The organism is Pseudomonas sp. WS 5146, from assembly GCF_012985495.1.
In the GTDB taxonomy this organism is placed as follows: domain Bacteria; phylum Pseudomonadota; class Gammaproteobacteria; order Pseudomonadales; family Pseudomonadaceae; genus Aquipseudomonas; species Aquipseudomonas edaphica.
Genome location: NZ_JAAQWL010000008.1, coordinates 171,503 through 282,169, shown reverse-complemented (window position 1 = coordinate 282,169; position 110,667 = coordinate 171,503). Strand labels below are relative to the sequence as shown.

At 60.8% G+C, this 110,667-nt stretch carries 111 protein-coding genes and 1 riboswitch (2 of these 112 only partly in view); of the genes, 59 read left to right on the top strand and 52 right to left on the bottom strand.

Annotation, left to right across the window (positions count from 1 at the left end):
• Positions 1-248: the 3' end of a hypothetical protein gene (locus HBO41_RS21210; RefSeq protein ID WP_169987590.1), read on the top strand. Its footprint begins 307 nt before the window's first position; only the last 248 of its 555 coding nucleotides appear in the window; its start codon lies off the left edge, out of view; its stop codon occupies positions 246-248.
• Here the strand turns inward: HBO41_RS21210 and HBO41_RS21205 are convergent.
• Complete coding sequence (locus tag HBO41_RS21205) at positions 235-1,617, bottom strand: DUF3482 domain-containing protein (protein ID WP_099550320.1); 1,383 nt, start codon at positions 1,615-1,617, stop codon at positions 235-237. The genes HBO41_RS21210 and HBO41_RS21205 overlap by 14 nt on opposite strands.
• Positions 1,610-2,989: a DUF2868 domain-containing protein gene (locus HBO41_RS21200; RefSeq protein ID WP_169987588.1), complete on the bottom strand. Its 1,380-nt coding sequence runs from the start codon at positions 2,987-2,989 to the stop codon at positions 1,610-1,612. Before HBO41_RS21200 ends, HBO41_RS21205 begins: the two co-directional genes overlap by 8 nt.
• Before the next feature lie 69 nt (positions 2,990-3,058).
• On the opposite strand from HBO41_RS21200, the gene HBO41_RS21195 reads away from it, so the two are divergent.
• Positions 3,059-3,571: a dihydrofolate reductase gene (locus tag HBO41_RS21195; protein WP_017139482.1), complete on the top strand. Its 513-nt coding sequence runs from the start codon at positions 3,059-3,061 to the stop codon at positions 3,569-3,571.
• A gap of 95 nt (positions 3,572-3,666) precedes the next feature.
• Here the strand turns inward: HBO41_RS21195 and HBO41_RS21190 are convergent, their stop codons facing one another.
• Positions 3,667-5,058 carry an L-cystine transporter gene (locus tag HBO41_RS21190; protein WP_017139481.1) on the bottom strand — a complete coding sequence of 464 codons (1,392 nt, stop codon included), beginning with the start codon at positions 5,056-5,058 and terminating at the stop codon, positions 3,667-3,669.
• Positions 5,059-5,299: 241 nt separating this feature from the next.
• On the opposite strand from HBO41_RS21190, the gene HBO41_RS21185 reads away from it, so the two are divergent.
• On the top strand, positions 5,300-6,358 hold the full coding sequence (locus HBO41_RS21185; RefSeq protein ID WP_017139480.1) for a hypothetical protein: 1,059 nt from the start codon (positions 5,300-5,302) through the stop codon (positions 6,356-6,358).
• Between the two features lie 177 nt (positions 6,359-6,535).
• Here HBO41_RS21185 and ilvD read toward each other — a convergent pair whose 3' ends face one another.
• The 3 genes from ilvD to HBO41_RS21170 form a co-directional block, all read right to left on the bottom strand.
• Positions 6,536-8,377 (bottom strand): dihydroxy-acid dehydratase, encoded by a 1,842-nt coding sequence (ilvD, locus tag HBO41_RS21180; protein WP_017139479.1) that lies wholly within the window; start codon positions 8,375-8,377, stop codon positions 6,536-6,538.
• Between the two features lie 228 nt (positions 8,378-8,605).
• On the bottom strand, positions 8,606-9,766 hold the full coding sequence (locus HBO41_RS21175) for an MFS transporter (RefSeq protein ID WP_169987586.1): 1,161 nt from the start codon (positions 9,764-9,766) through the stop codon (positions 8,606-8,608).
• 203 nt (positions 9,767-9,969) lie between these two features.
• Positions 9,970-11,166 (bottom strand): class I SAM-dependent rRNA methyltransferase, encoded by a 1,197-nt coding sequence (locus HBO41_RS21170; RefSeq protein ID WP_003213799.1) that lies wholly within the window; start codon positions 11,164-11,166, stop codon positions 9,970-9,972.
• A gap of 284 nt (positions 11,167-11,450) precedes the next feature.
• Here HBO41_RS21170 and HBO41_RS21165 point away from each other — a divergent pair, with 284 nt between their 5' ends.
• Positions 11,451-12,263: an HDOD domain-containing protein gene (locus HBO41_RS21165; RefSeq protein WP_169987622.1), complete on the top strand. Its 813-nt coding sequence runs from the start codon at positions 11,451-11,453 to the stop codon at positions 12,261-12,263.
• A 21-nt stretch (positions 12,264-12,284) separates the two neighbouring features.
• Entirely contained in the window at positions 12,285-13,097 is an 813-nt protein-coding gene (gene mutM, locus HBO41_RS21160) for a bifunctional DNA-formamidopyrimidine glycosylase/DNA-(apurinic or apyrimidinic site) lyase (RefSeq protein WP_099550323.1), read from the top strand.
• A gap of 123 nt (positions 13,098-13,220) precedes the next feature.
• On the opposite strand, the gene HBO41_RS21155 is transcribed toward mutM, so the two are convergent.
• The 5 genes from HBO41_RS21155 to HBO41_RS21135 form a co-directional block, all read right to left on the bottom strand.
• Positions 13,221-13,472, bottom strand: coding sequence for a YfhL family 4Fe-4S dicluster ferredoxin (locus HBO41_RS21155; protein WP_003213796.1), 252 nt, complete (start codon positions 13,470-13,472; stop codon positions 13,221-13,223).
• 226 nt (positions 13,473-13,698) lie between these two features.
• On the bottom strand, positions 13,699-14,178 hold the full coding sequence (gene coaD / locus HBO41_RS21150) for a pantetheine-phosphate adenylyltransferase (protein ID WP_003176711.1): 480 nt from the start codon (positions 14,176-14,178) through the stop codon (positions 13,699-13,701).
• A gap of 103 nt (positions 14,179-14,281) precedes the next feature.
• On the bottom strand, positions 14,282-15,877 hold the full coding sequence (locus tag HBO41_RS21145) for a GMC family oxidoreductase (RefSeq protein ID WP_017139474.1): 1,596 nt from the start codon (positions 15,875-15,877) through the stop codon (positions 14,282-14,284).
• Between the two features lie 147 nt (positions 15,878-16,024).
• On the bottom strand, positions 16,025-16,570 hold the full coding sequence (locus HBO41_RS21140) for a hypothetical protein (protein ID WP_017139473.1): 546 nt from the start codon (positions 16,568-16,570) through the stop codon (positions 16,025-16,027).
• A gap of 28 nt (positions 16,571-16,598) precedes the next feature.
• Positions 16,599-18,026 carry a coniferyl aldehyde dehydrogenase gene (locus HBO41_RS21135; protein WP_169987584.1) on the bottom strand — a complete coding sequence of 476 codons (1,428 nt, stop codon included), beginning with the start codon at positions 18,024-18,026 and terminating at the stop codon, positions 16,599-16,601.
• A 146-nt stretch (positions 18,027-18,172) separates the two neighbouring features.
• On the opposite strand from HBO41_RS21135, the gene HBO41_RS21130 reads away from it, so the two are divergent.
• Both HBO41_RS21130 and HBO41_RS21125 read left to right on the top strand, forming a co-directional pair.
• A complete protein-coding gene (locus HBO41_RS21130; RefSeq protein WP_017139471.1) occupies positions 18,173-18,844 on the top strand; it encodes a TetR/AcrR family transcriptional regulator in 672 nt (223 codons plus the stop codon).
• Between the two features lie 33 nt (positions 18,845-18,877).
• The gene (locus HBO41_RS21125) at positions 18,878-19,732 is read left to right on the top strand and encodes a sulfurtransferase (protein WP_099550328.1); all 855 of its coding nucleotides are present in this window, start codon (positions 18,878-18,880) and stop codon (positions 19,730-19,732) included.
• Between the two features lie 92 nt (positions 19,733-19,824).
• Here the strand turns inward: HBO41_RS21125 and HBO41_RS21120 are convergent, their stop codons facing one another.
• The 4 genes from HBO41_RS21120 to HBO41_RS21105 form a co-directional block, all read right to left on the bottom strand.
• Positions 19,825-20,820: a hydrolase gene (locus HBO41_RS21120; RefSeq protein WP_169987582.1), complete on the bottom strand. Its 996-nt coding sequence runs from the start codon at positions 20,818-20,820 to the stop codon at positions 19,825-19,827.
• A 229-nt stretch (positions 20,821-21,049) separates the two neighbouring features.
• Positions 21,050-21,667 (bottom strand): 16S rRNA (guanine(966)-N(2))-methyltransferase RsmD, encoded by a 618-nt coding sequence (gene rsmD / locus HBO41_RS21115; RefSeq protein WP_056857682.1) that lies wholly within the window; start codon positions 21,665-21,667, stop codon positions 21,050-21,052.
• Positions 21,667-23,157, bottom strand: coding sequence for a pitrilysin family protein (locus HBO41_RS21110; protein WP_099550330.1), 1,491 nt, complete (start codon positions 23,155-23,157; stop codon positions 21,667-21,669). Before HBO41_RS21110 ends, rsmD begins: the two co-directional genes overlap by 1 nt.
• Positions 23,150-24,505, bottom strand: coding sequence for a pitrilysin family protein (locus tag HBO41_RS21105; protein ID WP_017139467.1), 1,356 nt, complete (start codon positions 24,503-24,505; stop codon positions 23,150-23,152). Before HBO41_RS21105 ends, HBO41_RS21110 begins: the two co-directional genes overlap by 8 nt.
• A 338-nt stretch (positions 24,506-24,843) precedes the next feature.
• Between HBO41_RS21105 and ftsY the strand changes: the two genes are divergently transcribed.
• From ftsY to rpoH, 4 genes are all read left to right on the top strand, one after another.
• Positions 24,844-26,268 (top strand): signal recognition particle-docking protein FtsY, encoded by a 1,425-nt coding sequence (gene ftsY, locus HBO41_RS21100; RefSeq protein ID WP_099550331.1) that lies wholly within the window; start codon positions 24,844-24,846, stop codon positions 26,266-26,268.
• Entirely contained in the window at positions 26,265-26,936 is a 672-nt protein-coding gene (gene ftsE, locus HBO41_RS21095) for a cell division ATP-binding protein FtsE (protein WP_003213784.1), read from the top strand. The genes ftsY and ftsE overlap by 4 nt, the downstream gene beginning before the upstream one ends.
• On the top strand, positions 26,933-27,955 hold the full coding sequence (gene ftsX, locus HBO41_RS21090) for a permease-like cell division protein FtsX (protein WP_017139466.1): 1,023 nt from the start codon (positions 26,933-26,935) through the stop codon (positions 27,953-27,955). The genes ftsE and ftsX overlap by 4 nt, the downstream gene beginning before the upstream one ends.
• A gap of 129 nt (positions 27,956-28,084) precedes the next feature.
• The gene (gene rpoH / locus HBO41_RS21085) at positions 28,085-28,939 is read left to right on the top strand and encodes an RNA polymerase sigma factor RpoH (RefSeq protein ID WP_017139465.1); all 855 of its coding nucleotides are present in this window, start codon (positions 28,085-28,087) and stop codon (positions 28,937-28,939) included.
• Between the two features lie 195 nt (positions 28,940-29,134).
• Here the strand turns inward: rpoH and mtgA are convergent, their stop codons facing one another.
• The gene (mtgA, locus tag HBO41_RS21080) at positions 29,135-29,857 is read right to left on the bottom strand and encodes a monofunctional biosynthetic peptidoglycan transglycosylase (protein WP_099550332.1); all 723 of its coding nucleotides are present in this window, start codon (positions 29,855-29,857) and stop codon (positions 29,135-29,137) included.
• 74 nt (positions 29,858-29,931) lie between these two features.
• On the opposite strand from mtgA, the gene HBO41_RS21075 reads away from it, so the two are divergent.
• The 4 genes from HBO41_RS21075 (at position 29,932) to trmB (ending at position 32,176) form a co-directional block, all read left to right on the top strand.
• Entirely contained in the window at positions 29,932-30,309 is a 378-nt protein-coding gene (locus HBO41_RS21075; RefSeq protein ID WP_056857688.1) for a DUF423 domain-containing protein, read from the top strand.
• A gap of 71 nt (positions 30,310-30,380) precedes the next feature.
• The gene (thiS, locus tag HBO41_RS21070) at positions 30,381-30,581 is read left to right on the top strand and encodes a sulfur carrier protein ThiS (protein ID WP_032865944.1); all 201 of its coding nucleotides are present in this window, start codon (positions 30,381-30,383) and stop codon (positions 30,579-30,581) included.
• Between the two features lie 65 nt (positions 30,582-30,646).
• A complete protein-coding gene (locus tag HBO41_RS21065; protein ID WP_017139461.1) occupies positions 30,647-31,441 on the top strand; it encodes a thiazole synthase in 795 nt (264 codons plus the stop codon).
• A gap of 9 nt (positions 31,442-31,450) precedes the next feature.
• Complete coding sequence (gene trmB / locus HBO41_RS21060; protein ID WP_017139460.1) at positions 31,451-32,176, top strand: tRNA (guanosine(46)-N7)-methyltransferase TrmB; 726 nt, start codon at positions 31,451-31,453, stop codon at positions 32,174-32,176.
• Between the two features lie 143 nt (positions 32,177-32,319).
• Here the strand turns inward: trmB and HBO41_RS21055 are convergent, their stop codons facing one another.
• From HBO41_RS21055 to HBO41_RS21015, 9 genes are all read right to left on the bottom strand, one after another.
• Positions 32,320-32,643, bottom strand: coding sequence for a DUF3392 domain-containing protein (locus HBO41_RS21055; protein ID WP_017139459.1), 324 nt, complete (start codon positions 32,641-32,643; stop codon positions 32,320-32,322).
• A 17-nt stretch (positions 32,644-32,660) separates the two neighbouring features.
• Entirely contained in the window at positions 32,661-33,863 is a 1,203-nt protein-coding gene (hemW, locus tag HBO41_RS21050) for a radical SAM family heme chaperone HemW (RefSeq protein ID WP_262380455.1), read from the bottom strand.
• Positions 33,860-34,453 (bottom strand): RdgB/HAM1 family non-canonical purine NTP pyrophosphatase, encoded by a 594-nt coding sequence (gene rdgB / locus HBO41_RS21045; protein WP_017139457.1) that lies wholly within the window; start codon positions 34,451-34,453, stop codon positions 33,860-33,862. The genes hemW and rdgB overlap by 4 nt, the downstream gene beginning before the upstream one ends.
• A complete protein-coding gene (locus HBO41_RS21040; RefSeq protein ID WP_017139456.1) occupies positions 34,450-34,887 on the bottom strand; it encodes a DUF4426 domain-containing protein in 438 nt (145 codons plus the stop codon). The genes rdgB and HBO41_RS21040 overlap by 4 nt, the downstream gene beginning before the upstream one ends.
• A 21-nt stretch (positions 34,888-34,908) precedes the next feature.
• A complete protein-coding gene (metW, locus tag HBO41_RS21035; RefSeq protein WP_016972957.1) occupies positions 34,909-35,529 on the bottom strand; it encodes a methionine biosynthesis protein MetW in 621 nt (206 codons plus the stop codon).
• 7 nt (positions 35,530-35,536) lie between these two features.
• Entirely contained in the window at positions 35,537-36,676 is a 1,140-nt protein-coding gene (locus HBO41_RS21030; protein ID WP_138450794.1) for a homoserine O-acetyltransferase, read from the bottom strand.
• Positions 36,677-36,870: 194 nt separating this feature from the next.
• Complete coding sequence (locus HBO41_RS21025) at positions 36,871-37,458, bottom strand: YggT family protein (protein WP_017139454.1); 588 nt, start codon at positions 37,456-37,458, stop codon at positions 36,871-36,873.
• A 25-nt stretch (positions 37,459-37,483) separates the two neighbouring features.
• On the bottom strand, positions 37,484-38,302 hold the full coding sequence (gene proC, locus HBO41_RS21020; protein ID WP_169987580.1) for a pyrroline-5-carboxylate reductase: 819 nt from the start codon (positions 38,300-38,302) through the stop codon (positions 37,484-37,486).
• Between the two features lie 33 nt (positions 38,303-38,335).
• Positions 38,336-39,022: a YggS family pyridoxal phosphate-dependent enzyme gene (locus HBO41_RS21015; protein ID WP_169987578.1), complete on the bottom strand. Its 687-nt coding sequence runs from the start codon at positions 39,020-39,022 to the stop codon at positions 38,336-38,338.
• Between the two features lie 57 nt (positions 39,023-39,079).
• Between HBO41_RS21015 and HBO41_RS21010 the strand changes: the two genes are divergently transcribed.
• Positions 39,080-40,114 carry a type IV pilus twitching motility protein PilT gene (locus HBO41_RS21010; RefSeq protein ID WP_169987576.1) on the top strand — a complete coding sequence of 345 codons (1,035 nt, stop codon included), beginning with the start codon at positions 39,080-39,082 and terminating at the stop codon, positions 40,112-40,114.
• Positions 40,115-40,244: 130 nt separating this feature from the next.
• Here HBO41_RS21010 and HBO41_RS21005 read toward each other — a convergent pair whose 3' ends face one another.
• Entirely contained in the window at positions 40,245-40,880 is a 636-nt protein-coding gene (locus HBO41_RS21005) for a C40 family peptidase (protein WP_017139450.1), read from the bottom strand.
• A gap of 249 nt (positions 40,881-41,129) precedes the next feature.
• Between HBO41_RS21005 and HBO41_RS21000 the strand changes: the two genes are divergently transcribed.
• Positions 41,130-41,558 (top strand): TM2 domain-containing protein, encoded by a 429-nt coding sequence (locus tag HBO41_RS21000; RefSeq protein WP_138454259.1) that lies wholly within the window; start codon positions 41,130-41,132, stop codon positions 41,556-41,558.
• 145 nt (positions 41,559-41,703) lie between these two features.
• Here HBO41_RS21000 and HBO41_RS20995 read toward each other — a convergent pair whose 3' ends face one another.
• The 7 genes from HBO41_RS20995 to gshB form a co-directional block, all read right to left on the bottom strand.
• Positions 41,704-42,975 carry a dihydroorotase gene (locus HBO41_RS20995; protein WP_099550338.1) on the bottom strand — a complete coding sequence of 424 codons (1,272 nt, stop codon included), beginning with the start codon at positions 42,973-42,975 and terminating at the stop codon, positions 41,704-41,706.
• Positions 42,972-43,976 carry an aspartate carbamoyltransferase catalytic subunit gene (locus HBO41_RS20990; protein ID WP_056857699.1) on the bottom strand — a complete coding sequence of 335 codons (1,005 nt, stop codon included), beginning with the start codon at positions 43,974-43,976 and terminating at the stop codon, positions 42,972-42,974. Before HBO41_RS20990 ends, HBO41_RS20995 begins: the two co-directional genes overlap by 4 nt.
• Before the next feature lie 24 nt (positions 43,977-44,000).
• On the bottom strand, positions 44,001-44,507 hold the full coding sequence (pyrR, locus tag HBO41_RS20985) for a bifunctional pyr operon transcriptional regulator/uracil phosphoribosyltransferase PyrR (RefSeq protein WP_017139446.1): 507 nt from the start codon (positions 44,505-44,507) through the stop codon (positions 44,001-44,003).
• Between the two features lie 82 nt (positions 44,508-44,589).
• Complete coding sequence (ruvX, locus tag HBO41_RS20980) at positions 44,590-45,027, bottom strand: Holliday junction resolvase RuvX (RefSeq protein ID WP_003195067.1); 438 nt, start codon at positions 45,025-45,027, stop codon at positions 44,590-44,592.
• On the bottom strand, positions 45,027-45,596 hold the full coding sequence (locus HBO41_RS20975) for a YqgE/AlgH family protein (RefSeq protein WP_017139445.1): 570 nt from the start codon (positions 45,594-45,596) through the stop codon (positions 45,027-45,029). Before HBO41_RS20975 ends, ruvX begins: the two co-directional genes overlap by 1 nt.
• Positions 45,597-45,775: 179 nt before the next feature.
• Positions 45,776-46,681, bottom strand: coding sequence for an energy transducer TonB (locus HBO41_RS20970; RefSeq protein ID WP_017139444.1), 906 nt, complete (start codon positions 46,679-46,681; stop codon positions 45,776-45,778).
• A gap of 77 nt (positions 46,682-46,758) precedes the next feature.
• The gene (gene gshB / locus HBO41_RS20965; protein ID WP_169987574.1) at positions 46,759-47,712 is read right to left on the bottom strand and encodes a glutathione synthase; all 954 of its coding nucleotides are present in this window, start codon (positions 47,710-47,712) and stop codon (positions 46,759-46,761) included.
• A 239-nt stretch (positions 47,713-47,951) separates the two neighbouring features.
• Here gshB and pilG point away from each other — a divergent pair, with 239 nt between their 5' ends.
• The 20 genes from pilG to madM all read left to right on the top strand — a co-directional run bounded on the left by pilG (position 47,952) and on the right by madM (position 68,585).
• Complete coding sequence (gene pilG, locus HBO41_RS20960) at positions 47,952-48,359, top strand: twitching motility response regulator PilG (protein WP_010564379.1); 408 nt, start codon at positions 47,952-47,954, stop codon at positions 48,357-48,359.
• 46 nt (positions 48,360-48,405) lie between these two features.
• Positions 48,406-48,771 carry a twitching motility response regulator PilH gene (pilH, locus tag HBO41_RS20955; protein WP_017139442.1) on the top strand — a complete coding sequence of 122 codons (366 nt, stop codon included), beginning with the start codon at positions 48,406-48,408 and terminating at the stop codon, positions 48,769-48,771.
• A gap of 12 nt (positions 48,772-48,783) precedes the next feature.
• On the top strand, positions 48,784-49,308 hold the full coding sequence (locus HBO41_RS20950; RefSeq protein WP_017139441.1) for a chemotaxis protein CheW: 525 nt from the start codon (positions 48,784-48,786) through the stop codon (positions 49,306-49,308).
• Entirely contained in the window at positions 49,305-51,356 is a 2,052-nt protein-coding gene (locus HBO41_RS20945) for a methyl-accepting chemotaxis protein (protein ID WP_017139440.1), read from the top strand. Before HBO41_RS20950 ends, HBO41_RS20945 begins: the two co-directional genes overlap by 4 nt.
• A 159-nt stretch (positions 51,357-51,515) precedes the next feature.
• The gene (locus HBO41_RS20940) at positions 51,516-57,335 is read left to right on the top strand and encodes an Hpt domain-containing protein (RefSeq protein WP_169987572.1); all 5,820 of its coding nucleotides are present in this window, start codon (positions 51,516-51,518) and stop codon (positions 57,333-57,335) included.
• Complete coding sequence (locus tag HBO41_RS20935) at positions 57,328-57,783, top strand: chemotaxis protein CheW (protein WP_017139437.1); 456 nt, start codon at positions 57,328-57,330, stop codon at positions 57,781-57,783. The genes HBO41_RS20940 and HBO41_RS20935 overlap by 8 nt, the downstream gene beginning before the upstream one ends.
• A gap of 806 nt (positions 57,784-58,589) precedes the next feature.
• Positions 58,590-59,219, top strand: a complete 630-nt coding sequence (locus HBO41_RS20930; RefSeq protein ID WP_169987570.1) for a nucleotidyltransferase domain-containing protein — start codon at positions 58,590-58,592, stop codon at positions 59,217-59,219.
• Entirely contained in the window at positions 59,182-59,616 is a 435-nt protein-coding gene (locus tag HBO41_RS20925) for a hypothetical protein (protein ID WP_169987568.1), read from the top strand. The genes HBO41_RS20930 and HBO41_RS20925 overlap by 38 nt, the downstream gene beginning before the upstream one ends.
• A 234-nt stretch (positions 59,617-59,850) precedes the next feature.
• Positions 59,851-60,234: a polymorphic toxin type 44 domain-containing protein gene (locus tag HBO41_RS20920; RefSeq protein WP_169987566.1), complete on the top strand. Its 384-nt coding sequence runs from the start codon at positions 59,851-59,853 to the stop codon at positions 60,232-60,234.
• On the top strand, positions 60,212-60,631 hold the full coding sequence (locus tag HBO41_RS20915) for a hypothetical protein (protein WP_169987564.1): 420 nt from the start codon (positions 60,212-60,214) through the stop codon (positions 60,629-60,631). Before HBO41_RS20920 ends, HBO41_RS20915 begins: the two co-directional genes overlap by 23 nt.
• A 325-nt stretch (positions 60,632-60,956) precedes the next feature.
• Complete coding sequence (locus tag HBO41_RS20910; RefSeq protein WP_169987562.1) at positions 60,957-61,187, top strand: DUF6124 family protein; 231 nt, start codon at positions 60,957-60,959, stop codon at positions 61,185-61,187.
• 276 nt (positions 61,188-61,463) lie between these two features.
• A complete protein-coding gene (gene mdcA / locus HBO41_RS20905; RefSeq protein WP_169987560.1) occupies positions 61,464-63,134 on the top strand; it encodes a malonate decarboxylase subunit alpha in 1,671 nt (556 codons plus the stop codon).
• On the top strand, positions 63,135-63,968 hold the full coding sequence (locus HBO41_RS20900) for a triphosphoribosyl-dephospho-CoA synthase (RefSeq protein WP_138452413.1): 834 nt from the start codon (positions 63,135-63,137) through the stop codon (positions 63,966-63,968). It abuts the gene before it with no gap.
• Entirely contained in the window at positions 63,968-64,267 is a 300-nt protein-coding gene (locus tag HBO41_RS20895; protein WP_017139433.1) for a malonate decarboxylase subunit delta, read from the top strand. The genes HBO41_RS20900 and HBO41_RS20895 overlap by 1 nt, the downstream gene beginning before the upstream one ends.
• Entirely contained in the window at positions 64,260-65,102 is an 843-nt protein-coding gene (locus HBO41_RS20890; RefSeq protein ID WP_017139432.1) for a biotin-independent malonate decarboxylase subunit beta, read from the top strand. The genes HBO41_RS20895 and HBO41_RS20890 overlap by 8 nt, the downstream gene beginning before the upstream one ends.
• On the top strand, positions 65,099-65,869 hold the full coding sequence (gene mdcE / locus HBO41_RS20885; protein ID WP_169987558.1) for a biotin-independent malonate decarboxylase subunit gamma: 771 nt from the start codon (positions 65,099-65,101) through the stop codon (positions 65,867-65,869). The genes HBO41_RS20890 and mdcE overlap by 4 nt, the downstream gene beginning before the upstream one ends.
• Positions 65,863-66,459 (top strand): malonate decarboxylase holo-ACP synthase, encoded by a 597-nt coding sequence (locus tag HBO41_RS20880; RefSeq protein WP_169987556.1) that lies wholly within the window; start codon positions 65,863-65,865, stop codon positions 66,457-66,459. The genes mdcE and HBO41_RS20880 overlap by 7 nt, the downstream gene beginning before the upstream one ends.
• Complete coding sequence (gene mdcH / locus HBO41_RS20875; protein WP_099550349.1) at positions 66,456-67,355, top strand: malonate decarboxylase subunit epsilon; 900 nt, start codon at positions 66,456-66,458, stop codon at positions 67,353-67,355. The genes HBO41_RS20880 and mdcH overlap by 4 nt, the downstream gene beginning before the upstream one ends.
• A gap of 67 nt (positions 67,356-67,422) precedes the next feature.
• On the top strand, positions 67,423-67,815 hold the full coding sequence (gene madL, locus HBO41_RS20870; RefSeq protein ID WP_017139428.1) for a malonate transporter subunit MadL: 393 nt from the start codon (positions 67,423-67,425) through the stop codon (positions 67,813-67,815).
• 5 nt (positions 67,816-67,820) lie between these two features.
• A complete protein-coding gene (madM, locus tag HBO41_RS20865; protein WP_026013868.1) occupies positions 67,821-68,585 on the top strand; it encodes a malonate transporter subunit MadM in 765 nt (254 codons plus the stop codon).
• 137 nt (positions 68,586-68,722) lie between these two features.
• Here the strand turns inward: madM and HBO41_RS20855 are convergent, their stop codons facing one another.
• Positions 68,723-69,637, bottom strand: a complete 915-nt coding sequence (locus HBO41_RS20855) for a LysR substrate-binding domain-containing protein (protein WP_017139426.1) — start codon at positions 69,635-69,637, stop codon at positions 68,723-68,725.
• Positions 69,638-70,048: 411 nt separating this feature from the next.
• Between HBO41_RS20855 and HBO41_RS20850 the strand changes: the two genes are divergently transcribed.
• Complete coding sequence (locus HBO41_RS20850; protein WP_017139425.1) at positions 70,049-70,666, top strand: hemolysin III family protein; 618 nt, start codon at positions 70,049-70,051, stop codon at positions 70,664-70,666.
• A gap of 90 nt (positions 70,667-70,756) precedes the next feature.
• Here the strand turns inward: HBO41_RS20850 and HBO41_RS20845 are convergent, their stop codons facing one another.
• The gene (locus HBO41_RS20845) at positions 70,757-71,659 is read right to left on the bottom strand and encodes a LysR family transcriptional regulator (protein ID WP_169987554.1); all 903 of its coding nucleotides are present in this window, start codon (positions 71,657-71,659) and stop codon (positions 70,757-70,759) included.
• Between the two features lie 108 nt (positions 71,660-71,767).
• Between HBO41_RS20845 and HBO41_RS20840 the strand changes: the two genes are divergently transcribed.
• Positions 71,768-73,009 (top strand): D-amino acid dehydrogenase, encoded by a 1,242-nt coding sequence (locus HBO41_RS20840; RefSeq protein ID WP_169987552.1) that lies wholly within the window; start codon positions 71,768-71,770, stop codon positions 73,007-73,009.
• A 31-nt stretch (positions 73,010-73,040) separates the two neighbouring features.
• Positions 73,041-73,943 carry a transporter substrate-binding domain-containing protein gene (locus tag HBO41_RS20835; RefSeq protein ID WP_169987550.1) on the top strand — a complete coding sequence of 301 codons (903 nt, stop codon included), beginning with the start codon at positions 73,041-73,043 and terminating at the stop codon, positions 73,941-73,943.
• 131 nt (positions 73,944-74,074) lie between these two features.
• On the opposite strand, the gene HBO41_RS20830 is transcribed toward HBO41_RS20835, so the two are convergent.
• The gene (locus HBO41_RS20830) at positions 74,075-74,794 is read right to left on the bottom strand and encodes a 16S rRNA (uracil(1498)-N(3))-methyltransferase (protein WP_017139421.1); all 720 of its coding nucleotides are present in this window, start codon (positions 74,792-74,794) and stop codon (positions 74,075-74,077) included.
• Between the two features lie 126 nt (positions 74,795-74,920).
• Positions 74,921-76,327: an adenosylmethionine--8-amino-7-oxononanoate transaminase gene (locus tag HBO41_RS20825; RefSeq protein WP_099550354.1), complete on the bottom strand. Its 1,407-nt coding sequence runs from the start codon at positions 76,325-76,327 to the stop codon at positions 74,921-74,923.
• 273 nt (positions 76,328-76,600) lie between these two features.
• Between HBO41_RS20825 and HBO41_RS20820 the strand changes: the two genes are divergently transcribed.
• Together HBO41_RS20820 and HBO41_RS20815 are read left to right on the top strand one after the other, a co-directional pair.
• Positions 76,601-77,152, top strand: coding sequence for a cytochrome b (locus HBO41_RS20820; RefSeq protein ID WP_099550355.1), 552 nt, complete (start codon positions 76,601-76,603; stop codon positions 77,150-77,152).
• A 32-nt stretch (positions 77,153-77,184) separates the two neighbouring features.
• On the top strand, positions 77,185-77,781 hold the full coding sequence (locus HBO41_RS20815) for a YceI family protein (protein WP_026013867.1): 597 nt from the start codon (positions 77,185-77,187) through the stop codon (positions 77,779-77,781).
• Between the two features lie 61 nt (positions 77,782-77,842).
• Here HBO41_RS20815 and HBO41_RS20810 read toward each other — a convergent pair whose 3' ends face one another.
• On the bottom strand, positions 77,843-78,727 hold the full coding sequence (locus HBO41_RS20810) for a LysR substrate-binding domain-containing protein (RefSeq protein ID WP_017139417.1): 885 nt from the start codon (positions 78,725-78,727) through the stop codon (positions 77,843-77,845).
• Positions 78,728-78,854: 127 nt separating this feature from the next.
• Between HBO41_RS20810 and HBO41_RS20805 the strand changes: the two genes are divergently transcribed.
• Positions 78,855-79,229: a nuclear transport factor 2 family protein gene (locus HBO41_RS20805; RefSeq protein ID WP_017139416.1), complete on the top strand. Its 375-nt coding sequence runs from the start codon at positions 78,855-78,857 to the stop codon at positions 79,227-79,229.
• Between the two features lie 61 nt (positions 79,230-79,290).
• Here HBO41_RS20805 and HBO41_RS20800 read toward each other — a convergent pair whose 3' ends face one another.
• From HBO41_RS20800 to ahcY, 4 genes are all read right to left on the bottom strand, one after another.
• The gene (locus tag HBO41_RS20800) at positions 79,291-81,183 is read right to left on the bottom strand and encodes a DEAD/DEAH box helicase (protein ID WP_017139415.1); all 1,893 of its coding nucleotides are present in this window, start codon (positions 81,181-81,183) and stop codon (positions 79,291-79,293) included.
• A gap of 221 nt (positions 81,184-81,404) precedes the next feature.
• Positions 81,405-82,196 carry an ABC transporter substrate-binding protein gene (locus HBO41_RS20795; RefSeq protein WP_099550357.1) on the bottom strand — a complete coding sequence of 264 codons (792 nt, stop codon included), beginning with the start codon at positions 82,194-82,196 and terminating at the stop codon, positions 81,405-81,407.
• A gap of 129 nt (positions 82,197-82,325) precedes the next feature.
• On the bottom strand, positions 82,326-83,171 hold the full coding sequence (gene metF, locus HBO41_RS20790; RefSeq protein WP_169987548.1) for a methylenetetrahydrofolate reductase [NAD(P)H]: 846 nt from the start codon (positions 83,169-83,171) through the stop codon (positions 82,326-82,328).
• A gap of 169 nt (positions 83,172-83,340) precedes the next feature.
• Entirely contained in the window at positions 83,341-84,750 is a 1,410-nt protein-coding gene (gene ahcY, locus HBO41_RS20785) for an adenosylhomocysteinase (RefSeq protein ID WP_017139412.1), read from the bottom strand.
• Positions 84,751-84,771: 21 nt separating this feature from the next.
• Positions 84,772-84,877: riboswitch (S-adenosyl-L-homocysteine riboswitch) on the bottom strand.
• A gap of 198 nt (positions 84,878-85,075) precedes the next feature.
• Here ahcY and HBO41_RS20780 point away from each other — a divergent pair.
• The 3 genes from HBO41_RS20780 (at position 85,076) to HBO41_RS20770 (ending at position 88,374) form a co-directional block, all read left to right on the top strand.
• A complete protein-coding gene (locus HBO41_RS20780) occupies positions 85,076-85,474 on the top strand; it encodes an acyl-CoA thioesterase (protein WP_017139410.1) in 399 nt (132 codons plus the stop codon).
• Positions 85,475-85,560: 86 nt separating this feature from the next.
• Positions 85,561-86,445 (top strand): formate/nitrite transporter family protein, encoded by an 885-nt coding sequence (locus tag HBO41_RS20775; protein ID WP_017139409.1) that lies wholly within the window; start codon positions 85,561-85,563, stop codon positions 86,443-86,445.
• Positions 86,446-86,511: 66 nt separating this feature from the next.
• A complete protein-coding gene (locus tag HBO41_RS20770; protein ID WP_169987545.1) occupies positions 86,512-88,374 on the top strand; it encodes a DUF3857 domain-containing transglutaminase family protein in 1,863 nt (620 codons plus the stop codon).
• Between the two features lie 42 nt (positions 88,375-88,416).
• Here HBO41_RS20770 and HBO41_RS20765 read toward each other — a convergent pair whose 3' ends face one another.
• Positions 88,417-89,676 carry a sodium:proton antiporter gene (locus tag HBO41_RS20765; protein WP_169987543.1) on the bottom strand — a complete coding sequence of 420 codons (1,260 nt, stop codon included), beginning with the start codon at positions 89,674-89,676 and terminating at the stop codon, positions 88,417-88,419.
• 192 nt (positions 89,677-89,868) lie between these two features.
• Between HBO41_RS20765 and HBO41_RS20760 the strand changes: the two genes are divergently transcribed.
• Positions 89,869-90,255: an MAPEG family protein gene (locus HBO41_RS20760; RefSeq protein WP_138449257.1), complete on the top strand. Its 387-nt coding sequence runs from the start codon at positions 89,869-89,871 to the stop codon at positions 90,253-90,255.
• Between the two features lie 153 nt (positions 90,256-90,408).
• On the opposite strand, the gene HBO41_RS20755 is transcribed toward HBO41_RS20760, so the two are convergent.
• Positions 90,409-91,596: a murein transglycosylase A gene (locus HBO41_RS20755; RefSeq protein WP_017139405.1), complete on the bottom strand. Its 1,188-nt coding sequence runs from the start codon at positions 91,594-91,596 to the stop codon at positions 90,409-90,411.
• 129 nt (positions 91,597-91,725) lie between these two features.
• Between HBO41_RS20755 and HBO41_RS20750 the strand changes: the two genes are divergently transcribed.
• A complete protein-coding gene (locus HBO41_RS20750) occupies positions 91,726-92,175 on the top strand; it encodes a cytochrome c (protein WP_017139404.1) in 450 nt (149 codons plus the stop codon).
• A gap of 6 nt (positions 92,176-92,181) precedes the next feature.
• Here HBO41_RS20750 and HBO41_RS20745 read toward each other — a convergent pair whose 3' ends face one another.
• From HBO41_RS20745 to HBO41_RS20725, 5 genes are all read right to left on the bottom strand, one after another.
• On the bottom strand, positions 92,182-92,577 hold the full coding sequence (locus HBO41_RS20745) for a DUF1090 domain-containing protein (protein ID WP_169987541.1): 396 nt from the start codon (positions 92,575-92,577) through the stop codon (positions 92,182-92,184).
• A 69-nt stretch (positions 92,578-92,646) separates the two neighbouring features.
• A complete protein-coding gene (gene ligB / locus HBO41_RS20740; RefSeq protein WP_099550361.1) occupies positions 92,647-94,311 on the bottom strand; it encodes an NAD-dependent DNA ligase LigB in 1,665 nt (554 codons plus the stop codon).
• Positions 94,312-94,406: 95 nt separating this feature from the next.
• Positions 94,407-94,754 (bottom strand): hypothetical protein, encoded by a 348-nt coding sequence (locus HBO41_RS20735; protein ID WP_169987539.1) that lies wholly within the window; start codon positions 94,752-94,754, stop codon positions 94,407-94,409.
• Positions 94,755-94,967: 213 nt separating this feature from the next.
• Positions 94,968-96,158, bottom strand: a complete 1,191-nt coding sequence (metK, locus tag HBO41_RS20730) for a methionine adenosyltransferase (RefSeq protein ID WP_099550362.1) — start codon at positions 96,156-96,158, stop codon at positions 94,968-94,970.
• 19 nt (positions 96,159-96,177) lie between these two features.
• Positions 96,178-97,173 (bottom strand): metalloregulator ArsR/SmtB family transcription factor, encoded by a 996-nt coding sequence (locus HBO41_RS20725; protein WP_169987537.1) that lies wholly within the window; start codon positions 97,171-97,173, stop codon positions 96,178-96,180.
• Positions 97,174-97,432: 259 nt separating this feature from the next.
• Here HBO41_RS20725 and tkt point away from each other — a divergent pair, with 259 nt between their 5' ends.
• The 6 genes from tkt to fba all read left to right on the top strand — a co-directional run bounded on the left by tkt (position 97,433) and on the right by fba (position 103,801).
• Positions 97,433-99,430: a transketolase gene (tkt, locus tag HBO41_RS20720; protein ID WP_138453924.1), complete on the top strand. Its 1,998-nt coding sequence runs from the start codon at positions 97,433-97,435 to the stop codon at positions 99,428-99,430.
• A gap of 138 nt (positions 99,431-99,568) precedes the next feature.
• The gene (epd, locus tag HBO41_RS20715; protein WP_017139397.1) at positions 99,569-100,624 is read left to right on the top strand and encodes an erythrose-4-phosphate dehydrogenase; all 1,056 of its coding nucleotides are present in this window, start codon (positions 99,569-99,571) and stop codon (positions 100,622-100,624) included.
• A 17-nt stretch (positions 100,625-100,641) separates the two neighbouring features.
• Positions 100,642-101,805 (top strand): phosphoglycerate kinase, encoded by a 1,164-nt coding sequence (locus tag HBO41_RS20710; RefSeq protein WP_099550363.1) that lies wholly within the window; start codon positions 100,642-100,644, stop codon positions 101,803-101,805.
• Positions 101,806-101,834: 29 nt separating this feature from the next.
• Positions 101,835-102,062 (top strand): hypothetical protein, encoded by a 228-nt coding sequence (locus HBO41_RS20705; RefSeq protein WP_056857743.1) that lies wholly within the window; start codon positions 101,835-101,837, stop codon positions 102,060-102,062.
• Between the two features lie 62 nt (positions 102,063-102,124).
• Entirely contained in the window at positions 102,125-102,460 is a 336-nt protein-coding gene (locus tag HBO41_RS20700; RefSeq protein WP_017139394.1) for an MliC family protein, read from the top strand.
• Positions 102,461-102,736: 276 nt separating this feature from the next.
• Positions 102,737-103,801: a class II fructose-bisphosphate aldolase gene (gene fba, locus HBO41_RS20695; protein ID WP_003177554.1), complete on the top strand. Its 1,065-nt coding sequence runs from the start codon at positions 102,737-102,739 to the stop codon at positions 103,799-103,801.
• A 60-nt stretch (positions 103,802-103,861) separates the two neighbouring features.
• Here fba and HBO41_RS20690 read toward each other — a convergent pair whose 3' ends face one another.
• Entirely contained in the window at positions 103,862-104,149 is a 288-nt protein-coding gene (locus tag HBO41_RS20690) for a hypothetical protein (RefSeq protein ID WP_017139393.1), read from the bottom strand.
• A 659-nt stretch (positions 104,150-104,808) separates the two neighbouring features.
• On the opposite strand from HBO41_RS20690, the gene HBO41_RS20680 reads away from it, so the two are divergent.
• On the top strand, positions 104,809-105,210 hold the full coding sequence (locus tag HBO41_RS20680; RefSeq protein WP_017139392.1) for a hypothetical protein: 402 nt from the start codon (positions 104,809-104,811) through the stop codon (positions 105,208-105,210).
• 43 nt (positions 105,211-105,253) lie between these two features.
• On the opposite strand, the gene HBO41_RS20675 is transcribed toward HBO41_RS20680, so the two are convergent.
• On the bottom strand, positions 105,254-105,919 hold the full coding sequence (locus HBO41_RS20675; protein WP_017139391.1) for a polysaccharide lyase family 7 protein: 666 nt from the start codon (positions 105,917-105,919) through the stop codon (positions 105,254-105,256).
• A gap of 310 nt (positions 105,920-106,229) precedes the next feature.
• On the opposite strand from HBO41_RS20675, the gene HBO41_RS20670 reads away from it, so the two are divergent.
• From HBO41_RS20670 to HBO41_RS20660, 3 genes are read left to right on the top strand one after another with little or no spacing between them, the layout of a single operon-like run.
• Complete coding sequence (locus HBO41_RS20670; protein ID WP_169987535.1) at positions 106,230-108,335, top strand: bifunctional diguanylate cyclase/phosphodiesterase; 2,106 nt, start codon at positions 106,230-106,232, stop codon at positions 108,333-108,335.
• 42 nt (positions 108,336-108,377) lie between these two features.
• On the top strand, positions 108,378-108,878 hold the full coding sequence (locus tag HBO41_RS20665; RefSeq protein ID WP_017139389.1) for a M48 family metallopeptidase: 501 nt from the start codon (positions 108,378-108,380) through the stop codon (positions 108,876-108,878).
• Between the two features lie 18 nt (positions 108,879-108,896).
• A complete protein-coding gene (locus HBO41_RS20660; RefSeq protein WP_017139388.1) occupies positions 108,897-109,193 on the top strand; it encodes a helix-turn-helix domain-containing protein in 297 nt (98 codons plus the stop codon).
• Positions 109,194-109,296: 103 nt separating this feature from the next.
• Here the strand turns inward: HBO41_RS20660 and HBO41_RS20655 are convergent, their stop codons facing one another.
• Entirely contained in the window at positions 109,297-109,749 is a 453-nt protein-coding gene (locus HBO41_RS20655; protein ID WP_017139387.1) for a GNAT family N-acetyltransferase, read from the bottom strand.
• A gap of 198 nt (positions 109,750-109,947) precedes the next feature.
• On the opposite strand from HBO41_RS20655, the gene HBO41_RS20650 reads away from it, so the two are divergent.
• On the top strand, positions 109,948-110,667 hold the 5' portion of the coding sequence (locus tag HBO41_RS20650; protein WP_017139386.1) for an ABC transporter substrate-binding protein. It continues 18 nt past the right edge of the window; the window shows 720 of its 738 coding nt (coding positions 1-720); the start codon lies at positions 109,948-109,950; its stop codon lies beyond the right edge, outside the window.

The following is a 110,667-nucleotide window of genomic DNA, read 5'->3' as shown; positions in this document are numbered from 1 at the left end:
CGAAAGATGGCGTGCCCAATGCGATCAAGCTGAATTTTTACCAGTGCTGCTCACTGCAGGGTAAACGCGCGCTGGTGTACAGCGCGGCTGGTTATGACGGCGATAGTGATGGGGTTCTGGAGTCATTTACCCACAGTGACTTGGATCGGGATGATGTTGCTGACCACCGCGACAAACTTGCGATTAAGGTCTTGTGCAACGCGTTCCTCGCATTCGACTGGCATACACAACCCATCAAGACGGCTTAACCTCAGCCTCATTGAGTTTGGTCGCCAAGACTTCGACCTGCTCTTGGCGCTCGGCTTGGCTCAGCTTGGCGTGAGGGTTGAGCGACGACCATTGCGGATGGGCGCGCGCCTTATACAGCGCATCCGGCAGCTTGCCTTCGCGCCAGGTTTTGTCCTGCGGCGAGTCGACCTTGATGCTGTGCATCGCCGCATGGCCACGCAGGTTCAGGGCCCTGAGCAACTGGCGTTGGCGCAGGGCGAGCAGGCGCAGCACGCTGTCGTCGACGGTCAGCTCGCGCTGGCCCTTGAGCTTGCCCAGCAGGCGGCTGCCGTAGCTGCGTGCAGTTTGCAGTGCGCCACCGGCAATGGCACCGGCGAGGGCGGCGGCGCCGAGGGTGAGACCGCCGACCAGCAGGTCCACACCCGCACCGGCTGCCGCGCCTGCGGCGATCCCGCCGCCGACCCGAACGCCGAGTTGTTTGAGGGTTTCGGGGTTGAACAGGTCATCGCCCCAGCGGCCATCCAGCAAGGGCAGGTCGCTGGCCGCGGCGTCCTGTGGGCGAAAACCGAATAGCTTGAGCAACGCCTCTACGCATTTCTGTTCGCGCTGGCGCACGGCTTTGCGCAAATCAGCGATGGCTTGCTGCTCATCTTCGGTGACCACACTGCGCCGACATGCGGCGCAGTCGATCAGCAGCTCGGCGATCAAGCGCGCAGCGCTTTGCTGGCGGGCCAGGCGTTGGGCTTGCTGATCGAGGATCAGGCGTTCCAATTGCGGCCGTGAGTTTTCCAGCAGCAGTGCCAGGCTTTCATACAAGCGGCGTTCGCCGTCTTCCGGCGGCGCCACGCTGTCGAAACGCACCAGCGCATGCAGGCCGAGGCGGGCCAGGGCTTCGCGCCAGTCCGGCTCGCGGTGGTCGTTGCTGCTGACGAAGTTGAGCACCGGCAGCAATGGCTTGCCGCAACTGGCCAGCACTTGCAGCTCGTCGCGGTACTTGGCCAGCACCGGTTCGCGGGCGTCGATCACGTACAAACCGGCGTCCGAGGCCAGCAGTTGCCGCAGCACTTTGGCCTCCTGTTCAAAACGCTGGCGGGCTTCGCTGCCTTCCAGGAACCGCGCCAGGCGAGCCGGGCCATCGAGGCGTTCGCCGGGTCGGTCCAGGCGTTCCAGGTAATCAAGCAACGCGATGGCATCCTCCAGGCCGGGCGTGTCGTACAGCTCCAGCAAGGCTTCGCCGTCGACCGACAAACGCGCGCCTTCCACATGACGGGTGGTGCTGGGGCGATGGGAGACTTCGCCAAAGCCCACATCACGGGTCAACGTGCGTAGCAGCGAGGTCTTTCCGACATTAGTGTGGCCGACCACGGCGAGCTTCAGCGGTTTAGTCATGACCGGTCTCCAGCCAGTTCAGCGGCGCACAGTCGGCGAACGGCAGCTCCAGCTGTTGCAGCGCGGCGTGCCAGTCGCCCAAGCGCTCGGCGTCCAGCGCCTGGCCGGGTGGCGCCTGCAACAGCCATACGCGGGTGGCGGTGGCGCTGCGGGCCAGCTCGGCGATCAACGCCAGGCTGCCACGATCCGGCGAGCGGCGCGGGTCACAGGCGATGGCCAGGCGTGCGGGCGGGAAGCGCGTGAGTTGTTCCAGCAGTTTGTTGCGTGATTCGCGGCTGTCGAGGATACCGGCGTTTTTGATGTTGCTCGGCAGCTTGGGCGGCCACGGGTGTTGATCGTCGAGTTCGATGGCCACCAGCAGAGCGCCGTCGCTTTCCAGTTCGCTGATGCCGCCAGTGACGAGGTGCAGTTGTTCGGGCGCGGCGTCGTTGACGCCCAGCCGTTCACTGCTTGGCATCAGGCGTTCGCGTAATTGGCTGTAGCCGGGCAGGTTGAGGTCCAGGCGCAACGCAGCACGCCCGCGTTTCCAGCGCCACAGGCACAGCAGGGCGAGGAGCAATCTGGGCAGCAGGCCGTACACCAGCAGTACGCCTACCAGCCACGCGGCCCAGGCCTGGCGGGCGCTTTCGATATTCAGGGCCGAGTCACCGCTGGCGCGGATCATCTCCACCGTCGGCACATTAAAACCCAGCAAGGCGGGCAAGCTGCCGAGGGCTTGGGTGACGGCAACAAAGGTATCGGCGCCGAGGATGGTGGTTTCCCACACAAAACCGTAGCGCCGCGTGGCCAGCAGTGTCAGCAGAATCACCAAGGCGCTGAGCAATGCCAACAACCACAGGCTGTTGACCAGCACACCCACGGCCCAACGGTTGAGTTTCTGGCGCTGCAACAACAGCAACAAGGCTGGCGCCAATTGCGCGGCTTTGGCATCCCGGGCAAGTTTTTCGCTGAGCCACAACCACAGCCGCCCGAGGCTGGCGCTGTGTTCACCGGCAAACAGCAAGCCCAAGGCCCAGCTGATTAACAGGATCAGGTTCAAGCCGAGCAGGCTGCCCAAGGCCCAGAACACGTTCACCGGCGTCAGGCCGTTGCCCAAGGCGGCAAAGGCCAGCCCGGCGCCACTGATAACCGCGACCGCCGCCAGCAGCACCAACGCCAAACGAGCGCCTTGTAGCCAGCGGGTGAGGGCGGCGGTCAGCCCATCGCGCTCGGCCAGGTGCAGAGCACGCTGCTGGATGCGCGTCGCCAGGTCGCCACCGGCCGCGCGGGCCAGCCGGTTGGCTTCCAAGTCTTCCAAAGGGCCTGCGTGTTCTTCGCGCAGGCGCACGGTTTCGGTCAGCCAAAGTGTATGCAGCGGGTTCAGAGCAGTCACGCGCCGTCCTGTTGAGCAAGTGAGCTTGGAGCATAACCGCAGACTCGTGGCTCTGGTATTCTCGTCGGCATGAAAAAAACTCTCCCTTTAAGCCTGATCGCAGCCCTTGGTGAAAACCGGGTGATCGGCGTCGACAACAGCATGCCCTGGCATTTGCCGGGGGATTTTAAATATTTCAAGGCCACCACGCTCGGCAAGCCGATCATCATGGGGCGCAAGACCTGGGATTCCCTGGGCCGACCGTTGCCGGGGCGCTTGAACATTGTGGTCAGCCGTCAGACCGGCTTGGCGCTGGAAGGTGCGGAAGTTTTTCCGTCACTGGACGCGGCGGTTGAGCGGGCTGAAGCCTGGGCGCTGGAACAGGGCGTGGATGAGCTGATGCTGATCGGCGGTGCGCAGCTGTATGCGCAGGGGCTGGCGCAGGCGGATCGCCTGTATTTGACGCGGGTGGCGTTGAGCCCGGAAGGCGATGCATGGTTTCCGGCGTTTGATTTGAACCAGTGGAAGTTGGTTTCAAACGTCGAGAACCTGGCTGAAGGCGATAAGCCTGCCTACAACTTCGAAGTCTGGGAAAAAGCCTAAAAGCATCGCAGGCAAGCCAGCTCCCACAGTTGACCGATTTCTCCTGAGGAAACCGATTCAAGTGTGGGAGCTGGCTTGCCTGCGATAGCGGTCTATCAGACCTGCGCTAATTCAGCATGCTCATCGGCATCCAGCAGCGCTTTATCCGTCTGCCCCATGATCTGGCTGGTAATCGCCCCGGCTGTCATCGAACCATTCACGTTCAACGCCGTGCGGCCCATGTCGATCAGCGGCTCCACGGAAATCAGCAGCGCCACCAGTGACACCGGCAAGCCCATCGCCGGCAGCACGATCAGCGCGGCAAAGGTCGCACCACCGCCCACGCCTGCCACACCGGCCGAACTCAAGGTCACAATCGCCACCAGCGTCGCGATCCACAGCGGGTCCAGCGGGTTGATGCCCACGGTCGGTGCAACCATCACCGCCAGCATGGCTGGGTAGAGACCGGCGCAACCGTTCTGGCCGATCGTCGCGCCAAACGAGGCGGCAAACCCGGCGATGGACTGCGGGATCCCCAGACGGCGGGTCTGCGCTTCAATGCTCAGCGGAATGGCTGCCGCACTGGAACGACTGGTGAAGGCAAACGTCAGTACCGGCCACACCTTGCGGAAGAACCGCAGCGGGTTGATCCCGGCCAGCGACAGCAATAGGCCGTGAACCACAAACATCAGCCCCAGAGCCAGATAAGACACCACTACAAAACTGCCGAGCTTGATGATGTCTTGCAGGTTGGAGCCGGCGACTACCTTGGTCATCAGCGCCAGCACGCCGTAGGGCGTCAGCTTCATCACCAGGCGCACCAGGCGCATGACCCAGGCTTGCAGGGTGTCGATGGCGTTGAGCACTTTCTGGCCTTTTTCCACGTCATCCTTGAGCAGTTGCAGCGCGGCAACCCCCAGGAATGCAGCGAAAATCACCACGCTGATGATCGACGTCGGCTTGGCGCGGGCCAGGTCGGCAAACGGGTTGGCCGGTACGAACGACAGCAGCAGCTGCGGGATATTCAGGTCGGCAACCTTGCCTGCGTAATCACTCTGGATCACTTGCAGGCGTGCCATCTCCTGGGTGCCCGCCACCAGACCTTCGGCGGTCAAGCCGAACAGATTGGTCAGGCCGATACCGATCAGCGCCGCAATCGCGGTGGTGAACAGCAGCGTGCCGATGGTCAAAAAGCTGATCTTGCCCAGGGACGAGGCGTTATGCAGGCGCGCCACAGCACTGAGGATCGAGGCGAACACCAGCGGGATCACGATCATTTGCAGCAGTTGCACGTAGCCATTGCCGACCAGATCAAACCAACTGATCGAGGCCTTCAGCACCGGGTTGCCGTCGCCATAAATGGTGTGCAACACCGTGCCGAACACCACGCCCAATACGAGGGCAAACAGCACCTTCTTGGCGAGGCTCCAGTTCGTGCGACGGGTTTGTGCCAGGCCCAGCAACAGGGCCACGAACACCAGTAAGTTGAGAATCAGGGGCAGATTCATTGAAGCTCCGTTGAGAAGGCAGCCAATCGCGTGAGCCTGCGATTGCGAACCGGGAAGCCTAACAGTTTGAAATATATTGATTTAATACCAATATGGAATGGCGACTGTCGTTTTTGGAATAAGCATTTGGCGCTCAGGCACATGCCCTTGGCGTTATCACGACGCAAGCGGTCGTGCTCGGGCGATAACTGTCATACAGATTTGTTAGCGTCGGTGTCTTTCACTCAGGGAGAAAACGCTTATGAAGCTCGCGCCAAAACTACTTGCCGCCGCCTTCTGCCTCGGCCTCGTCAGCCAGGCATTTGCCGCCACAGAGTTGAAACACTGGCCGGCGCCGGCCGCCGAGCAACTGAACAAGATGATCGCCGCCAACGCCAACAAGGGTAACTTCGCGGTGTTCGACATGGACAACACCAGTTACCGCTACGACCTCGAAGAGTCCTTGCTGCCCTACATGGAAAACAAGGGCCTGATCACCCGCGAGAGCATGGACCCATCGCTGAAGCTGATGCCGTTCAAGGACACCGCCGACCACAAGGAAAGCCTGTTCAGCTACTACTACCGCCTTTGCGAAGTCGACGACATGGTCTGCTACCCATGGGTTGCGCAGATTTTCTCGGGCTTCACCCTCAAGGAACTCAAGGTCCAGGTGGACGAGCTGATGGCTTCCGGCAAGCCGGTGCCGGTCACCTACTTTGAAGGCGATGTGGTGAAGAAGTCTGAGGTGCAGCCGCCGAAAGTCTTCACCGGCCAGGCTGAGCTGTACAACAAGCTGATGGAAAACGGCATCGAGGTGTATGTGATGACCGCCGCCTCCGAGGAGTTGGTGCGTATGGTCGCCGCCGATCCGAAGTACGGCTACAACGTCAAACCCGAGAACGTCATCGGCGTGAGCACCTTGCTCAAGGATCGCAAGACCGGCGAACTGACCACTGCGCGTAAGCAGATCACTGCGGGCAAATATGACGAGAAGGCCAACCTCGGCCTGGAACTGACGCCGTACTTATGGACCCCGGCAACCTGGATGGCCGGCAAGCACGCAGCGATCCTGACCTACATCGACGAGTGGAAAAAACCGGTGATCGTCGGCGGTGACACACCGACCAGCGACGGTTACATGCTATTCCACGATGTGGACGTGGCCAAGGGTGGCATTCACTTGTGGATCAACCGCAAGGACAAATACATGACCCAGCTCAACGGCATGATGGCCAAGCACGCGGCTGCTCAGGCCAAGGAAGGCTTGCCGGTGACGGCGGACAAGAACTGGGTGATCGTCAAGCCGGACGAAATCCAGTAACGCGGTCAGTGTGGGAGCTGGCTTGCCTGCGATAGCGATCGGTCAGGCTCAGAGAGGCAAGCTGACACGCCGCCATCGCAGGCAAGCCAGCTCCCACAGTTGATCTCTGTTGTCTGGGGAGTTTTATTCAGGCAAAAAAATGCCCCGCACGTGTCGGGGCTTTTTTATGCGCGGGGCTTACAGGCCGTCGAGCATCGCCTTGTTACGCACAGCACCTTTGTCGGCACTGGTGGCCAGCAGGGCGTAAGCCTTCAACGCGGTGGTGACTTTGCGCGGACGCTTCTCCACCGGTTTCCAGCCTTTCTTGTCCTGCTCAACCCGGCGTGCCGCCAGTTCTTCGTCGCTGATCAACAGGTTGATCGAGCGGTTCGGAATGTCGATCAGCACCTTGTCGCCGTCCTGCACCAGACCAATCGCGCCACCGGCAGCGGCTTCTGGCGAAGCGTGGCCGATCGAGAGGCCCGAGGTGCCGCCAGAAAAGCGGCCGTCGGTCAGCAAGGCGCAAGCTTTGCCCAGGCCTTTGGATTTCAGGTAAGACGTAGGGTAGAGCATCTCCTGCATACCCGGGCCGCCTTTCGGGCCTTCGTAGCGGATGATCACGATGTCGCCTTCTTTCACTTCGTCGGCGAGGATGCCGCGTACCGAGCTGTCCTGGCTTTCGTAGATCTTGGCGCGGCCTTCGAACACGTGGATGGATTCATCCACACCGGCGGTTTTCACCACGCAGCCGTCCAGCGCGATGTTGCCGTACAGCACGGCCAGGCCGCCTTCTTGCGAGTAGGCGTGCTCGACACTGCGGATGCAGCCGTTTTCACGGTCGTCATCCAGGGTTTCCCAACGGGTCGACTGGCTGAACGCGGTCTGGGTCGGGATACCCGCCGGGCCAGCCTTGAAGAAGTGATGCACCGCTTCGTCGTCAGTCTGAGTGATGTCCCACTTGGCGATGCCTTCGGCCAGGGATTTGCTGTGCACAGTCGGCAGGTCGGTGTGCAACAGGCCGCCACGGGCCAGCGAGCCAAGAATCGAGAAGATCCCGCCGGCGCGGTGCACGTCTTCCATGTGGTACTTCTGGATATTCGGCGCGACTTTGCACAGTTGCGGCACATGACGGGACAGGCGGTCGATGTCGCGCAGGTCGAAGTCGATCTCGGCTTCTTGCGCTGCGGCCAGCAAGTGCAGGATGGTGTTGGTGGAACCGCCCATGGCGATGTCCAGGGTCATGGCGTTTTCGAACGCCTTGAAGTTGGCGATATTGCGCGGCAACACCGACTCATCGTTCTCGGTGTAGTAACGCTTGCACAGCTCGACGATGGTGCGGCCAGCCTGCAGGAACAGCTGTTCGCGGTCGCTGTGGGTGGCCAGGGTGGAACCGTTGCCCGGCAAGGCCAGGCCCAGGGCTTCGACCAGGCAGTTCATCGAGTTGGCGGTGAACATGCCGGAGCACGAACCGCAGGTCGGGCAGGCGCTGCGTTCGTATTCCGCGACCTTCTCGTCAGAAGCGCTGGAATCGGCGGCGATGACCATGGCGTCGACCAGGTCGAGGCCGTGGGAGGCGAGCTTGGTCTTGCCGGCTTCCATCGGGCCGCCGGAGACGAAGATCACCGGGATGTTCAGGCGCAGGGCGGCCATCAGCATGCCGGGGGTGATCTTGTCGCAGTTCGAGATGCAGACGATGGCGTCGGCGCAGTGGGCGTTGACCATGTATTCCACGGAGTCGGCAATGATCTCGCGGCTCGGGAGCGAATACAGCATGCCGTCATGGCCCATGGCGATGCCGTCATCCACGGCGATGGTGTTGAATTCCTTGGCGACGCCACCGGCGCGTTCGATCTCGCGGGCGACCAGCTGGCCCAGGTCCTTGAGGTGGACGTGGCCCGGTACGAACTGGGTAAAGGAGTTGGCAATCGCGATGATCGGCTTCTTGAAGTCGTCATCTTTCATCCCCGTGGCACGCCACAGTGCGCGCGCGCCGGCCATGTTGCGGCCGTGGGTGGATGTTTTCGAGCGGTAATCTGGCATGGAGCACTCCGGGCGGCTAATCAAGTACTAAAGGGAAGTGAGCTTCTATTGACGTATGGAGCACTCAGAAAATGGCCGTGTGTCCAAACGTTGCCACTCGCGTCGCGGGATCGCCGCGTGCCTGGGCCTCGAGCTCATAAACCCGCCGGGGGATGACTGGCGATGAATAGCGTCGATTCTACACCGCTGGTGGCGGGAGGGAATGCCCGTCTGTGGCGAGGGCGCTTGCTAGCGACCCACACGTGCATTCGCCACCCAACCCCACAGGCTGAAAACGATGAAGCTTACGGCGATGGTCATCAGCAAATGGTTGCCGGTCTGCGCGAGGGCGGCGCTGCTGATGGCCGCGGTCAGGAACATGATGCTGTTGCCCGCCGACGCTGCCGTGCCCGCGCTGCTGGAAAACAGCAGCATCGCCGCCGAAATCGCGGCAGGCCGCACAAGAGTGACGGCCAGGGCACTGATCAGCATCGGGATCAGCAGAGTCAGGGAGGTGATGGCCTCAACGCTGATAATCAGCGTTAACAAAATGCCGGCCACCAGCAGCAATCCCAGCCCGATATTGATTTGCCGGGACAGCGAGATGCGCTTCTGCAAGTACGATGCCGCGACGCCACCGAGCAGGTAGGCCACGCCGTACACCATCAACACCAGTGCGTATTGGTATTCGGACAGTTTCAACGCATCCATGAAAATCAGCGGTGTCACGCTGATCAAGGCGAAATAGCAGGCGAACACCAGCGCGGCGATCCACCAGTAACGCAGGAAGTCGCGGTTGCCAGCGACGGCTCTGAGCGTACCGATGATTGATACCGGCGCGCGGTGCGGGCTGGCGGCCTTGGACGGCAGGATGCAGAGCGTATGGATCAACATGCCCAGTGCCATCAGCGCAAAGCCGTAGAAGCTGCCTTGCCAGTCGAAGGTGGTTTGCAGCCAGGAGCCGATCAGCGGCGAGAGCGCCACAAACGAACCGCTAAGGGTCATGTAATACAGGCGTACGCGGGCGCGGTCCTGTTCTTCGAACAGGTCCTCGACCAGTGCATGGCCCAGTACGAAAAACCCGCAGCCCATGGCCTGCACGCAGCGAAACAGCAGGAAGGTCAGGTAGTCGGACGCGAACGCGCAACCCATCGCGCCGAGGGTCGACAGCGTAATGCAGCCGATCAGCACTTCCTTGCGGCCCCATTTATCCGACAGCGGGCCTGCAATCAATTGGGAAATTGAAAACACCAGCGTGAACAGACTGATCGACAGTGCGATTTCTGCGGTAGGTGTGTCGAACCTGGCAGCCAGCGCGGGAAACGAGGGCAGCAGAATGTTGATAGGGAAAAAGCTGATCAGGGAAATGCAGGTGATGAGGATGAAGCGGGAGAGGTAGGGCCCAGACATTGTTTTTGTTTTCCGGAGTAATTCCAGAAACCGATACTAGTCTGCGAAATGTGGAATTCAATCAAAACCGTTGAAGGACGGTTTGTGTCGGAAAAATGTGGGGGCGGGCTTGCCCGCGATGGCTGAGTGTCAGTCAACAAACTCGTCAACAGGTCCACCGCTATCGCAGGCAAGCCAGCTCCCACATTTGATCTGCGTGTTACTTAGCTATTAGGCAGCAACCGGCAGGTAATGCTCTTGATGTAGCGCGTTTCGGCAATCGCCGGGTGCACCGGGTGATCCGGGCCCTGGCCGCCGCGTTCGAGCATCTGGATGTTGCGGTCCAGGTGACGGGCGCTGGTCAGCAGGATGTTCTGCAGGTCGTCTTCCGGCAGGTGCATGGAGCACGATGCGCTGACCAGAATGCCGTCCTTGCTGAGCAGGCGCATGGCTTGCTCGTTCAGGCGGCGGTAGGCGCCTTCGCCGTTTTTCATGTCTTTTTTGCGTTTGATGAAGGCCGGTGGGTCGGCGACGATCACGTCGAAACGTTCTTCGCTGGCTTTCAGCTCTTTGAGGGCTTCGAACACGTCGCCTTCAATGCAGGTCATCTTCTCGGCAACACCGTTCAGTGCGGCGTTGCGCTCTACGCCGTCGAGGGCGAAGGCGGAGGCGTCGACGCAGAACACTTCACTGGCGCCGAACGCTGCAGCTTGCACGCCCCAGCCGCCGATGTAGCTGTACAGGTCGAGTACGCGTTTGCCTTTGGCGTACGGGGCCAGGCGGGCGCGGTTCATGCGGTGGTCGTAGAACCAGCCGGTTTTCTGGCCCTGGATCACCGGGGCTTCGAATTTCACGCCGTTTTCTTCCAGCGCGACCCACTCCGGCACCAGGCCGAAAACGGTTTCGACGTAGCGGTTGAGGCCTTCGGCGTCACGCGCGGCGGAGTCGTTCTTGAACAGGATGCCGCTTGGCTTGAGCACTTGGGTCAGGGCAGCGATCACGTCTTCTTTGTGCGCTTCCATGGTCGCCGAGGCGATCTGTACTACAAGGATGTCGCCGAAACGGTCGACGACCAGGCCCGGCAACAGGTCGGAATCACCGTAGACCAGGCGGTAGAACGGCTTGTCGAACAGGCGGTCACGCAGGGACAGGGCGACGTTGATGCGGTGCACCAGCAGCGATTTGTCCAGCGGCAACTTGATGTCGCGTGACAGCAGGCGGGCGCAGATCAGGTTGTTCGGGCTCATGGCCACGATGCCCAGGGTCTTGCCGCCAGCCGCTTCCAGGATAGCCTGGTCGCCTGCCTGGAAGCCGTGAAGAGGTGTGGCGGCCACATCGATTTCGTTGCTGTAGACCCACAGGTGGCCGTTGCGCAAACGACGATCGGCGTTGGCTTTGAGACGCAGGCTAGGCAGGGACATGACGTCGCTCCGGAAAAAAGAGCGGGAGTATACCTGTTGCGCCGTTATTCATGTGGGAGCTGGCTTGCCTGCGATGCAGGCGACTCGGTGTATCTGACGTACGGTGGTGATGCAATCGCAGGCAAGCCAGCTCCCACACAAGCCCAGAGCCCACATTCAATCCGGTTTTTGAGGTGTCGGTCAGCTTCCCATAGAGGTTAGAATTCGCGCCTAGTCCAGAGTGTGTATTTATGTCCCCAGAGCTTTCCGCCGAGCAGATCCAGCAGGCCCTGCAAGGCATCAGCGTGCCGCCTCAACCGCAAATCATGGTGGATTTGCAGATGGAGCAGTACATGCCCGACCCGGACCTGGAAGTGATCGCGCGGCTGATCTCCCAGGATCCAGGCCTGTCTGGTGCGCTGCTGAAGATCGTCAACTCGCCGTATTACGGCCTGAGCAACAAGATCGCCTCGATCCAGCGCGCGGTGAACCTGCTGGGCAGCCGCTCGATCATCAACCTGATCAACGCGCAGTCGATCAAGGGCGAGATGAGCGACGACACCATCGTCACCCTCAACCGCTTCTGGGACACCGCCCAGGACGTGGCCATGACCTGCCTGACCCTGGCCAAGCGCACCGGCTCGCAAACGGTCGACGAGGCCTATGCCTTGGGCCTGTTCCACGACTGCGGCGTGCCGCTGATGCTCAAGCGCTTCCCCAATTACATGGCGGTGCTGGAGCAGGCTTACGCCAATGCCGGCCCGGATTGCCGGGTGGTCGACACCGAGAACAACGCGTTCAACACCAACCATGCCGTGGTGGGTTACTACACCGCCAAATCCTGGCGCCTGCCGGAGCATGTGACCGACGCCATCGCCAACCACCACAACGCCCTGGCGATTTTCAGCGATGAGTCGTCGCGCAACCCGCAACTTAAAAACCTGTTGGCGATCCTCAAGATGGCCGAGCACATCTGCTCGTCCCACCGCGTGCTGGGCAACCAATCGGCGGACCATGAGTGGGATGCCATCGGGCATCTGGTGCTGGACTACGTGGGCCTGTCGGACTACGACTTTGAAAGCCTGAAGCTATCGATCCGCGAACTGGGCGCGCACTGACCCTTTAATCAAGAGGTACACATGCCCGAGTTACCCGAAGTCGAAACCACCCGGCGCGGGATTGCGCCGCATTTGGAAGGCCAACGCGTCAGCCGTGTGGTAGTGCGTGAACGGCGCCTGCGCTGGCCGATCCCGGAAGACCTGGATGTGCGCCTGTCCGGGCAGCGCATCGTGCTGGTGGAGCGGCGGGCCAAGTACCTGTTGATCAATGCCGAAGTGGGCACGTTGATCAGCCATTTGGGTATGTCGGGCAATTTGCGCCTGGTGGAAGTCGGCTTGCCAGCGCTCAAGCATGAGCATGTGGACATTGAGCTGGAGTCGGGCCTGGCGCTGCGCTATACCGACCCGCGGCGTTTTGGCGCGATGCTCTGGAGCCAGGACCCGCACAACCACGAACTGTTGCTGCGCCTGGGGCCGGAGCCGTTGACCGACCTGTTTGATGGCGAGCGTCTGTTCCAGCTGTCGCGTGGCAAGTCGATAGCGGTGAAGCCGTTCATCATGGACAACGCGGTGGTGGTGGGCGTGGGCAATATCTACGCGACCGAAGCTTTGTTTGCGGCAGGGATAGATCCGCGCCGGGCTGCGGGTGGTATCTCGCGCGGGCGTTATTTGAAGCTGGCGATCGAGATCAAGCGCGTGCTGGCGGCAGCTATCGAGCGTGGTGGCACCACGTTGCGGGACTTTATCGGCGGTGATGGGCAACCGGGGTATTTCCAGCAGGAGCTGTACGTCTACGGCCGGGGCGGTGAGGCGTGCAAGGTCTGCGGGAGCGAGTTGCGCAATGTGGTGCTGGGGCAGCGGGCGAGTGTGTTTTGCCCCAAGTGCCAGAGCTGAGTGCCGGGTGATGGCTAATGTCGCCATCGCAGGCAAGCCAGCTCCCACATTTGGATGTATTCACAACTCTAAATGTGGGAGCTGGCTTGCCTGCGATGAGGCCTTTACAGGCAATAAATAACTTCAGGCCTTGCCGGTAATCAACCGGTACTTCTCCATCAACTGCTCTTCCGTTTCCGGATGGGCCTCATCCAGTGGAATACAATCCACCGGGCACACTTGCTGGCACTGAGGCTCGTCGTAGTGACCGACGCACTGGGTGCACAGGTTGGGGTCGATCACGTAGATCTCTTCGCCCTGGGAAATCGCAGCGTTCGGGCACTCGGGTTCGCAGACGTCGCAGTTGATGCAATCGTCGGTGATGATCAGGGACATGGAAACTCCTGCCAGGGCTGTCAGCCAGGGCATCTGAAAACTAATGCGTGCAATTGTGCCGCATTGGCGCCCGCAGTGCGAGCGTGTGGCAAGCCCGAATATCGGTCGCTGTCTCTGTGGCGAGGGAGCTTGCTCCCGTAGGGCCGCGCAGCGGCCCCGCTGTGCTGGAAACGATTGGGACTGCTGCGCAGTCCAGCGGGAGCAAGCTCCCTCGCCACAAAGAGCCTTACTTCTTGAAGCGCAGGGTCAGCGCATCGGCTACGGCCGGATGCACGAACTTGGTGATATCTCCGCCCAAAGCGGCAATTTCACGCACCAACGTCGAGGAAATGAACGAGTAACGTTCCGACGGCGTAAGAAACAGGCTTTCCACGTCCGGCGCCAGTTGGCGGTTCATGTTGGCCAGCTGGAATTCGTATTCGAAGTCCGACACAGCGCGCAGGCCACGCAGGAACACATTGGCGTTCTGCTCTTTGGCAAAGTGCGCCAGCAACGTCGAAAAGCCCACCACTTCCACGTTGGGCAGGTGCTTGGTGACCTCACGCGCCAGCTCTACGCGCTGTTCCAAGGGGAACAGTGGGTTTTTCTTGGGGCTGGCGGCGACCGCGATGATCACATGGTCGAACAAGCGAGACGCACGTTCGACCAGATCGCCATGGCCTTTGGTAATCGGGTCGAAGGTACCTGGGTACAACACTCGGTTCATCGCGTCGTCCTGGCGGAGTCCGTTGGGGAACCGGATGGTATCGCAGCATGCCCGGTGGGCCAAGTCGACTTATGTAGATAGATACCGTGAATACCCGGTTTTTTCATGCTGTTTTCAGACGTTCGGCCAATGCTGTCGCCAGTTGCGCGGTCAACCCGTACACCGATAATTGTGGGTTGGCGCCAATGCTGGTGGGGAACAGCGAGCCGTCGTGGATCGACAGGTTACGCAATTGATGATGACGGCCGAGGCTGTCGGCCACCGCGTTTTTCGGGTCCTCGCCCATGGCGCAACCGCCCATCACATGGGCGCTGCCCAGCGTGGTGCGGTGCAGTTCCAGGCTCAGCCCGTCGATCAGGCTGCGTGCTTCGGCCAGGGTATTTACGTAGCGTGCATCATGATGCAGCGGCTTGACCGACTTGGCGCCCGCCGCGAACTGAATCTCGGCCATGGTATGAAACGCACGACGCAGGCCGTCCCAGGCGTAGTCCGAGACCTGGTAGTCGAGCACCGGTGTGCCGTCGCCACGTAATTCCACCGTGCCGCCGGGGCTGTCGGGGTGAAAGCCGTCGCGCAGCAGGGCGAGCATGGCGTGGGTGTGGGGCAACTGACTCATGTCCAGCGCGTTCCCGGTGCCGTAGCCGCCGAACAGCGTGCTGGCCAGGCCTGGATGCAGCGGAGGCGCCTCCAATTTGTAAGACATTTTGCCGGTGGTGCCGTCCTGCCACTGGAAGTGGTCGGAATAGATCGACTGCGGAGCGCCATAGAACGGATTGATCACCTCGTCGAACTGCCCCGCGGAGAAATTCACCAGGTGCAGGAAGGTACGCTTGCCCAGCCGCGAATGCGGGTCGGGCGCATCTGAACGCATCAGCAGGGCCGGGCTGTTGATGCCACCGCCCGCGAGCACGTAATGCTTGGCCTTGACCGTGATCTTGCGCCCGGTAGGCGCCACGCAACGCTCATCCATGGCCACGCATTCAAGGCTGCTGATGGTGTCGCCGCTGTATTTCAGGTGTTCGGCGCGGGCCAGGTAGAGCAGTTCGCCGCCCTTTTCCAGGGTGGAGGGAATGGTGGTCACCAACATCGATTGCTTGGCGTTGACCGGGCACCCCATGCCGCAGTAACCCAGGTTGAAGCAGCCGCGCACGTTGCGCGGGATCACGTGCCAGCTATAGCCGAGCTTTTCGCAGCCTTTGCGGATCACATCATTGTTGGCATTCGGTGGAATGGCCCAAGGGGCGATGCCCAGGCGCTGTTCCATTTTTTCGAACCACGGCGCCATTTCTGCGCTGCTGTGGCCCTTGACTGCATATTCACTGGCCCAGTGGGCGAGGGTGGCATCGGGTGTGCGAAAGCTCGAGGTCCAGTTGATCAGCGTGGTGCCACCGACGGCACGGCCCTGCAGGATAGTAATCGCGCCGTCCTTGCTCATGCGGCCGATGCCTTCCTGGTAGAGGCTGGCGTAGGCTTCGTCTTCGAGCAGCTTGAAGTCGCTGCTGGTCTTGAGCGGGCCTTCTTCGATCAGCAGTACTTTGTAGCCCGCAGCACTGAGGATCTCGGCAGTGGTGCCGCCACCCGCGCCACTGCCGATAATGGCCACATCGGCTTCCAGGGTCAGGTCATTGCTGAGGGCGGCGCCATTGTGGGTTTTCCAGCCACGGGCCAGGCCATCGCGGAACAGATCGGGTACGGGCATAGAAGTGCACTCTTATTTTTATACGAAGTTGCATTCAGTGTGGGAGCTGGCTTGCCTGCGATGGCGGTCTGCCTGCCTTTCATTTCTGGCTGATACACCGCTATCGCAGGCGAGCCAGCTCCCACATGTTTGATTGGGTTGCCAGGGCTAGATCTTCGGTGGGCCGGGGTAGCCGCAATGCGCCCAGGATTGTGGCCGGAAGTACCAGGCCATGATCACCAGCTTGAGCAGCGAGCCCTGGCCCATGCGCAGCAGGTTCAGGTAGCTGTTCTCCCAGCGGTGCAGGAAGTTGCGGATCTGATCGCTGCTGGCGTTTTCCCAACTGCCCCAAATGCCGGTCAACGGGCCACGGGTGATGCCCATGCTCAGCACGTCGAACAGTTGCTGGGTGAGCTTGAACATCTCCGGCGACAGGTTTTGCAGGCTGTAGTCGAGTTTTTTCAGGGTGTCTTCGATGCCGGCGACCACGTCCTGGGCGCTGGCCGCGCCTTCGAGTAACACCGGGATGATTGCGCGCAAAAACGGCAAGTCGCTGCTGCGCAGCATGGCAAAGCCACTGGCCGGGGTGCTGCTGGAGCAGCCGCTGAGGCTGGCCCCCAAGCCGGCGGTGGCCAGGAATGCGCTGGCGCACAGGCCGATTTTCAGAACGCCGCGCCGTGACAGCGCGGGTGTTTCAGTCAGGCTAGGGTTCATTGTTATTGTTATCCCGAGGGTGGCGGAATCAGCGGATAAACAGCTTCTGGATCAACTTCTGGATGGCTTTGCCGTAAGGCGGGTAGATCAGTTTCGCCGCGTTCAGGCGCTGTTTGACCAGCACCCCTTTGGCCTTGCTGAACGTGAGGAAGCCTTCATGGCCGTGGTAATGGCCCATGCCCGACGGGCCGATGCCGCCAAAGGGCATATCGTCCTGGGCCACATGCAGCAGCGTGTCGTTGAGGCAAACACCGCCGGAATGGGTTTCGTGGAGCACGCGGTTCTGTTCGCCTTTGTTGTAGCCGAAGTAATACAGGGCCAGTGGGCGAGGGCGCTGGTTGATGTAGGCAAACGCTTGGTCGAGGCCGCGATAAGGCACGATCGGCAGCACCGGGCCGAAGATTTCGTCCTGCATCACCGTCATCTCGTCGCTGACATTCAGCAACAGGCTATGGGCCATACGCCGTGCCTGGCCCTGGTCATACAGCGGTATCAGGGTGGCGCCCTTGTCGGTGGCGTCTTTGACGTAGGCATTGAGCCGGGCCTGTTGCCGCTCATTGATGATGGCGGTGTAGTCCGGGTTGTCGGCCAGGGTCGGATAAAACCCGCGAACGGCGTTGCTGTAGGCCTCGACGAAACCTTCAACGCGGTCTTCCGGCACCAACACGTAATCCGGTGCCACGCAGGTTTGCCCGGCATTCAGGCATTTACCGAAGGCAATGCGCTCGGCGGCGTCTTTGAGTGGCACGTCCGCGGAAACAATGGCTGGCGACTTGCCACCGAGCTCCAGGGTAACCGGTGTCAGGTGCTCGGCCGCTGCGCGCATCACGTGTTTGCCGATGCTGGTGGCGCCGGTGAACAGCAGGTGATCGAAGCGCAATTTGGAAAATGCCATGCCCACTTCGGCCTCGCCCAGCACCACGCACACCAGGTCTTCGGGGAAGATTTTGGCCAGCAGCGCCTTCAGCAGTTCGCCCGTGGCGGGCGTGGATTCGCTGAGTTTGAGCATCACCCGGTTTCCCGCCGCCAAAGCCCCGACCAGCGGCCCAATGGCCAGGTACAACGGGTAGTTCCAGGGGACAATCACCCCGACCACACCCAGCGGCTGGTAGATGACTTTGGCTGACGCTGGTTGGAAGGCAATGCCTACCGCACGCCGGGAAGGTTTCATCCAGCATTTGAGGTGTTTGCTGGCGTAGTGAATGCCATGCAGGCTGGGCATCAACTCGGCGAACAGGGTTTCGTCTGCGCTGCGGTGGCTGAAGTCCTGGCTGATCGCGGTGATCAGCGCCTGGCGTTCGTCGCTGAGCACGTCGCGTAAAGCCTTTAGCCACTGCTGGCGCTGTGCAGCTGGCGGCATCGGGTTGGCCGCATAGGCGCGACGTTGGGCGTCGAACAGGTCCTGGAGTTGATCCAGCGCCTGGGAATCTTGCAGGTAGGCAACGTTGGCAGACATGGCGCAGTTCCCGATTGTTATAGGTCTGCCTGGATTTTTAGAGTCATTGCTCTAAATTGTCAAATGTCATTGCAGCAACATGCGGATTTATCCTGACAAGGATAGGCCGTAAGATGCCCCATCCCGTGTTCAGAAGCTGATCCCCTATGGCACCACGAGTAAAGACCAGCGAGCGCATTGTGCAAACCAGCCTGGAGCTTTTTAACCAGCAGGGTGAGCGCAGCGTCAGTACCAACCATATCGCCGCCCATATGGAAATTTCCCCGGGCAACCTGTACTACCACTTCCCCAACAAGCAGGCGATCATCGCCGTGCTGTTTCGTGAGTACGAAGCGCTGGTGGACAGTTTCCTGCGCCCGCCACAGGGCCGCGCGGTGACTGTCGAAGACAAGCGCTTTTACCTGCAGGCCGTGCTGGCCGGCATGTGGCGCTACCGCTTCCTGCACCGAGACCTCGAACACCTGCTGGAAAGCGACCCGGAACTGGCCACCGGCTACCGGCGGTTTTCCCAGCGCTGCCTGATCCAGGGCGGGGCCATTTACCAAGGGTTTGTCGACGCTGGCATCCTCAGTATGGACCCGGTGCAAACCGAGGCACTGACCCTTAATGCCTGGATCATCCTCACCTCGTGGGTGCGGTTCCTGTGCACCACCAATGAGAACTCCGCGCACTTGAGCGCCGAAGCGATCAAGCGCGGTGTGTATCAGGTGCTGGTGCTGGAGGCGGGGTTTGTCACGCCCCAGGCGAAAGAGGCGGTGGATGCCTTGTTCAAAGAGTTTTACGTGCCGTTGAACCAGGCACTGGAAGAAGTGAAGTAGGACCTTTCCCGAATCTGTTCACAGGAGCCCGTCATGTCGCTTGCCCAACTGATCAGCCCCCAGCAATTGGCCGAACGCCAAAAGGCCGCGGGGCTGGTGATCCTGGATTGTCGTTTTGCCCTCGAAGACCCGGACTACGGGCTGTGCAGCTATGCCGAAGGGCATATCGAAGGCGCGCAATATGCCGACTTGGAGCGTCATCTCAGTGGGCCGGTGACCAAAGGCGTGACCGGCCGCCACCCGTTACCGGCGGCGGACACTTTGGTTGCGCAACTGCGGGCCTGGGGCATCCATGCCAACACCGACATCGTCCTGTACGACGACGGCCCTGGCGCCTATGCCGCCCGCGCGTGGTGGTTGCTGGCCTGGCTGGGCAAGCGTGACGGGGTGTTTATCCTGGACGGTGGTCTCAAGGCCTGGCACGCCGCCGGTTTCCCGTTGAGCCTCGATGCACCGGTGGTGGAGCCGGGAGCGTTCGCCGGTAAGCCGGACAACCGCCTGCTGCTGGACGCCGAGCATTTGCAAAAGCGCTTGGGTGAGCCGGGCCTCACCTTGATCGACGCCCGTGCAGCGGCGCGTTTTCGCGGCGAGGTAGAGCCGATTGATCCGATTGCCGGGCACATTCCCGGTGCGCAATGTGCAGCGTTCACCGAAAACCTGGGCAGTGATGGCCGCTTTCTACCGGCCGACCAGCTCAAGCAGCGCTTCGCCGCACAGTTGCAGGGCCGGTCACCGGATGAACTGGTGGCGTACTGCGGTTCGGGCGTGACGGCGTGCCACAACTTGTTTGCCTTGAGTTTGGCCGGTTACCCGTTGGGCAAGTTGTATGCGGGGTCGTGGAGTGAGTGGATTACCGACCCCACGCGGCAGATTGCAACCGGCGACTGATTGAATAGCCATGTAAACCCAATAAAACTGTGGGAACTGGTTTGTGTGGGAGCAGGCAAGCCAGCTCCCACACAAACCAGCTCCCACATTTTTTAACTGTGTTGTGTCAGTAACCACTGCGGAATACGGCGCTCCAGGTAGTAACTGGGGCGTTTCAACGTCCCATCCACAAACCCCACATGCCCACCCTTGGCCAACAACTCAAACTCGGTGCAATCCGACAGTTCACTGGCCTCGGGCAGGCTGTGAGCAAACACGAACGGGTCATCGGCGGCCTGGATAATCAGGGTTGGCGTGCGGATTTCGCCCAAGTAGTAACGGCTCGAGGCGCGACGATAATAGTCCTCGGCACTGAGGAACCCGTGCAACGGTGCGGTCACCCGGCCGTCGAAGTCCCAGAACGTGCGCATTTTCTCCAATGAGCCCAGGGCTTCCAGGGTTTTCAGCCCTTCGGCCCGGCCATCTTTCACAAAGCGGCTTTGCTTGACGCGGATATACGCCAACATCTCGCGCATGAAGTGCTTCTGGTACACCCGCGAAAAGCCCAGCCCGATACGGTCAGCGCACTGGTCCAGTCGAAACGGCACCGACACCGCCGCTGCGCCTTGCAGCCCGGACGTCTCGCCGGTTTCGCCCAGGTGCTTGAGCAGCACATTTGCGCCCAACGAATAACCCACCGCATACAGCGGCGCCAAGGGTCGTTTGGCATGCAGATGTGCAATCGCCGCCGCCAGGTCTTCACTGGCACCGGAGTGATAGCTGCGTGCCAACAGGTTTGGCTCGCCCGAGCACCCACGCCAATTCAAGGCGGCGCTGGCCCAGCCTTGAGCTGCGAGGGCTTTTTGCAGCCCGGCCACATAAGGCGAGTTGGACGAGCCGGTCAGCCCGTGCAGCACCAGCACCAATGGCGCTTGCGCGTCATGGGGCCCATGCCAGTCGAGGTCGAGAAAGTCGCCGTCGTCCAGCCACAGGCGTTCGCGTTGGCGTTCGATATGGGTGGTAGGGCGCCACAGCGGGCCCCACAGGGTTTGCAAGTGGGGGTTGCCGAGGCCGAAGGCGGGTTTGAACAGCTCAGAGGACGGGATCATGAAACTCTCGGTAGCAAGCGAGCTTACTGTGGCATGCGAGCTTGTTGTGGCGAGCAGGCTTGCCCTGCGTTGGGCTGCGAAGCGGCCCCAGTAAAGTCGCCGCATTCTATTTGTAGGATCGCGGTGCCTTTAAAAGGGGCTGCTTCGCAGCCCAACGCAGGGCAAGCCTGCTCGCCACAACCATCCTGGCCGCCACAAAAAGCCCGCTCACTACAACATTTACCTAAGGTTAAGCGGCGCTTTCAACCAACCGATGCCACAACGCGTAATACACGCGACCGGACTTCTGCTCCCGGTGCAGGCGCCAGCTGCCCGGCAGGCCGAGGGTAGACGGCGCGGTCTCGCTTTCAGTGTAGATCCACGCATCGGGTGCCAGCCACTGGCGCTCTTCCAGCAGCGCACACACCGTCGGCAACAGGTTCTGGTTGAACGGCGGGTCGAGGAACACCACGTCGTATTCGCTGGCCGCCTGGGTTTCCAGGTAGCGCAGCGCATCGGCTGTCTGCACCTGGCCGGTGGTGCAGCGCAGTGTGCCCAGGTGTTCCTTGAGGCTGGACACCGCCACATTGCTGGCATCCAGCGCCTGGCCCTGGGCGGCGCCACGGGACAGCGCTTCGAGGAACAGCGCGCCGCTGCCGGCGAACGGGTCCAGTACCTTGGCGCCGCCGATATACGGCGCGAGCCAGTTGAACAGGGTTTCACGCACGCGATCCGGCGTTGGGCGCAGGCCCACGACGTCAGGGAAACTCAGCTTGCGGCTGCCCCATTCACCGCCAATGATGCGCAGTTGGCCCACACCGTTATGCACGTTGTGGACAGGTTTTTTCGGGCGAGATGAACTGGCCATTAATGCTCCGGAACCCCGAGCGGCTGCTCGGCGGGTTTATCAGTGGGGGGCGGTAGTGGCTTTTGCGCAATCGTCGGGCCGGCGGTCACGATGACCATCTTGTCGGCGCTCAAGTGTTTATTCATTGCAGCCTTGACCTGCTCTACGGTCAGGGCCTGGGATTGTTTCATGAAATCCTCAAGATAGCTCAGCGGCAGGTTATAGAAACCCATGGCGCCCAGCTGCCCGACGATATCGGCGTTGCTTGCGGTAGACAGCGGGAAGCTACCGGCCAGCTCACGCTTGGCGTCGTCCAGTTCCTTTTGCGTCGGGCCGGTCTTGAGGTAGTCGGCCAGCACGTCTTCAACCAGGCGCAGGGTGCCGCCGCTCATTTCGGCGCGGGTCTGCAGGTTGATCATGAACGGACCACGTACCTGCATCGGCGAGAAACCGGAGTAAACGCCGTAGGTCAGGCCGCGCTTCTCACGCACTTCGCTCATCAAGCGGGTGCCGAAACCACCACCGCCGAGGATCTGGTTGCCCAGGGACAAGGCGGCGTAGTCCGGGTCGGCGCGGTCGATGCCCAGTTGCGCGAACAGTAAATGGGTTTGCTTGGACGGGAACTCGATATGGCTCAGGCCAGCTTTCGGCTCGGTCGGCTGGGCGATCTTGGCCAGGGCCGGGCCTTTGGGCAGCGATGCGGAGACCTTGGCCGTCATGGCCTCAGCGTCGGCGCGAGTCAGATCGCCCACCACGGCAATCACCGCATTGCCCGCTGCATATGCTTTGGCGTGGAACGCCTGCAACTGCGCCAGGGTAATCGCCGGAATGCTCTCAGGCGTGCCTTCGCTCGAGTGCGCGTAAGGGTGGTCGCCGTACAACCGCTTGAACAACTCAAGGCTGGCCAGCTTGCCTGGGTTCTGTTTCTGGTACTCAAAACCGGCCAGAATCTGGTTCTTGATGCGCGCCAGGGAGTCGGCCGGGAAAGTCGGCTTGCCGATCACTTGGTCAAACAGCGTCAGGGCCGCGTCGCGCTTGTCGCTGTCGCTCAGGCTGCGCAGGGACACCAACGCCATGTCGCGATAAGCGCCGTTGCCGAAGTCGGCACCCAGGCCTTCAAAGCCGCTGGCGATCTGGCTGACATCCTTGCCCGGTATGCCTTCGTTGAGCATGGCGTTGGTCAGCAACGCAACGCCTGGGGTATTGCCGTCCTGGCTGCTGCCGGCGGCGAACAGGATGCGCATGTCGAACATTGGCAGTTCGTGGGCTTCGACGAACAGCACCTTGGCGCCCTCGGCGGTGGTCCAGGTTTGCACGTCGAGCTTGCGGTTGGTCGGCGCCTTGCCGTCCAGTTCTGCCAAAGATTGCAGTTTGTTGGCCGATTGCGCCTTGTCCAGCGCCTGGCTGGCCACCGATTCACTCGGGCGCAGGAAGTACACGGCGCTGGCGGCGATCAGGGTGACGACGACCAGGCCGGGGAAGATCAGGCGGCTGCTTTTGCGATTACTCATGAGCGGTCTCCTCGGGCAAAACATGGGCGACGCTCAAACGTTCGCGGGTGAAGTAGGTGCGCGCGGCTTTCTGGATATCTTCCGGGGTCACGCTTTGCAGGTCGGCAAGCTCGGTGTCCATGAGTTTCCAGGACAGGCCAACGGTTTCCAGCGAGCCGATGGCCGTGGCCTGGCTGGTGATGGAATCACGTTGGTAAACCACGCCGGCAATTACTTGGGCGCGGATACGCTCCAGTTCTTCGGTGGTCGGCGGCTTGGCTTTCAACTCGTCCAGCAGGCGCCACAGGCCGGCTTCGGCCTGGGCAATGGTCTTTTTCTTCTGCTGATTCGGCGTGGCGCTCAATGTGAACAGGCTGTCACCACGGGTATAGGCGTCGTAGCTGGTGGACGCGCCGGAGACCAGTTCTTCACCGCGCTCCAGCTGTTCCGAGATACGCGCGCTGTAGCCGCCATCGAGCAGGGCCGAGAGCAGGCGCAGGGCTTGCACCGAGCGCTTGTCTTCGGCAGTCGCCAGGCCCGGCACGTTGAAACCGAGGATCACGCTCGGCAGTTGGGTCTGCACGTGCAGGGTCAGTAAGCGCTCGCCAGGTTCGGCCAGTTCCAGTGGGATCTTGGCGGGTGGCACATCACGCTTGGGGATTGGGCCGAAGTAACGTTCGGCGAGTTTCTTGACCTCGTCCGGCGTCACGTCGCCGACCACCACCAGTGTGGCGTTGTTCGGCACATACCAGGACTGGTACCAGTGGCGCAGTTCTTCAACCTTCATGCGCTCAAGGTCGGCCATCCAGCCGATGGTCGGCGTGTGATAGCCGCTGGCCGGGTAGGCCATCGCCTTGAAGCGCTCGTAGGCCTTGGACATCGGGTTGTCGTCGGTGCGCAGGCGGCGTTCTTCCTTGATCACCTCGATTTCGCGGCTGAACTCATCGGCCGGCAGGCGCAGGCTGGCCATGCGGTCGGCCTCCAGTTCGAAAGCGACACCCAGGCGGTCACGCGCCAGTACCTGGTAATACGCGGTGTAGTCGTCGCTGGTGAAGGCGTTTTCTTCAGCGCCCAGGTCACGCAGGATCAGCGAGGCTTCGCCGGGACCGACTTTGGCGCTGCCCTTGAACATCATGTGTTCCAGGGCATGGGACAAACCGGTCTGGCCCGGGGTTTCGTAGCTCGAACCGACCTTGTACCAAACCTGGGAAACCACCACCGGCGCGCGATGGTCTTCGCGCACGACCACTTTAAGGCCGTTATCGAGGGTGAATTCATGGGTGGGTTGTGGGTCGGCAGCCAAGGCTGAAAGAGGCAGACAAACTGTGCTGAGCAGCAGGCCTGCGGCGCGGCGGGCTAGAGCAATCATTCGTGTTTTAACCTGTTGGGCTACCCGCTTGGTCTTAGCGTCGGCGGGCGAGGAGGTGCTAGGATACTGATCCGGTTTGGACAGGGCCACTGTGGCAGTCATCTTGTCCCGGTTTCAGTCGTAGGAATGTAGGAATTGGCGCTGGGTTTCCCCGACGATCTTCTACTTTTCGCCGATTTTGTCGCTTCAGTCCTTTATTGAAACGATTTGTTGAGGCCTTTATTTACGCCTTACAAAATGTTGCGCATGAACAAGCGAGCGTTAAAGCAGTCTGTTCTGCATCGAATTTATTTACCGAGGCGCCCTGGCGCATCGCTACTTTGAGATAGCCGTCCTCCATGTTTGGTTCCAACGACGACAAGAAGAGTCCAGCTGCGGCTGGCGAGAAAAAAGGCCTGTTCGGATGGCTGCGCAAAAAGCCGCAGGAAACCGTCGTCGAACAGCCACAGGTTCAGCCTGAGCCGATTCCAGAGCCTGTATTAGAAGCCGAACCGGTCGCTGAAACCCCGGCGCCGGTGGTGTTGCCGATGGCTGAGCCCGTATTGCAGCCAGCGGCACAGGTTGAGCCAGAGCCAGAGCACAAGTCGTGGCTGGAACTGCCGGTGGCCGAAGAGCCTGTGGCGCTGGTTGAAGACGTGCAGGCTGAGCACGTGACGCCGCCGATTCCGGTCGTGGTTGAGCCGGTGGCGGTTGTGGTCGAAGCGCCGCCAGTGATCGAAACGCCTGCGCCGGTGGTTGTGGAGCCAGCGCCGGCACCTGTGGTGGTTGCCGCCCCCGCCATTATCGAGCCGCCGGTCGCCCCGGAGCCCGTTGTTGCTCCCGCTGAAACCAGCAAAACCGGCTTCTTCGCCCGCCTCAAGCAAGGCCTGAGCAAAACCAGCGCCAGTATCGGCGAAGGCATGGCCAGCCTGTTCCTGGGCAAGAAGGTTATTGATGACGAGCTGCTGGAAGACATCGAAACCCGTCTGTTGACCGCCGACGTGGGCGTCGAAGCCACTGCCGTGATCATCCAGAGCCTGACCCAGAAGGTTGCGCGCAAGCAGTTGACCGACGCCGATGCGCTCTACAAATCCCTTCAGGCCGAACTGGCTGCGATGCTCAAGCCGGTGGAAGCGCCGCTGGTGATCACGCCGAACAAGCCGTTCGTGATCCTGGTCGTCGGCGTCAACGGCGCCGGCAAAACCACCACCATCGGCAAGTTGGCCAAGAAGCTGCAGTCGGAAGGCAAAAAAGTCATGCTCGCCGCCGGTGACACCTTCCGCGCCGCTGCCGTGGAGCAGTTGCAGGTCTGGGGTGAGCGCAACAAGATCCCGGTCATCGCCCAGCACACCGGCGCCGATTCCGCCTCGGTGATTTTCGATGCCGTGCAGGCTGCCAAGGCCCGTAACATCGATGTGTTGATCGCTGATACCGCCGGTCGCCTGCACACCAAAGACAACCTGATGGAAGAACTGAAGAAAGTGCGCCGCGTAATCGGCAAGCTCGACGCCGACGCCCCGCACGAAGTGCTGCTGGTGCTCGACGCCGGCACTGGCCAGAACGCCATCAGCCAGGCCAAACAATTCAACCAGACGGTGCAACTGACCGGCCTGGCATTGACTAAGCTCGACGGCACGGCCAAGGGTGGTGTGATCTTCGCCCTGGCCAAACAGTTCGGGTTGCCGATTCGTTATATCGGTGTCGGTGAAGGTATCGACGACCTGCGCACCTTTGAAGCCGAACCCTTTGTACAGGCACTTTTCGCCGAGCGGGAGCGTTCATGATTCGATTCGAACAGGTCGGTAAACGCTACGCCAACGGGCATGTGGGCTTGCATGAGCTGAGCTTTCGAGTGCGGCGTGGCGAGTTTCTATTTGTAACCGGCCATTCAGGCGCCGGTAAAAGTACGCTGTTGCGGCTGTTGCTGGCGATGGAGCGCCCGACCACCGGCAAGCTGCTGCTGGCCGGCCAGGATCTGGCCACCATCAGCAATGCACAAATCCCGTTCCTGCGCCGCCAGATCGGCGTGGTGTTCCAGAACCACCAGTTGCTGTTCGATCGTACGGTGTTCAACAACATTGCTTTGCCGCTGCAGATTCTCGGCTTGTCCAAGGCTGAAATCGTCAAACGTGTGGATTCGGCCCTGGAGCGCGTGGCACTGTCGGACAAGACCGACCTGTACCCGGGCGACCTGTCCACCGGCCAACAACAGCGCGTCGGCATCGCCCGCGCCATTGTCCACCGCCCGGCCTTGTTGCTGGCGGACGAACCTACCGGTAACCTCGACCCGCGTCTGGCGGCTGAGATCATGGGCGTGTTCGAAGACATCAACCGCCTGGGCACCAGCGTATTGATCGCCAGTCACGACCTGGCACTGATCGCCCGTATGCGCCACCGCATGCTGACCTTGCAACGCGGCCGCCTGATCGGCGACGGGGAGGCTGGCGTATGAGTGCGACTCGCAGCCCCAAGGTTTCCGAGCGTGTGGCGCCAAAAGCCGCCGACCCGCAACCGCCGAAGAAAAAACGCGACGAAGATGATGGCCCGGATTTCGCCACGCTGCTGCGCGCCTGGATCGAAAGCCATCGCGCCAGCTTGGTCGACAGCCTGCGCCGCCTGGGCAAGCAGCCGATCGGCAGCTTTTTCACCTGCCTGGTAATGGCTGTGGCACTGAGCCTGCCGATGGGTTTGTCGCTGCTGCTTAATAATGTGGAGCGCCTGGGCGGTTCCTGGCAGCGCGCGGCGCAGATTTCGCTGTACCTGGACCTCGACACCAGCGCCAAAGATGGCGAGAACCTGCGCGACGACATCAAGAACCTGCCGGGCGTGGCGGATGCCGAATACATCAGCCGCGATCAGGCCCTTGAAGAGTTCCAGCAGCAATCAGGCCTGGGTGAGGCGCTTAAAGAGCTGCCGCAGAACCCGCTGCCGGGCGTGGTGCTGGTGACGCCGAACGAAGTCGACAAGCCAGCGCTTGAGGCCCTGCGACAAAAACTCGCAGAGATGCCCAAGGTACAACAGGCACAACTTGATCTAGTCTGGGTAGAGCGTCTGGCGGCCATTCTCAAGCTGGGCGACCGCTTTGTGTTCGGCCTGACGGTGTTGTTGGTGTCTGCATTACTTTTGGTGATAGGTAATACCATTCGTCTTCATATTGAAAACCGCCGCACCGAGATAGAAGTGATTAAACTGGTCGGCGGCACAGACAGCTATGTGCGTAGGCCTTTTCTGTACATGGGCGCGCTTTATGGCTTCGGTGCCGGGATTTTGTCCTGGGGCGTTTTGGCTTTTGGCTTGAACTGGCTCAACGACGCGGTAGTAGGGCTGGCCGGTTTGTACGGCAGCGATTTTGCCCTGGCCGGCGTGCCGGTCGCCGATGGCTTGAGTCTCTTGCTTGGTGCCGTCTTGTTGGGGTATATCGGTGCCTGGATTGCGGTCGCTCGTCATTTACGTGAGCTGGCACCGAAGTAGTTAATGTCAGATTAATGTGGTTTCGTTTGTATTGACCGTATTGGTGGTTTAGGGAACTTGTCCTACGGTTCCCGGTCAATTTTCGCAGTGCTGAACTGCACGAGTTATGTGAGTCGGAGGTTTTTTCGTATGACCACTTCTTTGCAACCTGCTTATGCTCTGGTCCCGGGTGCGAACCTGGAGGCCTATGTGCACACGGTCAACAGCATTCCATTGCTGACGCCCGAGCAGGAGCGTGAACTGGCCGAGAGTCTCTACTATGAGCAGGATTTGGGGGCGGCTCGGCAGATGGTGCTCGCCCACCTGCGTTTTGTCGTACATATCGCCCGTAGCTATAGCGGCTACGGGTTGGCCCAGGCTGACCTGATCCAGGAAGGCAACGTCGGCCTGATGAAGGCTGTAAAGCGCTTCAACCCTGAGATGGGCGTGCGCCTGGTATCGTTTGCCGTGCACTGGATCAAGGCGGAAATCCACGAGTTCATCCTGCGCAACTGGCGCATCGTGAAAGTCGCGACCACCAAGGCCCAGCGCAAGCTGTTCTTCAACCTGCGCAGTCAGAAAAAACGCCTGGCGTGGCTGAACAACGAGGAAGTCCACCGCGTGGCCGAAAGCCTCGGCGTGGAGCCGCGTGAAGTGCGCGAGATGGAAAGTCGCCTGACCGGCCATGATATGGCCTTCGACCCGGCCGCTGAAGCGGACGACGACAGCGCCTTCCAATCGCCGGCCAACTACCTGGAAGACCACCGGTACGACCCGGCGCGTCAACTGGAAGACGCCGACTGGAGCGACAACTCCAACCAGAACCTGCACGAAGCGCTGGAAGTGCTGGACGACCGTAGCCGTGACATCCTCTATCAGCGCTGGCTGGCTGAAGAAAAAGCCACGCTGCACGACCTGGCACAGAAGTACAACGTGTCGGCCGAGCGGATTCGTCAGCTTGAGAAAAGCGCGATGAACAAGCTGAAGTTGTCGATCGCCGCTTAAAACGCTGCGATAAGACAAAAAAATGCCCCGATCGAAAGATTGGGGCATTTTTGTTTGCAGTCGAAAATCTCAAGCTCAACTCGGTCCACTGTGGGAGCTGGCTTGCCTGCGATGAGGCAGTATCTGCTAACACATGGGTAGTTTGACCCACCGCTATCGCAGGCAAGCCAGCTCCCACATGGGTAGTGCAGTGTGTCAATCGGACCAGGGGGCTTTGCGGGAGTTATTCAATTCCACCAAGTAACCATCCCCACCCAACTGGCTCATCTGCTGCCGAATCCATGCCGCTCGCCTTGCCACATAGGCTGTTGGATGGCTGGCACTCCACACTCGAGGGTTGGGCAAAACCGCCGCCAGATAGCTGGCCTGCTGACGGGAAAGCGCTTTGGCACTCACGCCAAAGTGATGCCGCGCGGCGGCCTCTGCGCCAAACACGCCTTCATCCCACTCCACGCTATTGAGGTACACCTCAAGAATCCGCTGCTTGGGCCACAACACTTCGATCAGTGCGGTAAACCAGGCTTCCAGGCCTTTGCGCAGATAACTGCGACCGGTCCACAAAAACAGGTTCTTTGACACTTGCTGGCTCAGAGTGCTGGCGCCGCGAATCGAACCGCCGCGCTCGTTGTGCAGCAGCGCCGCCTGGATCGCGCCGAAGTCAAAACCCCAATGCTGCGGGAAACGCTGGTCTTCACCCGCCATTACCGCCACTTTCAGTTCGTCGGATATCTCATCCCACGGCACCCAGGTGCGCTGCACATCGATCGGCTCGCCGTCGATCCAGGATTCGATCTTGCGCTCCACCATCAACGCGGTGAACGGCGGCGGCACCACACGAAACAGCAGCACCAGCAGCACACTGCCGATGGCAAACCATTTAATGACTTTAAGAAAGCGCTTGAAGAGGAGACGCAGCATAGAGATGGCTTGGCCGAACCCGTTGAGCGGGCCATTATACAGACCCTGCCCCTCGAGTCTGACTGGAGTTCCTCATGCTGCGTAGCTTTCTGATGCTGGCTGCCTTTTTCGGCTTTACCGGCGTCGCCCTGGGCGCCTTTGCCGCCCACGGCCTGAAAAACCGCCTGAGCGCCGAGTACCTGGCGATCTTCCATACGGGCGTCACCTACCAGTTGGTGCACGCCCTGGCGCTGTTCGGCGTGGCGTTGCTGGCCGCGCATATTCCTGGCCGATTGGTCAGCTGGGCGGGCATCTCCTTTACCGTCGGCATCCTGCTGTTCTCGGGCAGTCTGTATGCGCTGACCCTGACCGGCATCAGCAAGCTCGGCATCATCACGCCGTTTGGTGGTCTGGCCTTCTTGCTCGGCTGGTTCTTCCTCGGTTTGACTGCGTGGCGTCTACAGGTAGCCTGACCAAGGGACTTGGGTCAGCCACGCTGATCGGGCTAGAATGCTGGCCCCTAAAAACGATGGCGGCCCGTGGCATGCGCATTCAGTTGAACGGCGAATCCTTTGAACTGCCCGACGGTGAAACCGTTGCGGCCCTGCTGACCCGTCTGGACCTGACCGGACGCCGAGTCGCAGTGGAGCTCAACCTGGATATCGTCCCGCGTAGCCAGCATGCCGAAACCGCGCTCACCGAAGGTGATCAGGTCGAAGTGGTCCACGCCATCGGCGGCGGCTAGCCGCCCGGCGCTCAAGGGCGTCAACCCGCATTCTGCAGAACCTCACCCCAATTCGAGGATTTCCCATGAGCATCGTTCGTAGCGACAAGCCCTTCGTCCTGGCCGGTCGTACCTACCAGTCCCGCCTGCTGGTTGGCACCGGCAAGTACCGCGACATGGAAGAAACCCGTCTGGCCATCGAAGCCTCGGGTGCCGAGATCGTGACGTTTGCCGTGCGCCGCACCAACCTCGGCCAGATCGAAGGCGAACCGAACCTGCTCGAAGTGTTGTCGCCGGATCGCTACACCTTCCTGCCGAACACTGCCGGTTGCTACGATGCCATCGAAGCCGTGCGCACCTGCCGCCTGGCCCGTGAGCTGCTTGACGGCCACAACCTGGTGAAACTGGAAGTGCTGGCCGATCAGAAAACCCTGTTCCCCAACGTGATCGAAACCCTCAAGGCCGCCGAAACCCTGGTCAAGGAAGGCTTCGACGTGATGGTCTACACCAGTGATGACCCGATCATCGCTCGCCAATTGGCCGAAATCGGCTGCATCGCCGTGATGCCGCTGGCCGGCCTGATCGGTTCTGGCCTGGGCATCTGCAACCCGTACAACCTGCAAATCATCCTCGAAGAAGCCAGGATTCCGGTGCTGGTGGACGCGGGCGTGGGCACTGCCTCCGACGCTACCATCGCCATGGAGCTGGGTTGCGACGCGGTGCTGATGAACTCGGCCATCGCCCATGCCCAGCAGCCGGTCATGATGGCCCAAGCCATGCAACACGCAATCGTCGCGGGCCGCTTGGCCTACCTCGCCGGTCGCATGCCGAAAAAACTGTACGCCAGCGCCTCCTCGCCGCTGGATGGTCTGATCAAGTAAGAGCCATTGATGACTGAATCAAACGAAACGCCGAACACCGTGGAAGAAGGCGACGAGTCCAAGCACCGCCGCATCAAGAGTTTTGTGATGCGCGCCGGCCGCATGACCGAAGGCCAGCAAAAGGGCCTGGAGCAAGGTACGCCGCTGTTCGTGTTGCCATTGGCCGACGCGCCGGTGGACTACGACCAGGTGTTCGGCCGTTCGGCCCCGCGTTCCCTGGAAATCGGTTTCGGCATGGGCCACTCCCTGCTGGAAATGGCCGCGGCCGCGCCGGACCAGGACTTTATCGGGGTGGAAGTGCACCGCCCAGGTGTCGGCGCGCTGCTTAACGGCGTACTGACCCAAGGCCTGACCAACCTGCGAGTCTACGACTGCGACGCGATTGAAGTACTCAACCGCTGCATCGCCGACAACAGCCTCGACCGCCTGATGCTGTTCTTCCCGGACCCATGGCACAAATCGCGTCACCACAAACGCCGTATCGTCCAGGCTTCCTTCGCGGAGCTGGTGCGCAGCAAGCTGAAAGTGGGTGGCATTCTGCACATGGCCACAGACTGGGAGCCGTATGCCGAATACATGCTGGAAGTGATGGACGTAGCGCCTGGCTACCGCAACCTGGCCGAAGACGGCAAATGCGTGCCGCGCCCGGCCGAGCGCCCGATCACCAAGTTCGAACGCCGCGGCGAGCGACTGGGGCATGGGGTTTGGGATTTGAAGTTCGAGAAGGTTGACTGACAAGCCAATAGCCGGCTTGGAGTGCAATCAACTGTGGGAGCTGGCTTGCCTGCGATAGCATCACCTCAGTATCACAGATACACCGAGGTGCCTGCATCGCAGGCAAGCCAGCTCCCACAGTTGTTTTGTGTTGGGCTTTGGAATCAGCGGCGGTCGGCGACTACGCCAATCAACACCAGCACCACCACCAACACCGGCGCCAAACTGTAGTTATTAAACTGGCTCAGCCCCCGCACAATCCAAGGCGTGGCATACAGCAAGGCTGCGCCGCTGCCGATCATGCATACCAGCGCCATCAACGGTACGCGCAATGCTCCGGCGATGCTGCCCAAGCGGCCTTCGATCCAGCCTTTGATATCCGCGCCAAACAACACCAGCAAACAACCGACAAGGGCCAGGGAGATTTCCGACAGGTTGCTACGGCTCCAGCGGGACACGGTGGCGAGCAGGTCGAGTACCAAATCCATGTGATTTCCTTAGAGCGTCAGCTCAAAAACTTCTGCAACAGGTCATTGAGAAAGAGTTGCCCACGGTCGGTGGCCGCCAGGCGTGACGGTTCGACCTGCATTAAGCCACTTTGTTCTGCCTCCTGGCGGCCTTCGTCGAGGCTGGCCAGGTCGAGGCCGGTGCGTTCGGCGTACAGCTTGGATTCAACGCCTTCGGTGAGGCGCAAAGCGTTCATCAGGAACTCGAACGGCAGCTCCTCATTGGTCAGTTCTTTCGCCCCGGCCTGGAAACTTTTTGCCGGGTTGAGGTAGTCCTTTGGCGCCCGGGTTTTCCAGGTGCGCACGATGCGCCCGTCCGGATGGCTGAGCTTGCCGTGGGCGCCCGCGCCGATGCCGATAAAGTCGCCGAAGCTCCAGTAATTCAGGTTATGCCGCGCCGGGCGGCCCGGTTGGGCATAGGCCGACACTTCATATTGCGCGTAACCGTGTTCGGCCAGCAGTGCCTGGCCAGCTTCCTGAATGTTCCACAGCGTGTCGTCTTCCGGCAGCGCGGGCGGCTGGTTCCAAAATACGGTGTTGGGTTCCAGCGTCAGCTGATACCAGGACAAGTGCGTTGGCTTCAATGCGATGGCCTGGCGCAAGTCGCTCAGGGCATCGTCCAGTGACTGATCGGGCAAGCCGTGCATCAGGTCCAGGTTGAAGTTGTCGAACCCGGCCTGGCGCGCCATGCCTGCGGCGCGTACGGCTTCATCGCCATTGTGGATACGGCCCAGGGCTTCAAGCTTTTCCTGCTGAAAGCTCTGGATGCCGATGGACAGGCGATTGATCCCCAGCTTGCGGTACGCCACGAACTTCTCTTGCTCGAAGGTGCCAGGGTTGGCTTCCAGGGTGATTTCGATGTCGTTGGCAAACGGGATACGGGCTTGCACGCCTTTGAGCAGGCGCCCCAGCGCGGCGGCGCTGAACAGGCTGGGCGTGCCGCCACCGAAGAAAATCGAGCTTAGTTCACGGCCGTAAACCGCATGCAGGTCTTGATCAAGGTCGGCCAGCAATGCGTCTACGTACTCTTCTTCCGGCAGCACTTTGCTGGCGGTGTGGGAGTTGAAGTCGCAATACGGGCATTTGCGCACGCACCACGGGATGTGGATGTACAGCGCCAGGGGCGGCAGCACCGACAAGGCCGCCCGAGGCGTTTGCGCGCCGCCGTGGATCAGCGGCTGCGCAGAGGTGTTTTGGGTCATTTCAGGCTCAGGCGTTGGCGCAGCAAATCCATTGCGCGGGCGCGGTGGCTGATCTGGTTCTTGTCGGCCGGGCTCAGTTCGGCGCTGGAGACATTGCGCTCCGGCACCCAGAACAGCGGGTCATAGCCAAAGCCATGCTCGCCACTGGCGGCATGCAGGATGCGCCCGTGCCACAGGCCTTCGCACAGAATCGGCAACGGGTCATCAGCGTGGCGAACCAGCGCCAGCACGCAGACAAACTGTGCGCCGCGCATCGCGTCCGGCACGTCCTTGAGGGCGTCCAGCAGTTTGGCGTTGTTGGCCGCGTCGCCTTTGCCATCGGCATACCGCGCCGAGTAGATGCCCGGTGCGCCGCCGAGGAAGTCCACGGCCAGGCCCGAGTCATCCGCCAGCGCCGGCAGGCCGGAGATGCGTGCGGCATTGCGGGCCTTGAGGATGGCGTTTTCGACAAACGACAGGCCGGTCTCTTCCGGTTCGACCTGGCTGAACTCGCCGATCGAGCGCAGCTGCACGGAGTCGCCGAGCATGGCCTGGAGTTCTTTGAGTTTGCCGGCGTTATGGCTGGCGAGTACGAGCTGTGTCAGGTTCATTTGGTGCCCGGAAAAAGTTCTTGGACGAAGCTGAAGCCGTGGGCCTTGCCACCGGTTTCAACGTTGATGGTAAACGTCCGGTATTCCTGCTGTGTGACCGAGTAGGGCGCCAGGTACGAGATGCCGCCCTTTTCAGTAATCTGCTTGAACGTCAGCACTTCGCTCTTGCCGCTCAAGTCCTTGATCGTGCCGGTCACCTGCGCGGCCACTGGCGTCACGCCCTTGATCACCGACACATTGATCAGGCCCTTCTCGTTGCTGCGCACGATACCGGCTGCCTGGGCGGTTTCCGGTTGCAGGAAACTCGAGGTGAAGGTGTTGTAGTGCACAGTGATATCGCCAAATTCTTTCTGGCGGTTACCGTCGACGGCGTCTGCTGCCACGGCGCTGGCGCCCAGGAAGGCGGTCAATAGAAAAACAGCCAAACGACTCATGATCGTGCCTCTTGATAATGATTAGACGGCAATCTTGTGGTCGGTCAGGCCAGGGCTGCTGACCCGGTAGATACCAATTTCGCCCAACAGATTAGGCCATAGCTTACTCGCCCACCCATGGCGGTGCTGTTGATCGACGGCAAGGCGGTTGATCACCTTGGCTTCACGCTCGCCGCACAGGGCTTCGAAGTCTTCAAACGTACAGAAGTGGATGTTCGGCGTGTTGTACCAGGTGTATGGCAGGAAGTCCGAGACCGGCATCCGGCCCTTGGTCGCCAGGTACCAGCGGCAGCGCCAGTGGCCGAAGTTGGGGAAGGTAATGATGCACTGACGGCCCACGCGCAGCATCTCGTCGAGGATGCGGTCCGGGTAATGCACCGCTTGCAGGGCCTGGGTCATCACCACGATATCGAAACTGTTGCTGGCAAAGTTGCCCAGGCCCTTGTCCAGGTCCTGCTCGATCACGTTGATGCCCTTGGCCACGCACTGGGCGATGTTGTCCGGGTCGTTTTCCAGGCCATACCCGGTGACTTGCTTGTTGTCGCGCAGCCAGCTGAGCAGTTCGCCATCACCGCAGCCCAGGTCGAGCACGCGGCTGCCGGCGGGGATCCAGTCTTGGATGATTTCCAGGTCGGCTCTCATGGCGTTCTCACAAAGTAATGCGGTTCATGTAGTTGCTGAAAGCCTGCAGGTAGCGTGGGATCGGAATCAGGAAGGCGTCATGGCCTTGCGGAGCATCGATCTCGAGGTAGCAGACGTCTTTGCGTGCGGCCATCAAGGCGTCCACCAGTTCACGCGAACGCGCTGGCGAGAAGCGCCAATCGGTGGTGAATGACATCACGCAGAACTTGGCCGTGGCGTGCTCGAAGGTTTTCGCCAGGTCGTCGTCGTGGTTGGCGGCCGGGTCGAAGTAGTCCAGCGCCTTGGTCATCAGCAAGTAAGTGTTGGCGTCGAAGCGCCCCGAGAACTCCTCGCCCTGGTAACGCAGGTAGCTTTCGACCTGGAACTCGACACTGTGGAAGTCGTAGTTGAGCTTTTCGCTCTTGAGCCCACGGCCGAATTTTTCGCCCATGGAGTCATCGGACAGGTAGGTGATATGCCCGACCATCCGCGCCAGCATCAAGCCGCGCTTGGGGATCACACCGGCTTCCTGGAACGAACCGCCGTGGAACTCGGGGTCGGTGAGGATGGCCTGGCGTGCCACTTCGTTGAACGCGATGTTCTGCGCCGACAGTTTTGGGGCCGAGGCGATGGCCAGGCAATGGCGCACGCGATCCGGATAGGAAATGGTCCATTGCAGCGCCTGCATGCCGCCCAGGCTGCCGCCGATCACGGCGGCCCATTGGTTGATGCCCAGCAAGTCGGCAAGGCGCGCCTGGCTGTGCACCCAGTCTTCCACGGTCAGCACCGGGAAGTCGGCGCCGAACGGCTTGCCGGTTTCCGGGTTGAGGCTGCTCGGGCCGGTGGAACCATTGCAGCCGCCGAGGTTGTTCAGGCTGACCACAAAGAATTTGTTGGTGTCGATGGGCTTGCCGGGGCCGATGCAGCTGTCCCACCAGCCGGGCTTGCGCTCGTCGGCACTGTGAAAGCCAGCGGCGTGATGATGGCCGGACAGGGCGTGGCAGATCAGCACGGCGTTGCTCGCCGTGGCGTTCAACTGGCCGTAGGTTTCATAGATCAGGTCGTAGGCAGGCAGCGAACGGCCGCAGGCCAGGGCCAGCGGTTCGCTGAAGTGCGCCACTTGGGGCACGACCAGTCCAACAGAATCGGGGGGGAAGGCAGCTGGCATCGACCCTGCTCTCGTTTAAATGAGGCGTAAGTCTAAAGAGCGGTGACCCCAGCGGCAAGCAAAGGCCCGCACCAGTACGCAGATACAGATATCAGCACTGGCTTGTGTGGGAGCTGGCTTGCCTGCGATTGCATCACCAAGGTGAGACTGACACACCGAGGAGCCTGCATCGCAGGCAAGCCAGCTCCCACCTATCAGATCAGGCCGAACAGCTCTTTAGGCATGAACGCATAGTAGGCCAAGCGCGGAATCACCCAGCTTTGCAGCAGCTGGATCGCGATAAACGCGAAGATTGGCGAGATATCCAGGCCGCCCAGGTTCGGGATCAGGCGACGGAATGGTGCCAGCACCGGTTCGGTGATCTGGGCTACCAACTCAGCACCCGGGCTGCGGCTGCCGGGTGCGACCCACGACAGAATCACGCTGATGATCATCGACCAGAAAATGATCTTCAAAAACAGCGAGAAGATTCCGATCAAGCCCCATGGCAACAGCAGCACGGTGAACGCCTGGTAGCCGTTGAGCATCAGGATCACTACAAACAACAGGATTTGCAGCAGCAGTGCCAGCACCAGCGAGGACATGTCCAGGCCGAACATGCTCGGCACTACCCGGCGCAGTGGCTTGAGCAGCGGTTGGGTGGCCTTGACCACGAATTGGCACAGCGGGTTGTAGAAGTTCGCCCGCACCAGTTGCAGGATAAAACGCATCAGCACGATCAGCAGGTACAGGCTGCCCAAGGTCTGGATGATGAAAATGGCAGCGTCATTGATTCCGAGCATGTTTGATTACCTTGGTAAGGGATGACTATTTGCCCAGTTGCTCAGCCATCTCGGCTGAACGGTGTGCTGCGGCACCCAGTGCTTTTTCCACCAGGGCTTCAAAGCCCCCGGCCTGGAAGGATTCGATGGCGGCCTGCGTGGTACCGCCTGGCGAGGTCACGCGACGGCGCAACTCGGCGGCGTCCACAGCGCTTTCTACCGCCATGTTCGCGGCGCCCAAAGCAGTTTGCTCGGCCAGTTGCTCGGCGACTTCATGGGGCAGGCCGAGTTTGACGCCGGCGGCGGTCATGGCTTCGATCAGCAGGAAGAAGTAAGCCGGGCCGCTGCCGGACACGGCGGTGACCGCGTCCAACTGCTGCTCCTGTTCCAGCCACACGGCCAGGCCCACGGCAGACAGCAGTTCCTGAGCCTGGTCGCGCTGCTCGGCAGTCACCTCGGAGGTGGCGTACAAGCCGCTGACGCCCTTGCGCAGCAGTGCCGGAGTGTTGGGCATGCAGCGCACGATCGGCTGGGCACCGAGCCAGGTGTTCATGCTGGCGCAGGTGATGCCGGCGGCGATCGACACCACCAGTTGGTGCGGTTGCAGGCTCGGGCGCAGGCTTTCGCACACGGCCTTCATGGCTTGCGGTTTTACCGCCAGCACGATCACGTCGACGCCCTGGATGGCCTCGGCGTTATCGGCAAAGGTTTCGATACCGTGCTCGGCGCTGACGCGGGTGCGGGTCTCGGCGCCGGGGTCGCTGGCGCGGATCTGCGTGGTTTCCAGGCCCTTGGCCCGCAGGCCGCCGATCAGGCTGGCCGCCATGTTGCCGGCGCCGATAAAGGCTATACGCGTGTTGCTCATGACAGGTCCTTACTTAGAGGGATGTCAGCCATTTTACGGCTGGCCGTAGTCGCGGGCGCCAAACAGGGCGGTACCGATCCGCACCCAGGTGGCCCCTTGGGCGATGGCCGACTCAAGGTCGTGGCTCATGCCCATGGAAAGTGTGTCCAGCGGCAGGTTCAGGCTGGCTTGCAGGTCTTTTACCGCAGCGAAGGCTGCATCTTGTGCAGCGCGATCTTCAGTCGGCTCGGGGATCGCCATCAAGCCACGCAGCTTCAAACGCGGCAGGGCGCTGATTGCAGCGGCCAGGGCCGGCAGGTCGGCGGGTGTACAGCCGGACTTGCTGGCTTCGCCACTCACGTTGACCTGAATACAGATATTCAGCGGCGGCAGGTCAGCCGGGCGTTGTTCAGACAGGCGTTGCGCGATTTTCAGGCGGTCCACGGAATGTACCCAGGCGAAGTGCTCGGCGATCGCACGAGTCTTGTTCGATTGAATGGGGCCGATGAAGTGCCAACTCAAGGGCAGGTCGGTTAATTCAGCCTGTTTGCCCAAGGCTTCCTGCAGGTAGTTCTCGCCAAAGTCGCGCATGCCGGCGGCATAGGCTTCGCGCACGGCCTGGGCAGGTTTGGTCTTGCTCACGGCCAGCAGGTGGATGCTGCTTTCGTCACGTTGCACGGCGTGGGCCGCGGCGCGGATGCGCTGGCTAACCTGGCCAATGTTGTCTGCTATCGTCGACATTCAAGATGCACCCGTGGATATGGAGTCCGCGGCATTCTACTGGAAATGGAAAGCCCTATGGATATCACTGAACTGCTGACGGCCAGCGTGCGCCGTGGCGCCTCCGACCTGCATTTATCGGCTGGCCTGGCGCCAATGCTGCGTGTCGATGGCGAAATCTGGCCATTGGAGGGGCCGGTGCTTTCGCCTACGCAAGTTGCGGACTTATTAAGCCCTTTGCTCAACCAGCACCAACAAAAGGATTTCGAAACATCTCTTGAAACGGATTTTGCGTTCGCGCTGCCGGGCCTGGCGCGGTTCCGCGCAAATGTGTTCCGCCAGGATCGCGGCATGGGCGCAGTGTTCCGCACTATCCCGACCGAAGTGCAAAGCCTGGAGAACCTCGGATTGGGCGAGGTATTCCGCCGTATCGCGCAGTTGCCGCGCGGCCTGGTGCTGGTGACTGGGGCAACCGGCTCCGGCAAGTCGACGACCCTGGCGGCGATGATTGACCACCTCAACCAGCACCGGCGCCAGCACATTCTCACGCTGGAAGACCCGATCGAATTTATCCACAGGCCGAAAATGGCCCTGATCAACCAGCGCCAGGTACACCGCGACACTCATAGTTTTTCGGCGGCGCTGCGCTCGGCCCTGCGTGAAGACCCGGATGTGATTCTGGTGGGCGAGCTGCGTGACCTGGAAACCATCCGCCTGGCACTGACGGCGGCAGAGACCGGGCACTTGGTATTGGGCACGCTGCACACCACTTCAGCGGCAAAGAGCGTGGATCGGCTGGTGGATGTGTTCCCTGCGGGGGAAAAAGCCATGGTGCGCGCCATGCTGTCGGAGTCGCTGCAGGCGGTGGTGTCCCAGGTGCTTGTTAAGAAAATCGGCGGCGGCCGGGTGGCGGCGCACGAGATCATGCTGGGCACGCCAGCTATCCGTAACCTGATCCGCGAGGACAAGGTGGCGCAGATGGTCTCGGCGATTCAAACCGGCGGGGCGTTGGGGATGAAAACGCTGGATATGAGCTTGAAGGCGTTGGTCAGCGCAGGGCTGATCAGCCGGGAGGATGCGCGGGGGCTGGCGCGGGTGCCGACAGATATCTGAACGCCGATGAAATCAGTGTGGGAGCTGGCTTGCCTGCGATGACGGTGTGCCAGTCGACAGAGATGTCGCCTGGCAGTTCGCTATCGCAGGCAAGCCAGCTCCCACATTTTGTAGTGCATTCAGCCTGGGATCAGCGCTGAACAACCCGCAGGTTATTCTGCTCTTTAGGCAGAACACGCTTGGCAATCACGTAGTTCTTGTCCCAGAACGGCTTTTTCAGTGTGTCGATGCTCACCGACTTGCCACGGCGCGGTGCGTGGATAAAGCGGTCGTTGCCCAGGTAGATGGCAACGTGGTTGACCTGGCGGCTCTTGAGTTTGAAGAACAACAGGTCGCCAGGTTTCAAGTCCTTGCGATCAACCTTCAAGCCGTGGCCGGCAGCCATGGCGTTGGAGGTGCGGGGCAAATCCACCGCTTTTACATCATTAAACGCATATTTCACCAAACCGCTGCAGTCGAACCCTTTACTTGGGCTGCTGCCGCCCCAACGATAAGGAGTACCGAGCACGTTAACGGCGCGGCTGAGGACATTGCTGCTTTGTTTGGTGTTGACGGCCAGTTGGGTGTGGATCGCTTTACCGTGGGCCTTGCTCACTTGAGTCGGGCGGTTGACGGTCAGCTTTACCGACTTGGCAGTGCTGGGTGTGCTGTGAACTTTAGGGGTGAAACCGTTAACGTTAGGAAGACGTTGCTCACGATTGGTGGCGTGGGCGGCCAGTGGCATTAATAGGCAGATGGTTAGCCATGTCTTGAAAAATGGTCGCATTAGGCGTGGCTCTTTTAGGTTTGCGCGCAACTTTATAACAGCTTTTTGTGTCGTTCTCAGGCCGTTTGTCGACTGAACTCTGGGGTCAAACTCAGGAAAAACGCGACGAATTGCCGCTATTGTCCTACAGAAGTCAGGTGGCATAAGGCTTTGCGGGAGGGAAGATACCATTTGCCGTGCGTCGGGCGCCCGTAAAAAAGTCACAAAGAAAATGAAAAAATTTATCTATCGAGGCAAAAGAGGTACTCCATGAACACCTATCGACAGGATGTTACGCAGCAAGACACCCACAGCAAGGTGATCGGTTACCTGCTTTGGATTTTTGGTTTTACCGGGGCGCATCGCTTCTATTACGGCAAACCCGTGACCGGGACGATCTGGTTTTTCACCTTCGGCCTGTTCGGTATCGGTTGGCTGATCGACTTGTTCCTGATCCCGGCCATGGACCGTGAAGCAGACCTGCGTTTTACCGCCGGCCCGATCGAATACAACGTGGCCTGGATTCTGTTGGCGTTCCTGGGTGTATTCGGCTTGCACCGCATGTACCAGGGCAAATGGATCACCGGCCTGATCTACCTGCTGACCGGCGGTTTGTTCCTGATCGGTGTGCTGTATGACTTTTGGACGTTGAATACGCAGATTTCGATCCGCAATGCCGAGCGCAGTGCTGGACGATAAAGCACTTAAGTCATGTAGAGATGCAAATGTGGGAGCTGGCTTGCCTGCGATAGCATCACCTCGGTAGGGATGAAAGACCGAGGTGTCCGCATCGCAGGCAAGCCAGCTCCCACATTGACCGTGCCTACACTAGCTGTGTGATCTATCAGGCCTGGTAAGTAATCCGCCCATCCACCAAGGTGTAGCGCACCGTCGCCGGCAGGCTATGGCCGATGAACGGGCAGTTCTCGCCCTTGGACAGCCAGTGTTCCCCGGCAACCGTGGAACTGGCCGGGTCAAACAGCACCAGATCCGCCGCCGAACCCACCGCCAACTTGCCCGCTGGCAGGCGCAATGCCTCGGCAGGGCCAGCGCTCAGGCGCGCCAGCAGCGTCGGCAAGTCCAGCAAACCGTCTTCCACCAACGTCATCGCCAATGGCAGCAACAGCTCTACGCTGCTGATTCCAGGCTCTGTTGCGCCAAACGGTGCCAGCTTGGCATCCCGTTCGTGGGGCTGGTGATGGCTGGAAATCGCCGAAACCACACCCGACTTCACCGCCGCCCGCAAACCTTCACGGTCGGCCAGCGTGCGCAGCGGCGGCTGCACGTGATACAGGCTGGAGAAGTCGATCAGCGCCTCATCGGTCAAAATCAGCTGATACAACGCCACATCCGCCGTCACCGGCAAGCCGCGCGCCTGGGCCTGGGCGATCAAGGCCACACCGCGTGCGCTGGTGAGTTGGCTGAAGTGCGCACGCACACCGCTTTGTTCCACCAACAACAGATCACGGGCCAGGGCCACGGTCTCGGCAGTTTCCGGAATGCCCGGTAGGCCGAGGAAGCTGGCGACGGCGCCCTCATGAGCCAGGCCACCTTCGGCCAGGTCGCGGTCCTGGGAGTGGAAGATCACGGTCAGATCGAACGTGGCCGCATATTCCAGCGCACGGCACAGCGTGCGGGTGCTGCGAAAACTCTCCAGGCCATTGCCGAACGCCACGCAACCGGCGTCACGCAGGGCGATCAGCTCGGCAAGTTGTTCGCCTTCCAGGCCTTTGCTCAGGGCGCCGATGGGGAACACCTTGCAATTACCGGCTTCACGGGCGCGGTCGAGGATCAGCTCGGTCACCGCCGAAGTGTCCAGGATCGGCTTGGTGTGCGGCGGGCAGCACAGGCTGGTGACGCCACCGGCCGCAGCGGCACGGGTTTCGCTGGCGATGCTGCCTTTGCGGCTGTAACCCGGCTCGCGCAGGGCGACGTTCAGGTCCACCAGGCCAGGCGCGGCCACCAGGCCGTTGGCATCGATACTCTGGCTGGCGCTGAAGCCTGCGGGCGCGGCGCCAATGGCGATGAGCTTGCCGGCTTCCAGGTGAAGGTCGGTGACTTGATCCAGGCCACTGGCCGGATCGATAACGCGAGCGCCAAGAATGCTGAGCTTCACTGGGCGTTCTCCTGCTCGAATTGACGTTGCGCGGTTTGCCCGCTCATGGCCATGGACAACACGGCCATGCGGATGGCGATGCCATAAGTCACCTGGTTGAGGATCACCGACTGCGGGCCATCGGCCACTGCCGATTCAATCTCCACGCCACGGTTGATCGGGCCTGGGTGCATCACGATGGCATCCGGCTTGGCGCCGGCCAAACGCGCGGTAGTCAGCCCGAACAGGCGGTAGAACTCGCCTTCGCTCGGCAGCAGGCCACCGGACATGCGCTCACGTTGCAGGCGCAGCATGATCACCACGTCCACATCCTTGAGGCCTTCGGTCATGTCGGTGTAGACCTTCACGCCGTATTGCTCGATGCCGATCGGCAGCAGGGTTTTCGGCGCGATCACGCGAATGTCCGGGCAGCCGAGGGTTTTCAGGGCCAGCATGTTCGAGCGCGCCACACGCGAGTGCAGGATGTCGCCGACGATGGCCACCGAGAGGTTTTCAAAGCTGCCCTTGTGCCGACGAATAGTGAGCATGTCCAGCATGCCCTGGGTCGGGTGGGCGTGGCGGCCGTCGCCGCCGTTGATGATTGCCACCTGCGGGCACACATGTTCGGCGATGAAATGCGCGGCGCCGGAGTCGCCGTGGCGTACCACGAACATGTCGGCGGCCATGGCTTCCAGGTTGCGCAGGGTGTCGAGCAGGGTTTCGCCCTTGCTCGCCGACGAGGTGGACACGTTCAGCGTGATCACGTCGGCCGACAGCCGCTGGGCCGCCAGTTCAAACGTGGTGCGGGTGCGCGTGGAGTTCTCGAAGAACACATTGCAGATGGTTTTGCCACGCAGCAGCGGGACTTTCTTCACCGCCCGGCCACCGACTTCGAGGAACGAGTCGGCGGTGTCGAGGATTTCGGTGAGCAGTTCGCGGGGCAAACCGTCGAGGGACAAGAAGTGTTGCAACTGGCCCTGAGCATTGAGCTGCAGCGGGCGCTTGGCATCTAGAGGCGTCATCGCGGGGACTCTGTACAAGGCGGTTTAAAGGGCAAGGTCTTGCAGTTCGAGTTCGAGCGGCGTGGGACCGGACAATTTTACCCGTTGATGGGCTTGCAGCGACAGCGTTGCGCCAACCACGTCCGGGCTGATCGGCAATTCGCCGGCGTCCAGGTCCAGCAGGCATACGAGGGTCACACTGGCCGGGCGGCCGTAGTCGAACAGCTCGTTAAGGGCGGCGCGGATGGTGCGGCCGCTCATCAGCACGTCGTCGATCAGCACCAGATGCTGGCCTTCGACCTCAAACGGCAGTGCCGAGGGCTGCACTTGCGGGTGCAGGCCATTCTGGCTGAAGTCGTCGCGGTAAAAGGACACGTCCAGGGTGCCCAGCGGCGAATCGCTGCCCAGCTCTTCCAGTAGCGCCTGGGCCACCCACACACCACCAGTGCGGATGCCGATAAAACGCGGCTCGCTGATGGCGCGGTGTTCCAAGTGGGCCTTAAGGCGAATCGCCATCTGGCTGATCAGTTCGGCGGGATTGGGCAGGCTCATGGTGGCTCCTTCAAGGCCTTGCGCGGCGTGGGCGCAGCAAGGTCCGGACTCAAACGTAAAAAGACGCGGCAAGCCGCGTCAGTCAGGATTCAAATAAAGCAGTGTTTTCATCCAGCCAACCCTGCAACAACAGGGCGGCGGCGATGGCGTCCACGGGGTTGTCGCGGTAGCTGCCTTTTTGCCCGCCACGGTCGCGGCGCTCACCCTTGGCTTCAAAGGTGGTCAGGCGTTCATCGTGGGTATAGAAGGGCAGGTTGTAGCGGCCATTGAGGCGGCGGGCGAATTTTTCCGCGCGCAGGCACATGTCGCTGGGGGTGCCGTCCATGTTCAACGGCAGGCCGACCACGACGGCGTCGGGCTTCCACTCTTTAATGAGGGCTTCGACCTGGTTCCAGTCCGGCACGCCGTTCTGGGCTTTCAAGGTACACAGCTCGCGGGCCTGGCCGGTAATCACCTGGCCGACCGCTACGCCGATCTGTTTGGTGCCGTAGTCAAAACCGAGGATCAAGCGCAAAGCCATCAGGCGTGCCCCGCCTGGCTGGTCAGCAGGCTGAGGTTGACCCGAAGCTTGGCGGCAGCTGCTTCCAGGCGCAGCTCACTGGCGGTGTTGAACAGGATGTCGGCGTCAAACGGGCAGGTCAGCCAGGCATTGCTGGCCAGTTCGGCTTCCAGTTGCCCGGCTTCCCAACCGGCATAGCCGAGGGTGATCACGCTTTGCTCGGGGCCGACGCCGTCGGCGATGGCAAACAACACGTCCTGGGAGGTCGACAGCGACACGCCTTCAAGGTCTACCGTGGCCTGAAACTTCGGCCCGGTGGGGTGCAGCACAAAGCCACGATCGGTCTGCACCGGCCCGCCGATGTAGATCGGCACGCCCTGGCAACGCGCCGGTGGGTCGATCTCGGGGCGCAGTTGCTCAAGGATATCGGCCAGGTTCAGCTCTTGCGGGCGGTTGACCACCAACCCCATTGCACCATTGGCCGTGTGCTCGACGATGTAGGTCAAGGTCTGCGCAAAGTTCGGGTCGGCCATATGGGGCATGGCGATCAGGAATTGGTGCTTGAGGTAGGTCGGGCTGACATTTTTCATGCCCACTAGTGTGGCGTTGGAGGGGCGAACTGACAAGCTGGAGTTAGTGATCGCTCCGCGTCGCGCTCTTAAAAGTGGACGCGGAGCGTCCTGAGATGCATTCCCACGCAGAGCGTGGGAACGATCCTTATCCTTCATTAAAGGATGTACTTCGTACCTGTGGCGAGGGGGAACGATCCTCAGTTGCTCGACAGCCGATCGCCCCTGGCAAACTTCCAGGTGCGGATGATTTCCAGGCGGTCGATGTCGTTCAAGTCACCGGTAAACGGCGCGAAAGGCGCAGCCAGGCGCACGATGCGCTGGGCGGCCTGGTCCAGCAGCGGCTGGCCGGACGACTCCAGCACCTGCACTTCATAAAGCGAGCCGTCGCGGTTGATCGACACCAGAAGACGCAAATTGCCGTAAATCTGCTGACGCCGCGCCTCATCCGGGTAGTTGAGGTTACCGATGCGCTCGACCTTCTTGCGCCACTCGTCCTTATACCAGGCGCCTTTGTCGCGCATGGTTGACGCGGCATTCAGGCGGTAGATGCGCGGGCGCTTGGCATACAGCTGTTGCTCATTGGCCAGTTCCGCTTCGAGGCTGGAGATCTGGTCAGAGAGCTGCGAACTGTCGAACGTCGGCGCAGGCTTCACCGGCTCAGGCGTAGGTTCGGTCTTGGCTTTCTCGCGCTGGGTCGCAGCTTTTTGCGGTTTGGGCGCAACGGTGGTCACGGCGGCCTTGGGCGCGGCCTGCTTGACCTCGGGCTTGGGGGCGGGTGGGGGCGTGACTTTATTGACCTTGTTGTCCTGGAAAGGCGCCACTTCGGTGGTCTTGGGCACGGCCTTCTTGTCGAGGGTGCCGCTGCCTTGCTGGTTGTCCTGGGCAAGAAAATCGGCCTTTTCGGGCTTCTTTTCGCTCTTGAACGTGGCGAGGGTGATTTCCAGGGTTTTGCTGATCTGCTTGGGCTCGACGTAGGTGAAGCCCAGGCCGAGCAGTAGGGCGAGGTGGATCAAGGCGGCCAGGAACAGGGTAAATCCGAGCCGATCAGCCGGGCGCACGCCGCTATGGGAGAGTTCGTAGGGCAGATCGGACGGGAGTGTCATGACAAAAAAACCAACATCGCGCGTTTCACAGGTGGCGCATGATAACGCAATGTTGGTTTATGTCCGGCTGTTCTATGTCACTTGGCTTGTAGCTTGCGCTCAATGGCCGCCATCAGCATTTCGCCGATGGTCGTGCCAAATGCATTGTCGATCTCGCGAATACAGGTCGGGCTGGTGACGTTGATTTCGGTGAGGTTCTCACCAATTACGTCTAGTCCTACAAATAGCAGGCCTTTTTCCCGCAGGGTTGGGCCAACCTGAGAGGCGATCCAACGGTCTTTGTCCGACAACGGGCGTGCTTCACCGCGACCACCGGCCGCCAGGTTGCCACGGGTCTCGCCGGCTGCCGGAATACGCGCCAGGCAGTAATCCACCGGTTCGCCGTCGATCATCAGGATGCGCTTGTCGCCATCCTTGATCGCCGGAATATAAGCCTGGCCCATGATCTGCTGGGTGCCCAGCGCGGTCAGGGTTTCCAGGATCACCGACAGGTTCGGGTCACCGGCGCGGTGACGGAAGATCGACGTGCCGCCCATGCCGTCCAGCGGTTTGAGGATCACATCACCGTGTTTGGCGGCGAATTCACGCAGCACGTCGGCGCGGCGGCTGACCACGGTCGGCGGCGTGCACTGCGGAAACAGCGTGGCGAACAGCTTTTCATTGCAGTCGCGCAGGCTCTGCGGCTTGTTGACGATCAGTACACCGGCGCGCTCAGCCTGCTCCAGCAGATAGGTGGAGTAGACGAATTCCATGTCGAACGGCGGGTCCTTGCGCATCAGGATCACGTCCAGATCGCTCAACGGGCTGTCGATCTCGTCCGCCAGCTCAAACCACTTCTCAGGGTTGGCAAACACCTGCAGCGGGCGCATGCGCGCGCGGGCCTCGCCGTCGCCCTGGTAAAGATCGCGCTGCTCCATATAGAACAGGGTCCAGCCGCGGGCCTGGGCGGCCAGGAGCATGGCCAGCGAGCTGTCCTTTTTATAGGAAATGCTGGCGATAGGGTCCATGACAATGCCGACGCGAACGCTCATGGGGGATTTCCTCTAGCAAATTAGGGCGCATAAAAGTGGCGTCAGAGTGGCGCTGCGGCTGTTGTGGGTCAAGGAAAAACCACCTGGCCGGTTGCTCGATAGATTGCGCCCGGAGACTGTGCTAAAAAGACTGCCACGGCGCAGCAGCCCTTGAATTCCAAGGCTTGCGGCGCTCATCCTGTGCAACATCAGGCAGTACACACCGAAAACCGATTCGCTGTGGCGATGGTAGAGCAGATATGGAACAGCATTCCAACGCCTTGAGAGTGATGGTGATCGATGATTCAAAAACGATCCGCCGCACCGCCGAGACGCTGTTGAAGAACGTGGGCTGCGATGTGATCACGGCTATCGACGGTTTCGATGCCCTGGCCCGGATTGTTGATCATCACCCGCACATTATCTTTGTCGACATCATGATGCCGCGCCTGGATGGCTATCAGACCTGCGCCCTGGTGAAGAACAACCCGGCGTTCAAGTCGATCCCGGTGATCATGCTGTCTTCTAAAGACGGCCTGTTCGACAAGGCCAAGGGGCGCATCGTTGGTGTCGATCAGTTTTTGACCAAGCCTTTCAGCAAGGAAGAACTGCTGGGCGCAATCAAGGCTTACGTGCCTGGGTTTGCCGCAGTAGAACAAGCACACTGACGCCGCCTCACAAGGGCCGGCGCCGACCAATGTAGTGGGGAAAACCATGGCACGCGTTCTGATCGTCGACGATTCGCCGACTGAAATGTACAAACTTACCGGCATGCTGGAAAAGCACGGCCACGTGGTGCTCAAGGCCGAAAACGGCGCGGACGGCGTGGCCCTGGCCCGCCAGGAAAAACCCGACGCCGTGCTGATGGACATCGTGATGCCGGGCCTCAACGGCTTCCAGGCTACCCGCCAACTGTCCAAGGAGCCGGAAACCAACGGCATCCCGATCATCATCATCACCACCAAGGATCAGGAAACCGACAAAATCTGGGGCGCGCGCCAGGGTGCCAAGGATTACCTGACCAAGCCTGTGGACGAAGACACCCTGATCGCCACCTTGAACAAGGTACTGGCCGGCTAAAGGCTCGCGATCATGACCGAGTCGCAAACCGCCTTCGAGCTGCTGCTGGACATCGACCGCCGCTGCCGCCTGCTGGCCGCCGACCTGCCGTCCCAGGAAGCTCGCCTGCAACGCTGGAGCGGGATCGGCTTTCGCCTGGGGCCACACTGGTACGTGGCGCCGATGGGCGAAGTCGCCGAAGTGCTGCATGAGCCGCGTTGCACCTTGATGCCCGGCGTCAAGCCGTGGGTCAAGGGCGTGGCCAACCTGCGTGGGCGTTTGCTGCCGGTGATGGACTTGGGCGGCTTTCTTGGCCTTGAATTGTCCAAGGCACGCAAGCAACGGCGGGTGCTGGTGGTCGAGTACAACGACCTGTTTGTCGGGCTGCTGGTAGACGAGGTGGTGGGCATGCAGCATTTCGCACAAGACGCTTTGTTGACCAGCGCCGCACCCGGCGCGCCGTTTATCCTCGGCCAGTTCGACGGCGACCCGCTGTGGCAGGTCTTCAGCCCCTTCGCTCTGGCCCAGGCCCCAGGCTTCATGGATGTTGCCGCATGACCACCGTCACCACGCCCAAACCCCAGGCCGCATCGCGCAGCCGCTCACAGATCATCGTGCTGTTTATTGCGCTGATCGTGTTCATCATGCTGTTGTTCGCCAACTTCGCGTACCTCAACACTCAGTCCACCTATGACAAGCAGTACATCGGCCACGCCGGTGAGCTGCGTGTGCTGTCCCAACGCATCGCCAAAAACGCCACCGAGGCCGCTGCCGGCAAGGCCGCCGCGTTCAAATTGCTGGGCGATGCGCGCAACGACTTTGCCCAGCGCTGGGGCTACCTGAAAAAAGGTGATACCGAAACCGGCCTGCCCGCCGCGCCCAGTGCGGTTCGTGCGGAAATGCGCGCGGTGCAGACCGACTGGGAAGCGCTGCTGAAAAACACCGACGCGATTCTCGCCAGCGAACAAACCGTGTTGTCCCTGCATCAAGTGGCCGCGACCCTCGCCGAAACCGTGCCGCAATTGCAGATGGAATCGGAAAAGGTCGTCGATATCCTGCTGCAACGTGGCGCACCGGCCAGCCAGGTAGCGTTGGCTCAACGCCAATCGCTGTTGGCCGAACGTATTCTCGGCGCGGTCAACACCGTGCTGGCGGGCGACGAAACCGCCGTGCAAGCCGCCGATGCCTTTGGCCGCGATGCCAGCCGCTTCGGTGTGGTGCTCAACGGCATGCTCAATGGCAACCCGGGCTTGCGCATTACCCAGGTCGAAGACCATGACGCGCGCGCGCGGCTGGCGGAAATTTCGGAGCTGTTCGAGTTTGTCTCCGGCTCCGTGGATGAAATCCTCGAAACCTCGCCGCAGCTGTTCCAGGTACGGGCCTCGGCGAGCAATATCTTCAACCTGTCGCAAACCCTGCTCGATGAGGCCTCGCACCTGGCCACCGGTTTTGAAAACCTCGCCAGCGGGCGAAGTTTCGACACCATTGGTGGCTACGTGCTGGGTTTGCTGGCACTGGCCTCGATCATTCTGATCGGCCTGGTGATGGTGCGCGAAACCAACCGCCAACTGCATGAAACCGCCGAGAAGAACGAGCGCAATCAGAACGCGATCATGCGCCTGCTCGATGAAATCGAAGACCTGGCCGATGGCGACCTCACCGTGACCGCCTCGGTCACCGAGGACTTCACCGGCACCATCGCCGACTCCATCAACTACTCCGTCGACCAACTGCGCGATCTGGTCGCGACCATCAACCTCACCGCCGGGCAAGTGGCCGGTGCGGTGCAGGACACCCAGGCCACCGCCATGCACCTGGCCCAGGCTTCGGAGCATCAAGCCCAGCAGATCGCCGAAGCCTCCACGGCGATCAACCAGATGGCCCAGTCCATCGATCAAGTGTCGGCCAACGCCGCCGAATCTTCGGCCGTGGCGGAGCGCTCGGTGGAAATCGCCAACAAGGGCAACGAGGTGGTGCACAACACCATCCATGGCATGGACAACATCCGCGAACAGATCCAGGACACCGCCAAGCGCATCAAACGCCTGGGCGAATCTTCCCAGGAGATTGGCGATATCGTCAGCCTGATCGACGACATTGCCGACCAGACCAACATCCTTGCCCTCAACGCCGCCATCCAGGCGAGCATGGCCGGTGACGCTGGGCGCGGTTTTGCGGTGGTGGCCGACGAAGTACAGCGGCTGGCCGAGCGCTCATCCGCCGCCACCCGGCAAATCGAAACCCTGGTGCGGGCGATTCAGGCCGACACCAATGAAGCGGTTATCTCCATGGAACAAACCACCACCGAAGTGGTGCGTGGCGCACGGCTGGCCCAGGACGCCGGGGTGGCGCTGGAAGAGATCGAAGGCGTGTCGAAAACCCTGGCGGCGTTGATTCAGAGCATCTCCAATGCGGCGCAGCAACAGACCTCATCGGCGGGGCAGATTTCGCTGACGATGAATGTGATTCAGCAGATCACCACGCAGACGTCGTCGGGTTCCACGGCCACGGCGGAAAGCATCGGCAACCTGGCGAAGATGGCCAGTCAGTTGCGCCGGTCGGTGTCGGGTTTCACCCTGCCGCCGCCTAAACAGGCCGATGATTGAAATGCTATCTGATGTGGGAGCTGGCTTGCCTGCGATAGCGGTGGGTCAGTTGCACAGGTATCACCTGACAGTCCGCCATCGCAGGCAAGCCAGCTCCCACAGGTGATCTCGATTGTTCTTGGCAACACCAGCAACTCATAAATTTTAAGCGGAGCAGTTATGGTTGATCGGCACGACTACGTGGCCCTTGAATGGGTCAAGGGCGACATTGCCGAAACCCTGAAACAGGCCCGTTCGGCGCTGGATGCGTTTGTCGAAACCCACGACAGCGACGCCATCGCCGAGTGCCTGGCCGCCATCCACCAAGTGCATGGCGCGCTGCAAATGGTCGAGTTCTACGGTGCGGCGTTGCTCGCCGAAGAAATCGAAGAATTGACCCTGGCCCTGCAAGCCGAGCGCGTCGGCCAGCGCGATGAAAGCATCCGCCTGCTGCAACAGGCCCTCAGCCAATTGCCGTTGTATCTGGACCGCTTACACAGCGCCCGCCGCGACCTGCCGTTGGTGGTGTTGCCGCTGCTCAACGACCTGCGCAGCGCCCGCGGCGAAAGCCTGTTGTCGGAAACCAGTCTGTTCAGCCCACAGCTCTTGTCGATTGCACCGCTGCCCGACGAAGCCCTGGCCCAGCGCGCAGTGCCAGAACTGCACGAACAATTGCACCAGTGGCACAAATTGCTCCAACAAGCCTTGGCTGGCCTGCTGCGCGAAGACCATGGCCCGAGCAACCTGGAAGACATGGCGCGGGTGTTTGCGCGCCTCGAAGCGCTGTGCCAGGGCGCGCCGCTGTTGCCGTTGTGGCAAGTCACCTCGGCGCTGGTCGAAGGCATGCTCACCGGCGTGATCGCCAACAGCCCGGCGCTGCGCAGCCTGCTCAAGGCCAGCGACAAGCAACTCAAGCGCCTGCTGGCCCAGGGCATCGGCGGTATCAACCAGCCGGCGCCCGACGAACTGCTCAAGAGCCTGCTGTTTTATGTGGCCAAGGTCACTCGTCCGACGCCGCGCATGCAAAGTCTCAAGGAACGCTACGGCCTGGATGAGGCCTTGCCCGACAGTGCCGTGGTCGATGCCGAACGGGCGCGGCTGGCGGGACCGGATCGCAATGCCATGGGGTCGGTGCTTGGCGCATTGTGTGAGGAACTGGTGCGGGTCAAGGAGCGCCTCGACTTGTTCGTGCGCAGCGACCGCCAACACACCGACGACCTGGATGCGCTGCTGGCGCCATTGCGGCAGATCGCCGATACCTTGGCCGTGCTGGGTTTCGGCCAGCCGCGCAAGGTGATCATCGACCAGCTCGCCGTGGTGTTGAGCCTGGTGCAAGGTCACCGCGAACCCAACGACGCCGTACTGATGGACGTCGCCGGCGCCTTGCTCTATGTCGAGGCCACGCTGGCCGGCATGGTCGGCACCGTCGAACCGGAAAGCCGCGAAGAAAGCCGCCTGCCCACCACCGACCTGACGCAGATTCATCAACTGGTGATCCGCGAGTCCTGCCAATGCCTGCGCCAAGCCAAAGAGTTGGTGATCGACTGCATTGAAGCCGACTGGGACCGCCAACGCCTGGAATCCCTGCCGGAGCTGCTCAGCCAGGTGCGCGGCGCCTTGGCGATGATTCCACTGCCCCGCGCAGCGAGCCTGATGCGGGGTTGCACCGATTACGTCGACGAACAGTTGATGGTCAACGACGCGCCGCCGACCCAGGCGCAGTTGGCGCATTTCGCCGACGTGATCAGCAGCCTTGAGTATTACCTGGAACGCATGCTCCAGGACCCTGACGCCGCTGGCGAACGCGTGCTGGAACTGGCCACCCAAGGCTTGGCCGCGCTCGGTTACCTGCCCGCCGAAAAGCCCTGGCGTCAGGCGCTGGTTGCGCCGGATGGCGCATTGTCGGCCGACAGCACGCCGAGCCAGTCCCAGTTCGATGCCTTGGCCAGCCCGATCACGCGCCTGAATCCGCCGGCGCTGCATCGCCCCGGCAGTTTGCTGCCGCCGCCGGCCGATGAAGAACCCATCGACGATGAGCTGCGCGAAGTCTTCCTCGAAGAAACCGACGAAGTCCTCGACGTGCTACACCGCCATCTGCCCAACAGCGCCGACAAAACTGCTCAAGGCGAGATGCGCCGGGCTTTTCACACGCTCAAAGGCAGCGGCCGCATGGTCCGTGCCCTGGTGCTGGCCGAACTGGCCTGGGCGGTGGAAAACCTGCTCAATCGCGTGCTCGAACGCAGCGTGGCCCTCAGCTCCGATGTGCAACACGTACTGGATGAAGCGGTGGCCCTGCTGCCCGAATTGATCGCCGACTTCGCCACCGACGACCAACACCAGCGCGATGAAGTTGACGCCCTGGCCGCCCGTGCCCATGCCCTAGCCAGTGGCACTGCAACAGCCACCGCCGAGCCGCACGATCCAATGCTGCTGGAGATCTTCCGCAACGAAGCCCAGAGCCACCTGGAGAGCATCAACCACTTCCTGCAACAGGCCGCCGAGCATGTGCCGCTGCAAGTCAGCGATGAGCTGCAACGTGCCCTGCACACCCTCAAAGGCAGTGCCTACATGGCCGGTGTGCTGCCGATTGCCGAACTGGCGCGGCCGCTGGATCACCTGACCCGCGAATACAAGGCTCACCGCCTGCCGCTGGACCTGGACGAAGTGGAGCTGTTGCTGGAAGCCGAAGGCTTGTTCCAGCGCGGCCTGCACCAACTGGACAGTGACCCGCTGGTGCCAATCAAGGGCGCGCCGGACCTGATCAGCCGCACCCAAAGCCTGCTCGACCAACAACTGCAAGCCTTGCTCGACGCGCCGAACACGGGCCTGCGTATCAAACGCGACCCGCAGTTGATCGCCAACTTCCTGGCCCAAGGCATGGACATTCTGCTCGACGCCGAAAGCCTGTTGCGCCGCTGGCAGCAGCACCCCGGTGAGCGTCAGGAACTCACCGCACTACTGGACGAGTTGACCACCTTGGGCGAGGGCGCGCATATCGCCGACCTGCACAGCATCGACGAACTCTGTGAAGCTTTGCTTGACCTGTACGGGGCGGTGGAGGAGAGCAGCCTGGCGGTCAGCGAGCGGTTTTTCCAAGAAGCCGAACAGGCCCATGACGCGCTGATCAACATGCTCGACCAGTTGGCTGCGGGGCAGGAAATCAGCCCGGCGCCGGCGCGGGTGCAGGCCCTGCGCGAATTGCTCGATGAAGCCCTCGACCCGTCGGCCACCGGTCTGATCAAAAGCGACGGCAGCCGTGCCCTCAGCATCGCTGAATTGGGCGCGGCCACGGCGCAGTTGAACCAGGACACGGCAATGGACGATGAGATCGTCGAGATTTTCCTCGAAGAAGCCGTGGACATCCTCGACAGCGCCGGCCAGTCGCTCAAACGTTGGCTGCTGGAGCCCGGCAGCGCAGCGCCGTTGTCTTCGTTGCAGCGCGACTTGCACACCCTCAAGGGTGGCGCGCGCATGGCCGAAATCGGCCCGATTGGCGACCTGGCCCATGAGCTGGAAGGCCTCTACGAAGGCCTGGTAGACCGCCGTTACAGCTACTCCACCGAGTTGTCCCAAGTGTTGATGGCCAGTCACGAGCGGCTGGCCTTGCAACTGGATCAACTGCAAGACCAGCAACCGCTGAGTGACTCCAGCGACTTGATCGCGCAACTGCGCGAGTTGCGCCACAGCAGCCCGCCCGCAGCCGCGGCCACAGCACCCGAAGTGGCGACCGCCGACCCCGAGTTGCTGGAAATTTTCCTCGAAGAAGCCGCCGACATTCTCGACAGCTCCGGCAGCGCGCTGGTGCGTTGGCAGGCCGAGCCGAATAATCGCCAGGAAGTGGAAACCCTGCTGCGCGACCTGCACACCCTCAAGGGCGGTGCACGCATGGTCGAGATCGGGCCGATTGGCGATCTGGCCCATGAGCTGGAGTTTCTCTACGAAGGGCTGTCCGCTGGTTTGCTCGCGCCGTCGCCGGAACTGTTTTCGCTGCTGCAAGGTTGCCACGACCGCTTGGCGCAGATGATCGACGCGGTGGCAGACGGTTTACCGGTGGGCTCGGTGGACAAGCTGATCGAGCGGATCAAGAGCCTGGTACACCCGAGCGATGAGCCGCTGGCGCCGGTTGCACTGCCCGCCGGTAAGGCCGAAGCGGCTATGGACCCGGCTGCGGACATGGTGAAAATCTCCGCCGACTTGCTCGATGACCTAGTCAACCTGGCCGGTGAAACCTCGATTTTCCGGGGGCGCATCGAGCAGCAGGTCAACGATGCGCGCACGGCCCTCAACGAGGTCGAAACCACCATCGAGCGTATGCGCGACCAACTGCGCCGCCTCGACAGCGAAACCCAGGGCCGTATCCTCAGCCGTCAGCAGGCCGAGGCCGAGCGCCTGGGTTATGAAGAATTCGACCCGCTGGAAATGGACCGCCATTCGCAGTTGCAGCAACTGTCCCGTGCGCTGTCCGAGTCCGCTTCCGACCTGCTGGACCTCAAGGAAACCCTCGACCGCCGCAACCAGGATGCGCACAACCTGTTGCAGCAACAGGCGCGCATCAACACCGAGTTGCAAGAAGGCCTGATGCGCACGCGCATGGTGCCGTTTGAGCGCATGCTGCCGCGCCTCAAGCGCATCGTGCGGCAGGTGGCAGAGGAATTGGGCAAGGACGTGGAGTTCGTGGTCGGCAATGCCGAAGGCGAGATGGACCGCAACGTGCTCGAACGCATGGTCGCGCCGCTGGAACACATGCTGCGCAACGCCGTCGACCATGGCCTGGAGTCGCGCGAAGCACGTGTGCTGGCGGGCAAGCCGGAAAAGGGTCGTATCACCCTGGACCTGACCCACGAAGGCGGCGATATCGTGTTCGATATGCGCGACGACGGCGCCGGCGTGCCGCTGGACGCAGTGCGGCGCAAGGCGATCAAGCGCGGCCTGCTCGACCCCCATCAAGAGATCAGCGACCGCGACGTGTTGCAGTTCATCCTGCAGCCGGGCTTTTCGACAGCGGAAAAGATCACCCAGATATCCGGACGCGGCGTGGGCATGGACGTGGTGCACGAAGAAGTGCGCCAGCTTGGCGGCTCGATGGTGATTGACTCCACGCCTGGTGCGGGCGTGCACTTTCGCATTCGCCTGCCGTTTACCGTGTCGGTTAACCGGGCGCTGATGGTGCAGTGCGCGGACGATCAATATGCTATCCCGCTCAACACCATCGAAGGCGTGGTGCGTGTGCTGCCCCACGAGTTGGCTGGGCACTATCAGCAAGACCCGCCGCGTTATGAATATGGCGGCCAGCGTTATGAGTTGTTCTACCTTGGCGACCTGCTGCATACCGTCAGCCGCCCGAAATTGCTCGGCCAATACCAGCCCGTGCCGGTGCTGCTGGTGCAATGCAACGAGCGGCGCGTGGCGGTGCATGTGGATGCCATGGCCGGTACTCGGGAGATTGTAGTGAAGGGCCTGGGGCCGCAGTTCGCGGGCGTGCAGGGGCTGTCCGGCGCGACCATCCTGGGTGATGGCCGCGTGGTGCTGATCATCGATCTGCTTGCGCACATCCGGGCACGTCAACCCGTGTCGCCGGCCCAGGCGGTTGACGCGCCGCTGATCCTCAACGACCCGCTGAAAAAACGCCCGCTGCTGGTGCTGGTGGTGGACGATTCGGTCACCGTGCGCAAAGTTACCAGCCGCCTGTTGGAGCGCAACGGCATGAACGTGCTCACCGCCAAAGACGGCATCGACGCCATCGCCGTACTCGAAGAGCACACCCCGGACCTGATGCTGCTCGACATCGAAATGCCGCGCATGGACGGCTTCGAGGTGGCGATTCAGGTGCGCAACGACCCGCGCCTGATGCGCCTGCCGATCATCATGATCACCTCGCGCACCGGCCAGAAACACCGCGACCGCGCCATGGCCATCGGCGTCAACGACTACCTCGGCAAGCCGTACCAGGAGTCGGTGCTGCTGGAAAGCATCGCCTACTGGAGCAAGTCCCATGCTTGACCACCGCACCAGCCAACTCACTGGCCTGTTGTTGCCCTTGGCTGACCGCCATCTGCTGCTGCCCAATGTGGCCGTGGCCGAGCTGATCGACTTCCAGCGCGGCGAACCGGCCAGCGATGCGCCGCCGTGGTACCTGCGGCAAGTGACCTGGCGTGACCGGCAAATACCCCTGATCAGCTTTGAAGCGGTGTGCGGCGAGGCGATCTTGACCGCCGAGCGCTCGCGCATCGTGGTGCTGAATGCGCTGGGCGGGCGGCCGACGTTGAAGTTTATTGCGCTGGTGATCCAGGGCATTCCCCGCTCGTACAAGCTCGACAGCGAATTGAGCTACGTGGACGTGCCACTCTGCCCGCTGGAACTCGCGGCCGTGCAGGTGGGCGAGCACGTGGCGAAGGTGCCGGATTTGATGGGGTTGGAAGCGTTGTTGGTCGAGTCCGGCCTGGCCTGACGGCGATGATCGTTCCCACGCTCCGCGTCACCCTTGTGCTGGTCTTGAGTCTTGTGCTGCCTGGCGGGACGCGGAGCGTCCCAGGCGGCATACCCACGCGGAGCGTGGGAACGATCCAAATGGCAGAGCTGAGTCAGCTGTTGGTCGACAGAGCACTGGAACACGTCAGCCCTGCCTGAGTAGTCCCAAAAGGGGACCGCTATCTAACTAGCATCACCGAACACATGTGGGAGCTGGCTTGCCTGCGATAGCAGACTGTCAGCCCACAACTTCATTGCTGACCCACCGCCATCGCAGGCAAGCCAGCTCCCACAGGGGGCTCTGTGCGGCAGCCTGAAAGTAGCCGCAGGTCGCGGATTACTTGAGATGATCGTTCCCACGCTCCGCGTGGGCATGCATCCCGTGACGCTCCGCGTCACCCTTGCGCTGGTCTTGAGTCTTGTGCTGCCTGGCGGGACGCGGAGCGTCCCAGGCGGCATTCCCACGCAGAGCGTGGGAACGATCCAAATGGCAGAGCTGAGTCAGCTGTTGGTCGACAGAGCACTGGAACACGTCAGCCCTGCCTGAGTAGTCCCAAAAGGGGACTGCTATCTAACTAGCATCACCGAACACATGTGGGAGCTGGCTTGCCTGCGATAGCGGACTGTCAGCCGACACCTTCACAGCTGACCCACCGCCATCGCAGGCAAGCCAGCTCCCACAGGGGCTCTGTGCGGCAGCCTGAAAGTAGCCGCAGGTCGGGGATGACTTGATCGTTCCCAAAAAGGGACCTATCGTTCCCTTTTTGGGACTCTTTGGCCGCTGCCATGCAAACCTTGCCGCTTAGCACCGCACTCTTCACCAACACCCAGCAAAAAGTGCTGGGCCTGCTGTTCGGCAAGCCTGGTCAAAGTTTCTACACCAATGAAATCGCACGCTCGGCTCAAGTGGGCAAAGGCAGCCTCACCCGCGAGCTGGAGCGTTTGCAGTTGGCGGGCATCTTGAGCATGACGCGCCAAGGCAATCAGACCCACTACCAGGCTAATCCCCAATGCCCGATTTACTCGGAGTTGTTGGCCATCGTGCGCAAGACCCTCAGTCTGGACGAACCCTTGCGCAATGCATTGGCACCGTTCGCGGAGCAGATAACCTGGGCCTTTATCTACGGCTCCATCGCCAAGGGCGAGGCGCACTCATCCAGTGACATAGATCTGATGCTGATCGGCCAAAGCCTCAACTACAGTGAAGTCATGGAGCAACTCATGCCGCTGGAAGAGCAACTGGGCCGCACCATCAACCCGACGCTTTACACCCCTGACGACTGGACCAGCAAATGGAATGCCGGGAACAGTTTTGTGCAGCGGGTCGTGCAGCAGGACAAGATCAATCTGATGGGGGGCAACCCTCAGGAGTCCATGGATGGACAGCAAGGCAAACCTGGAGAACCTGCAACGTAGCGGTGGCTTGAAGGCTGAGCCGCCGGATCGCAAAGAGTGTGATGGGCTGATGCGCTCGGCGCGAGATCGGTTGAGGGATGCAGGTAACCCGCAATTAGCCTTCGCCAGTCGTTTCGACTTGGCATACAACGCCGCCCACGCTATCTCGCTCACAGCTCTGCGCCTGCGCGGTTATCGCTCGGACAAACGCTATTTGGTTTTTCAATGCCTGATCCACACCGTCGACGCGAACAAGGTGCAGGTGAGGTTATTGGCGCTGTGTCATGAGCGCCGCAACCTGGCGGAATATGAAGGATATATGGATGAGGATGAGGCGTTGCTTGGACAGTTGATGGACGGCGCGACGATGCTGCTGGGCAAAGTGGAAGAAGTGTTGGCTATTCATCGGTGGGAATGACGCGAGTCCTCGCAGCACCGTCAATCCAATGTGGGAGCTGGCTTGACTAAAAATTGTTTTTGATGACCGTATCTTTTCGCCGTTTTGGATCTGCTAATGATGCGGATTGACCGCTCACATGTCGGAATGGGCTGTAGTTGTTGTAGGTCGGTTCTGCATTTGGATTAAGCGGGTTTTCAGGCCTGAGTGGAGTGGCTAGTTTCTGCGCTCCTCACTGCCTGCAAGGATCCGCAAATGGCTGTTCCGCTAATGCCGCCGGATGTTTCAATTTTTGAAAACATGGCGATTTCTCGATGTAAACGCACCCACCTCAAACCCGGCTCGGCATTCGCCTATTCCTGGTTTTACTCCCAGGTTCGGGCAGCCGGACCTTGGAACTACAAGAAGAGAGGGAGCGAGTACGAAGCGTTTGGTAACTTCAATTACGGCGCTACGGGGACAGTGTTGGGCATTCCCGAGCACGTATTACTGCGAGCTGCCGGCGTGGCGCAAACTGTTGCAAAAACGACACTCCCGGATTTCGGTACATGGTGGGGCGGTGAGCCTTTTGGTGATGATCCACGGGACCAATATTGGATAAGAAGAGGGATTGAATATGCAATTTCCCAAGGCCACTAAACGCCTCGGACCGTTATTGCGCAATTGCCTGCTCATCGTCTGCCTTCTCTATATCGGCGCCAGTTGGATCATGTCTGCCGGAGCACCGGATCTGGATGAAGTGGTGTTGAAGCATTCCTTGGGCAACGGCACCTCCATCTACGGTGCTCGAGACGGTCAGGGTGGAGCGACGGTGGGTTTTTCCTATAGGTACTACGTCCATGAGGATTTGGGGAGTGATCAGGAAATACTCGCCGCATTGGTGTTTGCTCATCCTTTTCTGAAAACAAAAAAACCTGAAGTTCAGGTGAGTGATGAGGGAAGCGCTCTACTTCTTCATATTCAAGGAGAGGTCTACGAGTACCACAGCTTTGCACTGGAAGGCTTGGGGTCGGTTAAGGTGGTGATGGCGCTTTGATGGGCCAGCTTTCGGAATTTTCCTGCAAGATTTCGAGCTGTGCGTGAACTTGTTGTGGGTAGTCATGGCGGCTAGTCTTCGTCTCGTCATCGAAAAACGATGACACGGACGTGCAAGTCCGACGAAACTGTTTAGGCGTACAAACGCCCAGCCAACCACGGGCGTTTTTTGTGCTCGCTGCTTTATGGCGGCTGCGCGCAGGAGGTCTTCGGACCTGCTGGGTGTCCTAAACAGGCCCGGTCTTGCACACCTGCGCACGGTCGCCACCCTCATTCGCGTGCAAGCGAACGGTGGCGCTCCTTACTAACTGTTTAGGAGCTTCATCATGATCAAACCTACCCCTAATCCGCCCCTCTTCACCGTAAATCCCCACCAAAACACCGAAGCTTTGCTGGCCAATGCCAGCGAAACCCTGTGCTCCCTCAACGCACTGACCTGCCACTTGGCCTTCGACCTGGACCCCGCCCAGCGCGCGAGCATGTTGGCGATTCAGCAAATGGCAGAGCTGAGTCAACTGTTGGTCGATAGAGCACTGGAACAAGTCAGCCCTGCCTAATCGGTCCCTGATTGGAACCGCTATCTAACACACACCACCGAACGCATGTGGGAGCTGGCTTGCCTGCGATAGCGGACTGTCAGCCGACACCTTCACAGCTGACCCACCGCCATCGCAGGCAAGCCAGCTCCCACCTTTGATTTTCATTTGGCTTGAATCCAGCATTCACTGATGTTCCGTTACTCTAGCCGTAACGATCCACCGCCGGGCTTGATTGATGCCCCCCACATTCACTCCTAAGGTACAGCCCACGACAGCAAACCCCGTGGAGCGACCATGACAACAACCATCACCCCCGATTCGCGCTGGACGCGGCGGCGCGACGAGAAGCAGCGGCGGCTCGGGCTGGTCAAGCAGTACGCAGACGGGGCGGTGTTGCCCAGTGATAAAATCGTCGAAGCGCTGGAAGCGCTGATCCTCCCCGGCGACCGGGTGGTGCTGGAGGGCAATAACCAGAAGCAAGCCGATTTTCTCTCGCGCTCACTGGCCAAGGCCGACCCGACCAAGCTCCACGATTTGCACATGATCATGCCCAGTGTCGGCCGTTCCGAGCACCTGGACCTGTTTGAAAAGGGCATCGCGCGCAAGCTGGATTTCTCCTTCGCCGGCACCCAATCCCTGCGCATCAGCCAGTTGCTCGAAGATGGCCTGCTGGAAATCGGCGCGATCCACACCTACATCGAACTCTACGCACGGCTGGTGGTTGACCTGATCCCCAACGTGGTGCTTTCGGCCGGTTTCATGGCCGACCGCGCCGGCAATATCTACACCGGCGCCAGTACCGAAGACACTCCGGCGCTGATCGAACCCGCTGCGTTCAGCGATGGCATCGTCATCGTGCAGGTCAACCAGTTGGTCGACGACGTCACTGACTTGCCCCGCGTCGACATCCCGGCCAGTTGGGTGGATTTTGTGGTGGTGGCCGACAAGCCGTTCTACATCGAACCGCTGTTTACCCGCGACCCGCGTCATATCAAGCCGGTGCATGTGCTGATGGCGATGATGGCGATCCGTGGCATCTACGAAAAACACAATGTGCAGTCGCTCAACCACGGCATTGGTTTCAACACCGCCGCCATTGAGTTGATCCTGCCGACCTACGGCGAGTCCCTGGGCCTCAAGGGCAAGATCTGCCGCAACTGGACCCTCAACCCGCACCCAACCCTGATCCCCGCGATTGAAAGCGGCTGGGTGGAAAGCGTGCATTGCTTCGGCACCGAACTGGGCATGGAAAACTACATCGCCGCCCGCCCGGATGTGTTCTTCACCGGCCGCGACGGCTCGATGCGCTCCAACCGGATGTTCTGCCAACTGGCTGGCCAATACGCGGTGGACCTGTTTATCGGCGCCACGCTGCAAGTGGACGGCGACGGGCATTCCAGTACCGTGACCCGTGGCCGTCTCGCCGGTTTCGGCGGCGCGCCGAACATGGGCCACGACCCACGCGGCCGCCGTCACGGTACGCCAGCGTGGCTGGATATGCGCCACGACGACGCGCCGGAGGCCTTGCTGGAACGCGGCAAAAAGCTCGTGGTGCAAATGGTCGAGACCTTCCAGGAAGGTGGCAAACCCACCTTCGTCGAAACCCTCGACGCCGTGGAAGTCGCGCGCAAAAGCGGCATGCCGCTGGCGCCGATCATGATCTACGGCGACGACGTGACTCACCTGCTCACCGAAGAAGGCATCGCCTATCTGTATAAGGCACGCTCGCTGGAAGAGCGCCAGGCGATGATCGCCGCCGTTGCAGGCGTCACCGCCATCGGCATGCGCCACAACCCCAAGGACACTGCGCGCATGCGCCGCGAAGGCTTGATCGCCTTGCCCGAAGACCTCGGCATCCGCCGCACCGACGCCACCCGCGAGCTGCTCGCCGCCAAGAGCGTGGCCGATTTGGTGGACTGGTCCGGTGGCCTGTATAACCCGCCCGCCAAGTTCAGGAGCTGGTAAATGCGCGCCCTCAAACTGCATGAACTGAGCCTCGCCGATCGCCTGGCGGATATGGCTGTGGATGCCTTGATTGATGAGGCTGACCTGTCACCCAAACCCGCATTGGTAGACCGTCGCGGCAATGGCGCCCATAGCGATTTGCACCTGGGCCTGATGCACGCCTCGGCGCTGTCGTTGTGGCCGATGTTCAAGGAAATGGCCGAAGCGGCGCTTGAGTTCGGTGAAGTGGGTTTGCCCTTGCGCGAAGCCCTCGGGCGTATCGGGCGCGAAGGTGAGCAAGCCATGCTCGCCACCACCCAAGGCGTGAATACCCATCGCGGCGCGATCTGGGCCCTCGGTTTGCTTACTGCCGCAGCGGCTCTGGAGCCACGCGCCGTCACGCTCACCGCCGCCAAACTGGCCTTGCTCAACGACCGTTTCGCCCCGCAACCGCTGAGCCATGGCGCGCAAGTCGCGCAACGCTACGGCGCACGCGGTGCCCGTGAAGAAGCGCAACTGGGCTTCCCTGCCGTGGTGCAACGCGGCCTGCCGCAGTTGCACAAAAGCCGCCGGCAAAACGCCGGTGAACAGAATGCGCGCCTGGACGCCTTGCTCGCGATCATGACCGACCTGGCCGACACCTGCGTGCTCTACCGAGCCGGCACCGAAGGCCTGCGCGCCATGCAACGCGGCGCCCAGGCGGTGCTGGACGCTGGCGGTAGCGCAAGCCTCGCCGGGCGCCGCCAACTGCACGACCTTGACCAGCAACTCCTGGCCCTGAATGCCTCCCCAGGCGGCGCCGCCGACCTGTTGGCCGCCTGCCTGTTTATCGACCGCCTCGACGGAGCGTTGTGATGGAAACCTTATCCTTTGAATTCCCCGCCGGGCAGCCGCCCAAAGGCCGTGCGCTAGTGGGTTGCGTCGGCTCCGGCGACCTGGAAGTGCTGCTGGAACCGGGCACGCCCGGCACGCTGACCATTCAAGTGCAGACTTCGGTGAATGGCGCCGAGCAACGCTGGCAGCATCTGTTCGAACGGATCTTCCAGGAGCAGACGCCACCGGCTTTGAAGATTGATATTCACGACTTCGGCGCCACCCCCGGCGTGGTGCGTTTGCGCCTGGAACAGGGTTTCGAGGAGATCGGTCATGACTGATTTACTCAACAAGCACAGCTTCGTCGAACTCGGTGCGCGGCAGCGAGCCAAGGCGTTGCTGGACAGCGGCACTTACCGCGAACTGATCGACCCGTTCCAACGCGTGATGTCGCCCTGGCTCAGCCGCCAAGGCGTGGTGCCGCAAGCGGATGACGGCGTGGTGATCGCTAAAGGCAGCATCGCCGGGTTGCCGGTGGTGATTGCTGCCATTGAAGGCAATTTCCAGGGCGGCAGCCTCGGTGAAGTGGGCGGCGCAAAAATCGCCGGTGCCCTCGAACTGGCGGCTGAAGACAACCGCAACGGTGTTCCGACCCGTGCCGTGCTGCTGCTGGAAACCGGCGGCGTGCGCTTGCAGGAAGCCAACCTCGGTTTGGCTGCGATTGCCGATATCCATGCGGCGATTGTCGACCTGCGCCAGTACCAGCCGGTAGTCGGCGTGGTGGCGGGTAGTGTTGGTTGTTTTGGTGGCATGTCCATCGCCGCCGGGTTGTGCAGTTATCTGGTGGTCACCCGCGAAGCACGCCTGGGCTTGAATGGCCCACAAGTGATCGAGCAGGAAGCGGGGCTGGAAGAGTACGACTCCCGCGACCGGCCGTTTATCTGGAGCCTTACCGGCGGCGAGCAGCGTTTTAACAGCGGCCTGGCCGACCGTTATGTGGCCGACGATGTGGCGCAGATCCAACAGACCGTCAGCGCCTTGCTGCAACAGGGTTTGCCCGAGCAACAGCGTAGCCGTCAGATCGATTTCTACCTGGCGCGCCTCACTGAACTGGACGCAACGCCGCAAATAGACCCCGCGACGGTGCGCGACCTGTATCAAGGAGAACGTCCATGAGAGGCTTGCAGTGGTTCAACGCATTGAGCGTCGGCGCAACGCCTGTCGAAGGGTTGCCGTACTCTTTGAAGGTTGCAGACGGCGTAGTGGGTGAGCAGGCCGTGCGCTTTATTGCCGTGGTCACCGATGCGCAAAATCGTTTCCCGCGTGCGCGCAACGGCGAGGTCGGTTTACTGGAGGGCTGGGGCCTTGCCAAGGCTGTCGACGAAGCCATCGAGAAGGGCGACAAACGCCCCATCATCGCTATCGTCGATGTGCCGAGCCAAGCCTATGGTCGTCGCGAAGAAGCCCTCGGCATCCATCAGGCCCTGGCCGCCGCCGCCGACAGCTATGCCCGTGCTCGCTTGGCCGGGCACCCGGTGATTGCGCTGCTGGTGGGCAAAGCCATGTCCGGTGCATTCCTTGCTCACGGTTATCAGGCTAACCGCATGATCGCCCTGCGTGACCCTGGCGTGATGGTGCACGCCATGGGCAAGGCCTCGGCGGCGCGGGTGACCTTGCGCAGTGTTGAAGAACTCGAGGCCCTGGCCTCCAGCGTGCCGCCCATGGCCTATGACATTGACAGCTATGCCAGCCTGGGTTTGCTCTGGGAAACCCTGTCGGTCAGCCAGATTGAACAGCCCACCGCGGACGACGTGACGCGGGTCAGCGATTGCCTGCTGCACGCCATTGAAGATATCCACAGCCCGGATCTGAAAGGGCGCCTCGGTGCGAGCAATCGCGCCGCCTCAAGCCACGTACGCCAACTGCTGCGGGAGCAATGGTGAACGCCCACGACTTGCTCTGGGGCATGACCCCGGCGCATCTGCCCGCTGATGCGCCGGCCTGGGTGCTGGACGTGATCAGCGCCGGTCACCCGGTGGTGGTGCGTCGCGCCACGGTCGAGCCGGGTGACGTGGCTGTGGGTGTGCGCGGGCGCTTGCGTGAGCAGCGCTTTGCGGCGCTGATGCCCCTTGTGGCAGTGCAACGACGCGTGACGCCGCAAGATTTGCGCAGTGTGGTCTCGTCGCGGGATCTACCGGCATTGCGCGCGCTTGATCAACTGCGCCCAGTGCTGGCGCAGCAGGACTGGGGCGTCACCGGCAGTGCAGGGTTCGAGCTGGCCAGCGGCATTGAAGCACTGCATGCCCAAAGCGATCTGGATTTGATGCTGTGCACACCCGAGCCATTTGAGCGCAACGCCGCACGCAATCTGTTGGCGTTGTTGGACTCGGCCGAATGCGCTGTCGACCTGCAACTGCAAACCCCGTTTGGCGCTGTCGCCTTGCGTGAATGGGCTGGCGAATCACGCCGGGTGCTGCTTAAAACCACCCACGGCGCGCACCTGGTACTTGACCCTTGGCAGGCCGTGGCATGAGCAGCCTTCTGGTATTTCCGGGGCAGGGTGCCCAACGCGCGGGCATGCTTCAAGCGTTGCCTGATCACGTCCTGGAAGAAGCCAGTGATGCATTGGGCGAAGACGTAAGCCAGCTCGACTCAGTCCAAGCCTTGGCCAACACTCGCGCCGTGCAACTCTGCCTGTTGATCACCGGTGTGGCCCACGCCCGCCAATTGCAACGCACGCCTGATTACGTGGCGGGCCTGTCCATCGGCGCCTACCCGGCAGCCGTCATCGCTGGTGCGCTGGAGTTTGCCGATGCGGTAAAGCTGGTGAGCCTGCGCGGCGAACTGATGCAAAACGCTTATCCACAAGGCTTTGGCATGACCGCGATTCTCGGCCCGCAGTTATCCACAGTCGAAACGCTGCTGGCTGAAATCCACAGCCCGCAAACCCCGGTGTACCTGGCCAACATCAACGCCGACAACCAGACCGTCATCGCCGGCAGTGACGAAGCCATGCAGCGTGTCGCGCAACGGATCAAAGGCAACGGCGTGGCCAAGCGCCTGGCCGTGAGCGTGCCATCCCATTGCGTGCTGCTGAACGAACCCGCCGAGGCATTGGCGCAGGCGTTTGTAACGCTCAAGGCGCCGCGCATCACCTACCTGAGCAGCACCCGCGCGCGGCCGATCCACAACCCCGAGCAACTGCGCGACGACCTGGCTTTCAACATGTGCCGCATCGTCGACTGGCGCGGCACCGTGCAAAGCGCCTACGAGCGTGGTGTGCGCCTGCAAATCGAATTGCCGCCTGGCGCGGTACTCACCGGCCTGTCCCGCCGTGTCTTCGAGCAAGGCAGCGTAATCGCCTATGAAGGCGCACGCCTGGACACCTTGCAGGCCCTGCTGCAAGAGGAGGAGCGCCGCCACCGATAAAGCACCACCCAAGGCTTTCGAAGCACAAAAACAACAATTTCGATGAAGCACTTCGAGGACAACAACAATGATTATTTACGGTGTGGCGTTTCTGGCGCTGTGTACGTTGATCGGCCTGTTTATCGGTGAGTTGCTGGGCAAGTGGATGGGTATTCCGGCCAACGTCGGCGGGGTGGGTATCGCCATGTTGCTGTTGATCGGCCTGGGCAGTTACCTCAGTAAACGTGGGCTGTTTACCGGCAAGTCGGAGCAGGGCGTGAGCTTCTGGGCGGCGGTGTATATCCCTATTGTGGTAGCGATGGCGGCCCAACAAAACGTGTACGGCGCAATCAAGGGCGGGCCGATGGCGATTCTGGCCGGCACGCTCGCTGTAGTGCTGGGTTTTGCCCTGGTACCGGTGTTAGTGCGCATCGGCAACCGCAAGCCTGTTGCGGTTGTTCCCACTAAAGAAGCCGGGTGATCGCCATGTACGAATCCATGATGAAAGTGATCACCGGCTACGGCCTGATCAGTGGTTTTGCCGTGATCGGCCTGACCATGTGGGTGTCCTATTGGATCTCCGACACCTTCACCAAAGGCCGGCTGCACGGTTCGGCCATCGCCATTTTGCTCGGGCTGGTGCTGTCGTATGTGGGCGGCGCGTTTACCGGCGGCGCCAAGGGTGTTGTGGATATTCCGTTGCTGTCGGGCATCGGCTTGCTGGGCGGCGCGATGCTGCGGGACTTTGCCATTGTTGCCACGGCGTTTGGCGTGAGTGTGGATGAACTCAAGCGCGCCGGTTATGTGGGCGTGCTGGCGCTGTTTGTCGGCGTGGGTTCCTCGTTCGTGGCTGGCGTTGGAGTGGCGCTGGCGTTTGGTTATACCGATGCCGTAAGCCTCACCACTATTGGTGCGGGCGCCGTGACCTACATCGTTGGCCCGGTGACGGGCGCGGCGATTGGTGCCAGCTCCGAGGTCATGGCGCTGTCGATTGCCGCCGGGTTGATCAAGGCCATTCTGGTGATGGTGATGACGCCGTTTGTAGCGCCGTTAATCGGGCTGAATAACCCACGCAGTGCGGTGATTTTCGGCGGGCTGATGGGCACGTCCAGCGGCGTGGCCGGTGGTTTGGCAGCGACCGATCCGAAGCTGGTGCCATATGGTTGCCTGACGGCGGCGTTTTACACGGCGCTGGGCTGTCTGCTGGGACCGTCGTTGCTGTTTTTGCTGATGCGCGGGTTGGTGGGCTGACCTGAGCCGGCCTCATCAATGATCGTTCCCACGCTCCGCGTGGGAATGCCTCATGTGACGCTCCGCGTCACGCCTTTAAGAGCAGACGCGGAGCGTCCAGGGCTGCATTACCACGCAGAGCGTGGGAACGATCGGTGTCAGGTTTGGCGGTTGGCATACATCCGACACTCCGCCAGCAACGCCAGCAAGTTCGGATCACGCTCCTTGGCCTTCAAAAACACCACGCCAATATGCTGCTGCAACCGATACCGCGGTTGCAGCGGTATGAGCTTCACGCGGTTCTCATACACCGCTGCAATCCGCCCTGGCAGCAACGCATAACCCACGCCTGAACTGACCATGCTCAGCAGCGTGAAAATGTCGTTCACCTGCATCGCCACCTTCGGCTCAAAGCCCGCCTGCTTGAACACCCGATTGCCGTCCTGATGGGTGGCGAAGCCTTGGGTGAGGGTAATGAAAGTAGCGTCGCGCACATCCGCCAGGTCGATTTGCTGCTCACGGTCGAAGGGTGAATCGGCTGGAGTGGCGAGGAAGATGTCGTCGGAAAACAGCGCGATCTGTTCGCAGTCGGGGTCGTTGGCGTGGTCGTCGAGGGAGATGAGGATCGCGTCGACTTCCATGTTCTTGAGCTTGTAGAGCAAGTCAAAGTTGGAACCCAGGATCAGGTCGATATTGAGTTCGCTGCGCCTGATTTTAAGGCCCATGATCAATTGCGGCACGGTTTTGACCGTCAGCGAATACAGCGAGCCCAGCTTGAAGCGCTCGGCGGAAAACCCGGCGGCTTCGCGGGTCAGGCGCACGCTGTCGACCACATCGGCGACCAGTTTCTGCGCGCGTTCTTCGAGCACGTAGGCACTTTCCAGCGGCGTGAGGTTGCGCCCTTCGTGTTTGAACAACGGGCAGCGCAGCGCATTTTCCAGCGAGTGAATAGCGCGGTGCACGCTGACGTTGCTGGTTTGCAGCTCGGCAGCGGCGCGGGCCAGGTTGCCGGTGCGCATGAACGCCAGGAAGATTTCCAGTTTCTTGAGGGTGAACTCTTCGTCGATCAGCATGGCCGTGGCTCGGGTTCGAATGCTGTCGATTGTGCCCCTAAAACCCGTTCACTCCCAGCGATGCGCTGCACAGGCCCAGCACCAGGCGGGTGTACCGAAGGGAACAGGTACAGCCCGCGCACGGTCACAATCGCACCCGGCAAGCCATGCAGGTGGCGATATTGGGGCCGGGCCATGGAGATTGCCGTATGTGGGAGCTGGCTTGCCTGCGATGAGGTCTGTCAATTATTGAATGATGGGCTGACACACCGCTATCGCAGGCAAGCTAGCTCCCACAGGACTCAGTGAGTGATCCATCGGCACGGGGTCGTTGGGCAAAGGCAGAAATGCGTGTTACCTGTAACAGTGCCGGTAGCGTCACAATGGTCCTGGCACAACCATGTGGTAACGGTTATTCGAGGTGAGTGACACATGTATCACGGGGAACGATTCAACGCCTGGAGCCATTTGGCCGGGGCGGTCGCCGCGTTTGTCGGCGCAGTGTGGATGTTGGTGGTGGCGAGCCTGGACGGCAGCCCCTGGAAGATCGTCAGCGTGGCGATTTATGGTTTTACCCTGCTGGTGCTGTACAGCGCGTCCACCGTGTACCACAGCGTGCAGGGGCGGCGAAAAGAGATCATGCAGAAGGTTGATCACTTTTCGATCTACCTGCTGATTGCCGGCAGCTACACCCCCTTTTGCCTGGTGACGCTGCGCGGGCCGTGGGGTTGGACGCTGTTTGGAATCGTGTGGGGGCTGGCGGTGATCGGCATTTTGCAGGAGATCAAGCCGCGTTCCGAGGCGCGGATTCTGTCGATTGTGATCTATGCGGTGATGGGCTGGATTGTGCTGGTGGCGGTCAAGCCACTGATTGCCGCGCTGGGCACGGCGGGGTTTATCTGGCTGGCGTCGGGCGGGGTGTTGTACACCGTCGGCATCATCTTTTTTGCCCTGGAGGATCGCCTGCGGCATTCCCATGGGATCTGGCATTTGTTTGTGATCGGCGGCAGTTTGCTGCACTTTGTGGCGATCATGCACTACGTGCTCTGACCTGTGGGAGCTGGCTTTTGTGGGAGCTGGCTTGCCTGCGATAGCGTCGGCACATTCAATACCGCTATCGCAGGCAAGCCAGCTCCCACATTACAAGCGTTCCAGCAGCTCTCGCGCTCGGTTGCCGAAAATGTCCAACAGGTTCGCCAACATATGTGGCGGTGGCTCATCAGCGCGGGTCAGGGCGTACAGGGTGATCGGCAACGGCGGCGTGAGCGGGCGAATGCAGGTGGTCGCCGTTGACGCGCCGAGGGCGGTAAACGGGTCGATCACCGTCAACCCGGCACCTGACTCCACCATCGCCCGGGCCAGGGAATAGGTCTGTACGGCAATGCTCACCCGTGGCGGTGGGTCGACGTTTTCCAGGTAGCTGTCGAGCTTGGCGGCCAACGGGTCGGCACTCGACAGGCCAATCAACGGCGCACCCGCCAGGTCCGCCAATGGCAGGGGCGTGCTCAGCTCGGCATCCGACCAATAACCCTTTGACGCCAACGCCACCAACACGCCATTGGCCAGCACTTGCGTGGTCAGCCCAGGATGGCCGGAGAAGTTCAGCGTCAGCGCCAGGTCAATCTCACGCATCAACAGCTTCTGCACCAGCTCGCGGCTGTGGTCGCTGGACAGCTCACAGGCAATGTCCGGGTAGTCGCGCTTCCATTCCAGAATCGCCGGCGGCAGCAGCGACAGGGCCAGTGCCGGAATCGCACCAATACGCACACTTTGGCCCGGCTTGCGGCGCAAGCTCTTGGCCAGGCGCCGCACGCCTTGCAGGCTTTCGGTGACTTTCTCGACTTCGCTTTCCAGCGCCAGCGCTTCGGGTGTGGGCTGCAGTTTGCCGCGCACCCGTAAAAACAGCGCAAAGCCCAGCTGCAACTCGGCGTGCTGCAGCACCTTGGTTACCGCCGGTTGCGAGACGTGCAACAGCTGCGCGGCGGCGCTGACGGAGCCGGTCTGGCGGATGGCCTGGAAGATTTCGATATGACGCAGGCGCATGGCAAGTCCATAACCTTTGTTTATAGATGACCCATCTTTATTCATTGTCGGCGACCTGTCACCTGGCCCTAGGCTTGGTGCCAGTCAATTCAATAGCGGGTGGCAGCAATGGCCAAGCGGGTTTGCATCATCGGTGGTGGCGTTATCGGCTTGGCAAGCGCCTATGCCCTGGTGCGTGCAGGCCATGAGGTGACAGTGATCGACACGCGGGACAGCCTCGGCAGCGAGACCAGTTTCGCCAATGGCGGGCAACTGTCCTACCGCTATGTCGCGCCGTTGGCCGACAAAGGTGTGCCGCTGCAAGCCATCGGCTGGTTGCTGCGCGGTGATTCGCCGCTGAAGCTGCGCCCGCGTCTCGACCCGCAGCAATGGCGCTGGATGGCGGCCTTTATCGGCGCCTGCCGTGGCTCGGTGAACACGCGCAATGCCGCGCACCTGCTGCGCCTGGCGTCCTTGAGCCAGGCCACGCTGGAGCAATGGCGCGAAGGCGATCGCCTGGAAGGTTTCGACTGGCGCCGCAACGGCAAACTGGTGACGTTTCGTAACGCCGCCTCCTTTGAGCATGCGCGCAGCAAGGTCAGCAATAACGTGCAGCAGCAAGTGTTGTCCGTGGCCGATTGCGCACACTTGGAGCCAGCGTTAATGGGCGCCGACTTTCTCGGTGGCATCTACACGCCGAACGAGGAGGTGGCTGACTGTCACGCCTTCTGCCAACGGCTGGCGGCCCGGCTCGAAGCCTCGGGGCGCTGCAGGTTTTTGCTGGGCCGCGAGGTCACTCGCATACGCCACGCCGACGGCGCGGTGCAGGCCATCGAGTTGGGTGACGAGGTGATGGCGGTGGATCAACTGGTGCTGGCGGCCGGGCATCGCAGCGCGCAATTGGGTTTGCCAGGGTTGTCATTGCCACTGTATCCGCTCAAGGGCTACAGCCTGAACGTGCCGATTGGCGCGCATCACCAGGCGCCGAACGTGAGTGTCACCGACTATGACCGCAAGATCGTGTATGCGCGCATCGGCGAGCAACTGCGGGTCGCGGCCATGGTGGATATCGTCGGCTTTGATGCAGGCCTTGAGCCCAAGCGTCTGGCGCTGATGAAACGCCAGGCCATGGAGACATTCCCAACGGCCGGCGATTACACCCGCGCGGTCGAATGGGCCGGCATGCGCCCGGCAACGCCCACCGGCGTGCCGCTGATCGGCGCCAGCGCCTATCGAAACCTGTGGTTGAACCTGGGCCACGGTGCCCTGGGTTTTACCCTGGCCTGCGGCAGCGGGCAATTGCTGGCCGAACTGATCAGCGAGCACGCGCCTTCCATTGATATGCAGGGCCTCACGCCCCGCGCTGCATAATTGGATTCATCACCAGCAACGGAGAATAACAATGAAAAAAATCCTGTTGACCGGCTGCACCCTGGGGCTGTTGTTTGGCGCACAGGTTCAGGCCAATGATGCCCCGCTGGACGGCACCTTGAGCAAGATCGAGAATGCCAAGTCGATCACCTTGGGGTATCGCGATGCCTCGGTGCCGTTTTCCTATGTGGGCGATAACAGCGGCACGCCCATGGGCTATTCGGTGGAGTTGGCGAGCAAGATCGTTGAGCGCATCCAGCAGAAAATCGGGGTGGCCAAGCTGAATGTTAAGTACAACCTGGTGACCTCTCAGACCCGTATTCCGCTGGTGCAAAACGGCACCGTCGACCTGGAATGCGGTTCCACCGGTGTCACCGCTGAGCGGCAGAAGCAGGTGGCGTTTTCCTACGGGTTTATCTATGTGAAGGGCCAACTGCTGACCGCCAAGGACAGTGGCATCCAGGGTTTTGAAGACCTCAAGGGCAAGAATGTGGTGACCACGGCCGGCACCACCAATGAACGCTTTCTCAAGCGCTACAACGCCGACCACAAGGCCAATATGTTTGTGATCAGCGCCAAGGACCATGGCGAAGCGTTCAAAATGCTCGAAACCGGTCGCGCAGTGGCGTTCTACATGGATGATGCGTTGCTCTACGGCGAGCGCGCCAAGGCCCGCGACCCGCACCACTGGGTGGTGGTGGGCAAGGAGCAATCGCGGGAGATCTACAGCTGCATGCTGCGCAAGGACGACCCGCAGTTCCTCGCGGTGGTCAACGAAACGCTCGCCGACCTGTACCGCTCCGGGGAGATCAACGGGATTTACCAGCGTTGGTTTGAACAGCCGATTCCGCCCAAGGGCCTGAACCTGGAGTTTCCGATGACCAGCGAGTTGAAGGCGATTATTGCCAAGCCGGTGAGTGACCCGGTGGAGTGATAGCCGCAATGATCGTTCCCACGCTCCGCGTGGGAATGCAGCCTTGGACGCTCTGCGTCCCAATTTGAGGTCGTGACGCAGAGCGTCACAGGAGGCTTTCCCACGCAGAGCGTGGGAACGATCGGGCGAGGTTAGAAGTCGCCCCAGAGTTGCTGGGCCACGCTCAATGCCACGACTGGCGCGGTTTCGGTGCGCAGCACCCGCGGGCCGAGGCGGGCGGCGTGGAAGCCGGCAGCTTGGGCGGTTGCGACTTCTGCGTCGGTCAACCCACCTTCAGGCCCGATCAGGAACGCCAGGCTCGATGGCTTGGCGTGGCTGACCATCGGCTCGGCCACCGGGTGCAGCACCAGCTTCAAATCCGCCTCGGCTTGCTTCAACCAGTCGGCCAGTAACAGCGGCGGGTGAATCACCGGCACTGTCGAACGCCCGCATTGCTCGCAGGCGCTGATCGCCACTTGGCGCCAGTGCAGCAGACGTTTGTCGGCGCGTTCGTCCTTCAGGCGTACTTCGCAGCGGTCGCTGAAAATCGGCGTGATTTCATTCACACCCAGTTCGGTGGCTTTCTGGATCGCCCAATCCATGCGCTCGCCCCGGGACAGGCCTTGGCCGAGGTGGATGTGCAGCGGTGATTCGGTCTGGCCCGCAAAGCGTTCCGTGAGTTGCACGGTAACGCGTTTTTTCCCGACTTCCAGCAAGGTGCCGAGGAATTCCTGGCCGGAGCCGTCGAACAGTTGTACGGCGTCGCCTTCACCCATGCGCAATACGCGACTGATGTAATGCGCCTGGGCTTCGGGCAATTCATGGTCGCCGATGCTGAGCGGGGTGTCGGTGAAAAAGCGGGACAGTCTCATTTCTGTTCTCTGGAAGTGGTGTGCAGAGCGGACGCGGAGCGTGGGAACGATCATACAAAACCTGTGGGAGCCGGGCTTGCCCGCGATAGCGGTAGACCCGACACCCGATCAGTTGAGTGAACTCAATTAACCCGGATCCCGAAAGCCTGGGTGAAAATCTTGTGGCACCGCAACACTGACAGTGCTGTTGGTGGCGATATCGATCCCTTCGCTGGCGACTTCAGCCAGGAAGTCGATCTGTTCCGGCGTTATCACATACGGCGGCAGGAAATACACCACGCTGCCCAGCGGCCGCAGCAGCGCACCGCGCTCCAGGGCATGCTCGAACACCTTCAAGCCACGGCGTTCCTGCCACGGGTAGGCGGTTTTGGTGGCTTTGTCCTGAACCATCTCGATGGCCAGCACCATGCCGGTCTGGCGCACTTCCGACACGTGCGGGTGGTCCACCAGGTGCGCGGTGGCGGTGGCCATGCGCTGGGCCAGGGCCTTGTTGTTTTCGATGACGTTGTCTTCTTCGAAAATATCCAAAGTCGCCAAGGCTGCCGCGCACGCCAGCGGGTTGCCGGTGTAGCTGTGGGAATGCAGGAAGGCGCGCAACGTCGGGTAGTCGTCGTAGAAGGCGTCGTACACATCGTCGGTGGTGACGACCGCCGCCAATGGCAGGTAACCGCCGGTGAGGGCTTTGGACAAGCATAAAAAGTCCGGGCGGATGCCGGCTTGCTCGCAAGCGAACATGCTGCCGGTGCGGCCGAAGCCGACGGCGATTTCGTCGTGAATCAGGTGCACGCCATATTTGTCGCAGGCTTCACGCAGCAGCTTGAGGTACACCGGGTGGTACATGCGCATGCCGCCGGCGCCCTGGATCAGGGGCTCGACGATCACGGCGGCGACGCTGTCGTGGTTTTCGGCCAGGGTCTGTTCCATGGCCAGGAACATGTTGCGTGAGTGTTCTTCCCAGCTCATGCCCTCGGGGCGCAGGTAGCAATCCGGGCTTGGCACCTTGATGGTGTCCAGCAACAGGGCTTTATAGGTCTCGGTAAACAACGGCACATCGCCCACCGACATCGCGGCAATGGTTTCGCCGTGGTAGCTGTTGGTCAGGGTGACGAAGCGCTTCTTGTTCGGCAGGCCACGGTTGAGCCAGTAGTGAAAGCTCATCTTCAGCGCGACTTCGATGCACGACGAGCCGTTGTCGGCATAGAAGCAACGGGTCAAACCTTCAGGCGTCATCGCCACCAGGCGTTCGGACAACTCAATCACTGGCTGGTGGCTGAAACCGGCGAGGATCACGTGTTCCAGCTGATCCACCTGGTCCTTGATGCGCTGGTTGATGCGCGGGTTGGCGTGGCCGAACACATTGACCCACCAGGAACTGACGGCATCGAGGTAGCGCTTGCCTTCGAAGTCTTCCAGCCATACGCCTTCGCCACGTTTGATCGGGATCAGCGGCAGTTGCTGGTGGTCTTTCATCTGGGTGCAGGGATGCCACAGCACCGCGAGGTCGCGTTGCATCCACTGGTTATTCAAGCCCATCGGTTATCTCCTCGAAGCGGCCCTGCGCCCGGCGCAGGCGAAACAATCGCGCAAGCCTATGCAATGCCAGGCGGCGTCACAACCCATTACGGATGAATTGGCAGTAAAGGCAGGACGATCTGTCACGTTTATCAGGAATAGTCCTTAATCCATTGTTAACGTACTGTGCATACTCTCTTGATCGTATTTCTCGATATTTCAAAGCGAAATTTTCCGCTTTAATTCGATAGGTAAATCGCTAGTCTTGGGCACAGTTCTTACGGGATTTGGGACATGCAGCTACGTAATTCATCGGCCCGTTATGGCTGGGTCAGCATTGTTTTGCACTGGGGCGTAGCCCTGGTGGTGTTCGGTTTGTTCGCGCTGGGCCTGTGGATGGTCGGCCTCGACTACTACAGCGCCTGGCGCAAAGACGCGCCCGACCTGCACAAGAGCATTGGCATCACGCTGTTCGCCATCATGCTGGTGCGTATCGTCTGGCGCATTGTCAGCCCGCCACCGCCACCTTTGGCCAGCTACAGCCGCTTGACGCGTATTGGCGCTGCGTTTGGCCACGCGTTCCTGTATCTCGGGCTGTTTGCCGTGATGATCGCCGGTTACCTGATTTCCACCGCAGACGGTGTCGGTATCCCGGTGTTTGGCCTGTTTGAGATTCCTGCTGTGGTTTCCGGGCTACCGGACCAGGCAGACAACGCCGGCTTGGTGCATTTGTACCTGGCCTGGGTGTTGGTGGTCTTCGCCGGTTTGCATGGCGTGGCCGCGTTTAAACACCACTTTATCGATCGTGATGCGACCCTGACACGAATGCTGGGACGCAAAGCCTGATGTTCAACCTCGACTCACAAGGAATAGAAAGCATGTTGAAAAAGACTCTCGCCGCTCTGGCAATCGGTTCCGCACTGCTGTCCGCAGGTTCGGCGATGGCCGCTGATTATGTTGTCGACAAGGAAGGCCAGCACGCCTTCGTTGACTTCAAGATCAGCCACTTGGGCTATAGCTTCATCACCGGTACTTTCAAGGATCTGGACGGTAAGTTCAGCTTTGACGCCGCCAAGCCTGAAGACAGCAAAATCGAGTTCAACGTCCGTACCGCCAGCGTGTTCACTAACCACGCCGAACGTGACAAGCACATCGCCAGCAAAGACTTCCTGGACGTTGGCAAGTTTGCCGATGCCAAGTTCGTCTCCACCAGTGTCAAAACCACCGGTAAAAATGCTGCAGGCCAAGTTACTGCCGACGTGACTGGCGACCTGACCTTTCATGGCGTGACCAAGCCGATCGTGGTCAAAGCCACTTTCCTGGGCGAAGGCAAGGATCCATGGGGCGGCTACCGTGCCGGCTTTGAAGGCACTACCAGCTTCAACCGTCAGGACTTCGGCAAGCAGATGGACCTGGGCCCAGCGTCCAACACTGTTGAGCTGTACGTGACTTTTGAAGGCGTAAAAGCGAAGTAATTATTTCGCTGTTTCAAACGCCAAGCGCCGACCTCAGGGTCGGCGTTTTGCTGTGCGCTGTTCAAAGGCTTTCTTGATACATCGTCACTTGGCCCTTGAGCCAAGTGTGCAACAAGGTCAACTGCGCCGACGGTTTGCTGCCCGCAGGCCAGACTATGTAATAGCGTGAGGTGTGCGCCGGTTCAATGTCGGTGAGCCGGACCAGCTCCCCGCGTTGAATCAGTGCATGGGCAATCGAGCGGCGTGTCAGCGCGACGCCGTGCCCGAGCCGCACAGCTTCGAGCATCAACGTGGAATCGGTGAACTCCAGCGGCGCTTGCGGACGTTGCCCCTCGATACCTGCGGCGCCCAGCCAGATCGGCCAGCTCTCACTGGCGTGCAGCAATGGCTGCTCAAGGACGGCTTGCGCCGTGTCCGGCAGCACGCCGTGGTTGAAGTCGCGCGCGGCGACCACCAGCAATGAGTCACCCATCAGCGTTTCGCAATGCACATCCGGCCACTGGCCATGACCGAAGCGAATCGCGCAATCAAGCGGGCCTTGCTCGAAGCTGGCGAACTCCATGCTCGACTCCAGCCGCAAGTGCAGCTCGGGGTGAGCCGCCCTGAAATCATGCAGGCGCGGCAACAACCAATGCATGGCGTAGGAAGGCAGCACCGAAGCGGTCAGCTGTGGGTGCCTGGTTTTTGCCATCAGTTTTTCGGTGATCCCGGCGATTTCGCCCAGGCCCTGCCTGATCTGGTAGGCATACACGCGGCCTTCATCCGTCAGCATCAGCGTGCGCTTGTTGCGCATGACCAAAGCGAGGCCCAGATACTCTTCAAGGGCGCGAATCTGATGGCTGACGGCACTGTGGGTCACGTGCAGTTCGAGGGCGGCCAGGTTCACTTTGCCCAGTCGGGCCAAGGCCTCGAAAGCACGCAGCGCGGCAAGGGGAGGCAGTTTCAAAGTGTGAATTCCTTTCACAGAAAAGCCTAATAATAGCCGCTATACGTGAAATGAGTGGGCTATCAATAATGGCGGCAAGTTATTTATTCAAATAACACCGTGTTGAAACTGTCGGGAGTTGTGCGCCATGATTGATGAGATTCAAGCGTTTCTGAACGATTACTTTAGTGTGTTGCAAACTCAGGATTTGAATACGTTCGATCAAGTCTTTCATCGTGGCTGCGTGTTATACAGCGCACAGAACTCGACCGTGGTCGTGCGGCCGTTCGAGGAATACCGGACCATGGTTCAAGGCCGAAAGTCGCCGCAGGAAGGCGGTTTTCCGCAGCTTGATGAGGTATTGATGATTGACGTGATGTCGCCGGAAATGGCCATCGTCAAAGTGCGCTTGCGCTTGTTCAATAACGTGATGGTTGATTATTTGAACCTGATGAAAGTTGACGGTCGCTGGATGATCTTTGCCAAGCTTTTTCATAAGGCCGGTGAAGTGGCTGATCAATAAGCTAACGCCTGGATGCAAAAACGCCCCGATTAATCGGGGCGTTTTTGTTAGCGTCGAAAACTCAGCGGTTGCGGGTCAGCAGCGCTGGTTTTTCACCACGAGGGCGGCCTGGCAGTTGATCCAGCTGCTCAGGTGTCGGGAAGCGATCCGCTTTCGACTCCTTGTGGATGATCTTCGGCGCCGGACCACCGCGCGGGTTCTGCACGGCGGGTTCCGACAAGCGTGGCTGGTCGTCACGAGCCGGACGGCGGTTGTTGCTGCGCGAGTCTTCACGACGGGCCTGGCCGTCACGGGGGGCGCCATTACGCGGGCCGTTGCGCTTGGCAGGTGGCGTACCGGTGGTACCGCCGCTGCTGTTGCGCGGGCCATTTTGACGACCGCCCTGTGGCTGGCCGCCACGTGGAGCACCCGTGCCTGCGCCCGCACCTTGTGCCGGGGCACCAGGACGGCGGCCACGGCCCTGGGCCGGCTTGGCCTGAGGCACGTAGTCAACGCGGTTACCGAAGTTATCCACATCGTCGTCGAGGAACTCGTCCGGGGCGCGGTCGGCAGCGGCACGTGGCGGCTGGCTCGGCTGGCGCTGTTCGCGGGCCGGGGTGCCTTCACGGGGCTTCTGCTCACGGGCTGGGCGTTCGCCACGGCCGTTGGTAGGCGCTTTTTCCTTGCCGCCTTTGTCTTTGCCCTTGTCGCGGCGGCCACCGCCACCACCGCCGCCGTTCGGGCCATCGCCCTTCGGACCGCGTGGGTTGCGTGGGTTACGCACGTCCGGACGCTCGCGCGCTTCAGGCTTTTCGGCCTCCACGGCGCTGGAGTCGAAGCCCATCAGGTCGCCGTCGGCGATTTTCTGCTTGGTCATGCGCTCGATGCTTTTCAGCAGCTTTTCTTCGTCCGGAGCGACCAGGGAAATGGCCTCGCCCGAACGACCGGCACGGCCGGTACGGCCGATACGGTGCACGTAATCTTCATCGACGTTCGGCAGCTCGAAGTTGACCACGTGTGGCAATTGGTCGATATCCAGGCCGCGCGCGGCGATATCGGTGGCGACCAGGATGCGCACAGTGCCGGCCTTGAAATCGGCCAGCGCTTTGGTGCGCGCGTTCTGGCTCTTGTTACCGTGAATGGCGACGGCGGTGAGGCCGTGCTTGTCCAGGTACTCGGCCAGGCGGTTGGCGCCGTGCTTGGTGCGGGTAAACACCAGCACCTGCTCCCACGCGCCGTGGGTGATCAGGTGCGCCAGCAGGGAACGCTTGTGGCTGGCGGCCAGGCGGAATACGCGTTGCTCGATACGCTCGACCGTGGTGTTCGGCGGCGTGACTTCGATGCGTTCCGGGTTGTGCAGCAGCTTGCCGGCCAGGGCGGTGATGTCTTGGGAGAACGTTGCCGAGAACAGCAGGTTCTGACGTTTGGCCGGCAGGCGGGCGAGGACCTTTTTCACGTCATGGACAAAGCCCATGTCGAGCATGCGGTCGGCTTCGTCCAGCACGAGGATTTCCACGTGGGACAAATCGACGCTGCCTTGGCCGCACAGGTCGAGCAAACGACCCGGGCAGGCTACCAGCACGTCAACACCACGAGACATGGCCTGAACCTGTGGGTTCATGCCGACGCCGCCGAAGATGCAGGCGCTGACGAACTTCAAGTCGCGGGCGTACAGCTTGAAGCTGTCGTGCACTTGGGCGGCGAGTTCGCGGGTTGGGGTCAGGACCAGTACGCGCGGTTGGCGCGGGCCGTGACGCTGGGATTTGTCCGGGTGACCGTTGGGGAACAACCGCTCCAGAATCGGGAGGGCGAAACCACCGGTTTTACCAGTACCTGTCTGCGCCGCAACCATCAGGTCGCGACCTTGCAACACGGCGGGAATGGCCCGCTGTTGCACCGGAGTAGGCTCGGTATAGCCCGCTGCCTCGATGGCGCGGACTAAAGCCTCGGAGAGACCGAGGGAAGCAAAGGACATGAGTAATCCTGTTTTAGTTAGGGCTTGGCCCAAAGGGATAATCTTGCCGGGCGTGAATGGCGCTTAGGGGAGCGCAACCCCGTCCGGTCCTGCTGCGTCTGGCGGGCACTCCACCGGCTCGCGCGGGCTGAAAGCTGCGCAGTAGCTGGGTTAGGTGCCTTTTTCAAGACCTCAGCGGCCGGGCGTGAGCCTGGCGGAAAGGCCGGAGTATAACAGAGCAATCACGGCGCGCCGCTTTCCTGCTGCTCAACGGTGTGTTCAGGGGCTGTATTGGCTTGGATTCCGCCATATTTGGCGCTTAAGGCTGCGTAGGCAGGCTCTTGCTTGAAGCGCTTGAGCTCGGCGGCGAAGCGTTGCACCAGCAGGTCCATGCCGGCGCCACGGCGCACGGCTAAAAATTGCGGCTGGCGGCTGACCACCAGCGGCGCCTGGCTGACCTTGCCTTCCAGGCCCATGGCCTTGATCACATGCTGGCCGACTCGACGGTCCGTAATCACCAGGTCAATGCGGCCCAGCGACAGTTTGCCGAAGTTGGCCTCATGGCTGGGCGCCGGCTCGCGGTCGAACAGGCTGGATTCGCTGAAGGCCTCGCCATACAGATAGCCTGGCGACGTGCCGACCGTCAGCCCGCGCAGGCCATCCAGGGTCTGGGCCGGATGAGGGCGGTCGTTGGCATAGAACAGCACGAACTCGACAGCCGACAACGGTTCGCTGGGGTAAAGCAGCAAAGCATCGCGCTCATGGCTGTGGAAAATATCCAGTGCGCCATCGGCGTGGCCCTGGTCCAGCATGGCCAGGCAACGTTTCCAGGGCAGGAATTGCCACTCCACCTCCACCCCCAGGCGTTGGAACACGATCATCGTGGTTTCGTAATCCAGGCCGCGCATGCTGCCGTTGTCGTCGTACACATAAGGTGCCCAAGGCTCGGTGACAACGCGCAATTTCTCGCCGTAAGCGGTGAAGCTCAGGCAAGCAAAAAGCACAGCGGTCAACAGCTTGAGAATGACGGGCATCCCCTGAGGTTACGATGCTCCTGCGCTAAAGAGAAGCTCTGGCACACGCATTCGCGGGCAAGTTGATATGGCGCATTAAAAGCAAAAGGCCCTCGTATAAACGAGGGCCTTGGCATTACCAAACAAGCCTTAGCGTGGCAGCTTGAGGTTATTCCAGATGGCCAGGCTGGGTTCAGTCTGGTTCAGGGTGTAGAAGTGCAACCCTGGTGCGCCACCTTGCAGCAATTGTTCACACATCTGCGTGATCACCTGCTCGCCGAACGCCTGGATGCTCTTGACGTCATCGCCATAAGCTTCCAGTTGCTTGCGCACCCAGCGTGGGATTTCAGCACCGCAGGCGTCGGAGAAACGCGCCAGCTTGCTGTAGTTGGTGATCGGCATGATGCCCGGCACGATAGGGATATTCACACCCATGGCCCGTACGCGCTCGACAAAGTAGAAGTAGCTGTCGGCGTTGAAGAAGTACTGGGTGATCGCACTGTCGGCGCCGGCATTGGCCTTGCGCACGAAGTTCTGCAAATCGTCTTCGAAATTACGCGCCTGTGGGTGCATCTCCGGGTAAGCCGCCACTTCGATATGGAAGTGATCGCCGCTTTCTTCGCGGATGAAACTCACCAGGTCATTGGCGTAGCGCAGCTCGCCGCTGGCCATGCCCATGCCGGACGGCAGGTCGCCACGCAGAGCGACGATGCGCTTGATGCCGGCTTGTTTGTATTGGGTCAGCAGGCTGCGCAGGTCGGCTTTGCTGTCGCCCACGCACGACAAGTGCGGAGCGGCGGGAACTTTGATTTCGCTTTCGAGCTGCAGCACGGTGTTGATCGTGCGGTCACGGGTCGAGCCGCCGGCGCCGTAGGTGCAGGAGAAGAAGTCGGGGTTGTAGCTGGCCAACTGCTTGGCAGTCGCCATCAGTTTTTCATGCCCAGCATCGGTCTTGGTCGGGAAAAACTCGAAGCTGTAGCGACGGTCTTGGGACATGGTCGTACCTATGGAAACTCAGAATACCGGTGTGGGAGCGGGCTTGCCCGCGATGCAGGCACCTCGGTTTTTCAGCAATACCGAGGCGATGCTATCGCAGCGGTGCGGCGATCCGACAAGCCAGCTCCTACAAAAGCCAGCTCCCCTATGGCAGCTGGCACTGGGCCGATCAGTAACGGTAAGCGTGCGGCTTGAACGGACCTTCGACGGTCACGCCGATGTAGTCGGCCTGGGTCTTGGTCAGTTGAGTCACCACGCCGCCGAAGCCGCGGACCATTTCCAGGGCCACTTCTTCGTCGAGTTTCTTCGGCAGTACTTCCACGGTCAGACGCTCGGCTTTCTGGGCCGGCGACAGGTCGGCGTACTTCTGGCCGAACAGGAAGATCTGCGCCAGGACCTGGTTGGCGAACGAGCCATCCATGATGCGGCTTGGGTGGCCGGTGGCGTTGCCCAGGTTAACCAGACGGCCTTCAGCCAGCAGGATCAGGTAGTCGTCGTTCTGCGGGTCGAAATCGCCAGCGCCGGTACGGTGAACCTTGTGTACCTGCGGCTTCACTTCTTCCCATGCCCAGTTCTTGCGCATGAAAGCGGTGTCGATTTCGTTGTCGAAGTGGCCGATGTTGCAGACTACAGCGCGCTTCTTCAGGGCTTTGAGCATGTTTGCGTCGCAAACATTCACGTTACCGGTGGTGGTCACGATCAGGTCGATCTTGCCCAGCAGGGCTTTGTCGATGCTCGCTTCGGTGCCGTCGTTCTGGCCGTTGATGAACGGCGAAACCACTTCGAAACCGTCCATGCACGCTTGCATGGCGCAGATCGGGTCAACTTCGGAGACTTTAACGATCATGCCTTCCTGACGCAGAGACTGGGACGAACCCTTGCCCACGTCGCCGTAGCCGATTACCAGGGCTTGCTTGCCCGACAGCAGGTGGTCGGTGCCGCGCTTGATGGCATCGTTGAGGCTGTGACGGCAGCCGTACTTGTTGTCGTTCTTGCTCTTGGTCACCGAGTCGTTGACGTTGATGGCCGGGATTTTCAGCTCGCCCTTGGCCAGCATGTCCAGCAGGCGGTGTACGCCAGTGGTGGTTTCTTCGGTCACACCGTGAACGCGGTCCAGAATCTGCGGGTATTTCTTGTGCAGCAGCTCGGTCAGGTCGCCGCCGTCGTCGAGGATCATGTTGGCATCCCATGGCGCGCCATCTTTGAGGATGGTTTGCTCCAGGCACCACTCGTACTCTTCTTCGGTCTCGCCTTTCCAGGCATAAACCGCGATACCGGCAGCAGCGATAGCAGCAGCGGCCTGGTCCTGAGTCGAGAAAATGTTGCAGGACGACCAACGTACTTCGGCGCCCAGGGCAACCAGGGTTTCGATCAGCACGGCAGTCTGAATGGTCATGTGGATGCAGCCGAGGATCTTCGCGCCTTTGAGCGGCTGCTCAGCGGCGTACTTGCGGCGCAGGCCCATCAGGGCTGGCATTTCGGATTCGGCGATAAAGGTTTCGCGACGGCCCCAGGCAGCGAGGGACATGTCGGCGACTTTGTAGTCGGTAAAACCTGCAGGCGTGATTACAGCGCTCATGAAGAGCCTCCATTCGTAGTGTGCGAATGGGCGCCGTTGTGCGTTTAGTATCCAGCTGGCTAACCAGGCCGAACAACGCCCCATCCGAGCCTGACAGGTTGAACCTGCTGCAGCGCCCCTCGGACAGGTGGCGGGAGAACGGTATCAATCGAAGATGACCGTTTTGAAGCGGTGGCGATTATAGCCGTGTGCGCGGCACTTCCCAAGCCTTTCTGTCGGCCACATGCAGATCGTGCATGGGCATGATAGGCAATGGTGCATAGAGCTTGGGCGCGGGCTCTGCCATGATGTTGCCCATCATTCGGCAAGACGCTTTGGAGTGACCATGAACTTCCACACCCGCAAATGGGTAAAACCCGAAGACCTCAACCCCAACGGCACCCTGTTCGGCGGCAGCCTGCTGCGCTGGATCGACGAAGAAGCGGCGATCTACGCGATTGTTCAACTGGGCAACCAACGCGTGGTGACCAAGTACATCTCCGAAATCAACTTCGTCAGTGCCTCGCGCCAGGGTGACATCATCGAACTGGGCATCACCGCCACCGAGTTCGGCCGCACCTCGATCACCCTGACCTGTGAAGTGCGCAACAAGATCACCCGCAAAAGTATCCTCACCGTAGAGAAAATGGTGTTCGTCAACCTGGGCGAAGATGGTTTGCCGGCACCGCACGGGCGTACAGAAATCAGGTACGTCAAAGACCAGTTCAAAGACGAAACCGAGTAACTGCGAACCCAGCGGCGGCGGGCATTGAACGCTGGCGGCTGGCGACAGGTCGTACCTGAACAACACCCACCTGTTCAGGTACACCCATGGCGACTCAAGCAGACGGCAAAACCCCCAACCTGTCGCAGGAAGAGCAACAGGACGTCGACAACAACCAGCCGCCCCGCGCGGCGGTGCTGCACGAAATCATCCGCACCCAGGGCGATCAGGAACTGGAACGCAATGTGGCTGCGTTGTGGTGGTCGGCGTTGGCGGCCGGCCTGACCATGGGCCTGTCGCTGATGGGCATGGGGTTGCTCAACTCGCGCCTGCCGGATGGCGAAGCTTTCAAGGTGATCGCCAGCTTTGGCTATTGCGCGGGCTTTCTCGCGGTCATCCTCGCGCGCCAGCAACTGTTCACCGAAAACACCCTGACCGCCGTGCTGCCGGTGATGAGCAAGCCGACGCTGGCCAATGCCGGCCGCCTGTTGCGGTTGTGGACGGTGGTGCTGGTGGGCAACCTGTGCGGCACCTTGCTGGTGGCCTACGTGATGCTGCACCTGCCGATCTTCGACACCAAGACCGACATGGCCTTTCTCGAAATCGGCCGCAAGGTCATGGAAAACGACCCCGGCCAGATGTTCGCCAAGGGCATTATTTCCGGCTGGATGATCGCCACCATGGTGTGGATGATCCCGTCCATGGAAAGCGCGAAGATGTTCATCATCATCCTGATCACTTACCTGATGGCGCTGGGGGACTTCACCCACATCGTCGTCGGTTCGGCGGAAGTGTCGTACCTGGTGTTTGCCGGCGAACTGCCGTGGAAGGACTTCTGGCTGGTGTTCGCCGGGCCGACCCTGGCAGGCAATATCATCGGCGGCAGTTTCATTTTTGCGCTGATCAGCCATGCGCAGATTCGCAGTGAGAGCAGCTTGCCGGGCAAGCCCGCAGACCCGCGCCATCCCCAGCGGGTGAACAAGGACGAGTAAGCTGATTCGTCATAAATGAATGGCAAAGTCGCTGCGCGGTTTTCCATTCATGAAAGAAGGATCTTTATGCGGACTTTCCCTTTTTTGCGGAGGCGCAGTTGGTGCACGCTGGTATTGGCGGTGGGCGTTTTCGGCGTGGCACAGGCCAAGGATGATGCTGCGGATCGCTCCGTGACCATCGAAAAGCAAACTCAGCGCTACGTGATCAATACCGACGGCAGCTATGTGGTGGATGCCGATAAGGTCGTGCTGATCAACGAAGAGCGGGCCATCAGGTCCAGTGCCCAGCAAGCGGTCAGTTACAACCGCTCATTGGATAGCCTGGAGATTATCGAGGCGTTCACGCTCAAGCCCGATGGGCGCAGGGTAATGGTCACCGCGCCACAGATCAGGGAACAACAGGAGCAGGCCTCGGCCAATGCTCCGATGTTTCAGGATTCGCGGGTCAAGGTGGTGATTTTTCCTGAGGTGGCAGTGGGTGATCGTCTGAGCTTGCGTTACAAGCGAATACGCCACACGGCGCTGTTTCCTGGCGAGTTTACCGACTTCTCCACGGCGAGCTTGAGCCCCACGCTGGATTACTCCCTGATCTACGACTTGCCGGCCGACAAGCCTTTGTACGCCGAGGCCCGAGGTTTCAAAGCCTCCACTTCGGCCGCAGCGGTTGGGCGTAAGGTGTACCGATGGGACTACGTGCCGGCCGACAAAACCCGGCCCGAACAAGGCGCGGTGGCCTACACCGACTATGGCCAACTCCTCGCTGTTTCGACCTTTGCAACCTACAAAGACCTGGCCAGGGCTTACGAGGCACGTGCCAAGGTTGAGGTCACACCGCAAATCACCGAATTGGCGCACAGGCTCACCGCCGACCAGCCAACGTCTCGGGCCAAGGCCCTGGTGCTCAGCGATTGGGTGCGCAAGAACATCCGTTATGTGGCGGTGTACATCGACGCCGGCGGCGTGGTGCCGCACCCGGCGCAATCGGTGCTGGACAACCGTTACGGCGACTGCAAGGACCATGTGGCCCTGCTGGAAGCCATGCTCAAGGCCGTTGGCATCGACAGCTCACCGGTGTTGATCAACGCCGGCAATGCCTATGTTTTGCCCAAGGTGGCGGCGTTACGCGTGCTCAACCATGCGATCACCTATGTGCCAAGTCTGGACCTCTACCTGGACTCCACCGCCAGTTTCATCGCTGCCGGTTACTTGCCACTGCAGGACTTGGACAAGCCGGTGTTGTTGACGCGTACTGGCGAGTTGGCACGTACCCCGGCCACTCAACCGAGCAAGCTATCGAGTGAACTGGTGTTCAAGGTCGATGACAAGGGCGCGGCAGACTTTACGCAAACGTCCCTCGCCGAGGGTTGGCGTACCGAAGCGACGCGTTTTTGGATCAGGTCTCAGCAGCCGGTGGAGCGTGATCAGATGATCCAGAAAATGCTGCGCAGCTCAGGCCAGGCGGGCAACGGCACCCTGCAAACAGATGCGCTGGAAGGTACTGCGTCCGGCTTCAACACCACGTTGGCCGGGCGCACGGAAAACCTCGTCAACGTGCCTGGGCCGATCGGTGTACCGGCACTCAGTCGCCTGGGAAGCTATATCGCCCAGGATGTGCAGGCCCTGTCGGTAGAAAAGAAGCGGGTGCAGAACTTCACCTGCTTTGCCGGCGAGAGCGTTGAAAAGGCCCGCTTCGAGTTCCCCGCCTCGTTGACTATTCTGGCGCTGCCCAAGACCGTTTCGCTCAAGGGCGCGGATGTAACCTACGACGCCAGTTATGAGCGCAACGGCAATACCGTGCTGGTTTCCCGCACGCTTGCCTTTAACCACCCCGAAGCGGTGTGCAGCCCTGAGTGGTTCAAGAGTATGCAGCCGATGATCGAGGCGATGTTCAATGACCTCAAAAGCCAGATCATCGTGCAGGCCCATTGATCGCAGGCGCCGGCGGCGAAATGAATCCGCCGCCGGCCTCAATCAGTGAGCCTCGGTTGGCGGTGCAGGCTCATCTTTGGTCACATGCTTGACCAGCTTGCCGATGCTCAAACCCTGCAACAGGATCGACGACAGCACCACGATGTAGGTGATGCTCAGCAGCAAGTCGCGTTCCGGGCCAAGCGGCAGGGCCAGCGCCAGTGCTACCGAGACGCCACCGCGCAAACCACCCCAGGTGAGAATGCGGATAGTGCCGCGTGGCACCGTGCGCCAGCGGCGCAGCAACAGGATCGCCGGGGCCACGGTCAGCAGGCGTGAGGCCAGGATCGCCACGGCCAGCAAGCTGGCGGCCAGTACGTGCAGCCAGTTGAACGGCAACAGCAGCAGCTCCATGCCGATCAGTGCAAACAGCAGGGCGTTGAGCATGTCATCGAGCAACTCCCAGAAGCCGTCGAGGTAGCGGCGGGTCATGTCGTTCATGGCCAGCTTGCGCCCCAGGTTGCCGATGATCAGCCCGGCCACCACCATGGCAATCGGCGCCGAAACGTGCAGTTCGGTCGCCATTGCCGAACCGCCGATCACCAGCGCGAGAGTCAGCATCACTTCGATCTGATGCTGCTCGATGCTCTTGATCATCAGGTACACCAAGTAGCCGATCAGCCCGCCGAACACCACGCCGCCAATCGCTTCATGGGCGAACAGCATGGCCGTGGCGCCGACGGTCGGTGTCTCGCCCAATTGTGCGATGCCCAGCAGTACCGTAAACACCACCACCGCCGTGCCGTCGTTGAACAGCGATTCGCCGACGATGGTGGTTTTCAGTGGTTTGGAGGCGTTGGCGGTTCGCAGCACGCCCAACACCGCAATCGGGTCGGTGGGCGAAATCAATGCACCGAACAGCAGGCAGTAGAGGAAGCTGACGTGCCAGCCGAACAGGGCAAAGATGTAGTACGCCAGGCTGCCGATGACCACGGTGGCGATCAATACGCCGAAGGTCGCCAGCAGGCCGATGGGCCAGCGATAGCTGCGCAGGTCGTTGAGGTTGACGTGCAAGGCGCCGGCGAACAGCAGGAACGACAGCATCCAGTTCATCAGCAAGTCGCCGAAGTCGATCTGGCCGATTAACTGCTGGATACGTTCTTCGAGGCCTGGGTAGCCGATAAGGCTCAGGCCTTGCAAAATCAGGGAAAACAGCAGGGCCGTGACCATTACGCCGATAGTGGGCGGCAGCCCGATAAATCGGTAGTTCACATAGGTGAGCAGGGTGGTAAGGCAAATAAAGGCGGCGACAAGTTCAAGCATCCGAGGTCCTTGGAAGTGAGGGAAGGTCGTTATTGCTGGGATGGACCGCAACAGCGGCGGGATGTTTCAAGGCGCCGGCTAAAAGCCTGATAGAACCTTTCGGCGCGCCTCGGTTCATAGCCGGTGAGTGCGATTTTGCAGTGATAGTGCTAAAACTCTAATTTCTATTTAAAACAAAAAAAGGAATCCATGATGACGGCCGCTTTCTGGTGTGTGTTGATCGCAATATTCCTGCCTTACCTGTGCACAGGGGTGGCCAAGTTCAGCGGTGGCAAGTTCGGCCCGCGGCAGAACCACGACCCGCGTGCCTTCCTGGATACCGTCGAAGGCGTCGCCAAGCGCGCCCACAATGCCCAGCTCAACAGCTTTGAAGTGACGCCTGCGTTTGCAGCGGCGGTAATCATCGCGCATCTGGCCGGTACGGCGTCGCTGGTGACCATCAATGTACTGGCGGTGCTGTTTATCACCAGTCGCCTGCTGTACATCATTTGCTACCTGGCCGACTGGGCGATGCTGCGTTCGCTGGTGTGGTTTGCAGGGATGGCGTTGATTGCGAGTTTCTTTTTTGTGTCGATCTAGAGGTTTGACGTAATTCCCTGTGGGAGCTGGCTTGTGTGGGAGCTGGCTTGCCTGCGATTCGGGCACCTCGGTATGTCAGTTACACCGCGGTGATGCTATCGCAGGCAAGCCAGCTCCCACACAGGCCCGCACACATGGGTTCTTCAGCGTTATTCAGGTGCCGGCAGGCGCATCCGGCACGTGGGGCAACGCCGCGCCCTTGGGCCACAGCATCCAGATCTGCCCCTGCTGCTTCATATTCCCCGCCAGCTCACCCGCCGCGTCACCGGTGCCCCAGAACAAGTCTGCGCGCACTTCGCCGGTGATCGCGCCGCCGGTGTCCTGCGCGGCGACGGGCCGTGCGATGGGCGAGCCATCGGGTTTGGTGGTCGACAGCCACAACAGGCTGCCCAGCGGAATCACCTTGCGGTCTACCGCCACGCTGTAACCCGCCGTCAGCGGCACATTCAGTGAGCCGCGCGGGCCTTCGTTGCTGTCCGGGCGGGCGCTGAAAAACACGTAGCTGGGGTTGCTCGCCAACAATTGCGGAATGCGCTGCGGGTTGGCCTTGGCCCAGGCGCTGATGGCGCCCATGGTCACGTCTTCTTTTTTCAGTTCGCCTTGCTCCACCAGCCAGCGGCCGATCGGGCGGTACGGGTAACCATTCTGGTCGCCATAGCCCACGCGCAATTGGCGCCCACCGGCCAGTTGAATACGCCCCGAGCCTTGAATCTGCAGGAATTGCAGGTCCATCGGGTTGGTCAGCCAGGCAATCGGCTTGGCAGTGGAGCCTTGGCCGTTGATGGTGCTGGCGTCGTCATACGGCTTGAGTACACGGCCCTCGAGGCGGCCGCGCAGGCGCTTGCCCTTGAGTTCCGGGTAGATGCTTTCCAGGTTGACGATGATCAGGTCGTCCGGCACGCCGTACACCGGCACATGGGCGGTGGCGGTTTCGGTCAGGCTGCCGGGGTAGACCGGCTCGTAGTAGCCGGTGATCAGGCCATTGGGTGTGTTGTCGGCCGAGCGCAGGCCGAACACATCCAGGCGCTCCTTGAGAAAACCGCGCACGGCTACGGCATCGCCCGGTACGGTGGCGGCGGCGGCACAGGTTGCGCCCCACACCGGATCAGCTTTTAGGCGCTGGCAGGCACTGCGCCAGGATTCAAACCCGGCCAGCAGGTCGCTGTCGGAAACCGCCGGCAGCGCTTCCCACGGTGCACTGACATAGGTGGCGACGGCATGGGGCTTGGCCGCTTCATCTTTTTTGCCGGTGTCTTTGCCGCCATCGCAACCGGCCAGCAGCGCAACCATCGGCAGAGCCCACACCATTCGGCGGCTCCAGCGTTTCAAGGTGACATTCATACACGTAATTCCTGAAGCGGTTGCCTGCGCCGCAGCGCATTCAGGCAACCCTTATTATTAATAGGGCTATTGGTCTTTGCGGGCGGGGCGAGGATACTGGCCGCCGTTTCCCGTGACCCTGAAGCCATCATGACTTTTAAAAAACTGACCGTGGTATTGCTGGCCTGCCTGACCTTGTCCGCCTGCGGCGGTGTCGATCCTAATTCGCCGCTGGGCCAACGCAAGGCCATCTTCAAACAGATGCTCAAGACCGGCGAAGACCTGGGCGGCATGCTGCGTGGGCGTATCCCGTTCGACGGCGCGAAGTTCGCCGAAGGCGCGGTCAAGCTCGATGCGTTGTCCCACGAACCGTGGAAGCATTTCCCGAGTGTGCGTGAGGAAGATCACACCAGCGCCAAGGATACTGTGTGGCAACAGCAGGCACGCTTCCAGGAGCTGGCCCGAAACCTTGAAACGGCTACCGGTGAATTGGTAATCGCAAGCCAGGTGCAGCCCTACAAGGCCAGCAACCTGGGGCCTGCGGTGCAGAAAGTCGAAGATGCCTGCACGGCCTGCCATAAACAGTTTCGCGACCACTGACCGGTTTTATTTGTCGAGTTCGTCGACAGCCTCCTGCAGTTCTTTGCGCGACTGAGCCAGCTTGTCTTTGCGTTTGTTGATCTTGTCGGCATCGCCTTTTTTCATCGCCTTGTCGAGGTCGGCCTGACGGCGGGTGACTTCGTGCTTGGCGTCGAGCACTTTGTTCTCGCGTTCTTTGCGCAAGGACGCATCGGTGCAGTGGGCGGTGACTTCGCTCAGGGCTTTTTCCAGGCCGGCTTGTTGTTCGCTGTTGCCATGGGTTTTGGCTTGTTCGATTTGTGCGCTGATGGCCTGGCGCTTGGCGGCGCAGCCGGTGAGTTCCGGCACTTCTTCGGCGGCCAGCAGCGGCATGCTCGCCAGGCTTACGGTGGCCAACAAGGCAAGTGGGGTTAGAAATTTCATGTGAGGCTCCAAGGTCGCAATCGGATGGCAGGGTGAATTCTGCCGGGAGTAAAAGTGGCCGGGTTGGGCTTAAAACCCGTCAATTCCAGCCACGCGTAATGTTTCAGCTAACGCTTGTACTTGCGGGTCGCGAAAAAAAGCGCTCAATTGCGCCGCGCGGCCCGGGCCAATGCCGTCGGTGGCCAGCCAGGCTTGCGTGTCTTTGGCGGCCAGGGCCTGCCAGCCACCCTCCAGATCGTTGCGCGCCGAAGGCGGTACGCCCAGGGCTTTTAGCCATTGTGCAAAGGGCCGTTGCCGCGCGCTTTGCAGGCTGTCGAGCACCCGGGCACGGCGGCGATCACCGAAGCCGTCAATGTTAGCAAGCTCTGCCGCATCCAGGGTTAACCAATCGAGAATGCCTGCGATTAGACCGGCCTGGATCAATGCGTTCCAGGTCTCGCGGCCCATATAAGGCAGGGCCAGTCCCTGGTTGCTGCTCAGCCAGGTCAGGCGCGCCAGCAATTGCTCTTCGCAGCCAGGGTCCAGTTGCCAACAACTCAAGGCGTGGAAGTTGCGCGCATCCGGTACTTGCACCGCCACCCTGGTCTCGTTGCGCAGGATCACTTGCTCCAACCGAGGAATCACTTGGCCGGCAAGGCTGATGGAGACCTGATCGCCGGGGCGGATATCCAGTGCATGCCAGTGTTTCAAGGAGCCGACGCTGACGCGGCGGATTTGCCGGTCGTCCAGTCGCACCGACTCCAGTTCCAGGATGGGCGTGATACGCCCCGTGCGGCCGATCTTGAACTGCACCTTGCGTACCAGCGCCAAAGCCCTGGTTATCGGGTATTTCCAGGCGACCGCCCAATACGGCGCGCTGACCTGCCAGCGCTTGGCAGGTGCGTGCCGGGCCTGGTGCAGCACCACGCCATCGCTGGCAAAGGGCAGCGGATGGTTGTACCAGTACCTGCGCCAATGCGCGGCTTCAGTGAGGTTTTGCACGGGATGGCTGTAGCGGCGGCTATCGGTGAACCCCCAGCGCGCCAGGGTGGCCAGGCGCGTGCTGAAGTCTGTCGGGCCGTCGGGCCAGGCCCAGACGAATAGCCCGATCCTGGAGGCCTCGGCATCGCTTAACTGTCGGCGATTCATCAGCCCCGCCACTTTGCTGCGGGCACTGAGCCCGCCGTGTTCGGACTGCACATGATCGTCAAGACGCCAATAGAGTTCGCCTTGCAGCACCAGGTCGATGGGCTCTGGCAGTTGCTGGACAATGCCCTGGATCTTGCGCGCGGCGGCTGTCCAGTCCTGACCGAGCAGGCCGTCGCCACGGCTGATGAGCTGGCTCAGGCGGCCTTTGCGATACACCAGCGTCACCGCAACGCCGTCGACTTTGGGCTGGATCCAGACGTCCTGGCGTGTCTTGAGCCACTCACCCACGGCCCCTTCATCCACCAGCTTTTCCAGGCCGGTATGAGCGACTGGATGAGGCTGCGTACCGCGTGCACCTGCCAGCGGGTTATCAGCCGTCGACTGCGTTTGCGCAAAACAGGCCTGCCACCGCGCCAGGCGCTGTCGGGCCTGGTCGTACAGCTCGTCGCTGACCGGGGACTGACCGAGCCGGTGGTAACTGTCATCCCAGAGCTTGAGCTGTTCAGCCAGGGTGCCGACCTGTGAGCGTGCCTCTTCGGGGCAGTCTTCGGCCCAGGCTGGAAACGCCAGGGCGCTGAGTAGAAGGGCAATCAGTAAATGCATCATGAGCATCCTTGCTCGGAAGGGACGCTCAGCCTAAGTGATCCAGGCGGCCACAAAAAAGCCCCGGCAGTGCGGGGCTTTTTACCGGGTGTTACCAGTTACTTGAACAGGCCGCCCAACGCCTTCACGGCATCGTTCTTTTCCATCTTGGCTTCCTGTGTTTGTTGCTTGGCATCGACCTTGGCCTGGGATTCTGCCAGTTTGTTACAACCTTTGTTGAGCTGCTCCTGAGCCGCTTTAAACGCCTGGACGCTCAGCAGGTCGTTCTTGGCTTGCGCCGCATCGATCTTGGCTTGCAGGTCTTTGGCTTGCTGCTGACAGTCGCCGGTTTTGCCGCCTAGCTGAGTGCTCAAGGCGCCACCCAATGCACTCAGGTCGGCGGCATGGGCCGGCAGGGCAAACAGGCACAACAGCAGGGCGGCAGGAGCGAGCGTGGAAATGCGCATGAAAAACCTCAATGTTCGATTGCTTGCGCGCTGGTCTATCCCGGGCTGGCGCAAGGCAATATCCAAATAAGGTGAGAGGCCCGAGAGGGCGCGGATTCTAGAGGGCCATTATTTGGCCTGCAAGCATTGGATCCAAAAAATACGAAAGTCATCACGCAGACAATAAAAAGCCCCGTCGGGCGAACCCGGCGGGGCTTTTGGTGCAACGCGTGCTTACAGGCCGGCGGCAGTGCGCAGGTCGTTGGCGCGGTCGGTTTTTTCCCAGGTGAAGGTGGTGAAGGTGTCGTCGCCGACAGTCTTCTGCGCAGGGGTACGGCCGAAGTGGCCATAGGCTGCAGTGTCCTGGTACATCGGGTGCAGCAGGTCGAGCATGGTGGTGATTGCGTAAGGGCGCAGGTCGAAGATCTCACGCACCAGCTTGACGATCTTGTCATCGCTGATCTTGCCGGTGCCGAAGGTATTCAGCGAGATCGACGTAGGCTGGGCTACACCGATCGCGTAGGAAACCTGGATTTCGCAACGCTCGGCCAGGCCGGCCGCGACGATGTTCTTGGCCACGTAACGACCGGCGTAGGCCGCCGAGCGGTCAACCTTGGAGGGATCTTTACCCGAGAACGCACCACCGCCATGACGGGCCATGCCGCCGTAGCTATCGACGATGATCTTGCGACCGGTCAGGCCGCAGTCACCCACCGGGCCGCCGATGATGAACTGGCCGGTCGGGTTGATGTGGAACTGAGTGTCTTTGGTCAGCAGTTCGGCAGGCAGCACGTGCTTGACGATCAGCTCCATCACGCCTTCACGCAGGTCGGCGTAGGACACGTCCGGGTTGTGCTGGGTCGACAGTACAACGGCGTCGATGCCCACCACTTTGCCGCCTTCGTAACGGCAGGTGACCTGGGACTTGGCGTCTGGACGCAGCCATGGCAGCACGCCGGATTTACGTGCTTGCGCCTGGCGCTGTACCAGCTGGTGCGAGAAGGTGATCGGTGCCGGCATCAGCACGTCGGTTTCGTTGCTGGCGTAGCCGAACATCAGGCCCTGGTCGCCGGCGCCCTGATCTTCAGGCTTGGCGCGGTCCACACCCTGGTTGATGTCGGGGGACTGCTTGCCGATGATGTTCATCACGCCGCAGGTCGCGCCGTCGAAGCCGACGTCGGAGCTGTTGTAGCCAATGTCGGTGATCACGTCACGAACGATCTGCTCCAGGTCGACCCAGGCCGTGGTGGTGACTTCACCGGCGATGATCGCCACGCCCGTTTTCACCAGAGTCTCGCACGCCACGCGGGCGAACTTGTCTTCAGCAATGATGGCGTCCAGCACCGCGTCAGAAATCTGGTCGGCGATTTTGTCCGGATGCCCTTCAGACACGGACTCGGAGGTGAAAAGGGAGTATTCGCTCATCTCGATGTTTTCCTGATATTTACCGATGGTGAGTGTCGCCAGTCGGTCGCTGAAAGTGGCGGACCTGGATCTGGAAACCATTACGTAAACCTACATAGAGGCTTTCCCCGGGAACGAGTCCCGCAGCGGTGGCCCAACGGGCCAGATCGTCCTGTTCAAAACCCAACCAGAGATCACCGCAGGCCTCCTTGGCCCAATTCTGGTTGTGGCTGCATAAATCTGTGACCAGCAGGCTGCCGCCCGGTTGCAGCAAATTCGCCATCTGCTTGAGGGCTTCGGCGGGGGCCGCAAAATGGTGCAAGACCATGTTCAGCACCACACAATCGGCCAGCAGGCTGGTGTCATTCAACGCGTCGGCCAACTGCAGGCTGACGTTGCCCAGCGCTTCGCGCTCGCACAGCTGGCGCGCGAGTTCAAGCATCGCCGGGCTGTTGTCCAGCGCGGTCACCTGCTTGAAGCGACGTGCCAGTTCCGGCAGGAAGCCACCGTCGCCGGGGCCAACTTCCAACGCCGTCGCCTCATCACTGAAGCTCAGCTTGTCCAACAGCGCCAGTACGCTTTCGCGGTATTGGGGCAAACCGGCGATCAAGTCCTGTTGGGCGCGAAACTTCTCGGCTACCCGTGAGAAAAAGTCCTGACTGGCGGCGGCGCGTTGCCCGTGGACCTGGCTGATGCGCGACTGCACATCGCTGGGCAGGCCCAAACTGTCTACCTCTTCGAGCAGGGCAGCGTGCAGCTTGCCGCCGAGCAGCTCGGTGTGGGGCAGGGCGCGGCGATAGAAAATCGCATTGCCTTCGCGGCGCGTAGCCACCAGCTCGGCCTGGGCCAGCACCTTGAGGTGGTGGCTCATGCCGGATTGGCCGATGGCGAAGATCTGCGCCAGTTCCAGCACCCCAAAAGAGTCGTTGGCCAGTGCGCGCAACACGTTCAGGCGCAACGAATCACCAGCGGCCTTGCATAAGGCAGCCAGCTCATCGCCGTCGTCGGGACGCAGGGAGGGCACGGGTAGGTTCATAAGGCCAGCAGTCTAGTGACGGGTGGAAATCCCCGCAAGGCCAATATCAAAAAGTTTTGATATTGGTCGATAATCGGTAGTTATAAGCAGCCGCTATAACCTTTAGACGAACCGGTGGGCTGTTTCTGCAAGCCAATGCCGGGTAAACCGCAGGAAAAACACCTACAAGTGACTATCTGTCATTGCCCGCAGGCGGTGGCTGAGGGAAAATGCCGGTCCTTTTTTCCGTTTCTTCTACTCAAACTCCAGGAGATCAGCGATGCCCAGCCGTCGTGAGCGTGCCAACGCCATTCGTGCCCTCAGCATGGATGCCGTGCAAAAAGCCAACAGCGGCCATCCCGGTGCCCCGATGGGCATGGCGGATATCGCCGAGGTACTTTGGCGTGACTACCTGAAGCACAACCCGAGCAACCCGTCGTTCGCTGACCGTGACCGCTTCGTGCTGTCCAACGGCCACGGCTCGATGCTGATCTACTCGCTGCTGCACCTGACCGGCTACGACGTCACCATCGATGACCTCAAGAGCTTCCGCCAGCTGCACAGCCGCACCCCGGGCCACCCGGAATTCGGCTACACCCCAGGCGTCGAGACCACCACTGGCCCGCTGGGCCAGGGCCTGGCCAACGCCGTGGGTTTTGCGCTGGCGGAAAAAGTATTGGGCGCGCAGTTCAACCGCCCTGGCCACAACATTGTCGACCACCACACCTACGTGTTCCTGGGTGATGGCTGCATGATGGAAGGCATTTCCCACGAAGTCGCTTCCCTGGCCGGCACCCTGGGCCTGGGCAAGCTGATTGCCTTCTACGATGACAACGGCATCTCCATCGACGGCGAAGTCGAAGGCTGGTTCACCGACGACACGCCAAAGCGTTTCGAAGCCTACAACTGGCAGGTGATCCGCAACGTTGACGGTCACGATCCGGAAGAGATCAAGACCGCCATCGACACCGCGCGCAAGAGCGAGCAGCCGACCCTGATCTGCTGCAAGACCATCATCGGTTTCGGCTCGCCGAACAAGCAAGGTAAAGAAGACTGCCACGGCGCCCCACTGGGTGACGCGGAAATTGCCTTGGCTCGCGAAGCGCTGAAGTGGAACCATGGCCCGTTCGAAATCCCGGCTGACATCTACGCCGAGTGGAGCGCCAAGGAAAAAGGCCTGGCCGCCGAAGCCGAGTGGGACCAGCGTTTTGCTGCCTACTCCGCCGAATTCCCGGAATTGGCCAACGAGCTGGTGCGCCGCCTGGCCGGTGACCTGCCTGCCGACTTCTCGGAAAAAGCCTCGGCCTACATCGCCGAAGTCGCGGCCAAGGGCGAGACCATCGCCAGCCGTAAAGCCAGCCAGAACACCCTGAACGCCTTTGGCCCATTGCTGCCTGAGATCCTCGGCGGTTCGGCTGACCTGGCCGGTTCCAACCTGACCCTGTGGAAAGGTTGCAAAGGTGTCTCGGCCGAAGACGCCAGCGGCAACTACATGTACTACGGCGTGCGCGAGTTCGGCATGAGCGCCATCATGAACGGCGTGTCCCTGCACGGCGGCCTGGTGCCTTACGGCGCGACCTTCCTGATGTTCATGGAATACGCGCGTAATGCGGTACGTATGGCCGCGCTGATGAAGAAGCGGGTGATCCATGTGTACACCCACGACTCCATCGGCCTGGGCGAAGACGGCCCGACGCACCAGCCGGTCGAGCAACTGACCAGCCTGCGTACCACGCCGAACCTGGATTGCTGGCGCCCAGCCGACGCCGTGGAATCGGCCGTGGCCTGGAAGCACGCGATCGAGCGTAAGGACGGCCCTTCGGCGCTGATCTTCTCGCGTCAGAACCTGCAACACCAAGTGCGTACCGACGCGCAGATCGCCAACATCAGCCGTGGCGGTTATGTGCTTAAAGACTGCATCGGCGAGCCGGAACTGATCCTGATCTCCACAGGCTCCGAAGTCGGCCTGACTGTTCAGGCCTACGACAAGCTGACCGCCCAGGGCCGCAATGTTCGCGTTGTGTCCATGCCGTGCACCAGCCTGTTCGAAGCCCAGGATGCCGACTACAAGCAATCGGTATTGCCGTTGCAGGTCAGCGCACGTATCGCCATCGAAGCGGCTCACGCCGACTACTGGTACAAGTACGTGGGCCTGGAAGGCCGCGTGATCGGCATGACCACCTACGGTGAGTCGGCGCCGGCGCCAGCGTTGTTCGAAGAATTCGGTTTCACCCTGGAAAACATCCTGGGTCAGGCTGAAGAGCTGCTGGAAGACTAAGTCAGTCTGCGTTGTCTGTACTGGCGCCATCGCGGGCAAGCCCGCTCCCACATTTGGATTACGGTCTAATGTGGGAGCGGGCTTGCCCGCGATGGCGTCAGAACATTCGACACCGAACTCACCTTGATCGAGAACCCCATGCCTCAACCGCGTCCCTACAAAGTTGCACTCAACGGCTACGGCCGCATTGGTCGTTGCGTCTTGCGTGCTCTGTTCGAGCGAGGGGCGGCGGCCGGGTTTGAAATTGTGGCGATCAACGATTTGGCTGACATGGCCAGCATCGAATACCTGACACGCTTTGACTCCACCCACGGCCGCTTCCCCGGCGAAGTGCGGGTCGAGGGCGATTGTCTGCATATTAATGGCACCTGCGTGAAGGTCTTGCGCAGTGCCACCCCCGAAGGCATCGACTGGAAAGCACTGGGCGTTGACCTGGTGCTGGAATGTTCCGGTGTCTATCACACCCGTGCCGATGGCCAGCGTTTTCTCGACGCCGGCGCACCGCGTGTGCTGTTTTCCCAGCCGATGGCCAGCGAGGCGGATGTGGACGCCACCATCGTCTACGGTATCAACCAGGATTGCCTGACCGGCGATGAACTGCTGGTGTCCAACGCCTCCTGCACCACCAACTGCAGCGTGCCGCTGTTGCGCCTGCTGGATCAGGCGATCGGTATCGATTATGTGTCGATCACCACGATTCACTCGGCGATGAACGACCAGCCGGTGATCGACGCCTATCATCATGAAGACCTGCGCCGCACGCGCTCGGCGTTCCAGTCGGTGATTCCGGTGTCTACCGGCCTGGCCCGTGGCATCGAGCGACTGTTGCCGGAACTTGCCGGGCGAATCCAGGCCAAAGCCGTACGGGTGCCGACGGTGAATGTGTCCTGTCTGGACATCACCATGCAAACCGTCAGCGACACTGACGCGACGGAGGTCAACCGGATCTTGCGCGACGCCGCCACCAGCGGCCCGCTCAAAGGCCTGCTGGCCTACACCGAGTTGCCGCACGCCAGTTGTGATTTCAACCATGACCCGCATTCGGCGATTGTCGATGCCAGCCAGACCCGTGTTTCCGGCCCCAGGCTGGTGAACATCCTGGCGTGGTTCGACAACGAATGGGGTTTTGCCAACCGCATGCTGGATGTGGCAGAGCACTATCTGCACATCGCTTCTAAACAACCTCAACAGTAATTCAGGAACTGCGACCCATGACCGTGTTGAAGATGACCGACCTCGATCTGCAAGGTAAGCGCGTACTGATTCGCGAAGACCTCAACGTCCCAGTCAAGGACGGTGTTGTCACCAGCGATGCGCGAATCCTGGCCTCGCTGCCGACCATCAAGCTGGCCCTGGAAAAAGGCGCGGCCGTGATGGTCTGCTCCCACCTGGGTCGCCCGACCGAAGGTGAGTTCAGCGCCGAAAACAGCCTCAAGCCTGTAGCCGACTACCTGAGCAAGGCCCTGGGCCGCGACGTGCCGCTGGTAGCCGACTACCTGGGCGGCGTCTCTGTTGCGCCTGGTGATATCGTGCTGTTCGAAAACGTGCGCTTTAACAAAGGCGAGAAAAAGAACAGCGACGAACTGGCCCAGCAATACGCGGCCCTGTGCGACGTGTTTGTGATGGACGCTTTCGGCACCGCGCACCGCGCCGAAGGCTCGACCCACGGCGTGGCCAAGTTCGCTAAAGTTGCCGCGGCTGGCCCATTGCTGGCTGCTGAGCTGGATGCATTGGGCAAGGCGCTGGGTGCTCCGGCACAACCGATGGCTGCCATCGTGGCCGGCTCCAAAGTGTCGACCAAGCTGGACGTGCTCAACAGCCTCAGCCAGATCTGCAACCAGCTGATCGTCGGCGGCGGCATCGCCAACACCTTCCTGGCCGCAGCCGGGCATCCGGTGGGCAAGTCGCTGTACGAGCCAGACCTGCTCGACACTGCCCGCGCCATCGCCGCCAAAGTCAGCGTGCCGCTGCCGGTGGACGTGGTGGTTGCCAAGGAATTCGCTGAAAGCGCCGAAGCCACCGTCAAGCTGATTGCTGACGTGGCGGCTGACGACATGATCCTGGATATCGGCCCACAAACGGCGGCTAACTTTGCGCAACTGCTGAAAGCCTCCCAGACCATTCTGTGGAACGGCCCGGTCGGTGTGTTTGAGTTCGACCAGTTCGGCAACGGCACCAAAGTGCTGGCCAAGGCGATTGCCGAAAGCTCGGCATTCTCCATCGCCGGCGGCGGTGACACCCTGGCCGCCATCGATAAATATGGCGTTGCTGACCAGATCTCCTACATTTCTACCGGTGGCGGCGCTTTCCTCGAATTCGTCGAAGGCAAAGTGTTGCCGGCCGTTGAAGTGCTGGAAACCCGAGCCAAAGGTTAAGGCTCGTGATCCGGAAAAGGAGCATTCCCATGATCAAGTCGTTGGCACTGGTGATCGCAGCGGGCCTGTTGGCCGGCTGCGGCAGCACGCCAAGCGCTGCGCCCGAGGCGCAAGCGCCTGGGGCTGCGCCGAAAAAAAGCTGCTACCAGGCCGACTGGCAGGCCGAAACCATGCCGGTGATCAACAAACGCATCGGCAATGAACGGCTGGAACAATACGACGCCGCGCCCAACGGTCAGGAACAGGGTTGCCCATGACGGGTCTGATCAACTAACCGACAGCAGTGGCGGCCCTTGGGGTCGTCGTTCGAGGAGTGGCAATGAAAGGCGTTTTCGCCCTCGCAGCCCTGGCCTTGTTGGCCGGTTGCAGCAGCATGAACATGTTCAACAAGGCCGCAGAACCGGCAGACAAATGGACCACCTGGACCTGCGACAGCAAGGCCGAGGTCAACTGGCACTTTACCAATGCGGCACGTTCCGAAGTGGATGTACGCCTCGGTGGTTCGGACCAGGTTTATCGCCTTAAACAAGAGGTTGCCGCCTCGGGCGTGCTGTACAGCGACGGCCAGCTGGCGTTTCACACAAAAGGTGAGGAAGGCCTGGTTTACTGGGTCGCCACCGATGATTTGATTGGGCGTGGCTGTAAGGCCCAGTAAGAACACGGTCTCAAAATAGATGAGATCAAAATGTGGGAGCTGGCTTGCCTGCGATTGCGGTGGGTCAGCAAAACAAATGTTGTCTGATCTGCCCCCATCGCAGGCAAGCCAGCTCCCACATTGATCCGGTTCCAAAGTCACTTATGTGCGAACCGGACACTGCAATAACGATTCAGCAGCTCAAGCTTAACCCCTTGATCTGCAATAACTTGAATAGCAGCCGCCGCTACGGCAGGCTTGCACGATTAACGACCCTCGACCGGGAGAGACAACACAATGGCACTTATCAGCATGCGTCAAATGCTGGACCACGCAGCCGAGTTCGGCTACGGCGTCCCAGCCTTTAACGTCAACAACCTTGAGCAGATGCGCGCCATCATGGAAGCCGCTGACAAGACCGACTCCCCCGTGATCGTCCAGGCTTCGGCCGGTGCGCGCAAATACGCCGGCGCCCCGTTCCTGCGTCACCTGATCCTCGCCGCTATCGAAGAATTCCCGCACATCCCGGTGTGCATGCACCAGGACCACGGCACCAGCCCTGACGTGTGCCAGCGCTCCATCCAACTGGGTTTCAGCTCGGTAATGATGGACGGCTCCCTGGGCGAAGACGGCAAGACCCCAACCGACTACGAGTACAACGTGCGCGTAACCCAGCAAACCGTGGCCATGGCTCACGCCTGTGGGGTTTCGGTTGAAGGCGAGCTGGGCTGCCTGGGTTCCCTGGAAACCGGTATGGCCGGCGAAGAAGACGGCATCGGCGCCGAAGGCGTGCTGGATCACAGCCAGATGCTGACCGACCCGGAAGAAGCCGCTGACTTCGTGAAGAAAACCCAAGTTGATGCCCTGGCCATCGCCATCGGCACCAGCCACGGCGCCTACAAGTTCACCAAGCCACCTACCGGTGACGTGCTGGCTATCGACCGCATCAAGGAAATCCACAAACGCATTCCGAACACCCACCTGGTGATGCACGGCTCTTCCTCGGTCCCGCAAGAATGGTTGGCGATCATCAACCAGTACGGCGGCGACATCAAAGAAACCTACGGCGTGCCGGTTGAAGAAATCGTCGAAGGCATCAAGTACGGCGTGCGCAAGGTCAACATCGACACCGACCTGCGCCTGGCATCCACCGGCGCAATGCGTCGCCTGATGGCTACCAACCCGAGCGAATTTGACCCACGTAAATTCTTCGGCGCTACCGTAACGGCCATGCGTGATGTATGTATCGCTCGCTACGAAGCGTTTGGTACTGCCGGTAATGCTTCGAAGATCAAGCCGATCTCGTTGGAAGCGATGTACCAGCGTTACCTGAAAGGTGAGTTGAACGCCAAGGTGAACTGAGCCTTGAGCGTTTAAAAAGAAGCCCGCAGCGATGCGGGCTTTTTTGTGGCCGGGATTTGATCAGGCAGCGGTATCGAAACCTCGGTGCTCAATGACGCGGAACACGTCGCTCACGTCCTGCACCAGAATGCGTGCGGTATTGGCCACGTTATTCAGGTCGCGCTCGGCGAAGTCCGGGAGGCTGGAGCAGGCCATCAGGTTGAGGTGTTCGAGGGCGGCGTTGAGGCGTTCGCGCAGGCAGGCGTGGAGGTCGGGCAGTGGGGCGGCGCTGTCGATCAAGAGCACCGGTGAATCGGTGGCGGATTCGGTGCAGGGGTAGAAGCGGCGGGGCGGTAATGGGTCGGTCATGGTGAATATTCCTCGTATCTAGAAGGACTACCGCCGATCGCTGCGAAACGAATGGGTGGTAGCTGTGTGCGGGTTCGCAGACCGAGGATACGAGGAACCCGGCAGACCCGAAGGTCTCCCACACACAGCCACCATAAAGTAAACGTCGGGCGCAGAAGCGCTCCTCGTTGCATTCATGATGCTCGGTTACACACGTATCGTTAGGGCTGCGAAACCCTATCGCTGTTCTCAGCGACGGGGCGAACTATAAGCGGCGATCTGTCCGCCCGCAACGGTCGTGTAGGACCAACCTCGATCCCCGAACCGATGGAGATCCAATGTGGGAGCCGGGCTTGCCCGCGATGGCGGTGTGTCAGGCACTGCTGATGGTGGCTGATACACCGCCATCGCGGGCAAGCCCGGCTCCCACAGGGTTCGGTGGTGTGTTTAAGAGGTCGGAGTAATCAGGGAATAGTCTTGGTGTTTGTCGGAGTTTGCCTACGAATAGTGGCGACTCAACAGTTGTTTGCGATCGGAAGCATCCTAAAGCCGGTCAGTAGAACGCACAGTGTCTTGATGGTTTTTCTGTTTTATTTGTACACCATTGAAAGTGCGCTTTTATCGCCTTCGAATCATTTAAGGTTGGGCTTTGAAATGTATTCGATGAGAGAGAAGTGATAATGAACTTTATTAAAGTTGCTGGCATTTTCATAGCGTTGATGGCAGTGGGCTCTGCTGCGTCGGTCTATGGGAAAGGCAGGGTATATACAGCGTCTGTTGACGATAAGGGAACGGTCTATGCGCAATCGCCCACGTGGATTAAAGAAGTAAAATTGACTGCGCAACCTGACTACTTTTCAGAGTATAAAGTTAGATTCGTGCCCGGTGTTTTTAAAGAGGTGCCGAGCTTCTGTACGGTGTCGGTGACGGATGTGTACTCTAATGAACGTATCTTCTATGGTCACGCCAAGTTGGGTGGGCTGCCGGCGATCAATTACATTAATGTATTGACACTCATGGTGGGTGATAACAAACCCGCCGGCGATTCTTCAATGGGCTTTATGCTGATGTGCGTTGATTAAACCCACTAAGAGGCCCCGTTACTAACGGGGCTTCTTTCACGCTCTACTCGTGATCAATATCTAACTTGGCAAACGTCACCCGTGCGCCTTCCTTGCTGTCGCCGCTGTTGTCCTGCACATACACCCCTGCCTTGAAGTACAGCGGTTTCGCACCCCACGCGGCGCCTATGCGCTCGTTCCATTCGCCATCTGCGGCATACACATTGAGCAGCCCGGCTTTATTGAGGTTGATCACGTAGGTAAAGCTTTTGTTGAGTGGCACATTGGAGGCGACGGTGACCACGCGCCCCTCACCATCATCCGGGCGCATGCGCACCTTGGCGACGATGTTGCCGGTCTGGGTTTTTTCCTTGAATTGATACTCCAGTTTGATCAGCGGTTTCTGGCTGTCATACGCGTGGATCTGGCCGATGACCACTTTGCCGCTGGAGGGCACCTGGTTGACGGCCACGGTGGCGCGCAGGAAGTTGTTGGCTTCGTTGTAAGTCCAGTTGCGCAGGCGCCCATCGGCGTAGGTTTCGCGTAACTCGCTGCGTGGGTAGATGGCGTTTTCGGTGCGGGTGCCGGTCACGGGTGTCCAGAATTGCACGTTGCTGCCTTCGGCCTGGAAGTACTGGTCCTTGAAGCCGCTCAGCAGCTTGGGGGTGTCGATGGTCGTGGGCGGGGAGCCGACCGGGATGCTGAGGTTCCAGGTGGAAAGGTCGATCATGGTGTTGGCCTTTTACAGAGGGTGAAGGCTTTAGCCCGAGGGCTGTACAGGTTCTTTATAGGCGGTGGTTGTCCGGTTGTTAAACAGTTTGTGGCAAATTATTGGCGTCAGCTAAATGCCAAAAAGCCATGTTTCCCACAGGCCGTGGGCTGTAGGGCTTGACCGTTAGTCGGCTTCCTGAGCTTTGGCGCAATGATGGCATCCACGTCACTTCTGCTTTTTTTAAAGCGGGGCTAGAGTGAGCCCTCAGTGTTTGTCCGGTTTTTGTAGCAGAAGTGACCGGTGCAGCCCCTCAAGGAAGAGACGTAGCATGGATTGCGCTCCACACCCCGGCGATGGCAGTTCGGTTCTTTTGGTCGTCGATGACTACCCGGAAAACCTCATCAGCATGCGTGCGCTTTTGCAGCGTGAAGACTGGCACGTGATCACGGCCGCTTCCGGGCTGGAAGCCTTGGAGTTGCTGCTTGCCCACGAGGTCGACCTGGTCTTGCTGGATGTACGCATGCCCGGCATGGATGGCTTTGAAGTCGCACGCCTGATGCGTGGCAGCCAGCGCACACGCATGACGCCGATTATCTTTCTCACGGCCCACGCCCAATCGTCCGCCGCTGTGCAGGAAGGCTATGCCAGCGGCGCAATCGACTATCTGTTCAAACCCTTTGACCCGCATGTCCTCAAGCCCAAGGTTCAGGCTCTGCTGGAGCAGCAGCGCAACCGCCGTGCCTTGCAGCGCCTGAGCCACGACCTGGAGTTGGCGCGTGCCTTCAACGCCTCGGTGCTCGACAACGCCGCCGAAGGCCTGTTGGTGGTGGGCGAGGGCAGTGTGATCGAGTACGCCAACCCGGCTATTTCACGCTTGCTGAACGCCACCATGGCCGAGTTGCAGGGCGAGAGCTTCTTGAGTTTCCTGCAAAAGCCCCATGTGCCCGCGTGGTTGAGTTTCCCGATGTACGAGGCATACCGCCGGGGTGAAACGTGGCGTCAGCACGACGCGATTTTGCGCACCGGCCGTGGTCAGCAGGTGCCCGTGGCGTTGTCCTGTGCACCGCTGCCCGCCGAGCAGAAGGCCATGGTGGTGACCGTGCTGGACATGTCCGAGGTACGCCATCTGCACCAGCAGTTGGAGTTCCAGGCCGTGACCGATCCGTTGACGGGGCTGTTGAACCGGCGCGGCTTTCACCAGGCGGTGGAGAACATCTTGCTGCGCAGCGAGCGTAACGAGCAGTCGCTGGTGTTGCTGTATCTGGACCTGGACGGTTTCAAACGGGTCAATGACTCGTTGGGCCACGACGCGGGTGACCGCGTGCTGCGCTGGGTCTCGGAGCAGATGCAGGCCTGCTTGCGCTCCTGCGACATTCTCGGGCGTATGGGCGGGGATGAGTTCACCGCATTGCTGGAGTTGGAGTGCCCGGAGCAGGCCGCCAAGATTTCGGAAAAACTGATCGAAAGAGTGTCTGTGTGCCAGCAAGTGGACGGTTTGGAGGTGATGCTCGGCGTCAGCATCGGCATCGCGACGTTCCCGGACTGCGGCTCCGACCTGAGCGGCCTGTTGCGTGCGGCGGATATCGCCATGTACGAAGCCAAGCGCGCGGGCCGTCAGCAATATCGCTATTACGATCAGGAAATGAACGGCCGCGCCCGTTCGCGGTTGATGCTGGAAGACAGCGTGCGCACCGCGATTCACAACAAGGACTTCACCCTGGTCTACCAGCCCCAGGTCTCGTTGGAAGACGGGCGCTTGCGCGGTGTCGAGGCGCTGCTGCGCTGGCAGCACCCCAGCGTCGGCGATGTGCCGCCGGGCTTATTCTTGCCGCTGCTTGAAGAGGCGCGGCTGATCAGCCAGTTGAGCGCCTGGATCTACCAGCAAGTCGCTGCCCAGCGCCAAGCCTGGCAAGCCACCTTCGATCAAGAGTTGGTGCTGAGCGTGAGCTTGAGTGCCAGCCAGTTCAATATGCCCAACCTCGCCAGCCAACTGCAGCAGGTACTCGAGCGGCATGGCTTACAGGGTCGCCAGCTGGAGGTGGAAATCAGCGAAGACAGCCTGATGAGTAACCTGGAAGAGACCCATAAGCAGCTTAAGTTATTGCGCCAGATCGGCGTGCGCATTGCCTTGGATGACTTCGGCCTGGGCCAATGCTCCCTGGCCCACCTGCGGGACCTGGAGTTCGATACGCTCAAGCTCGACCCGCAACTGGTGGCGCGCCTGCCAGGCTCGGTAAGGGACGCGGCAATGGCGCGCAGTATCATCCAGTTATGCGCACATTTTGAGGTGTTGGTGATCGCCGAGGGTGTGGAAACCCTCGAGCAGTCAACGTGGCTCAAGGCCAATGGCTGCGCATTTATTCAGGGGCCGTTGGCTGCCCAACCGTTGGTGGCGGAGGAAGTGGCTGCCTGGTCCCACCCTCGTCTGCTGTGAATTCGCTACACTGGCGGCCTTCAAACCCTGTTGCAGAACCCCATGACCGCGCTGAAATACCTCCAGGCCTACCCCGCAGCGCTCCAGGAGCAAGTGCGCCAATTGATCGCCAAGGACCAATTGGGCGCCTACCTGGAGCAACGCTACCCCGAGCGCCACGGCGTGCAGAGCGACAAGGCGTTATACAGCTATGCCCTGGCGTTGAAGCAGGAACACTTGCGCAACGCGCCGGCCATCGACAAAGTGCTGTTCGACAACCGCCTGGACCTCACCCACCGCGCCCTGGGCCTGCACACCACGATTTCACGGGTGCAGGGCGGCAACCTCAAAGCCAAGAAAGAAATCCGCATTGCGGCGCTGTTCAAGGAAGCCGCACCGGAGTTTCTGCGCATGATCGTGGTGCACGAGCTGGCGCACTTCAAGGAATCGGACCACAACAAGGCGTTTTATAAACTCTGTGAGTACATGATGCCGGGCTACCATCAGGTGGAGTTCGACCTGCGGGTGTACCTCACGTATCGCGACTTGCAGGGCAAGCCCTAACTTCAAAAGGCGTCGAGCATGGATGTGAGCAAGACCAAAAGCAGTTTCTACCGCCGCCTGTATGTGGCCTACCTGATCGACAGCGGCCAGGCCAGCAGCGTGCCGGCACTCACCGACGCCACCGGGATGCCACGGCGCACGGCGCAGGACACGATTGCGGCGTTGGCTGATCTGGATATTGTGTGTGAGTTTGAGCAGGAGGATGGTGCGCGCAATCATGCCGGGCGTTATCGGATTCGTAGCTGGGGCGCGATTGATCGGCGCTGGATCGAGGCGAACCTTGCGGCGGTCAAGCAGGTGTTGGGTTATCCCTGAACCGGGTGCTTGCAGCTCTGGCCTCATCGCAGGCAAGCCAGCTCCCACACTTGAAGTATTCGCAATTCAACGTGTGGGAGCTGGCTTGCCTGCGATGGCGTCCTTACTGGCGCCGCATACCAATATGGGGAATGTCATCCTCCAGGTATTCCTCACCCGCCACTTCAAACCCATACTTGCCGTAATACCCCTGCAAATGCGCCTGGGCTGACAGATAGATCGGCGTCTGCGGCCAGATGTCTTCAATGCGCTTGAGGGCTTCTTCCATCATCTGGTGCCCCAGGCCGGTACCGCGTGCCACCGGCGCGACGATCACCCGGCCAATCACCACATCACCGCCCTGGGATTCCGGGTCCAGCAGGCGCAGGTAGGCCACCAGCACGTCATCTTGCCAGGCCATCAAGTGGTGGGTATCGCCCGAAAGATCCTGCCCGTCGAGGTCTTGATAAACGCATTTTTGCTCGACGACAAACACCTCATTGCGCAGACGCATAATGGTGTACAGCTGCTCTTTGCCGAGGTCTTCGTGATGTTTGCAGACCCATTCAACCGTCATGGCGTTTTCCCTTATTAATGTCTGTGGCCGATAGTAAGCGCCGCCGCCCGTCCTGTCTAAATTGAGCATTTTTGTGAATGGCGTCAATTTGCCATCATTCAGTCCGATCGCCACAGGCTTCTTTGTGTAATCTGCAATACAGGCTCATTGATGAGCTACTGTTATCAGGCCAATGCCTGCCCGCCAAGGACTTTGAGCATGCCGCGATTTTCTCGTGCCGTTGCTTTAATAGGAGTGTTGCTGCTGGCTCAGCCGGCGGTGGCGCAGCGCCTGCGACTGGTAGCGGATGTATGGCCACCGTTTACCGATTCGACCTTGATCAACGGCGGCCTGGCCACTGATATTGTCAGTACGGCGCTGGCCCGAGCAGGCTATGCCAGTGATTTCGAACAAGTGCCATGGGCGCGGGCGCTGATGGGCGTGGGCGATGGCCGTTATGACGTGTTGATCAACGCCTGGTACGACGATGCCCGCACCAAGCTGGGCCAGTTTTCCGGCGAATACCTGATGAATCGCGTGCGGTTTATCAAGCGCCGCGACGACCCCATCGATTATCAGAACCTGGAGCAACTGCACGACGATCCCATCGCCGTGGTGCGCGGCTACGCCTATTCGGCGGCGTTCGACCAGGATGCGCAGTTGCAGAAAGTGCCGGTGCATAACTTCGCCATGGCGGTGCGTATGCTCGCGGCCAAACGCGTCAAGCTGACGCTGGAAGATGAGTTTGTGGCCCGCTATTACCTGGCGCGGGAGTCGCCACGGGTGCGCAACGCGGTGGAGTTTTTACCCAAGCCGTTGAGCGAGAACAGCCTGCATATTCTGGTGAGCCTGAAGAACCCGGAGCATGAACAGATCGTGGCCAGCTTTGATCGGGAGATTGCGCGGATGAAGGCAGATGGCAGTTATGCGCGGTTGATG

Excerpts from the sequence above, each read along its gene's own strand:
- HBO41_RS20935 (WP_017139437.1), top strand. The coding sequence starts at position 57,328 with ATGCTTGACCACCGCACCAGCCAACTCACTGGCCTGTTGTTGCCCTTG.
- HBO41_RS20765 (WP_169987543.1), bottom strand. The coding sequence starts at position 89,676 with ATGCTTGAACTTGTCGCCGCCTTTATTTGCCTTACCACCCTGCTCACC.
- ftsY (WP_099550331.1), top strand. The coding sequence starts at position 24,844 with ATGTTTGGTTCCAACGACGACAAGAAGAGTCCAGCTGCGGCTGGCGAG.
- HBO41_RS20845 (WP_169987554.1), bottom strand. The coding sequence starts at position 71,659 with ATGCGCCTGCGTCATATCGAAATCTTCCAGGCCATCCGCCAGACCGGC.
- HBO41_RS20665 (WP_017139389.1), top strand. The coding sequence starts at position 108,378 with ATGACCGCGCTGAAATACCTCCAGGCCTACCCCGCAGCGCTCCAGGAG.
- HBO41_RS20800 (WP_017139415.1), bottom strand. The coding sequence starts at position 81,183 with ATGTCCTTTGCTTCCCTCGGTCTCTCCGAGGCTTTAGTCCGCGCCATC.
- pilG (WP_010564379.1), top strand. The coding sequence starts at position 47,952 with ATGGAACAGCATTCCAACGCCTTGAGAGTGATGGTGATCGATGATTCA.
- HBO41_RS20755 (WP_017139405.1), bottom strand. The coding sequence starts at position 91,596 with ATGAATGTCACCTTGAAACGCTGGAGCCGCCGAATGGTGTGGGCTCTG.
- mdcH (WP_099550349.1), top strand. The coding sequence starts at position 66,456 with ATGAGCAGCCTTCTGGTATTTCCGGGGCAGGGTGCCCAACGCGCGGGC.
- metF (WP_169987548.1), bottom strand. The coding sequence starts at position 83,171 with ATGTCCCAAGACCGTCGCTACAGCTTCGAGTTTTTCCCGACCAAGACC.
- tkt (WP_138453924.1), top strand. The coding sequence starts at position 97,433 with ATGCCCAGCCGTCGTGAGCGTGCCAACGCCATTCGTGCCCTCAGCATG.
- madL (WP_017139428.1), top strand. The coding sequence starts at position 67,423 with ATGATTATTTACGGTGTGGCGTTTCTGGCGCTGTGTACGTTGATCGGC.
- HBO41_RS21065 (WP_017139461.1), top strand. The coding sequence starts at position 30,647 with ATGAGCATCGTTCGTAGCGACAAGCCCTTCGTCCTGGCCGGTCGTACC.
- HBO41_RS21130 (WP_017139471.1), top strand. The coding sequence starts at position 18,173 with ATGGCACCACGAGTAAAGACCAGCGAGCGCATTGTGCAAACCAGCCTG.
- mdcE (WP_169987558.1), top strand. The coding sequence starts at position 65,099 with ATGAGAGGCTTGCAGTGGTTCAACGCATTGAGCGTCGGCGCAACGCCT.
- HBO41_RS20910 (WP_169987562.1), top strand. The coding sequence starts at position 60,957 with ATGATCAAACCTACCCCTAATCCGCCCCTCTTCACCGTAAATCCCCAC.
- HBO41_RS20795 (WP_099550357.1), bottom strand. The coding sequence starts at position 82,196 with ATGCCCGTCATTCTCAAGCTGTTGACCGCTGTGCTTTTTGCTTGCCTG.
- HBO41_RS20780 (WP_017139410.1), top strand. The coding sequence starts at position 85,076 with ATGAACTTCCACACCCGCAAATGGGTAAAACCCGAAGACCTCAACCCC.
- HBO41_RS21015 (WP_169987578.1), bottom strand. The coding sequence starts at position 39,022 with ATGTCGACGATAGCAGACAACATTGGCCAGGTTAGCCAGCGCATCCGC.
- HBO41_RS20895 (WP_017139433.1), top strand. The coding sequence starts at position 63,968 with ATGGAAACCTTATCCTTTGAATTCCCCGCCGGGCAGCCGCCCAAAGGC.
- HBO41_RS21030 (WP_138450794.1), bottom strand. The coding sequence starts at position 36,676 with ATGCCAGCTGCCTTCCCCCCCGATTCTGTTGGACTGGTCGTGCCCCAA.
- HBO41_RS20690 (WP_017139393.1), bottom strand. The coding sequence starts at position 104,149 with ATGACCGACCCATTACCGCCCCGCCGCTTCTACCCCTGCACCGAATCC.
- mutM (WP_099550323.1), top strand. The coding sequence starts at position 12,285 with ATGCCCGAGTTACCCGAAGTCGAAACCACCCGGCGCGGGATTGCGCCG.
- rsmD (WP_056857682.1), bottom strand. The coding sequence starts at position 21,667 with ATGGCCAGTTCATCTCGCCCGAAAAAACCTGTCCACAACGTGCATAAC.
- HBO41_RS20820 (WP_099550355.1), top strand. The coding sequence starts at position 76,601 with ATGCAGCTACGTAATTCATCGGCCCGTTATGGCTGGGTCAGCATTGTT.
- HBO41_RS20745 (WP_169987541.1), bottom strand. The coding sequence starts at position 92,577 with ATGAAATTTCTAACCCCACTTGCCTTGTTGGCCACCGTAAGCCTGGCG.
- HBO41_RS20970 (WP_017139444.1), bottom strand. The coding sequence starts at position 46,681 with ATGACACTCCCGTCCGATCTGCCCTACGAACTCTCCCATAGCGGCGTG.
- HBO41_RS21105 (WP_017139467.1), bottom strand. The coding sequence starts at position 24,505 with ATGATTGCTCTAGCCCGCCGCGCCGCAGGCCTGCTGCTCAGCACAGTT.
- HBO41_RS20805 (WP_017139416.1), top strand. The coding sequence starts at position 78,855 with ATGATTGATGAGATTCAAGCGTTTCTGAACGATTACTTTAGTGTGTTG.
- HBO41_RS21190 (WP_017139481.1), bottom strand. The coding sequence starts at position 5,058 with ATGAATCTGCCCCTGATTCTCAACTTACTGGTGTTCGTGGCCCTGTTG.
- HBO41_RS20940 (WP_169987572.1), top strand. The coding sequence starts at position 51,516 with ATGGTTGATCGGCACGACTACGTGGCCCTTGAATGGGTCAAGGGCGAC.
- HBO41_RS21000 (WP_138454259.1), top strand. The coding sequence starts at position 41,130 with ATGAACACCTATCGACAGGATGTTACGCAGCAAGACACCCACAGCAAG.
- HBO41_RS20670 (WP_169987535.1), top strand. The coding sequence starts at position 106,230 with ATGGATTGCGCTCCACACCCCGGCGATGGCAGTTCGGTTCTTTTGGTC.
- mdcA (WP_169987560.1), top strand. The coding sequence starts at position 61,464 with ATGACAACAACCATCACCCCCGATTCGCGCTGGACGCGGCGGCGCGAC.
- fba (WP_003177554.1), top strand. The coding sequence starts at position 102,737 with ATGGCACTTATCAGCATGCGTCAAATGCTGGACCACGCAGCCGAGTTC.
- gshB (WP_169987574.1), bottom strand. The coding sequence starts at position 47,712 with ATGAGCGTTCGCGTCGGCATTGTCATGGACCCTATCGCCAGCATTTCC.
- HBO41_RS21145 (WP_017139474.1), bottom strand. The coding sequence starts at position 15,877 with ATGCCCGTACCCGATCTGTTCCGCGATGGCCTGGCCCGTGGCTGGAAA.
- HBO41_RS20975 (WP_017139445.1), bottom strand. The coding sequence starts at position 45,596 with ATGAAAAATGTCAGCCCGACCTACCTCAAGCACCAATTCCTGATCGCC.
- HBO41_RS21010 (WP_169987576.1), top strand. The coding sequence starts at position 39,080 with ATGGATATCACTGAACTGCTGACGGCCAGCGTGCGCCGTGGCGCCTCC.
- HBO41_RS21135 (WP_169987584.1), bottom strand. The coding sequence starts at position 18,026 with ATGTCTGCCAACGTTGCCTACCTGCAAGATTCCCAGGCGCTGGATCAA.
- HBO41_RS20725 (WP_169987537.1), bottom strand. The coding sequence starts at position 97,173 with ATGAACCTACCCGTGCCCTCCCTGCGTCCCGACGACGGCGATGAGCTG.
- HBO41_RS20890 (WP_017139432.1), top strand. The coding sequence starts at position 64,260 with ATGACTGATTTACTCAACAAGCACAGCTTCGTCGAACTCGGTGCGCGG.
- HBO41_RS21055 (WP_017139459.1), bottom strand. The coding sequence starts at position 32,643 with ATGGATTTGGTACTCGACCTGCTCGCCACCGTGTCCCGCTGGAGCCGT.
- HBO41_RS21110 (WP_099550330.1), bottom strand. The coding sequence starts at position 23,157 with ATGAGTAATCGCAAAAGCAGCCGCCTGATCTTCCCCGGCCTGGTCGTC.
- HBO41_RS20735 (WP_169987539.1), bottom strand. The coding sequence starts at position 94,754 with ATGCGCATTTCCACGCTCGCTCCTGCCGCCCTGCTGTTGTGCCTGTTT.
- HBO41_RS20825 (WP_099550354.1), bottom strand. The coding sequence starts at position 76,327 with ATGGGCTTGAATAACCAGTGGATGCAACGCGACCTCGCGGTGCTGTGG.
- HBO41_RS21120 (WP_169987582.1), bottom strand. The coding sequence starts at position 20,820 with ATGATCCCGTCCTCTGAGCTGTTCAAACCCGCCTTCGGCCTCGGCAAC.
- trmB (WP_017139460.1), top strand. The coding sequence starts at position 31,451 with ATGACTGAATCAAACGAAACGCCGAACACCGTGGAAGAAGGCGACGAG.
- pilH (WP_017139442.1), top strand. The coding sequence starts at position 48,406 with ATGGCACGCGTTCTGATCGTCGACGATTCGCCGACTGAAATGTACAAA.
- metW (WP_016972957.1), bottom strand. The coding sequence starts at position 35,529 with ATGAGAGCCGACCTGGAAATCATCCAAGACTGGATCCCCGCCGGCAGC.
- HBO41_RS20750 (WP_017139404.1), top strand. The coding sequence starts at position 91,726 with ATGACTTTTAAAAAACTGACCGTGGTATTGCTGGCCTGCCTGACCTTG.
- HBO41_RS20815 (WP_026013867.1), top strand. The coding sequence starts at position 77,185 with ATGTTGAAAAAGACTCTCGCCGCTCTGGCAATCGGTTCCGCACTGCTG.
- HBO41_RS20675 (WP_017139391.1), bottom strand. The coding sequence starts at position 105,919 with ATGATCGACCTTTCCACCTGGAACCTCAGCATCCCGGTCGGCTCCCCG.
- ligB (WP_099550361.1), bottom strand. The coding sequence starts at position 94,311 with ATGATGCATTTACTGATTGCCCTTCTACTCAGCGCCCTGGCGTTTCCA.
- HBO41_RS20850 (WP_017139425.1), top strand. The coding sequence starts at position 70,049 with ATGTATCACGGGGAACGATTCAACGCCTGGAGCCATTTGGCCGGGGCG.
- pyrR (WP_017139446.1), bottom strand. The coding sequence starts at position 44,507 with ATGAGCCTGCCCAATCCCGCCGAACTGATCAGCCAGATGGCGATTCGC.
- ftsX (WP_017139466.1), top strand. The coding sequence starts at position 26,933 with ATGAGTGCGACTCGCAGCCCCAAGGTTTCCGAGCGTGTGGCGCCAAAA.
- coaD (WP_003176711.1), bottom strand. The coding sequence starts at position 14,178 with ATGAACCGAGTGTTGTACCCAGGTACCTTCGACCCGATTACCAAAGGC.
- HBO41_RS20705 (WP_056857743.1), top strand. The coding sequence starts at position 101,835 with ATGATCAAGTCGTTGGCACTGGTGATCGCAGCGGGCCTGTTGGCCGGC.
- HBO41_RS20880 (WP_169987556.1), top strand. The coding sequence starts at position 65,863 with ATGGTGAACGCCCACGACTTGCTCTGGGGCATGACCCCGGCGCATCTG.
- HBO41_RS21005 (WP_017139450.1), bottom strand. The coding sequence starts at position 40,880 with ATGCGACCATTTTTCAAGACATGGCTAACCATCTGCCTATTAATGCCA.
- HBO41_RS21205 (WP_099550320.1), bottom strand. The coding sequence starts at position 1,617 with ATGACTAAACCGCTGAAGCTCGCCGTGGTCGGCCACACTAATGTCGGA.
- ahcY (WP_017139412.1), bottom strand. The coding sequence starts at position 84,750 with ATGAGCGCTGTAATCACGCCTGCAGGTTTTACCGACTACAAAGTCGCC.
- thiS (WP_032865944.1), top strand. The coding sequence starts at position 30,381 with ATGCGCATTCAGTTGAACGGCGAATCCTTTGAACTGCCCGACGGTGAA.
- HBO41_RS21170 (WP_003213799.1), bottom strand. The coding sequence starts at position 11,166 with ATGTCCCTGCCTAGCCTGCGTCTCAAAGCCAACGCCGATCGTCGTTTG.
- HBO41_RS20930 (WP_169987570.1), top strand. The coding sequence starts at position 58,590 with ATGCAAACCTTGCCGCTTAGCACCGCACTCTTCACCAACACCCAGCAA.
- HBO41_RS20840 (WP_169987552.1), top strand. The coding sequence starts at position 71,768 with ATGGCCAAGCGGGTTTGCATCATCGGTGGTGGCGTTATCGGCTTGGCA.
- HBO41_RS21185 (WP_017139480.1), top strand. The coding sequence starts at position 5,300 with ATGAAGCTCGCGCCAAAACTACTTGCCGCCGCCTTCTGCCTCGGCCTC.
- HBO41_RS21075 (WP_056857688.1), top strand. The coding sequence starts at position 29,932 with ATGCTGCGTAGCTTTCTGATGCTGGCTGCCTTTTTCGGCTTTACCGGC.
- HBO41_RS20680 (WP_017139392.1), top strand. The coding sequence starts at position 104,809 with ATGAACTTTATTAAAGTTGCTGGCATTTTCATAGCGTTGATGGCAGTG.
- ilvD (WP_017139479.1), bottom strand. The coding sequence starts at position 8,377 with ATGCCAGATTACCGCTCGAAAACATCCACCCACGGCCGCAACATGGCC.
- ruvX (WP_003195067.1), bottom strand. The coding sequence starts at position 45,027 with ATGGCTTTGCGCTTGATCCTCGGTTTTGACTACGGCACCAAACAGATC.
- HBO41_RS21040 (WP_017139456.1), bottom strand. The coding sequence starts at position 34,887 with ATGAGTCGTTTGGCTGTTTTTCTATTGACCGCCTTCCTGGGCGCCAGC.
- hemW (WP_262380455.1), bottom strand. The coding sequence starts at position 33,863 with ATGACCCAAAACACCTCTGCGCAGCCGCTGATCCACGGCGGCGCGCAA.
- HBO41_RS21155 (WP_003213796.1), bottom strand. The coding sequence starts at position 13,472 with ATGTCCCTGATCATCACCGACGATTGCATCAACTGCGACGTCTGCGAA.
- HBO41_RS20775 (WP_017139409.1), top strand. The coding sequence starts at position 85,561 with ATGGCGACTCAAGCAGACGGCAAAACCCCCAACCTGTCGCAGGAAGAG.
- HBO41_RS20655 (WP_017139387.1), bottom strand. The coding sequence starts at position 109,749 with ATGACGGTTGAATGGGTCTGCAAACATCACGAAGACCTCGGCAAAGAG.
- HBO41_RS20920 (WP_169987566.1), top strand. The coding sequence starts at position 59,851 with ATGGCTGTTCCGCTAATGCCGCCGGATGTTTCAATTTTTGAAAACATG.
- HBO41_RS20855 (WP_017139426.1), bottom strand. The coding sequence starts at position 69,637 with ATGCTGATCGACGAAGAGTTCACCCTCAAGAAACTGGAAATCTTCCTG.
- HBO41_RS21175 (WP_169987586.1), bottom strand. The coding sequence starts at position 9,766 with ATGTCTGGGCCCTACCTCTCCCGCTTCATCCTCATCACCTGCATTTCC.
- proC (WP_169987580.1), bottom strand. The coding sequence starts at position 38,302 with ATGAGCAACACGCGTATAGCCTTTATCGGCGCCGGCAACATGGCGGCC.
- HBO41_RS20710 (WP_099550363.1), top strand. The coding sequence starts at position 100,642 with ATGACCGTGTTGAAGATGACCGACCTCGATCTGCAAGGTAAGCGCGTA.
- HBO41_RS20700 (WP_017139394.1), top strand. The coding sequence starts at position 102,125 with ATGAAAGGCGTTTTCGCCCTCGCAGCCCTGGCCTTGTTGGCCGGTTGC.
- HBO41_RS21140 (WP_017139473.1), bottom strand. The coding sequence starts at position 16,570 with ATGAACCCTAGCCTGACTGAAACACCCGCGCTGTCACGGCGCGGCGTT.
- HBO41_RS20925 (WP_169987568.1), top strand. The coding sequence starts at position 59,182 with ATGGACAGCAAGGCAAACCTGGAGAACCTGCAACGTAGCGGTGGCTTG.
- HBO41_RS20915 (WP_169987564.1), top strand. The coding sequence starts at position 60,212 with ATGCAATTTCCCAAGGCCACTAAACGCCTCGGACCGTTATTGCGCAAT.
- HBO41_RS20830 (WP_017139421.1), bottom strand. The coding sequence starts at position 74,794 with ATGAGACTGTCCCGCTTTTTCACCGACACCCCGCTCAGCATCGGCGAC.
- HBO41_RS20990 (WP_056857699.1), bottom strand. The coding sequence starts at position 43,976 with ATGACGCCTCTAGATGCCAAGCGCCCGCTGCAGCTCAATGCTCAGGGC.
- HBO41_RS20660 (WP_017139388.1), top strand. The coding sequence starts at position 108,897 with ATGGATGTGAGCAAGACCAAAAGCAGTTTCTACCGCCGCCTGTATGTG.
- rdgB (WP_017139457.1), bottom strand. The coding sequence starts at position 34,453 with ATGAACCTGACACAGCTCGTACTCGCCAGCCATAACGCCGGCAAACTC.
- HBO41_RS21125 (WP_099550328.1), top strand. The coding sequence starts at position 18,878 with ATGTCGCTTGCCCAACTGATCAGCCCCCAGCAATTGGCCGAACGCCAA.
- madM (WP_026013868.1), top strand. The coding sequence starts at position 67,821 with ATGTACGAATCCATGATGAAAGTGATCACCGGCTACGGCCTGATCAGT.
- HBO41_RS21195 (WP_017139482.1), top strand. The coding sequence starts at position 3,059 with ATGAAAAAAACTCTCCCTTTAAGCCTGATCGCAGCCCTTGGTGAAAAC.
- metK (WP_099550362.1), bottom strand. The coding sequence starts at position 96,158 with ATGAGCGAATACTCCCTTTTCACCTCCGAGTCCGTGTCTGAAGGGCAT.
- HBO41_RS20900 (WP_138452413.1), top strand. The coding sequence starts at position 63,135 with ATGCGCGCCCTCAAACTGCATGAACTGAGCCTCGCCGATCGCCTGGCG.
- epd (WP_017139397.1), top strand. The coding sequence starts at position 99,569 with ATGCCTCAACCGCGTCCCTACAAAGTTGCACTCAACGGCTACGGCCGC.
- mtgA (WP_099550332.1), bottom strand. The coding sequence starts at position 29,857 with ATGCTGCGTCTCCTCTTCAAGCGCTTTCTTAAAGTCATTAAATGGTTT.
- rpoH (WP_017139465.1), top strand. The coding sequence starts at position 28,085 with ATGACCACTTCTTTGCAACCTGCTTATGCTCTGGTCCCGGGTGCGAAC.
- HBO41_RS20770 (WP_169987545.1), top strand. The coding sequence starts at position 86,512 with ATGCGGACTTTCCCTTTTTTGCGGAGGCGCAGTTGGTGCACGCTGGTA.
- HBO41_RS20950 (WP_017139441.1), top strand. The coding sequence starts at position 48,784 with ATGACCGAGTCGCAAACCGCCTTCGAGCTGCTGCTGGACATCGACCGC.
- HBO41_RS20835 (WP_169987550.1), top strand. The coding sequence starts at position 73,041 with ATGAAAAAAATCCTGTTGACCGGCTGCACCCTGGGGCTGTTGTTTGGC.
- HBO41_RS20945 (WP_017139440.1), top strand. The coding sequence starts at position 49,305 with ATGACCACCGTCACCACGCCCAAACCCCAGGCCGCATCGCGCAGCCGC.
- ftsE (WP_003213784.1), top strand. The coding sequence starts at position 26,265 with ATGATTCGATTCGAACAGGTCGGTAAACGCTACGCCAACGGGCATGTG.
- HBO41_RS20760 (WP_138449257.1), top strand. The coding sequence starts at position 89,869 with ATGACGGCCGCTTTCTGGTGTGTGTTGATCGCAATATTCCTGCCTTAC.
- HBO41_RS21025 (WP_017139454.1), bottom strand. The coding sequence starts at position 37,458 with ATGCTCGGAATCAATGACGCTGCCATTTTCATCATCCAGACCTTGGGC.